Genomic DNA, 112,554 nt, shown 5'->3' with positions numbered 1-112,554 from the left:
AAGTGGACGATGGACAGGCGGTAGCTGTAGACCGGACGGCCAGCCTGCTTGGGGATGAAGTAATACATCATGCCCAGGAAGCCTGCGGTCAGGAAGAAGCCCACGGCGTTATGGCCGTACCACCACTGCACCATCGCGTCCTGCACGCCGGCGTAGGCCGAGTAGCTCTTCATCCAGCCGGCCGGAATGGCTGCGCTGTTGACGATGTGCAGCAGTGCCACGGCGATGATGAAGGCGCCGAAGAACCAGTTGGCCACGTAGATGTGACGGACCTTGCGGATGCCGATGGTTCCGAAGAACACGATGGCATACGAAACCCAGGTCACGGCGATCAGCAGGTCGATCGGCCACTCCAGCTCGGCGTACTCCTTGCCCTGGGTGTAGCCCAGCGGCAGGCTGATGGCGGCGGCGAGAATGACGATCTGCCAGCCCCAGAACGTCAGGCTGGCCAGCTTGGGCATGAACAGCCGCGTCTGGCAGGTGCGCTGCACCACGTAGTAGCTGGTTGCGAACAGCGCCGATCCGCCAAAGGCAAAGATCACGGCGTTCGTGTGCAGCGGACGCAGGCGCCCGTAGCTCAGCCATGGAATGCCGAAGTTGAGTTCCGGCCAGGCCAGCTGCGAGGCGATCAACACCCCGACAGCCATGCCTACCACCCCCCAGACGACGGCCATGATAGAGAACTGCCTTACGACGGAATCGTCGTAATAGACAGCGTTTTTATTTGAACTATCCATCGTGCACCCCTTAGATTGCTATCAAAGTGTTACGTTCTTCGCTCCCGGGCGTATTGACCCACGTCAATCGTCCCGAAGAATGCGCTCACCCTCTTGCTCCACACTCTCGAACTGCCCGCGATATACGGCCCACCACAGGGCCGCAAGGATGGCCAGCACCAGCACCACCGACAGCGGGATCAGCAAATACAAAATATCCATGGTCAGTTCCCCGTGGCGCTGACGCGCCACGCCTTGCCCCCAGAACGGGCGCGATCCAGCTCAGTGACACCGAGCAAGAGCCGCCTCGCGGCGAAGGTGTCGTTCCCCTCCCGCGAAGCGAGAGAGGGGGAAGCGGCGCAGCCGCTCAGGGGGTGTATTTCCATCAGAACCTCCCCACCGTTGCGGTGGAGCCCGTCTTCATCGCGACGGACGCTGCGGGCGCAGCAGGCGTGCCCGTGTGATTCGTTGCAGCCAGTGGCAGGCTGCGCGCAAGGCGCGCGGCATTCATCACCACCAGCAGCGAACTCAGTGCCATTCCCAGGCCGGCCACCCAGGCAGGCATGAAGCCCGCCAGGGCCAGCGGAATCGACACCGCGTTGTAAGCGGCTGCCCAGGCCATGTTCTGGCGCACCACCTGCAGCGTGCGGCGCGACAACAGGCATGCCTGGAGTACCAGTTCCAGGCTGTCACCCAGAACAACGAAATCTGCGCGCGATTGTGCCAGGGGCACTGCTCTACCAAACGCAAAAGAGACATGCGCTCCAGCTAAAACTGGGCCGTCGTTGAGGCCGTCGCCCACCATGGCCACGTGGTGGCCGGCAGCCTGCGCCTGCTGCAGGCGCTCCAGCTTGTCCTGCGGGCTGCAGCCGCCTTCGGCCTGGGTGATGCCCACGCGCGCCGCCATGGCGCGGGCCGCGTCCTCGCGGTCGCCGGACAGCAGCATCACCTGCACGCCATGCCGGTGCAGCGCCTGCACCACGGCGGCGGCCTCGGGCCGCACGTCCTCGCTGAGGACGAAGCGGGCCAGCGTGTGCCAGCCCTGCGATGTCTCCTCGGCCAGCAGCACACCCTGCACGGGCTGCTCCCCGGCCAGGCCTGCGTGCAGGGCCGAGCCCAGCCGCAGATGGCGGCGCGCGCCGGCGCGCTGCACCCAGGCGTCCAGGCCCAGGCCGGCCATTTCCTGCATGGTGTCCAGCTTCCAGTCGGTGGCGGCATCGGCGCCGGCCTGCGCAATGGCGCGCGAGGCCGGGTGGATGGACTGGCGTGCCAGCAGCGCCGCCAGTGCCAGCACTTCGTCGGCGTCTTCGCCCGCAGCAGGCTCGAAGGACGACAGGGCCAGGCCATCGCGCGTGAGCGTGCCGGTCTTGTCGAACACCAGGGTGTCCACGGCGGCCAGCGCCTCCAGGCCCTGCAGGTTGCGCACCAGCACGCCGCTGCGCGCCAGCGTGCCGGCGGCAGTGAGCATGGCCACGGGCGTGGCCAGCGACAGCGCGCAGGGGCAGGTGACGATGAGCACGGCCACCGCCACCATCATGGCCTTGCCGGGATCGGTGGGCCACCACCAGATGGCGGCGCCCAGCGCAGCCAGCAGCACCACGACGAGAAAGGGCCGCGCCACCTTGTCGGCCAGCTGGGCCAGCCGCGGCTTTTGCAGCGAGGCGCTTTCCATCAGGCCCACGATCTGGGCGAAGCGCGTATCGGCGCCCACGCCATCCACACGCACATCGACCACGGCATCCAGGTTGTAGCTGCCGGCCGTGACGGTATCGCCCTCGGCACGCAGCACGGGCGTGGACTCGCCGGTGAGCAGGGCCTCGTCGGCATGGGTGCGGCCGCGCACGATGGTGCCGTCGGCCGGGAAGGCCTCGCCACTGAGCACGCGCACCCGGTCGCCCGCGCGCAGCCGGCGCGTGGCCACGCGCTCGAAATGGCCGGCTGCGTTCTCGCGCAGCACGGCATCGGGCAGGCGGTTCATCACCGCTTCCAGCGCGCCGGCCGTGCGGTCGCGCAGGCGCAGCTCCAGCCAGCGGCCGGACAGCAGGAAGAAGACGAACATGGTCAGCGAGTCGTAGAAGACTTCCTCGCCGAAGGGGCCCGAAGGATCGAAGGTGCCCAGCGAACTGATCACGAAGGTGATCAGCATGCCCAGGGCCACGGGCAGTTCCATGCTCACGCGGCGCTGGCGTATGTCGCGCAGCGCGCTGGAGAAGAAGGGGCCGCAGCAAAACAGCACCACGGGCAGCGAGATGACCCAGGAGGCCCAGCGCAGCAGCGTCTCCATCTCCTGCGACAGGTCGCCGGGGCGGGCCACGTAGGCGGGCCACGCATACATCATCACCTGCATCATGCAAAAGCCGGCCACCAGCCAGCGCCACAGCGCCCGGCGGCTCTCAGCCTGGCGGCGCTCGCGCGCAAAGGCATCGCGTGCGGGAAGCGCCTGGTAGCCGGCGCGCCGCACGGCCTCCATCCACTCGGAGGGAAGCACCTGCGCATGGCGCCAGGTGACACGGGCGCGGCGCGTGGCAGCACTGACTTCGGCCTTCTCCACTCCGGGCACGGCACGCAGCGCATCCTCGATGGTCAGGGCGCATGCGGCACAGTGCATGCCTTCCAGAACGACGTGCGAATCCCAGGCGGGAAAGTCGGTAGGTTCCTTGGAAGGGTCGGCGGGAGTTGGGGGGCCTGCGGGCCGTCCGAACGAACTCCACTCCTGCGGGTCATCCAGCAGCCGGGCGGTGGCCTGCTGCGAGGGCGAGGGGCCTGAATCAAGCGCCGCCACTGCCGCCTCGCTGGATGGGGCTATCGTGGTGTGGGGCATGGTTCTTAGCGTAATCGGGCCGCATGATAAGCGTATTGACATTAATCAACCGTTAACTCATGGTTGGGTCTATGCTGACTTCATCCCATCCATCAGCACACACGAAAGGAGCACGCATGTACAACCGCATCCTGATCGCCACCGACGGTTCCGAGCTTTCCGACAAGGCCGTGGACAGCGGGCTGGGCCTTGCCGCGCTGTGCGGCGCCAGCGTCGTCGTCGTCCAGGTGGTGCAACACTATCCGCGCAGCTACTTCGAGGGCGGCGAGACCGTGGACCTCAAGCAGATCGAGCGCATCGAAGGCCAGTGGACTTCCAACGCGCAGACCGTGCTGGATGCCATCCATGCCAAGGGACAGGCTCTGAAGGTCAACGTGACCACCGAGATCGTCAAGTCCGACCTGGTCGCCGAAAGCGTGATCGACGTGGCCAAGCGCCGCGACTGCGATCTCATCGTCATGGCCTCGCACGGCCGCAAGGGCCTGCAGCGCCTGCTGCTGGGCAGCGAGACGCAGCATGTGCTCACGCACACCCATATCCCCGTGCTCGTCCTGCGTTGAAGGGTAGCGGCAGCCTCGGCGGCCGCCACACAAAAAAAGGCATCGGCGGCGCCGATGCCTTTTGCTTTTTCAATCAGGCCAGGGCGCAATCCGCACCCTGGCGCCAACTCAGGCGAACAGCTGCTTGTGCTCGTCGCGCAGCAGGTTCTTCTGCACCTTGCCCATGGTGTTGCGCGGCAGCTCCTGCACTACGAAGCAGCGCTTGGGAATCTTGAAATTGGCCAGCTGGCCCTTGAGCGCATCGACCACCGCCTGGGGCTCCAGGGCGGCACCGGGGCGCGGCACGACCACGGCCACGCCCACTTCGCCGAAGTCCGGGTGCGGCACGCCGACCAGGGCGCTTTCGGCCACGCCGGGCAGCTCGTTGATGAAGCCTTCGATCTCGGCCGGATAGACGTTGTAGCCGCCCGAGATGATCAGGTCCTTGCTGCGGCCCACGATGCTCACATAGCCCCGCTCGTCGAGCTTGCCCACGTCGCCCGTGCGGAACCAGCCATCGGCCGTGAACTCCTCGGCCGTCTTCTCGGGCATGCGCCAGTAGCCCTTGAACACATTGGGGCCACGCACCTGGATGTTGCCGATCTCGCCCACGGGCACCTGCTGGCCTGCGTCGTCCACGATGCGCACGCCCACGCCGGGCAGCGCAAAGCCCACGGTGCCGGCGCGGCGCTCGGACTGGCCGCCGTTGTGCGCGTCGGCGCGGTAGGGATTGGAGGTCAGCATGATGGTCTCGCTCATGCCGTAGCGCTCCAGGATGACGTGGCCGGTGCGCTCCTGCCAGTCGCGGTGCGTCTCCACCAGCATGGGTGCCGAGCCCGAGATGAACAGCCGCATGTGGGCCGCCGCCTCGCGCGTGAGCCGCGCGTCCGCCAGCATGCGCACGTAGAGCGTGGGCACGCCCATGAAGACGGTGGCGTCGCGCATGCGCGAGATCACCGTGCCGGGCTCGAACTTGGACAGCCAGATCATGGGGCTGCCATTGATCAGCGCGCCGTGGATGGCCACGAACAGGCCGTGCACATGGAAGATCGGCAGCGCGTGAATGAGCACATCCCCCTCCTGCCAGCCCCAGTAGTCCTTGAGCGTCTCGGCGTTGGACAGCATGTTGCCGTGCGTGAGCATCGCCCCCTTGCTGCGGCCCGTGGTGCCGCTGGTGTAGAGGATGGCGGCCAGGTCGTCCTCGCCGCGCTTCACCACCTCATGCTCGTCGCCATGGTGGGCCGCGCGTTCCAGCAGCGTGCCGCTGCGGTCGTCGCCCAGGGTGTAGACATGGGCCACGCCCGAGGTGAAGGCGATCTTGGAGACCCAGCCGAAATTGCCCGGCGCGCAGACCACGACGGCGGGCTCGGCATTGCCCACGAAGTATTCGATCTCGGCGCTCTGGTAGGCCGTGTTCAGCGGCAGGAAGACATGGCCGCTGCGCAGCGTGGCCAGATAGAGCATCAGCGCCTCGACCGACTTTTCCACCTGCACGGCGATGCGGCTGGCGGGCGGCAGTTGCAGCGACTGCAGCAGGTTGGCCATGCGCGCGCTGCCACGGTCCAGGTCGGCCCAGCTGTAGAACAGGCTGGCGCCGTCCGCGCCTATGGCCTCTACGGCCCACTTCTGCAGATCCTGGGGAAAGGCGGCGCGCAAGGCAGCGAACAGATTGCGGTTGGTCATGGCTGTGAAGAAGAAGGAAGAGTCCGCGGGAAGCAGGGAAATCTCAGGCACGTTCATGGTTGGGCGAAGGCTGCGCCACGGACAGCTCGCGCAGGATGCGCTCGCGGTCCGCGTCCAGCGCGGGCGGCTGCCTGCGCACCAGGGGCTGATCGCACGCGGCCAGCAAGGGGTTGCCCGCCACACGCAGCGTCTGGCCACCGGGGGCCTGCACCTGGGCCAGCATGCCGCGCTCGCGCACCTGGGGGTGCTCGACGACATCGGCCACGCTGTTGTACTCCCCCGCCGGGATGCCATTATCAGTGAGCAGGCGCAGCCAATGCGCCCTGGGACTGTCCCGCAGGCGCGCCTCCAGCGCGGCCTTGAGTTCGGCCTGGTGCTCGCAGCGCAGGGCATTGCCGGCAAAGCGCGCGTCCTCGGCCAGTTCGGGCAATTGCAGCAGGCTGCACAGCTTGCGGAACAGCGCATCGCTGCCCACGGCGATGACGAACCAGCCGTCCTGCGCGGCGAACACATCGAAGGGTGCCATGGACGGATGCCGCGTACCCATGGGCCCCGGCACGCTGCCCAGCGCCCCGAGCCGCGCCACGGGGTTCTCCAGCAGGGCCACTTGGCAGTCGAGCATGGAGACATCGACACGTTCGCCCTGCCCCGTGCGGGCGCGGCGCATGAGCGCGGCCTGCGTGCCGATGACGGCATACAGCCCTGCGCCCAGGTCGCCGATGGACACGCCCACGCGGCAGGGCCCGGCGCCCGGGTGGCCGGTCACGCTCATCATTCCGCTCATGGCCTGCACCACCATGTCGTAGGCAGGAAAGCCGCTGTAGGGACCCGTCTGGCCGAAGCCAGAGACCGACGTCATCACCAGCCGGGGATGGCGCGCATGCAGGGTCTCCCAGCCATAGCCGAGCTTGTCCATGGTGCCGGGGCGGAAGTTCTCGACCAGCACATCGGCGCCTTGCAGCAGGCGCTCGAAGACCTCGCGGTCCTGCGGCTGCTTGAGGTCCAGCGCAATGGATTCCTTGTTGCGGTTCACCGACAGGAAATAGGCCGAGCCCCCGTCCACAAACGGCCCGATGCCGCGCGCATCGTCGCCCGTGCCGGGCTGCTCCACCTTGATCACGCGCGCGCCCAGGTCGGCCAGCATCTGCGTGCACATGGGGCCGGCCAGCACGCGCGTGAGGTCGATGACGGTAAGGCCTTCCAGCGGCAGGCCCGTGGCTTGTTCATTCATAGGGATTTCCATATCGTTATCTATTGCTTGATGCGACACCCACAACCTGTGGGACCGGCGGGGCCCAAGACCAGGACACCGAGGAAGGGCCGCTCCCGCACCGAGGGTGTCGTCCCCCCGCGAAGCGAGAGGGGGAAGGCGCGTGGCGCCTCAGGGGGTGTCTCACTGCAGCCCGGCGCCGGAACGCTGGGTCAAGGCCTTGGACTCCTGCCCTTCCTTCAAGGCCCAGGCACGGAATTCCTCAAGGGATGCCGAGGGCGCTGCCAGATTGCCCTGCTTGGCCAGCCTGGCCTTCACATCGGGGTCTTCCAGCGCCTTGGTGCTGGCATCGAACAGCTTCTTCGCCACGTCCTCGGGCAGACCCGCCGGGGCGAACAGGCCGAACCAGAACGTGTAGTCAAAACCCGGCACGCCGGACTCCTTCATGCCCGGCAGCTCGGGGAACAGCGGCGAGCGCTCGGCCGTGCTCACGGCCAGCATGCGCAGCTTGCCGGCCTGGGCCAGCGGCAGCACCGAGGGCGGTGTGCCGAAGGTCAGGTCCACATCGCCGGCGGCCACGGCCTGTATCGATGGCGCACCGCCCTTGAACGGCACATGCAGCATGCGCAGGCCGCCGCTGGCGCCCGCGAACGACAGCGTGGCCAGGTGCGTGATCACGCCTGCGCCCGAGGAGGAATAGCTGAGCTTGTCGGGCTGGCTGCGTGCCAGAGCCACCAGATCGCCCACGCCCTGGCCCGGAAAATCCTTGCGCACGGCCAGCAGCATGGGGGCCGAACTCCAGCGCGTGATGCCCGTGAAGTTGCGCGCGCCGTCATAGCGCGCGCTCTTGTAGAGCAGCTGGTCCGAGCCATAGATATTGGCGCTGCCCAGCAGCAGCGTGTAGCCGTCGGGCGCTGCACGCGCCACATGCTCGGAGGCCAGCGTGGTGCCGGCGCCCGGGCGGTTGTCCACCAGCAGGGGCTGGCCCAGGATCTTGCCGACCTTGTCGGCCACGATGCGCGCCACCGCGTCGGCGCCGCCACCGGGCGGAAATCCCACGACCAGCGTGACGGGCCGGGCGGGGTAGGACTGGGCCATCGCGCCACCGGCCAATCCGGCCAGCAGCAACGACAGTGCAAAACGCTTGAACATGGCTTGTCTCCTGTTTATTGATACCCCCTGAGTCGCTGCGCGCCTTCCCCCAAAGGGGGACGACACCCTCGGTGCGGGAGAGGCCCTTCCTCGGTATCCCCGAGTTGGGCCGCGCCGGTTCCGTGGGCTGTGGGCGGTAGGCAGCACCACGGGCAATCTGCGTGTATGCGGGAGGATGCGGTTCAGCGCCCCTTGAACTCCGGGCTGCGTTTCTCGCGCCAGGCCCGGCCGCCCTCCTGCAGGTCTTCGGAGGCGATGCTGCGCTGCACCTCGCGCGTGATCTCGGCCACGTCATGGCGGCCGCGCGCGATCAGGTTCAGGTGCTTTTTCATGCCGAACAGGGGGATGGGCGCCATGGCGGCCAGCGTGCCGGTGAGCTGCTCCACGGCCGCGGCGAAGGCGGCGGGATCGGCCAGATGGGTGAGGAATCCGCAGGCCTTCATCTCCGGGGCCTGGATGCGCTCGCAGGTCAGAAACAGCCGCTTGGCCGTGTCCAGGCCCAGGCGCGAGACATAGCGCTCCAGCCCGCCCGCGTAGAAATGCAGGCCCAGGCGCGCGGCCGGCATGAACATCTCGGCCGCCGTGCTGCCCACGCGAAAGTCGCAGGCCAGGGCCATGTCGGTGGCGCCGCCGTAGACGCCGCCGTGGATGGCGGCCACGGTCACGGCGCGGCATTGTTCGATGGCGTCCACCATCTCGCCGAAGCTGCTGCCCTCGGTCTGGCTGCCCTGGATCTCTGATATATCATAACCACTGCAAAAGTACTTGCCTTCGCTGCGCAGCACCACCACGCGCACATCGTCGCGGTGGTTGATATGCTCCATGTGCGCGACCAGCGCGCCCAGGTCTTCCGGGGCCAGCTTGTTGGCCGCTTCGGGACGCTGCAGCGTGATGGTGGCCAGGTGATCCTGGATGTCGAGTCTGGGTGTCATATGTATCAGTCAGTCAATCAGATATATTTGAATTAGAAAATGCTTCCAGCCAAGCAGCCATTGGAGAAAACCCCGGCCACGTCCAGCCTGCAGGAGCGTATACGGCAATCGCTGGAAGACGAGCTGCGCTCGGGCGCCATGCGGCCCGGCGACGCCATCGACGAGCCGGCCCTGTGCGAACGCTTCGGCGCCTCGCGCACCCCCGTGCGCGAGGCGCTGCTGCTGCTGGTGGCCAAGGGGCTGGTGGAGATCGTTCCGCGCTCGGGCATCTATGTGCGGCGGCTGGATGCGCGCGAGCTGGTGGCCATGATGGAAGGCCTGGCCGAGCTGGAAGGGGTGCTGGCCCGGCTGGCTGCCACGCGCATCCATGCGCAGCTGCGCGAGCGGCTGCAGGCGGCGCTGGCGCACACCGCCGCCTGCGCCCAGGCGCAGGATGCCGAAGGCTATGTGCAGGCCAACATGCAGCTGCACGAACTGATATACGAGGCCAGCGGCAATGACTTCATCGTGGAGCAGACGCGGCTGCTGCGGCTGCGCATCACGCCCTACCGGGGCCGCATGTTCGAGAAGCCCGGCCGGCTTGCGCGCTCGCAGCAGGAGCACGCCACCGTGGTGGCCGCCATCTGCGCAGGCCAGGCGGAGGTGGCCGCCGAGGCCATGCGCCAGCACATCTGCGCAGGCGGCAGCGCCTTCACCGACATGGTGCTGGGCGCGCCCGCGCAGGCGGGCTACGAGCGCCCGCGCAAGTCAAGGTAGCCCGAAGAGGGCTCAGGGCCGCACTTCGAAGGCCAGGAACTGCGTGACCTGGTTGTCCGCGAAGTTGTTGTCGGCCACCAGCACCAGCGTGCGGTTGCCGTTGGCCAGGCGCGGGCCCCAGGAGATGCCTTCGATGTTGTCCAGCTTGATGCCCTGGTAGGTCACGGGCATTTCCAGCAGCAGCTCGCGCTTCATGGGCTTGTAGCTGGCGCCCACCAGGCTCTTGAAGCTGCGCACGTCGGTGGTGTCGGGCTCGATGGTGGCGCGCGTCAGGCGGATGGTGTTGCCCACGCCATCGGCAAAGGCGCGCTCGATGGCGATGAACTCGTTGTTGGAGACCGCCAGCAGCTCGGGCAGGCCGTTGTCCGGCGGAAAGCTGCCGCTGGCGGCCTTGTCCAGGGGAATCTTCGGCAATGCGTAGGCATACTGCGCGCCCGACTTGCCCGTGGCCGGATCGAGCTTGAGGACGCGGATGACGCTGCCCGCCGCCAGCGTGGTGAGGGGGCCGTCTTCCACCAGCGCATCCTCGTTGGCCGTGAACACGCTGCCGTCGGGCGTGACGGCCAGGGCCTCGAACAGCTTGTTGTTGCGCCCTCCGCTGGTGGTGTTGTCCACATAGTTGAAGGCTGCAGGCGTCTCGAAGTCGCGCACGAAGCTGCCGTCGACCTTGATCTCGCGCACAAAGGGCTGGAACAGGCTGGCGGGGTCGGTGCTGAAGTTGCCCTCGCTGGACACGTAGAGGTTGCCGTTGGGCGCCACGCGGATGCCTTCGGGGTCCACGGTGCGGCGTGTGCTGGGCAGCGGCTGGCCGTCGCGGCCCTTGAGCGTGACCATCTTGCGGATGGTCACGGCCTGGATGGCCTTGTCATCGAACTGAATGCCCAGGTTGTAGAAGCGCGGCGTGCCACGCTCGCCGCCGCGCTCATCGGAGATGGCCCAGTAGCTGCCATCGGGCGCGCGGTCAAGGCCGGAGATGCCGCCGAACTCCACGCCGTCGAACAGTGTCTTGGTCCTGATGCTGTAGTCGCCGATCAGCCGCAGCGAGCCGATGGTCTCGGGGCCGTCGTCGCTGCCGCCGCAGCCTGCCAGGCCCGTGGCCGTGCCGAAAGCCAGGACCAGCGCGAGCAGCACGGATGCGGGCGAGCGGACCTTGTCTGCCTTGTTCATATTCCCTCCCAGGATGGATCTCAGAAGGGATGGACCGTAGCGAAGGCCCGTGACAGGGTGGTGACATGCACGCGCATGCCGCCGCCCTGCCCCTGCCCTGACCAGCCCCTCGTCCGCTACTCCAGCTTGGCGCCCGAGGCCTTGACCACCTGCGCCCAGCGCGCGATCTCGCCATGCACCATGGCCGCGAACTGCTGCTGGTTCATGCCGCCGTAGTCGGCGCCGTTGCGCGCCCAGATGGACTTGATCTCTTCGGCCGAGCCTATGCGCTGCACCTGGTCGATGACCTGGGCCTGCACGGCCTGCGGCGTGCCCTTGGGCGCCCACAGGCCGTACCAGGTCGTGACCGTGTAGTCGGGCAGGCCGGACTCGGCCGCGCAGGGCACGTCCGGGAAGGCGGGGTTGCGCTTGTCGCCAGAGACCATCAGCGCGCGGATGCGTCCGCTCTTGATGTGCTGGGCCGACGAGCCCAGGCCGTCGAACATCATGTCCACATTGCCGGCGATCAGGTCCTGCAGCGCCGGGCCCGCGCCCCGATAGGGAATGTGGGTGATGAAGGTATTGGTCTGCAGCTTGAACAGCTCGCCGGCCAGGTGGTGCGAGGTGCCCGCGCCCGCCGAAGCGTAGTTGAGCTTGCCCGGCCGCTTGCGCAGGTCGGACAGCAGCTCCTGCACGGTCTTGTGCGGCACGTTGCGCGGGTTGACCACCAGCACCTGGGGCACGCTGGCCAGCAGGGCCAGCGCGATGAAGTCGCGCTCCAGGTCATAGTCCAGGCGCGGGTACATGGACGGCGCAATCACATGGTGGGTGCCGCCCATGAAGAAGTTGTAGCCGTCCGGCGCCAGCTTGGCCGCGTAGCTGGCGCCCAGGGTGCCGCCTGCGCCGCCGCGGTTGTCGATCACCAGGGTCTTGCCCGCGCTCTTGGCGAACTGGGCCGAGAACGGCCGGGCAAAGGCATCGGTGCCCCCGCCGGCCGGAAACGGCACGACCAGGTTCACGGGTTTGGACGGCCAGTCCGCCGCCGCGCGGGCTGCCATGGGCAGGGCCAGCGCGGCCATCGAGGCCCCGGCTGCGCGCAACACCGCGCGCCGCCCCGTGGGGTGGGAAGCTTGCATGACTTGTCTCCTTGTCGCCTCTTTGAGGCTGTCTTCGTTGTCAGGCGCAGCAGTCCCTGTGCAAGAAAAGGGGCACGGCCTGCGCCGCGCCCCTTTTCATTTGCACAGGGCTTCGATGTCCGAGGACACCGGTATGCGGCCCTGCGCCAGCAGGCCGCGATGCTTGTCCAGGCGCTTGAGGTCGTAGAGGTAGTTGACCATCAGCCCCAGCGACTGCTTGAGTCCCTTGGCCGACAGGTCGGCCGCCCAGTTGAGCCGCTCCACGCGCGCGCCGTTGCCCAAGTGAAAACGCGCTACCGGGTCCAGCGGCCGGCCCTTGGCCGTCTCGCGCCCCAGATAGTGGGCAGCGCAGAACAGCAGTGCGCGGCGCACGGGTGCGTCGGGCTTGAGATCCTGCGGCGCGTCCAGCGCCGCCAGCAGGTGCTCGGCGCCCATGCCGCCGGCCTTGAGCTCGAAGGCCTTGCGCTGGCGCTCGTCCATCTTCTCCAGGATGGCATCGCCGTGCTTGGCGATCCAGGCACGCAGGCCCGGAATGGGAGACAGCGTAGCGAAATGGCGCAGCCGGGGGAACTCGCCCGTCAGCGTCTCCACCACATGCTTGATCAGCGAGTCGCCAAAGCTCACGCCGCGCAGGCCGGTCTGGGTGTTGCTGATGGAGTAGAAGATGGCCGTGGTGGCACGGCCCAGGTCGGCGGCCGCCGCCGTCTCGTCCAGCAGCGGGGCGATGCTGTCGGACATCCGGTCCACCAGCGCCACCTCCACGAAGATCAGCGGCACGGTGGGCATGCGCGGGTGGAAGAACCCGTAGCAGCGCCGGTCGCTGTCCAGGCGGTTCTTGAGGTCGGCCCAGCTGCGGATGTCGTGCACGGCCTCGTACTGGATGAGCTTTTCGATCAGCGAGGCCGGCGAGTCCCAGCTCAGGCGGCGCAGCTCCAGCAGGGCCACGTCGAACCAGTTGGCAAACAGATGCTCCAGCTCGGCGTCCAGCGCGGAAAAGCGCTGCTGCTCCGCCTTGGGCAGGGCCAGCAGTTCGGCGCGCAGGTCCACCAGAAAGCCCATGCCGCCCTGGGGCTGGGCAAAGCGCTGCAGCAGCCGCGTGCGCGGCGACATCAGCGCGCGGCGCAGGTCCATCTCGGCCTGGCCGCGCTCGGCATCGCTGGCCGCCGTGTCATAGCGCTTGCGCGCGGCCATCAGGGCTTCGGTATCGGGGCCGAACTGCTCGACGATCAGCGCCCAGAAATCCTTGTGCGCAGGCAGTTCGGCCTGGGCGTACCAGTCCATGAGCAGTTGCGCATGGCGGCCGCCCTCGACATCGCTCAGGCCGGCGTCGGCGGCAGCCTGCAGGTCTTCCATGAGCTTGCGCAGCTCGCGCGGGGACAGCACTTCCTGGCCGCGCCGCAGGGTGGCCTGCAGGCGCTGGGCCGTGCCGCGCGGCGCGGGCCCCTTGGCTGCCTCGCCCTCGGACTTTGTTGCAGGCGCAGCCGCATCGGTGCTGCGAAAGCGGGACACATTGCGGGCAATCCAGTCAGTAGCCAGACCCATTCAGAAGTTCCTCCATGTCAAGCGGTCACGGGACTGTCATGCCGCCAATCGGCCAATGACAATCTTTTGCTGCTCACATTATGAGAGTCTGCACGGCAGACCGTGTACGCCGATGTCGCGTTCTTGTCTTCGGGCTATCCCCATGCATGCCCCTGTCCCCTCTCCCGTCAACCTTGCACAAAAAAAAGCGGGCACCAGGCCCGCTTCGTATCCGTGCGTACCGCCGGCCTCAGGCCGGCTTGCCCGCCTGGGCAGGATAGGCCGGGCGCCCCGCAGCCCAGAACCACATGGCGATGCCGCCGATCACCATGGGCACGCACAGCCACTGGCCCATGCTCATGCCCAGCGACAGCAGGCCCAGGAAGTCATCGGGCTCGCGGAAGTACTCGGCAATGAAGCGGAAGGCGCCGTAGCCGACGAGGAAGACCGCCGCCACCTGGCCCGGCTTGTGCTCCTTGCGCGCATACAGCCACAGCAGCACGAACAGCAGCAGGCCTTCCAGCAGGAACTGGTAGACCTGCGAGGGGTGGCGCGGCAGCATGGAGCCGCTTTGCGGGAAGACCATGGCCCAGGGCAGCTCGGGGCTGGCGAAGCGGCCCCACAGTTCCCCGTTGATGAAGTTGCCGACGCGGCCGGCCGCCAGGCCCGTGGGCACGCAGGGCGCGACGAAGTCGGCCACCTCCAGCCAGGAGCGTGCACGCGAGCGCGCGAACCAGACCATGGAGGCGATCACGCCGACCAGGCCGCCATGAAAGCTCATGCCGCCCTGCCAGACATAGAAGATCTCCAGCGGGTGGCTCAGGTAGTAGCCCGGCTTGTAGAACAGGCAGTAGCCCAGCCGGCCGCCGACGACCACGCCGAGCACGCCCAGGAAAAGAATGTCTTCCACGTCCTTGCGCGTCCAGGCGCGGTCGCCCTGCATGCGCACGAAGGGCGGGTGGCGCAGCCTGCGCGTTCCCAGCCAGAGGAAGAGGCCGAAAGCGGCCAGATAGGTCAGGCCGTACCAGTGCACGGCGAGGGGCCCGATCTGCAGGGCCACGGGATCGATCTGCGGGTACATCAGCATGGTCGGCATTGTGCCGCAGCGCCGCATGGCCGGCGCCGGCCAGGGGTTGGAAAGCTGGCGGCGCGGCGGTTCAGCCCGGCTGGCTTTCCTGGATGGCCATGAGCTTGTCCAGGGCCGCGAACAGATGGCGCTGCTCGGTGGAGGTCAGCAGCTGCTCCAGCTCGTCTTCCAGTTGTACCACCACGCCCTCGGCCCGCGCCTGCAGCGCGCTGCCTTCGGCCGTCATGTGCAGCTGCTGCAGCCGGCGGTCGCGCGGATCGGGCTGGCGCCCGATGAGCCCGCGCTGCACCAGGCGCTCGACCACCGGCACCAGGTTGGAGGGCGAGATGTCCAGCGCCTCGCCCAGCTGGCGCAGGTAGATGCCGGGATTGGAGTGGATCAGCACCAGGATGGAGAACTCGCTGGGCTTGAGGTCCAGTTCGGCCACGCGCCGCGCGAACAGCTTGTGGATGTGGATTTCCGCGCGCGTGAGGCGGTAGCCCAGGAAACGCTGCAGGCGCGACTGATCGACGGCGGGTTCGGAGGAGCTGTCCATGGACACGGATCTGGAAGAGGAAGAAGGCACACCGAGGCAAAGCCGCCCCGGTGCCTGCGGATCTTCAGGACCGGTGCGGCGTTCCATCATAAAAGCCCCGGCTGCCCGCTCAGGCCACGGCAGCCGGCAGCGGCGTGCGGGCGGCGGACTCGGTGCGGCGCAGCCAGTGCTCCGCATCCAGCAGCCCATGGGCGAAGAACCAGGCCGCGCTGTCCGCCTTGGAGCGGCGCAGCGCCGGATCGGCCAGCGGCTGGCTGACACGCGCCGCGCGCGCCCAGGCAAAGGCCATGCACAGCGTGCCGACCAGGCGCAGATAGTCCTCGGCGCAGCGCGCCAGCAACGGCGCGTCGCCTGCGGCGCGGGCGCACAGCGCGCCCGTCAGCGCTTCGGTGCGATCGCTCCAGCTGCGCAGCGCGCCGGCCAGGCCGGGCTCCATGCCCGCCGCCTCGCAGGCAGCGGCCTCCTGGCGCAGTGTCGCCAGCAGCGGTGCCAGCGCGGCCCCGCCGCTGGCGGCCACCTTGCGCTGCAACAGGTCCAGCGCCTGGATCTGGTTCGTGCCCTCGTAGATCATGGCGATGCGGGCATCACGCAGCGTCTGCTCTATGCGGTACTCGTGCACATAGCCGTAGCCGCCGAAGACCTGCAGCGCCTCGCTGGCCAGCGCAAAGCCCCGCTCGGTGAAGAAGGACTTGACCACGGGCGTGAGCAGCGAGGCCAGCGCATGGGCCTGGGCGCGCTCCTCGGCATCCGGCGCCTGTTCGGCCAGGTCCAGCTGGTGCGCCACCCAGCCTGCAATGGCGCGCATGCCTTCGGTCCACACACGCAGGTCGGCCAGCATGCGCTGCACGGCCGGCTGCAGGGCGATGGGGTCGGCGGGGCCCTGCGCATCGGCGGGCCGGGGCTGGGCGCGCATCTGGCGGCGCTCGGCCGCATAGGCGCGCGCCAGTTGCCAGGCCATCTCGGCATGGCCCAGGCCCTGCAGGCCCACGTGCAGGCGGGCGGAATTCATCATCACGAACATGGCGGCCAGGCCCTGGTGGGGCTGGCCGACCAGCCAGGCCTGCGCACCCTCGAAGCGCATGGCGCAGGTGGCGCTGCCCTTGATGCCCATCTTCTTTTCGATGCCGTCGCAGTGAATGGCATTGGGCAGGAACCCGCCGCCGTCCTGCGGAATGCCGCGCGGCGCCAGGAACAGCGACAGCCCGCGCGTGCCCGCGGGCGCATCGGGCAGGCGCGCCAGCACCAGGTGCACGATGTTCTCGCTCATGTCCTGGTCGCCGCCCGAGATGAAGATCTTGCTGCCGTCCAGGCTGTAGCTGCCATCGCCCCGGGGCCGGGCCTGGGTGCGCAGCAGGCCCAGGTCGGAGCCGGCCTGGGGCTCGGTCAGGCACATGGTGGCCAGCCAGCGCCCGCTGACGATGTGCGGCAGATAGGTGGCGCGCAGGTGCGCGTCGCCATGCGCGTGCAGGCAGGCATAGGCGCCGTGCAGGATGCCCGGGTACATGGTCCAGCCATGGTTGGCCGAGGCCAGCATTTCGTGCAGCGCGGCATCCAGCAGCTGGGGCAGGCCCTGGCCGCCGGCCTCGGGCGCGCAGGCCAGGGCCGGCCAGCCGGCTTCCACGAAAGCCGCATAGGCCTCGGGAAAGCCGTCGGGCGTGCGCACCCTGCCCTCTTCCAGTCGGCAGCCCTGCAGGTCGGCCGGGCCGTTGAGCGGCGCCAGCACGTCGGCGCAAAAGCGCCCGGCCGCCTCGACCACCATGTCGGCCGTCTCCTGGTCCAGGGCTTCATGGGCCGGCATGCGGCGCCAGTCGGCCTCTGCGCCCAGCCAGTGCTGCTGGACGAAGCGGATGTCCTGCAGCGGCGGCTGGTAATGCGAGCAATGCGATGCCTGCGCGCTCATGCCCGGCCCTCCATGGCCGCGACCAGGCGGCGGTAGGGACCGATGGCGCTGGCCAGGCACAGCACGGACAGCAGCGCGGCCAGGGCGGACACCAGGCCCAGCGACAGGCCCACGAGCTTTTCGTCATGGAAGACGAAGTCGGTGAAAAAGGCCACGAGGAAGGGGCCGAGCCCCAGGCCGATCAGGTTGATCAGCAGCAGGTAGATGGAAGTCACCTGGCCGCGCAGCTGGTTGGGCGTGACCGCCTGCAGGATGGGCGGCGCCAGCGCCACCGGCATGCCCAGGAAGAAGGTGGTGACCGCCACGGCCACCAGGGCCACGGTGGGCGAAGGCGCAAAGGCCAGCACCAGGCCGCTGGCGATGAGCACGCCGGTGGCCACCAGCGAGATGACGATCGAGCCCACCTGCTTGCCGCGCGCCGTGAGGTAGTCGGCCAGGAAGCCGCTGAGCAGCATGCCGCCAATGCCGAAGGTCAGGATGATGACGCCGTAGGCGGGACCGATCTCGCCGGGCGTCCAGCCCCACTGGCGGATGAAGGTGGCCGGCAGCCAGGCCGTGACGCCGAAGGTGATCATGGCCGTGATGCCCGGCGCCAGCAGCAGCGGCAGGAAGGCGCGCTTGTTGTGGAACACATGGGACAGATCGGGCGCGGGGCCTGCTGCAGCGGCGGCCCTGGCGGAGGCGCCTGCCGCCTGCAGGCCGCGGCGCACCGGCTCGCGCACGGTGTACATCAGCGCCACCAGCGGAATGCCGGGCAGGGCCACGAAGATGAAGGCCGCCTGCCAGGGCTTGAAGCTGCCCAGCAGCGGGAACACCACCTCGCCGGCCTGGCTGGTGGCCTGGATGACCAGGCCGCCCACGATGAAGGCCGTGGCCGAGCCGATGTACACGCCCGAGGTGTAGATGCTCATGGCGCGCGCGCGGCGCTCGGGAGGGAAATAGTCGGCCAGCATGGAATAGGCCGCCGGCGACAGCGCCGCCTCGCCCACGCCCACGAACATGCGCGCCACGAACAGCGAGACAAAGCCCGTGACATAGCCACCGGCCGCCGTGGCCACCACCCAGATCGCCATGCCGATGACGATGAGGTTGCGGCGGTTCCAGCGGTCGGCCAGGCGCCCCAGGAAGATGCCGACGAAGGTGTAGAAGATGGCGAAGGCAAAGCCGTGGACGATGCTGAACACCCAGTCCGACAGCTGCAGATCCTTCTTGATGGGCTGCACCAGCAGGCCCAGGATCTGCCGGTCCACGAAGGACAGGGTGTAGGCCAGCAGCAGGATGATGGTGACGTAGTAGGCATAGCCGAGTCCGTTCGACTCGGCCGGCGCGGGCGTGGACACGCGGCCCGGCGGGTAAGGCAGGCTCATGGAGACCTCCTGTGGAGGAAGGGAAAGCGGAAAAAAGAAAGCGGGAAAGCGAGACAGGGCTGCGCATGGAAAGGGCCGGCGCACCGCGCCAGCCCTTGCGCGGGCATCAGCTGGCGCTGTGCTCGACCAGCATCAGCGCATCGAGCGCCACCACGCCCTGCCCTTCGGGCAGCACGATGACCGGGTTCAGGTCGATCTCGCGGATGGCCGGCGTGCCGCGCAGCACCTGGCCCAGGCGCACGATGAGTTCGGCCAGCGCCTGGCGGTCCAGCGCCGGGGCGCCACGGTAGCCGTGCAGCAGCGGCGCGCCCTGCAGGCGGTCCAGTTCGCGCAGCACCTCGCCGGTGGACAGGTCGGCGTCCAGCAGGCGCGCATCGCGCATGATCTCGGCCGTCACGCCGCCCAGGCCGGCCAGGATCACCGGGCCCCACTGCGGATCGTTGCGCGCGCCGATGATCATCTCCAGGCCGCGTTGGCCCATGGCCTCGATCAGCACGCCGTCCAGCGCAATGGCGCTGTCATAGGCCGCCACGTTGGCATGCAGCCGCCCCCAGGCCTCGCCCATGGCCTGCGCGTCGGCAATGTTCAGGATCACGCCGCCCGCATCGCTCTTGTGGCTGAGGTCGGCGGACTGCGCCTTGAGCGCCACGGGCCAGCCGATCTCCGACGCTATCGCCACGGCCTGCTCGACCGAGGTGGCCAGCCGGCCGCGCGCAAAGGGTATGCCGGCCTGTGCCAGCACGGCCTTGGATTCGTACTCGGGCACCACCGTGCGGCCTGCGGGCAGGGTCAGGGCGACGGGCTGGGCATCGGTGCGCTCGAAACTGCGCTGGCTGAAGGCGGTCAGGCGCTGCACGGCGCGCAGGGCACGCTCGGTGCTGGGAAAGTACGGCACGCCCAGCGCACGCATCTCGGCGATGAACTCGGCAGGCACGGCCGCGCCCTCGTCCAGGCCCGCGACGATGACGGGCTTGGCCGGCCGCAGCTCGCGCACGGCGCGCAGCACGGGCGGCATCTTGATGCCGCAGGTCACCGGATCGCCCTGGATCAGGCCGACCAGGACGGTGGAAAAGCGCGCATCGCCAAACAGCGCATCCAGCGTGCGGAAATACAGGTCCGGCTCCACCAGGCCCTGGGCCGTGAGGTCCAGCGGGTTGCTCACGCCCACGAACTCGGGCAGCGCAGCCCGCAGCGCGGGTGAGTCGTCGTCGCCGATGGCGGGCAGGGCCAGGCCCAGCTCCTCGGCCCAGTCCAGCGTCAGCGCCTTGAAGGCGCCGGACTCGCCCAGCACGGCAACTCCCGCTGCAGCGGCTGCACCGGCCCCACCAGCCGATGGCAGCACGGGGCAGCGGATGGCGATCTCGGCGATGTCGCCCAGCTCCTCCAGCGTCTCGGCAAACACGGCGCCTGCGCGCTCCAGCTTGGTGCGCATCAGCGCATAGTCGCCGGCCATGGCACCGGTGTGCGTGGCGGCCGAGGCGCGCGCCGCACTGCTCTTGCCCGGATGCAGCAGCACCACGGACTTGCCCAGGCTGCGCGCACGGGCCACGGCGGCCAGGATGCGCGCGGGCTGGCGGAACTGCTCGACGATCATGGCGACCACGCGGGTGGAGGGCTGCTCCAGCAGGAAGTCCACATAGTCCTCGGCATGGCTGGCGGCCTCGTTGCCCGTGGAGATGGCGTGCGACAGCGGCAGCGCGCGGCTGGCCAGCGTGGTGCACAGCACGGTCATCATGGCGCCGCTTTGCGAGACCACGCCGATCGCGGGCCGCGCGGCATCGACCTGCTGAGCGTCGATATTCACCTCGACAAAGGTCAGCGGCACGCGCTGCAGGTAGTTGATGCAGCCCAGGCAGTTGGGGCCTTCCACCACCATGCCCGCCTCGGCGGCAATGCGTGCGATCTCTCGCTGCTCGGCCATGCCGCGCTCGCCCGCCTCGGCAAAGCCTGCCGAGAAGATCACCGCCGCGCCCACGCGGCGCGCCGCCAGTGCGCGCACCGTGTCCAGCACAAAGGGCTGAGGGATGGCCAGCACGGCCACATCCACGCCTTCGGGCAGCTGATCGACCGAGGCCAGGCAGGCCCGCCCGGCGATCTCGCTGCGCTTGGGATTGATCAGGTGGATGTCGCCGGCAAAGCCGTTGCGCTCCAGATTGCCCAGCACCGATGCGCCCAGCGCACCCGGCGTGGCCGAGGCGCCGACGATGGCGATGGAACGCGGCCTCAGCAGCCTGCCGATGTCGGGCCGCAGGGCGGCCGCCATCTCTGTCGTTGTCATTCTTGTCTCCAATGGGTTGGCGGCAGGCGCCCTAGCAGCGAGGGCGCGGCCACTCAGGATGTGCGGGGCTTCAGGACTTTTGCTTCGAGAGGTCGTAGGTTCCGAGACCTGGCTTGTAGGTCTTGTCGTCGAGGAACTGGCGCATGCCTTCCTTGCGGCCTTCGTTGTCGTAGCTGTTGGCGGCTTCCTGGGCGCGCACCAGGTAGTCCTCGGCGTTGTCGTAGCTCATGTCGCGCACGCGGCGGATGGCGTCCTTGGTGGCCTTCAGGGCGCTGGGGTTCTTCTGCAGCAGGGCCTCGGCCACTTCGGTGACGCGGGCCTGCAGGCGATCGGCCGGCAGCGACTCGTTGACCAGGCCCCACTCGGCGGCCGTACGGCCGTCGATGTTTTCGCCCAGCATGGCGTGGTACATGGCACGGCGGAAGGACAGCAGCTCCACCGCCACCTTGGAGGCGCCGCCACCGGGCAGGATGCCCCAGTTGATTTCGGACAGGCCGAACTTGGCGTCATCCGAGGCAAAGGCCAGGTCGCAGGCGAACAGGGGGCCGTAGCCGCCGCCGAAGCACCAGCCGTTGACCATGGCAATGGTCGGCTTCTGGAACCAGCGCAGGCGGCGCCACCAGCCATAGCTCTCGCGCTGGGCCTTGCGGGTGCCGGCCAGGCCGGTGGCCTCGGTCTCGCGGAAGTATTCCTTCAGGTCCATGCCGGCCGTCCAGGCCGTGCCTTCGCCTGCAAGCACGACCACGCCCACGTCGTCACGGAACTCCAGGTCGTCGAGCACACGCATCATCTGGCGGTTGAGCTGGGGGCTCATGGCGTTGCGCTTTTCGGGGCGGTTGAATTTCACCCAGGCCACGCGGCCTGTGACGGTGCAGGACACGGTCTGTTCTTCGGTACGTTCGGTGCTCATTGCGCTTCCTTGTGCAAAGGGGAAATGGGGTTTTGGACACCGATGCTTCGGCTCCATAATCGTTATGATAAATAACTATTATTGAAGCCCGCAATACAGCGTTTACCCTAGCTCCATCCCCCCGCCAGCCTGCCGCGATGCGAATGCTTCTGCGTCGCGCATGCATGCAATGCGCCGTCCACGGGGAATTGCAGCGCGCGCTTTGGCCCAAGGGCCGGTTCACGCGATACTTGCGGCGTTCACACAGTCAGGAGAAGAAGAACATGCAAGGCCAACCAGAAGTCATCGAATGCCTCATAGAGTTGCTGCGCGGCGAGCTTGCCGCGCGCGACCAGTACTTCATCCACTCGCGCCAGTACGAAGACCAGGGCCTGCTGCGCCTGTTCGAGCGCATCGGCCATGAGATGGAAGAGGAAACCCAGCACGCCGACGCCATCCTGCGCCGCATCCTGTTCCTGGGCGGCCGCCCCGACATGCGCCCACACGAGTTCACGCCCGGCGAGACCGTCGAAGAGATGCTGCGCAAGGACCTGGCCACCGAATACCGCGTGCGTGACAGCCTGCGCTCGGCCATGGCCCTGTGCGAGCGCCACAGCGACTTCAACAGCCGCGACCTGCTGCTGGCCCAGCTGCGCGATACCGAGGAAGACCACGCCTACTGGCTGGAGAAGCAACTGGGCCTGATTGAAAAAATAGGCCTGCCCAACTACCTGCAAAGCAAGATGGGCGAGCCCGCCTGAAGACAAGCCGCCCCACGGTGAAAAGCAAACCGGCAGCCACGATGAAACGGCAAGCCGGTCGCCCCACGATGAAACAAGAGCCCTCAAGGGCCTGAGAGAAGAGAAAAGAAAAAGGGATGGAAAGCCGCAAGGCCTTCCATCCCTTTTCATTTTCATCGGGTGCGCACCGCCGGGCGGCGGTGCAGCGCGGTGTCAGTCGTCCAGCAGGGACAGGTCGCGCACGGCGCCCTTGTCGGCCGACATCACCAGCTTGGCATAGGCCTTGAGCGCGGCCGAGACCTTGCGCGGGCGCGGCTCGGCGGGCTTCCAGCCCTTGGCATCCTGCTCGGCACGGCGGCGGGCCAGCTCCTCGTCGGAGACCAGCACGTTGATGCTGCGGTTGGGAATGTCGATGCGGATGCGGTCGCCGTTGCGCACCAGGCCGATGGCGCCGCCAGCGGCAGCTTCCGGCGAGCAGTGGCCAATGGACAGGCCCGAGGTGCCGCCCGAGAAGCGTCCGTCGGTCAGCAGTGCGCACTCCTTGCCCAGGCCCTTGGACTTGATGTAGCTGGTCGGGTAGAGCATTTCCTGCATGCCGGGGCCGCCCTTGGGACCTTCATAGCGCACGACGACGATGTCGCCGGCCTTGACCTTGTCGTCCAGGATGTTCTGCACGGCCTCGTCCTGCGACTCGGTCACGTGGGCCGTGCCTTCGAACACGTGAATGCTTTCGTCCACGCCGGCCGACTTGACCACGCAGCCGTCCAGGGCGATGTTGCCCGTCAGCACGGCCAGGCCGCCTTCCTTGGAGAAGGCGTGCTCGTAGGAGCGGATGCAGCCTTCTGCACGGTCCAGGTCCAGGCTGGGCCAGCGCGTGTTCTGGCTGAAGGCCACCTGGGTGGGGATGCCGGCCGGGCCTGCCAGGTAGAAGTGCCTGACGGCCTCGTCCTGGGTGGTGGTGATGTCCCACTGCGCCAGGCCTTCGCCTAGGGTCTTGGCGTGCACGGTGGGCACGTCGGTGTGCAGCTTGCCCGCGCGGGCCAGCTCGCCGAGGATGGCGAAGATGCCGCCGGCGCGGTGCACATCCTCGATGTGGTATTTCTGCGTGTTGGGCGCCACCTTGCACAGCTGGGGCACGGAGCGCGAGAGGCGGTCGATGTCGGCCATGGTGAAGTCGATCTCGGCCTCACGGGCAATGGCCAGCAGGTGCAGGATGGTGTTGGTGGAGCCGCCCATGGCGATGTCCAGCGTCATCGCGTTCTCGAAGGCCTTGAAGCCCACGGAGCGCGGCAGCACGGAGGCGTCTTCCTGCTCGTAGTACTCACGGGCCAGCTCGACGATGCGGCGGCCGGCACGCTTGAACAGTTCCTCGCGGTCGGCATGCGTGGCCAGCACCGTGCCGTTGCCGGGCAGGGACAGGCCCAGCGCCTCGGTCAGGCAGTTCATGGAGTTGGCGGTGAACATGCCCGAGCAGGAACCGCAGGTCGGGCAGGCCGAGCGCTCGACCTGGGCGACCTGCTCGTCGGTGTAGTTGGAGTCGGCCGCGATCACCATGGCATCGACCAGGTCCAGCTTCTTGAACTCCAGCTTGTGCGTGTTGGGATTGGCCAGCTTGGTCTTGCCCGCCTCCATGGGGCCGCCGGAGACGAAGATCACCGGAATGTTCAGCCGCATGGCGGCCATCAGCATGCCGGGGGTGATCTTGTCGCAGTTGGAGATGCACACCAGCGCGTCGGCGCAGTGGGCGTTGACCATGTACTCCACCGAGTCCGCGATGATGTCGCGGCTGGGCAGCGAATACAGCATGCCGTCGTGGCCCATGGCGATGCCGTCGTCCACGGCGATGGTGTTGAATTCCTTGGCCACGCCGCCTGCGGCCTCGATCTCGCGCGCCACCAGCTGGCCCAGGTCCTTGAGGTGGACGTGGCCCGGAACGAACTGCGTGAAGGAGTTGGCGATGGCGATGATGGGCTTGTCGAAGTCGCCATCCTTCATGCCGGTGGCACGCCACAGGGCGCGCGCACCGGCCATGTTGCGGCCGCCGGTGGAAGTCTTGGAACGGTATGCGGGCATGGGGAATCCAGTTGTCTGTCGTCTCGGTCCATCCCTGGTCCTGTGGGGAAGGCCAGGGTCTGGGCGAAGATTATGGCGCAGCGCCCGCCGCACCGCTGGGCCACAGGAATGCCCCGGCCGGCATGGGCTGCCCCTTTGCAGACCCCAGGCATCGCCTGCGGCGAAGCCTGCGCCGCCGTTCAAGGCCCCTCAGCGGCGCGAACGCGAGCGCGTGCCCGTGCCCATGGCTTCCTTGTTCTTTTCGATGCGCTTCAAGCGCCGCTGCTCGATCTTGTCGGCCGCGCGCCGCTTGGTGTAGCCAGAGGTGTCGGCCCAGGCCCACCAGGCTGCCGTCACGCCATAGGCGCCCAGGATGACGTACCAGGACCAGGAGGCCACAGGCTCGATATCGGCCAACTTCAGCAGGGTGAGCAAGACCGCGATTCCCAACAGATACATAACTTCTCCTTCACCAGACGGTGCTTCACACGAGGTAACGCATCAGGCATGCGCGCCCACTACAATGTTTCGCATAATTATTCCCGACAACCCCCAGGAACTCATGATGAAGCAGACATTGATCGCATTGGCCTTGACCGTCGTCACCGTGGCTCCCGCCATGGCCGACCAGGCTCTTGCCGCCTCCAAGAACTGCATGGCCTGCCACGCCGTGGACAAGAAGCTGGTGGGCCCGTCCTATAAGGATGTGGCCTCCAAGTACGCAGGCCAGAAGGACGCGGTGGACAAGCTGGCTGCCAAGATCATGAAGGGCGGCAGCGGCGTCTGGGGCCCGGTTCCCATGCCCGCCAACCCCCAGGTCAACGATGCCGACGCCAAGAAGCTGGCCGCCTGGGTGCTGTCGCTGAAGTAAGTTCCGCCGGCCTCCCGCCTCGGGGCCCGCAACGAAAAAAACCGCGCAACGCAAGTCGCGCGGTTTTTTTCATGGTCCTCCCGTGAATCCGGGCGCGGGCCGCCTACCTGTAGTCCGGTGCGCCTGCGCCGGGCTGCTGGTACAGGCGAACCTGCTGCTCCAGCTGCCCCACATAGGCGGCCGTGCTGTTGTCCGACTCCTGGGCACGCTGCACCAGGTGCGCCTCCAGCCCGTCCAGCCGTGCCATCAGCACTTCCTTGTCACGCGCATGCAGGTCCTCCAGCACGGTGCGCAGCTCGGTGAAACGCGAGGCCTCGGCCTTGTCGGCCAGGTCCCGCTGGGCCTGCATTTCCTTGGCGTGGCGGCGCGCCTCCATCAGTACCGAGCCCTGCAGCCACAGCACATAGGCGACGAAGAACACGCCCAGCAGGCAGGTCAGCGCCAGCATCAGCACGCCCAGCGGCGCCTGGACTTCGGTCACGCCCAGCGACACGACGGAAGGCGCGGCCAGCGTGTTCCAGTTGAATGCCGCCAGCAGCGCAATCAGGGCCACGGTGATCAGCAGCGACAGGGTTCTCAGATTCATGGTGCAACGCCTCCCTCGGCAGTGGTGAAAACAACAGCTTCGGTTGTACTGCAACCATCATGCCTGAGCTGTCGGCCCACACAAAATAGGACTGCAAGACAGCGCGCCGCCCGCAGTCCAGCCAAGAAAAAACCGGAGCCTGTGCTCCGGTTCTTCATGGCGGGCGTGTCCGCCCTCAGTTCGTCTCGGCCAACTGGTCGAGGATGGCCGGGTTCTCCAGCGTGCTCGTGTCCTGGGTGATGGCCTCGCCCTTGGCAATCGAGCGCAGCAGGCGGCGCATGATCTTGCCGCTGCGCGTCTTGGGCAGGTTGTCGCCAAAGCGGATGTCCTTGGGCTTGGCGATGGGGCCGATTTCCTTGGCCACCCAGTCGCGCAGCTCCTTGGCGATCTGCTTGGCCTCCTCGCCCGTGGGACGCGAGCGCTTGAGCACCACGAAGGCGCAGATGGCCTCGCCCGTCAGGTCATCGGGGCGGCCCACCACGGCGGCTTCGGCCACCAGGTCGGTCTTGGACACCAGGGCCGACTCGATCTCCATCGTGCCCATGCGGTGGCCCGAGACATTGAGCACATCGTCGATGCGGCCCGTGATGCGGAAGTAGCCACGGTCCTCGCTGCGCACGGCGCCGTCGCCGGCCAGGTAGGTCTGCCCGCCCAGCTCGGCCGGGAAGTAGCTCTTCTTGAAGCGTTCGGGGTCACCCCAGATGGTGCGGATCATGCTGGGCCAGGGCTTGGTGACCACCAGCAGGCCGCCTGCGCCATTGGGCAGTTCATGGCCGGTCTCGTCGACGATGGCGGCCATGATGCCCGGCAGCGGCAGCGTGCACGAACCCGGCACCAGCGGCGTGGCGCCAGGCATGGGGGCGATCACGTGGCCGCCGTTCTCGGTCTGCCAGAAAGTGTCCACGATGGGGCAGCGCTCGCCGCCCACATTGCGGTGGTACCACATCCAGGCCTCGGGATTGATGGGCTCGCCCACGCTGCCCAGCAGGCGCAGGCTGGACAGGTCCGAGTTCTTCGGATGCACGGCGGCATCGCCGTCGGCGGCCTTGATCAGCGAGCGGATGGCCGTGGGCGCCGTGTAGAAGATGGTGCAGCCGTGGCGCTCGATCATCTGCCAGAAGCGGCCCGCGTTGGGGAAGGTGGGCACGCCCTCGAACACGATCTGCGTGGCGCCAGCGGCCAGCGGCCCATAGGCCACGTAGGTGTGGCCGGTGATCCAGCCGATGTCGGCCGTGCACCAGAACACGTCGCTGGGCTTGAGGTCGAAGGTCCACTCCATGGTCTGCTTGGCCCACAGCACATAGCCGCCCGTACAGTGCTGCACGCCCTTGGGCTTGCCCGTGGAGCCGCTGGTGTAGAGGATGAACAGCGGGTGCTCGGAATCCACGGCCACGGGAGCGCACTCTGTGCTCTGGCCGGCCAGGATCTCGCCGAAGGTCTTGTCGCGGCCTGCCGTCATGGCACAGGCCGTGGCCGTGCGCTCGTAGACGAAGACATGGCGCACGGCCTCGCAGCCGCCCAGCGCCAGCGCATCGTCCACGATGGCCTTGAGCGGCAGCTCCTTGCCGCCGCGCATCTGGTAGTTGGCGGTGATCACGGCCACGGCGCCCACGTCCACGATGCGCTCCTGCACCGCCTTGGCCGAGAAGCCGCCGAACACCACGCTGTGCGTGGCGCCGATGCGCGCGCAGGCCTGCATGGCGATGACGCCCTCGATGGTCATGGGCATGTAGATCAGGACACGGTCGCCCTTTTGCACACCCTGCGCCTTGAGCGCGTTGGCGAACTGCGAGACGCGCTCCAGCAGTTCGCGGTAGCTGACCTTGGTGACCTCGCCGCCATCGGCCTCGAAGATGATGGCCGTCTTGTGCTCGACGTCCGTGCCCATGTGCTTGTCCAGGCAGTTGGCGCTGGCGTTGAGTTCACCGTCGGCGAACCAGCGGAAGAACGGGGGATTGCTGTCATCCAGCACCTGGGTGAAGGGCTTGGACCAGACCACGTTCTCGCGCGCCAGGCGGGCCCAGAAGCCCTGGTAGTCGTTCTCTGCCTCGGCGCACAGCGCCTTGTACTGCTCCATTCCGGAGATGCGGGCCTTGGCGGCGAAGTCTGCCGGCGGCGGGAAGACCCGGTTCTCCACCAGGACCGATTCAATGGGGGATGCTGTTGCGGTGCTCATGCTTGCTTGTCTCCTGGGCTGGCCAAATAAAAATTGTGGTGTGACTGTCGGGGGCCGGTCTTACATGCCACTGACTGAAACCCCCTTGGGCGCGTCTACCTGGGGATTCCCCGCAGTTCCCGGCGGTCACTGGCAATGGCCTGTTTCGCCGCTAAAATCGCGCGCCCGTTTTCCACGGCCATTGTCCCCTCCCATCCACGCTCCCACACCAGACAAGCGCGACCGACCACCATGGCCCGCCAGCAAAACTCCAATCGAGCCCCCGGCTCCCCCCTGCGTCCCCTGCCCTCCCTGATCTTCGCCAGCCGCTGGCTGCAGCTGCCGCTGTACCTGGGCCTGATTGCTGCCCAGGGCGTCTACGTCTGGCACTTCCTGCTCGAGTTGTGGCACCTGATCGAGGCCGCCTTCGGCAACCAGGAAGCGCTGCAGGCGCTGATCACCAGCATCGGCTACAAGCACGATGCGCCCATCGGCGCGCTCAACGAAACCATCATCATGCTGGTGGTCCTGGCGCTGATCGACGTGGTGATGATCTCCAACCTGCTGATCATGGTCATCGTGGGTGGCTACGAGACCTTCGTCAGCCGCCTGGGCCTGGACAGCCACCCCGACCAGCCCGAGTGGCTGGGCCACGTGAACGCCTCCATCCTCAAGGTCAAGCTGGCCCTGTCCATCATCGGCATCAGCTCCATCCACCTGCTCAAGACCTTCATCAACGCGGGCAGCTACGACGTCAAGGTGCTGATGTGGCAGACCATCATCCACGTCACCTTCCTGGCCAGCGCCCTGGCCATCGCCTACACCGACAAGCTGATCAACAGCACGGCCAGCAACCACTGAGCCGGCGGCATCCCGCACCAAAGCCCCGCAGCGCCAGCCGCCGCGGGGCTTTTTTCATGGGCGGGCGCAGGCAAAGGGTCGGACACCTGCTGGCGCCCGGCCGGCCAGCGCGCCGGGCACGCTTTTTGCCGCAGATCGGGCCTGAAGCTTTCCTCAAGCTGACGCTTGACCGATTTTATTCATCGATGACAGCATATGCCCTGTGAATAATGGACTCTATGCTCTCATTAAGTGAGCAAATACTGGCCGGATTGCAGCCCCCAAGGGCTTGAAACAGCCCAAAACAGGCCTCCTTCGGCTCATGCGTTTTGACGCAGTAAAACCTGTTTTATATAATTTCGGCTTCTTTACAACCTGCCAAGCAGGTCATCGGCACCGTCTTCACGGCCTGCCGATACACCCCGGCGGATCGTTGTGCTCCCGGCACAGCCCCGTCAACCGGGCCGAAACTCGGTCCTGATGTTGTGGGGCATCGCGCTGGCTGATCTTCAGCCACGATGCCCGACTGAGACACCGCGCGCCTCGCCGCCGGCTGCTCTCGACTTCTGGCTCTTGCGCACCGCTTTGCGTGCCATCCGAGCCGCCTCGGGTGCTTTCGCACCTGTTTGAATCCCAGCAACGGGGGACGGCAGTCCCCTGCAGCGAACGGCATCAGGGCTTCATTTTTGGCTTGCGCGCCAGCGTCTTCGCCCGTCGAGGACGCTGGACTGTGTTCCATCTCACCCAAAAGGAGAACGCCACAGTGGCCAAGCAGATCATCATCGATCATGTGTTCAAGGTGTTCGGGGACGACCCCAAGACCGCACTCGACCTCGTCCAACAGGGCCTGAGCAAACAGGAGATCCTGGAGCGCACGGGCCAGTCCATCGGCGTGTTCGACGCCAATTTCACCATCGAGGCCGGCGAGATCTTCGTCGTCATGGGCCTGTCGGGCTCGGGCAAGTCCACCCTGGTGCGCATGCTCAACCGCCTCATCGAGCCCACGGCCGGGCGCATCGTGGTCGATGGCCAGGACATCAATGCCCTGAGCGAGCGCGATCTGCGCGCGCTGCGCCGCAAGGACATCTCCATGGTGTTCCAGTCCTTTGCGCTGATGCCGCACATGACGGTGCTGGACAACACGGCCTTCGGCCTGGAGCTGGCCGGCGCCGACAAGGCCGAGCGCCAGACACAGGCCCAGGCCGCGCTGGAGCAGGTGGGCCTGGGCGCCTGGGGCGCCAGCTACCCCGACGAGCTGTCGGGCGGCATGCAGCAGCGCGTGGGCCTGGCCCGAGCGCTGGCGTCCGATCCGTCCATCCTGCTGATGGACGAGGCCTTCTCGGCCCTGGACCCCATCATCCGCACGGAGATGCAGTCCGAGCTGCTGCGCCTGCAGCAGATCCAGCGTCGCACCATCGTCTTCATCTCGCATGACCTGGACGAGGCCATGCGCATCGGCGACCGCATCGCCATCATGAAGGACGGCCAGGTGATCCAGGTCGGCACGCCCGACGAGATCCTGCGCAGCCCCGCCGACGACTATGTGCGCAGCTTCGTACGCGGCGTGGACGCGGCCTCGGTCTTCAAGGCCGGCGACATCGCGCGCCAGGCGCTGACCGTGGTGTCCGAGCACAGCGACCGCGGCTGCCGCGCGGCCCAGCGCCTGCTGGAAGACTCCGACCGCGACTACGCCTATGTGGTCAACGCGCGCCGGCGCTTCCTGGGCGTGGTTTCCTCGCAATCGCTGCGCGACGCACTGCATGGCCGCCCGGGCATGCTGGGCCTGAGCCACGCCTTCCTGCCCAACGTCGAGCCGCTGTCCGCAGGCACGCCGGTGGCCGAGCTGTTCGGCCCCGTGGCCGCCGCGCCCTGCGCGCTGCCGGTGACCAGCGACGACGGCCAGTTCATGGGCGTGGTCAGCCGCACCACCATGCTGCGCTTCCTGGACCGCGACACGCCGCCTGTGCCGCCGCCGCAGGAGATCGTGCCGCCGGTCACGCTCAACCCGCATTTCCCGGCCTCCAACGCTCCCACCGTCGCCCCCACCGTCGCGCCGACAGTGGAGCCGATTGAACAACGACAAGGAGATGCCGCATGAGCGATGCAACCACCAGCCTGAACCCGAACACCACCGCTGCCGCCACCGATCCCTGGGCCGATGCGAGCGCAGCCCCTGCTTCCACCGATTCCGCAGCGTCTGCAGCCTCTGCAAGCGCCGATCCCTGGGCCACCGCCGCCACGCCGGCGCCCGATGCCTCGGCCGATCCCTGGGGCGCCGCCAGCGGCGGTGATGCCGCAGGCGGTGACTGGCTGGGCGCCTCGGCCGGCTCGGGCGTTCCCGACGACGCCCATGCCAGCCTCTGGCACCAATTGACCACCGACGGCCTGCCCGTGCAGGGCTGGATCAACGGCGGCCTGGAATGGGTGGTCCACCATTTCCGCCCCTTCTTCCAGGCCGTGCGCACGCCCATCGACGGCACGCTGTCGGGCATCACCGATGCCATGCTGGCCCTGCCCTGGCCGCTGCTGATCCTGATCCTGACCCTGGTGGCCTGGCAGTTCGCGGGCCGCGCCATGGCCATTGGCGCCGCCGTCTCGCTGGTGGTGGTCGCCATGCTGGGCATCTGGCCCGAGGCCATGGTGACGCTGTCCCTGGTGCTGACCTCGCTGGTGTTCTGCATGGTCATCGGCCTGCCCGCGGGGATTTTGCTGGCCTCCAGCGACCGTGCGCAGCGCTGGACACGCCCGCTGCTCGACGCCATGCAGACCACGCCGGCCTTCGTCTACCTGGTGCCCGTGGTGATGCTGTTCGGCATCGGCAACGTGCCCGGCGTGATCGTGACCATCATCTTCGCGCTGCCGCCGCTGATCCGCCTGACCAACCTGGGCATACGCCAGGTGCGCCCCGACCTGATCGAAGCCAGCCGCGCCTATGGCGCATCGCCCTGGCAGTTGCTGTGGAAGGTGCAGCTGCCGCTGGCCATGCCCTCCATCATGGCGGGCGTTAACCAGGCGCTGATGCTGTCGCTGTCCATGGTGGTGATCGCCTCCATGATCGCCGTGGGCGGCCTGGGCCAGATGGTGCTGCGCGGCATCGGCCGCCTGGACATGGGCCTGGCCACCGTGGGCGGACTGGGCATCGTGCTGCTGGCCATCGTGCTGGACCGCATCACCCAGGCCATGGGGCAGACGACCCGTGGCGGTGCGCGCTGGTGGCACAGCGGCCCCGCCGGCTGCATTGCCCGCCTGCTGGGCGCCGGCAACAAGCCGGTCCATCGCGGCAGCACCAGCTGAATGCCTTCACTGCGGCGCGGATGGGCCCACTGCCGCGCCGCCTTCCCGAAAAGCGGCCAGCCACGCTGGCCGCCCACTCCCCTTTCATCACACAACGGAGGAACCCGAGGATGAACCAAGCCCTGAACCACAATCGACTGCCAACTGCCGCTGCCAGCCACTGGCTGCGCACCGCCACGATGGCTGCCGGCATCGCACTGGCCTGCGCAGGCGCATCGGCCGCCAGCGACCAGCCCGGCAAGGGCGTGAAGGTGTCGCCGCTCAAGAGCTCCATCGCCGAAGAAAGCTTCCAGACCCTGATCGTCATGAAAGCCCTGGAGAAGCTGGGCTACGACGTGCAGCCCTTCCAGGAAGTCGAGTACCCCACGGCCCACGTGGCAATTGCCAATGGCGACGCCACTTTCCTGGCCACGCACTGGAACCCGCTGCACGCCGACTACTACAAGAACGCGGGCGGCGACGCCAAGCTGTTCCGCAAGGGCGTTTACTCGGACAACGCGGCCCAGGGCTACCTGATCGACAAGAAGACGGCCGACGAATACAAGATCACCAATATCGGCCAGTTGAAGGACCCCAAGATCGCCAAGCTGTTCGACTCGGACGGCGACGGCAAGGCCGACCTCACCGGCTGCACGCCGGGCTGGGGCTGCGAGGCCGTGATCGAGCACCACCTGACGGCCTACAAGCTGCGCGACACCGTGACCCACAAGCAGGGCACGTACTCGGCGCTGATCGCCGACACCATCTCGCGCTACAAGGCCGGCAAGCCCATCCTCTACTACACCTGGACGCCCTACTGGGTGAGCAACGTGCTCAAGCCCGGCAAGGACGTGGTGTGGCTGGAGGTGCCCTTCTCCTCGCTGCCCGGCGAGCAGGCCAAGTTCGATACCAAGCTGCCCAACGGCAAGAACTACGGCTTCGTGGTGAACAAGCAGCAGATCGTGGCCAACAAGGCCTTCACCGACAAGCATCCCGACGCCGGCAAGCTGTTCGAGCTGATGCAGCTGCCCGTGGGCGACATCAGCGCGCAGAACCACATGATGAGCCAGGGCCAGAACAAGCCCTCGGACATCAACCGCCATGTGGACGGCTGGATCAAGGCCCACCAGAAGACCTTCGACGGCTGGCTGGAACAGGCCCGCGCCGCAGCCCGCTGAACGCTGCGGGGGGAGCCGCGCCAGGCGCTCCCCCGGCTTCCTGCTTCAAAGGCCCTCTTCAAAGGCTCGCTTCGGCGGGCCTTTTGAACATGCGCAGGGCGATGGCCGTGACCACCACGCCCGCCACCAGCGCCACCGCATACATGGCCACGTGGGTCACGGCGTTGGGAATGGGCGCGACGAAGATGCCGCCATGCGGCACCTTCAGCTCCACACCCGCCAGCATGGACACGGCGCCGGCCACGGCCGAGCCCAGCACCAGGGCCGGAATCGTGCGCAGCGGATCGCGCGCCGCGTAGGGAATGGCCCCCTCGGTGACAAAGGCCAGGCCCAGCACGCCGGCCGAGGCGGCGCTGCCGCGCTCCTCGCGCGTGAAGCGGTCGGCGAACAGGCGCGTGGCCAGGGCCAGCCCCAGCGGCGGCGTCATGCCGGCGATCATGGCTGCAGCCATGGGCGTGTAGACCTGGCTCGCGATCATTCCCGTGGAAAACGCATAGGCGGCCTTGTTCACCGGCCCGCCCATGTCAAAGGCCATCATCGCGCCCAGCAACAGGCCCAGCAGCAAGGCGCTGGCACCCTGCATGCCGCGCAGCCAGGCGCTCAGCCACTGCAGCAGCTCGGCCACGGGCGCACCGACCAGATAGAACATCAGCAGCCCCGTGAACAGGCTGCCCAGCACAGGCAGGATCAGCATGGGCAGCAGGCCCTTGAGCGCCTGCGGCAGCCGGATGTGCGCCGCCATGAAGGCCACGCCGTAGCCTGCGATGAAGCCGGCCGCGATGCCGCCGATGAAGCCCGCCCCCATGCTGGACGCGATCATGCCGCCGATCATGCCCGGCGCAATGCCGGGCCGGTCGGCAATGGAATAGGCGATATAGCCGGCCAGCGCCGGCACCATCAGCGCAAAGCCGCCCTTGGCGCCGATCTGGAACAGCGTCCAGCCCAGCGTGCCCTGGTGGGCATCGTCATGGACATAGATGCCGCCCAGCGCAAAGGCCATGGCGATCAGAATGCCGCCCGCCGTGACGAAGGGCAGCATGAAGGACACGCCGGTCATCAGGTGGCGATAGGCACCGCCCTGGGTCCGGGCCGGCGTGGGCGCGGCGCCGCCTGCAGCAGCGCCTACGGCGGCACCATGCACGGTGGCTTCGGCCAGCGCCTTGGTGATCAGCCCCGAGCCGTCGCGTATGGCCGGCTTGGTGCCGCTGCGCAGCAGCGGCTTGCCCGCGAAGCGCGAAAGATCGACCTCGCGGTCGGCGGCGATGATGACCAGGTCGGCCTCGGCAATCTCCTGCGGCGTCAGCGCATCGAGCGCGCCCACCGAGCCTTGCGTCTCCACGCGCATGGCGTGGCCCAGCGCCGCCGCGCCGCGCTGCAGTCCCTCGGCCGCCATGAAGGTATGGGCGATGCCCGTGGGGCAGGAGGTGACGGCCACGATCCGCTTGCCCGCGCGCTTGCCCAGACTCTCGCCCATGCGCTGAGCTGCGGGACTGGCGGCAGCGCAGCGTGCAAGCACGCCGGCCGGATCATCAAGCGCCTCGCGCAGGCTGCAGCGCTCGACGGCGGCCTGCACGAAGCGGGAGGCATCGGCGGCGGTGTCAGCATCGTCATCGGTGCCGGCATCCCCCACGATCAGCAATTGCCCGGCCTGCGCGGCGGCATCGGCCGCATGCAGCCCGATCACACCGCCGCTGGCGCGCACCTCCACGGCCAAGGGCCGCTGTCCGGCCGCATGGCGCAGGGCTTCGGCGGCCAGCAGCGCTTCGGCGTCGTGCCCGGCGGCTGCGATCACCACAAAAAGAGGGTTCATGAAAGCTCCTGAAGAATGGGGGATCACGGCCACTGGCATGGCTCCAGCAGCACGCTGGCGGCCAGGGCCTGGACGCGGTTGGCATCGACTTCGCGCGCGGGTGCGGCCTGCAGCCAGGCCAGCGCGCTGGCCGTGGACAGGCGTGCGGTGTCCGCCAGATCCAGTCCGCGCAGCCGCGCGGCCACCATGCCCGCGACCATGGCATCGCCCGCGCCCACGGAGCTGCCGCGCGCGCGCTGAGGCGGCCGCGCAATCACCGCGCCTTGCGCGCTGGCGAACAGCGCGCCCTCCTCGCCCATGGACACCACGGCCAGCCCCAGCCCCCTGTCCAGCAGACTGCGCGCGGCGGCCAGCAGCGTGTCGCGGCCGTCCAGGCGCTGGCCTGTGGCGGCCTGCAACTCCTCCCGGTTGGGCTTGATGGCCCAGGGCATGGCCGCATGGGGGGCCGTCGCCAGGGCGGCGGCCAGGGGGGCCTCGCTGGTGTCCAGCAGCACGTCGGCACCGGCGGCCACGGCCTGGGCCTGGAGCCGGGCCCAGCTGTCCGCAGGCAGGCCGGCCGGCAGGCTGCCCGACAGCACCACGGCCAGGCCGGGCCGCAGATACCGGGCCAGCGTGGACATGACGGCGTCCAGATGCGCTTCGGCCAAGGCCAGGCCCGGCAGGTTGATGTCCGTGGTCTGGCGTCCGCCATCGGCCACCAGCTTGATGTTGGTGCGCGTCTGGCCCGGCACGCGCAGGCAGGCGTCGGCAATGCCGCGCTGGGCGAACAAGGCCTCGAACATGCCGGCGTTGTCACTGCCCAGCACGCCCAGCGCGGCCGTGGAAACGCCCAGGCCCGCCAAGGCGGCGGCAACATTGATGCCCTTGCCGCCCGGCGCCTGCACGCTGCCCAGCGCGCGCTGCACCTGGCCGGGCAGCAGCGCATCCAGGGTCACAAGCTGGTCTATGGCCGGGTTCAGGGTCACGGTAATGGCTTGCGGGGCGTTCATGCCGTCACCTCCTTGGCCAGGTCCCGCACCTGCGCGGCATCCTCGCAGCCGAGCGCCCTGTCTGCGAGCGCCTTCAACTGCCGCAGGCTGGCCGCGCGCAGGCCGGCCTTGACACCGGCGATGTCGCCGGGGGTCATGGACAGCTCGCCCACCCCCAGCCCGGCCAGCAGCAGCGCACCGAACGGGTCGCCGGCCAATCCGCCGCAGACGCCCACGGGGCGCGCGCGGGTGGCAGCGCCCTGCACGGTGGCGCGCACCATCCGCAGTACGGCCGGATGCAGGCTGTCGGCCTCGGCCGCCAGCTGCGGGTTCTGGCGGTCCATGGCCAGCACGTACTGGGTCAGGTCGTTCGTGCCTATGGAGAAGAAATCGGCATGGCGGGCCAGTGCGTCGGCCTGCACGGCGGCGGCGGGCACCTCGATCATGATGCCCAGCGGCAGGACCGGGCCGTCCAGTTCGGCACGCAGCCGTTCGCAGGCCGCGCGCAGCGCCAGCAGCTCCTGCACGCTGGTGACCATGGGAAACATTACCGACAGCCTTGCGCCATCGCGGGCCGCCCGGTACAGGGCGCGCATCTGGGGCTCCAACAGGTCGGGGCGGCGCAGCAGCAACCGCGCACCGCGCACGCCCAGGAAGGGGTTGTCCTCGCGCGGCAGCTCCAGGTGGGCGACCTGCTTGTCGCCGCCGATGTCCAGCGCGCGAACGATCAGCGGCCGCCCCTCCAGCGCCTGCGCCATGGCGCGGTAGGTTTCGTACTGCTCGTCCTCGCCGGGCGTGCTGCCGCGCTCCAGGAACAGGAATTCCGTGCGCATCAGGCCCACGCCCTCGGCGCCCTGGGACAGGGCCAGCGGCACCTGCTCGGGCAGGTTGACGTTGGCGCAGACTTCGATGCGCACGCCATCGGTGGTGATGGCAGGCAGGCTGCGCTGCGCGGACACGCGTTCCTGCAGCGCCCGCTGCTCGGCCATGTGGGCATGCGCCGAAGCCAGGTCCTGCTCCGAGGGATCAAGGTAGATGCGGCCATTGGCGCCATCGACGATGGCCAGGGCCCCATCGGCCATGCCCAGCACGCCGCCGCCTGCCGCCACGGCGGCCGGCAGCCCCAGCGTGCGCGCGAGTATGGCCGTGTGCGAGGTGGGACTGCCCTGCGCCGTGACCAGCGCGGCCACGCGCGCCGTGTCCAGCCGGGCGGTTTCCGAGGGCGAAAGATCGGCCGCGACCAGGATGCAGCCGCCTTCCGGCAGGCCCTCCGGTCCCGCCGCTGCCAGCGAGGGCTGCAGTTGCACCAGCACGCGCCGGCCCACGTCGCGCAGATCTGCGGCACGCGCGGCCAGAGCGGGGTTGTCCAGCGCCTGGAGACAGGCCGCGCCCTCCTCCACGGCCTGGTCCCAGGCCCAGGCCACGCCGTGGCCCTGGACCATGAACTGGCAGGCGCGCGTGATGAGTCCGGTGTCGCCCAGCCACTGGGCCTGCGCGCTGAAGATGGCCGCATCGCCTTCGCCCAGGCGACGGCGGGTGTCGTCATGCAGGGCGCGCAGTTGGCCCTGTGTCTCGGCCAGCGCCGCATGCAGCCGCGCGCCGCCCACGCTGAGCGGCTCGGGCAGGTCGGGAATCTCGGCGGCCTCCACACACCACTGGTGGATGCGCGCCACGGCCAGCCCCGGGCTGGCGCCCAGGCCCACAAAGGCAGGCCGCGCCAGCGGCGGCAGCCAGCCCGTGGCGGGCGATTCGGCCGCCTTGCGCGCAGCGGCGTCGGCATCGGCACGTTCCTGGGCCACCAGGGCCTGGGCCACGGCACACAGGCGCTGGACCGCGGCACTGGCGTCGGGGCCCTCTGCCGAGACGGTGACCTTGTCGCCTTCGCGCAGTCCCAGCTGCAGCAGGCTGGCCATCTGCCGCGCATCGGCCACCTCGTCGCCATGGCGCACCTGGATGCGCGAGGCAAAGCCGCGCGCCGCCTCCGCCCAGCGCGTGGCGGGCCGCGCATGCAGGCCGTTGGGATAGGCAATGGTCCATTCGCGCGCCTCGGCCAGATCCACTGCCGCCGGGCGGGCGGCAGGCGGCGCCGGGTCCGCTTGCCCCTGGAGCACATCGATGACCTGCTGCGCATCGCCGGTGGTGAACAGCGCCTGCAGCCGGGGTGTCTGCAGCAGGCCGGCCAGGCGGCGCAGCAAGGTGATATGGGCATCGGAGCGTGCCGCCACCGCCACGACCAGATGCACGTTCTGGCCGGCATTCCAATCCAGGCCCTCGCGCACCTGGAGCACGGCCACCGCGTCGCGCAGCACCAGGGCCCGGTCTTCGGCGCGGCCGTGGGGAATGGCCACGCCGTGGCCCAGAAAGGTTTCGGCCTGGGCCTCGCGCGCCTGCATGCCGGTGGCATAGCCAGGGGCCACGCAGCCGCTGTCCTGGAGCAGCCGGGCCGCCTGGGCGATGGCGTCGGCCTTGTCGCGCACCCGGGCGTCCAGGCGCACGGCGATCTGCAGGCCCGCAGGAGCGGTGGGTGCAACCGCCGGGAGGGATGAATGGGCATTGATCATGGCGCGGATTGTGGGAACGTTCCCAACCATCAGTCAATCTGCACTGCAACATAACCCGGCCATAATCCGGCCATAACTCGGCATTTCTTTGGAGTTATCCTCTGCGGCACACCACAACCAACGGGAACGATTGCATTGAGCATCAGCATCAACGATGTGGCCCGTGCGGCCGGAGTTTCCAAATCGACGGTATCGCGCGCGCTGGCGGGCGGCTCGGTCAGCGAGGAGGTCCGGGCGCGGGTCGCGGCCGCCGTGCAGGCCACGGGCTACCGGCCCAATCTGATGGCGCGCCGGCTGCGCGCGCGCGACGCTGGCCCCATGGGCGTGCTGGTGGCCGACATACGCAACCCGTTTTTCACGGCCCTGATCCGCGCGGTCGAGGCCGAGGCCTATCGCCAGGGCCGGCGCGTGCTGTTGTGCAATACCGACGAAGACCCGCAGCGCGAAGCCATGTACCTGCAGCTCATGCAGGAAGAGCGCATCGCGGGACTGATCTTTGCGCCCACCCAGGCCAGCCTGCACAAGTTGGAGCGCATGCAGCTGGAGTTCCCCGTCGTCCTGGTGGACCGGGCGGGCGCCCCGGCCTTCCATGACAGCGTGGTGCTGGACAACGCCCAGGCCTGCGCCACCCTGGTCAGGCATCTGGTGGACCAGGGCCGCCGCCGCATTGCAGGCGTCTTCGGCAGCACCAGCAGCACGGCGCGCGAGCGCTGCGACGGCTATCTGGCCGCCATGCGCGATGCGGGCCTGGCGCCCGACTTGCGCCAGTTGCCTCCGACCAGCGATGCCGCCGAGGCCGAGGTCGCGCAATGGCTGCGCCAGCCGCAGCGGCCCGATGCCTTCGTGGCCAGCAACAGCCTGCTGCTGGAAGGCTGCCTGCGCGCGATACGCGCCGCAGGCCTGCGCATCCCCGGCGATGTGGCGCTTGCCGGTTTCGACAACGAGCGCTGGACAGAACTGGTGGCCCCCGCCATCACCGTGATCGAGCAGCCGGTGGAGGCCATGGGCCGCGCCGCATTCGGCCTGCTCATGGAGCGGCTGCACACGCCCGACCTGCCGCTGCGCAAGGTGATCATGCAGGGACGCTGCATCGTGCGCGAGTCCACCCAGGCGGCGGGCTGAGGTGCTGCGCCGGGGCGGGGATCACGCAGGGATCTGCAACTGGCGCACGGCGTCGTCCACGCTCCAGCCCGCATAGCTGGCGTGCGGCAAGGCCGGATTGCCCACGCGCGCCAGCAGGTCGCGCACGGGGTCCTTGACGCGGGCCAGGGCCAGCGGCACGCCCAGTTGCCGCAACTGGGCCGCGAAGTCGCACAGCGCCTCGACACTGGTGGCATCGAGATCGGCCGAATCTTCCAGGCTCAGCACCACGCCGCGGGGCGAAGGCAGGGATTGCAGCCGCTCCCGGATGGCCGCAAACACCGGGTCGGCATTGCCGAAGAACAGCGGCGCCTCGGGCCGCGCGATCAGCAGGCCGGCCGGCACCACCGCGTCGGGGTGGCGTGCGGCATCGACAAAGTCATGCGTGTCCCCCAGCCTGCCCAGCCAGCTCACATGCGAGCGCGACAGCGTTTGCAGCAGCATGAGCAGGCTGGCCGCAATGGCCAGCAGCAGCCCGTCGAGCACGCCCAGCGCCAGCACGGCAAAGAAGGCCAACACCACGATCAAGCGATCCCGCCGCCAGGCGAAGTAAGGGCGCAGCGCGGCAGGGTTCAGCGTGTGGCCCACGGCGTGGATGACGATGGCGGCCAGCAGCGGCTGCGGCGTGCGCTCTATCCAGGGCAGCAGCAGCCAGACGGCCAGGCCCACCACGGCGCAGGCCACCAGGCCCGCAGCGCGGCTTTGCGCGCCCGCCACCTCGTTGGCCGAGGTGGCCGAGTAGCCCGCGCCCACGGGCATGCCATGGAACACGCCCGACAGCAGGTTGGCCGCGCCCAGCGCCATCAGGTCGCGGTTGGCATCGACGCGGTCGCCATGGCGCAGCGCAAAGCTGCGGATGGAGCCGTAGGACTCGGCATAGAGGATGAGCGCCATCGCAAAGGCCAGCTCGCCCAGGCGCAGCCATTCGGCGCGCGACAGCGAGGGAATGCCGGGGTTGGAGAAATCCAGCCGTATCGGCCCCACGGCCGCAATGCCCCAGCGCGCGCACCAGCCGCCCGCATCCAGCGCAATGCCGGCCGCAATCACCAGCAAGGCCGCGGGCAGGGCACGCCAGCGGGCCAGCGCACGCATCAGCAGCAACGCCGCAACGGCCATGGCCAGACCCGCTCCATTCCAGTGCCGCCAGCCGGCCAGCAGCTCCCAGACAAAGCGCGGCAGATCGCCATGCACGGGCTGGAAGGCGACGGCATGCGGGATCTGCTTGACCACGATGGTCAGCGCCAGCCCCAGCGCAAAACCGCGCAGCACGGGCTTGGCAATGAAATTGGAGACCGCGCCCAGCCCCGCCACCACGAAGAACAGGCCCGTCAGCAGCACGATGCCCACGCCCAGCAGCATGCGCTGCTGCGGCGAGGTGCCGGCCATGGACGCCGTGGCCGCCAGCAGCACGGCGGCAGAGGAGGATGTGGCCGAGACGATGGCGAAGCGGCTGGTCCCCAGCAGGCCATAGGCCAGCAGCCCGGCGAACAGCGCAATCACCCCGGCCTGCGGCGGCAGGCCGGCGATGCCGGAATAGGCCACGGCCTCGGGCAGCAGCAGGCCGGCGATGGACAGGCCGGCTCCCCAATCGGCCAAGGCAGGCAGGCCAGGGGCACGCATCAGGATTGCGGGGCAACGACGCCGGACCAGCCCGGCAGGTAGCGCGCCTCGGCGCCGTGCGCCAGGCCCAAGGCCTCATGCAGGGCCTGATCGGGCAAGGCGACATCGCTCTTGCCGCTGCGCAGGTCCTTGGGTGCAAAGCGCGTGCGGAAAAAATCGGCCCAGAGGAATTCGACGAAAGGCGCCGTGTCCTTGGCATAGCCACCGGCCTTGCGCACTGCGCCCGCCAGGCTGCGGTAGGGGTCGTCGCGCAGGCGGTCCAGCTGCTCGGGCATCTTGGCCCAGTCGCAGCGGCGGCCGCGCTCGTCATACGGATGGGCCCATTGGTGGAACTCCATCAGGCGCCAGAACATCAGCGGATCGGCCTCGCTGAAATCGGCCAGCTGCATGACCCAGACCTGCTCCACGGACTCCTGCGTCAGCGCCAGCCCCAGGTGGTGGTGGTCAACGATGTAGTGCAGGCCACGCGGCCCCAGCACGGCCGGAAACCAGTGCGAGGCCAGAAGGCCTTCGCGCTCCTTGCGCCTGAGGCGACTCCACTGGTCGCGCTTGGTCTGCACTTCGGCGGCGCCTATGGTCATCTGCGTGGGACGCAGTGCGTCCAGCGGAACCCGGGTCAGATGCTGCTGCGCTCTCATCGTCCAACCTCCGTTGCATCAAAGGTGCGGACCCGGCGGGCTGCCCGGTCCGGCATCCAGAATACGCCTTCGGAGTTACAAATGGTCGCAACAACGGACTTGCACCCATAATCGCTCACAATTTTGTCCCGTTGACCTCATGAACCAGCCCCAACATCCCATCGTCCATGGCACGGAAGACGTGCTGATCAGCCTCTGCAACTCCGTCTCGCGCGTGCTCCAGGTGGCCACGCAGTGCCAGATCCAGTATTCGGGCATGGTGCAACGCATCACCAAGACCAGCCTCAAGCCCGACATCGGCTGCTTTGTCCTGGTGGACGGCGGCTTCTCGGGCCTGGTGATCATCAATTTCTCGGCCGCCGCCGCCATGGAGCTGTACCGCAGCTACATGCTGAGCATGGGCATGGGCGAGGACGACCTGGCCACCTCCTATACCTCGGACGATGTCAGCAACGTCATGGGCGAGCTGATGAACCAGGTGGTGGGCGACTTCACCAGCAAGGTCCAGCGCGAGCTTCAGACCTACATCACCCAGAGCCAGCCCAAGATGATCCGCCTGAACAAGCAGGTCAACCTCAGCGTGGACGCCAACCTCGACTCCCCCGAGGCGCGCCGCGTGACCTTCTACACGGGCAACAACAACATCTTCTATCTCGAACTGGCCATGGACCGCACCGAGTTCATCAAGGTCGTGGACTTCGAGCCCCAGGAGCGCCCCGATCCCGATGCGCTCATGGCCCAGACCGCCGCCAGCGCCCCGGCCGCAGCGCCCGCGCCGGCCGCCAGCACCGACACCGACGAACTGCTCAAGTCGCTGGGCATGTAACTGCCGGCACACGCCCCGGCTTACAACCCAGGCACACAGCCCCGGCACTGCGGGCAAGACCCTGATGCATGCGGATGTATCAGGGCGGCCCCGCAAACGACATCGTTGATATACAGATAATTGGGATGCCAACTATTTGAATATCACCCGATGTCGTCCCCTTTCGCCCCCTTCCCGCCCACGCAGGCCGACCCCGCCGCCGTGCAAAGGCATTTCATGTTCACGCTGGGGCAGGTGAACAAGCAGTGGCGCCGCACGCTGGACCGGCTGCTGGCACCCATGGGATTGACCCAGGCACTGTGGATGCCGCTGATGCACCTGGCGCGCTCGCCCGAGGCCATGCGCCAGAAGGATCTGGCCCACTCCCTGGCGCTGGACAGCTCCTCAGTCGTGCGGCTGGTGGACGGCCTGGCCGCCCAGGGCTGGATAGAGCGCGTGGACGACAGCGACCGCCGCGTCAGGAAAATCCAGCTCACGCCAGCCGGCCATGCCCAGGTAGAAGCCGTGCAGGGCCTGCTGCAGCAGGCGCGTGCCCAGGTGCTGGGCGCCGTGCCGCCCGAGGAACTGGATGCGGCCTATGCCACGCTGCAGCGCCTGCTGGAGGCCATGGCCTCCGAGCCCACCTCCGACACGGACCTGCCCGACGAGCAGGCTGCCTGAGATGACGGCCGAGCACTCTTCGCTATCACCCGCCCAGGACCATGCAGCGGCCAGCCGCAAGGCACCGCTGTGGCTGCTGGTGATCGTGACCATCGTCGGCACGCTGGCCATGCACATGTTCCTGCCCGCCCTGCCCGATGCGGCACGCCAGCTCCAGGCCGGTGCCAGCCAGATGCAGCTGACCATCACGGTCTACATCCTGGGCCTAGGCGTGGGCCAGCTGATCTATGGCCCGCTGTCCGACAGCCTGGGTCGCCGCCCCATGCTGCTGGCCGGGCTCATCCTCTATGCGCTGGCCAGCCTGGCGGCCTTTCTCGCCCCATCCGCCCCCTGGCTGATCGGCGCGCGGCTGCTCCAGGCGCTGGGCGGCTGCGCGGGCCTGGCCCTGGGCCGCGCCATTGCGCGCGATTCAAGCACGCCCGAGAACGCCGTGGGCAGCCTGGCGCTGCTCAACCTGATGATGATGATCGGTCCCGGCATCGCGCCGGCCATCGGCTCGGCCATCGACGACGCCCTGGGCTGGCGCGCCATCTTCGGCACGCTGGCCGTGGTCGGCGGCGTGACGGCCTTCGCCATCTGGAAACTGCTGCCCGAAACCGGCCAGCCCACGGGCCGCCTGCACCTGGGCACCATCCGCGACGACTACCGCAGCCTGCTGCGCTCGCCGGCCTTCGTGGGCTTTGCCGTGGGCGGCGGCTGCGCCACCACGTCCATCTATGCCTTCCTGGCAGCGGCGCCCTTCGTCTTCATCGAGCAGCTGCATTCCACCAAGCATGAGGTGGCCATCTACCTGGGCCTGCTCATGGGCGGCATGGCCGTGGGCAATGGGCTGGCCCGCCAGCTGATACGCCACTGGCCCCTGGAGCGGCTGATGCTCAACGGCAATCTGCTGAGCCTGGCCAGCGCGGCCATGCTGCTGTTGCTGGCCCTGCTCAACCAGCTCACGCCTGCCATCGTGGTGGGGCTGATGGTGCTGTTCGCGCTGGGCTCGGGCCTGACCAGCCCTGCGGCGCTGGCCAGCGCGCTGAGCGTGCATCCGCGCCTCACGGGCTCGGCCGCCGGGGTCTACGGCAGCACCCAGATGGCCGTGGGCGGCCTGTGCACGCTGGGCGCCAGCCTGGGCAGCAACCCGGCGCTGTCGGCGGCGCTGGCCCTGGTGGTGGCCTGCGTGCTGGGGCAACTGGGCTTTCGCAGCGCGCTGCGCCACGCGCAGCGGGCGCCCGGCTGAGGGCCGCCCCGGCTGAGGGCCGCCCCGGCGAGGGCCGCCCCGGCTGAGGGCCACAGTCCCCCAGGCGACGCTCCGCCCGCATGCGGGCGCGAGGCGCACAGGCCCTCGATTACATTGGCGCAGCCGTGGCCAGCCGCCACGGCCCACAGGAGACAAAAAACCATGCGCCAACTTTCCTTTTCCATCGTCCTGCGCCAGGCCGCCACCGGCACGCTGGCAGCCGCCGCGCTGCTGGCCGGCACAGCCGCCCAGGCCGGCTCCATCGAGGCCGCCGAGTTCAAGAGCGCCACGCTGCAGCGCAGCTGGACCTACAACGTCTACCTGCCCACGGGCTACGACGCCCAGTCCAGGCTGCGCTATCCCGTCATGTACCTGCTGCACGGCAACGACGGCCAGCGCAACGACTGGCCCGTCAAGGGCAACCTGCTGCGCACGGTGGACCAGCTGATCCAGAACGGGGAGATCCCGCCCGCCATCATCGTCATGCCCGACGCGGGAACGACCTGGTACGTGGACCTCAAGGAGCCCATGGAGACGGCCTTCTTCCAGGACCTTGTCCCCCATGTCGAGAAGAAGTACCGCACCCTCACCAGCCGCGATGGCCGCGTGATCGGCGGCCTGTCCATGGGCGGCTACGGCGCGCTGCGCTACGTGCTCAAGTACCCCGAGAAATTCCAGGCCGCCGCACTGCTGAGCCCCGCCATCTACAACCCCGAGCCGCCCGCCGATTCCTCGGCACGCTCGGTCAAGGTCTTTGCCGAACCCAATACCGGCGGCCAGTACAGCACCACGGTCTGGAAGAGCTACAACTACCCTGTGCTGTGGGACAGCTTTCTCGCCCGCAAGATCAGCGTGCCCATGTACATCAACTCGGGCGACGACGATGAATTCATGATCGAGTCCGACGCCGCCCAGCTTTACGCCCAGCTGCGCAGGAACAAGCAGCCTGCCGAGCTGCGCATCGTCAACGGCAAGCATGAATGGCCGGTCTGGGAAAGCACCATCGGCGACGCGCTCAAGTACGTGTTCCGCACCGTGCGCCGCCCGCAGGCGGACAACTGAGCCAGGCCAGGCGGTGAAGAAAAAAAGGGGAGCCGGCCGGCTCCCCTTTTTGATTGCATCAGCAGGTCTTACAGATTGCCGACCATCTTGGCAGGGATCACCCAGGCGTCGAACTGTTCGCCGGTCAGGTGGCCGGAAGCCACGGCGGCTTCACGCAGGCTGGAGCCTTCCTTGTGCGCCTTCTTGGCGATGTAGGCCGCCTTGTCGTAGCCGATGTGCGGGTTCAGCGCCGTCACCAGCATCAGCGAGCGCTGCACCAGCTCGGTGATGCGCTCGCGGTTGGGCTCGATGCCCACGGCGCAGTGGTCGTTGAAGCTCTTCATGCCATCGGCCAGCAGGCGCACGCTCTGCAGGAAGTTGTGCGAGACCATGGGGCGGAACACGTTCAGCTCGAAGTTGCCCGAGGCGCCGCCGAAATTGATCGCCACGTCGTTGCCGAAGACCTGGGCCGCCAGCATGGTCACGGCTTCGCTCTGCGTGGGGTTGACCTTGCCGGGCATGATGGACGAGCCAGGCTCGTTCTCGGGGATGGAGATCTCGCCCAGGCCGCTGCGCGGGCCGGAGGCCAGCCAGCGCACGTCGTTGGCGATCTTCATCATGCTGGCGGCCAGCGTCTTGAGCGCGCCGTGGGCGTGGACCAGGCCATCGCACGAGGCCAGGGCCTCGAACTTGCTGGGCGCCGTCACGAACGGGTAGCCGGTGAGCCGGGACAGCTCGGCCGCCACGCCCTCGGCATAGCCCTTGGGCGCATTCAGGCCCGTGCCCACGGCCGTGCCGCCCAGCGCCAGCTCGTACAGGTGCGGCAGCGCGGCGCGCACATGCTTTTCGCCATGGGCCAGTTGGGCCACCCAGCCCGAGATTTCCTGGCCCAGCGTCAGCGGCGTGGCGTCCTGCAGATGGGTGCGGCCGATCTTGACGATGTCGGCATAGGCCTCGCTCTTGGCCTGCAGCGTGTTGCGCAGCAGGGCAATGGCGGGCAGCAGCTTTTGCTCGATGGCCGTGACGGCAGCCACGTGCATGGCGGTCGGGAACACGTCGTTGCTCGACTGGCTCTTGTTCACGTCGTCATTGGGGTGGACCAGGCGCGACTCGCCGCGCTCGCCACCGAGGATTTCGCTGGCGCGGTTGGCCAGCACCTCGTTGACGTTCATGTTGGTCTGCGTGCCCGAGCCGGTCTGCCAGACCACCAGCGGGAACTCGTCCGGGTGCTTGCCGGCGATCACCTCGTCGGCGGCGGCCAGGATGGCCTGGGTCTTCTTCACGTCCAGCAGGCCCAGCTTGTGGTTGACGGTGGCCGAGGCCTTCTTGACCTGGGCCAGCGCGTGGATGATCTCGCGCGGCTGCTGCTCTCCGCTGATGTCGAAGTTCTGCAGCGAACGCTGCGTCTGCGCACCCCAGAGCTTGTCTGCGGGGACGGATATGGGTCCGAAAGTGTCTTTTTCCTGGCGGGTCGCGGTCATTGGTATGGACTCCTTGGTGAAAACAACGCGGCGCAGTTGGCTGGAGGCAGGTCGGCGGGCCGCGCAGGACGTGGCTCGGGGATATCTGGCTGGCAGGGCCGCAATGGCAAAAACCCGCTCATGGTAACTCCGTAAATGGGAACCTCTCGCATCCGTCCCCCACTGAGGTGTCGCCGAGGCGGGCTTGTCCAGGCAAACCCCTCGACTCTTGTACAAGACTGCGCCCATTGCGTGCACTTTTCCCCCTGCAGCGCCGATAATCGCCCCCGGGATTCCCCTCCCCTGTTCCCCCGATCAAAAAGACACCCCACCGATGACCACCACGATCCGCCAGCAGGACCTGATCGATTCGATCGCAGGCGCCCTGCAGTACATCAGCTACTACCACCCCGCCGACTACATCGCCCACCTGGCCCGCGCCTACGAACGCGAGCAGAGCCCGGCGGCCAAGGACGCGATGGCCCAGATCCTGACCAACTCCAAGATGTCGGCCACCGGCCACCGCCCGATCTGCCAGGACACCGGCATCGTCAACGTGTTCCTGAAGGTGGGCATGGACGTGCGCTGGGAAGGCTTCACGGGCGGCCTGGAAGACGCCATCAACGAAGGCGTACGCCGCGGCTACAACCACCCCGAGAACACGCTGCGTGCCTCGGTCGTGGCCGATCCGCTGTTCGCCCGCAAGAACACCAAGGACAACACGCCTGCCGTCATCAACGTGCAGATCGTGCCCGGCGACAAGCTGGACGTGACCGTGGCCGCCAAGGGCGGCGGCTCGGAGAACAAGTCCAAGATGATCATGATGAACCCCAGCGACAACCTGGTGGACTGGGTTCTCAAGACCGTTCCGACCATGGGCGCGGGCTGGTGCCCGCCGGGCATGCTGGGCATCGGCATCGGCGGCACCGCCGAGAAGGCCGTGCTGCTGGCCAAGGAAAGCCTGATGGAAGACCTGGACATGTACGAGCTGCAGGCCAAGGCTGCGCGCGGCGAGAAGCTCGACCAGGTCGAGGAACTGCGCCTGGAGCTGTACGAGAAGGTCAACGCCCTGGGCATCGGCGCGCAAGGCCTGGGCGGCCTGGCCACCGTGCTGGACATCAAGATCAAGATGTACCCCACGCACGCGGCCTCCAAGCCCGTGGCCATGATCCCCAATTGCGCGGCCACGCGCCACGCGCACTTCGTGATGGACGGCTCCGGTGCGGTCTACATGGACGCCCCCTCGCTGGACCTGTGGCCCAAGATCGACTGGGAGCCCGACTACAACAAGTCGCGCCGCGTGGACCTCAACGCACTGACCAAGGAAGAAGTGGCCAGCTGGAAGCCCGGCGACACCCTGCTGCTCAACGGCAAGATGCTCACGGGCCGCGATGCCGCCCACAAGCGCATCCAGGACATGCTGGCCAAGGGCGAGAAGCTGCCCGTGGACTTCACCAACCGCGTGATCTACTACGTCGGCCCCGTGGACCCGGTCAAGGACGAAGCCGTGGGCCCCGCAGGCCCCACGACAGCCACCCGCATGGACAAGTTCACCGACATGATGCTGGAGCAGACCGGCCTGATCGCCATGATCGGCAAGGCCGAGCGCGGCCCGGTGGCCATCGAGTCCATCAAGAACCACAAGTCGGCCTACCTGATGGCCGTGGGCGGCGCCGCCTACCTGGTGTCCAAGGCCATCAAGAACGCCAAGGTCGTGGGCTTCGAGGACCTGGGCATGGAAGCCATCTACGAATTCGACGTGGTGGACATGCCCGTGACCGTGGCCGTGGATGCCGGCGGCACCAGCGCCCACATCACGGGCCCTGCCGAATGGCAAAAGCGCATCGCCTCCGGCGAATTCAAGACCATTGAGATCGCTTCGGCCTGAAGCCGGCGCCAAGCGCAAAGGGACCGCCTTCGGGCGGTCTTTTCATTGGTGCGGGCATTTGTGACAGACTGCCCGCTGCCTGCAACACAGCCCATTCAACATGACCATCGCGCTCGTCCTCATCGCCCTGCTGGCCGTGACCAGCCTGGCCTGGCGTCTGTCCTCCCGCCGCCATGTCCTGCCCTGCCCGTCCTGGCTGCGCTGGATGGTCGAGCTTGACAACCCCTTCGCGGCCAGCAACAAGGCCGCCTTCATCGTCGGGCAACTGCAGATCCAGCCGGGCATGAAGGTGCTGGACGCGGGCTGCGGCCCGGGCCGCGTCACCCTGCCATTGGCGCGTGCCGTTGGCGCGCAGGGACAGGTGCTGGCCGTGGACCTGCAGCCGGCCATGCTTGAACAGGTGGCTGCCAAGGCGCGCGCCCAGGGGCTGGAGAATGTGCGCACCCAGGCGGCTGCGCTGGGCCAGGGGCAGCTTGAAGCGCAGCAGCACGACCGCGCCGTGATGGCCGCCGTGCTGGGAGAGATTCCGGACCGCCAGGCCGCGCTGGCCGATATCTTCCAGAGCCTGCGCCCCGGCGGCCTGCTGGCCGTGGCCGAGCTGGTCTTCGACCCGCATTTCCAGCGCCGCACCAGCGTGGAAAAGCTGGCAGGTGAGGCAGGCTTCATCCCCCACTCCTTCCACGGCCATGCAGCCGCGTATCTGCTGGTACTGCAGCGCCCTCTCCAACCATGACCACCACACATTCCCCTGTAGCGACCCTGCGGACACCGCGCCTGGTACTGCGCCAGTGGCAGACCGGCGACCGACAGCCCTTTGCCGCGCTGAATGCCGACCCACAGGTCATGGAGCACTTTCCGGCACTGCTCAGCCGTGAACAAAGCGATGCCATGGCAGACAGGATCCAGGCACTGATCGAGGAACGCGGCTGGGGCTTCTGGGCGGCAGAGCACCTTGCCAGCGGCGAGTTCATGGGCTTCATCGGGCTGCATACTCCCGCCGCGTCTTTGCCGTTCTCGCCCTGCGTGGAAATCGGCTGGCGGCTCGCCCGGCCTTTCTGGGGCCAAGGCCTGGCCAGCGAAGGTGCACGGGCGGCGCTGGAGCACGGCTTCGGCGCGTTGCATCTGGAGTCCATCGTCTCGTTCACCGCGCTGTCCAACCTGCGTTCGCAGGCCGTGATGCAGCGCCTGGGCATGGAGCGCGACGCCCATGACTTCGACCATCCGCAGGTGCCGGCAGGCCATGCGCTGCGCAGGCATTGCCTGTATCGCTTGACACATGCCCAATGGCTGCAGCAGCAAGCCATGGCCGCAGCATGAACGCGCCCGAGCGGGCATACTGGGCGCCGCCTCCAAAAGCCTTTATCCGCATCTCCACATGACCTCCCCGGCCTCTCCCATCGGCGTCTTCGACAGCGGCATCGGCGGCCTCAGCGTGCTGCAGGCGCTGCGCCATGAACTGCCGCATGAGCGCTTCGTCTACCTGGCCGACAGCGGCAATGCACCCTATGGCGACGCACGCGGCGATGCCTTCGTTCAGCAGCGCACGCGCACCATTGCGCGCCACCTGCGCGAGCAGCACCAGATCAAGGTGCTGGTGATCGCCTGCAACACGGCCACGGCAGCGGCCGTGGACATGCTGCGCGCCGAAATGCCCGAATTGCCCCTGATCGGCGTGGAGCCCGCCATCAAGCCCGCTTCGCTCTCGAGCCAGACCGGCCACGTGGGCGTGATGGCCACACGCGGCACGGTGAGCAGTGCGCGCTTTGCCCGGTTGGTGGCCGACCATGGCCAGCGCGTGCAATTCCATGTCCAGCCCTGCGACGGACTGGCCAAGGCCATCGAGGAAAGCACGGAGCAACCCGTTCCCGCCGACCCCATGGCCACCGAGGTGGCGCAACTGTGCGCCAAGTATGTGAATGCCCTGGGCAGCTTCGGACAGAAGACGGGTGAGATGGATTCCCTGGTGCTGGGCTGCACCCACTACATATTCGCCCGCGAGCAGTTGCGCACGCTGCTGGGGCCGGACATCCAGTTCATCGACACAGGTGCCCCGGTAGCCCGCCAGACGCGGCGCGTGCTGGACCGCCTGGGCACCCTGGCCAGCGAATCAGGCCCCTTGCCCGCAGCAGAGGGCCAGGTCCAGCTGATGACCACGGGATCGCTGCAGGCCCTGCAGTCCGCCGCATCGCGCTGGCTGGAGCTGCCTGCGCAATGCTGCTCGTCCGTTCAGGTCGGCGAATCCAGCGCCATTCCCACGGCCGCTTGAATCACGGCTGCGCCTGCCACAGGCGCCGGCCCGAGTGGTCCATCCAGCTCAGGTACAGCCGCAACTCGAACTCCAGCTGGTGGTAGTCGGGCTCCATGTGGGTACACAGCTGGTAGAAGGCCTTGTCGTGGTCGGGCTCGCGCAGATGGGCCAGCTCGTGGACGACGATCATGCGCAGGAAAGCCTCGGGCGCCTGCTTGAACAGTGCGCCGATGCGGATCTCATGCCGTGCATTGAGGCGGCTTCCCTGCACCACGGTGCGGCGCGTGTGCAGGCCCAGGGCGTTGTGGACCACATGGATGCGGCCGTCGTAGGCCACCTTGTTCAGCGTGCCGGCATTGCGCATGTGCCGGCCCTTGAGGGCATCCACGTAGTCATAGAGGCTCTTGTCCGTGCGCACGGCATGGGCCTCGGGATGCTTGCGCAGCAGCCAGGCCTCGGCCTTGTCATCGGCCAGCCAGCCACGCACCTGTGACTGCAGCGCGGCCGGGTAGGCGGACAGGTAGGGAAGCGGCAGCGCGCCACCGGCCACCTCGCGCCGCTGCTCGCGCTGGCGGCGCACGGTCTCGGTGACTGCTCCGGAATACTTGGGCGTGCTGGCCTGTGCCGCCATGGCTGTACGCTGCGCGGGGCAGCGCCTTGCGCTCAATGCAGGTGGCGAGGGCGGCGGTTGCCGCCGTGGCCCGAACCCGATCCACCCATGCCACGCGGCGGCTTGCCGATCTCCAGCGAACTGACCAGGGCGTCGAAGCGCTGGGAGAACAGCTTGTCGATCTCCTGCACCACGCCACCCAGCTCGGAGCCGTCGAAATGGCGCTCCATCAGGTTGACCACGTCCTGCACCAGCAGGTCGCGCTGCACCTGCATGATGGCCGCGGGCGTCGGGCCAACGAAGAGCATGACGAAGTCGTCGCGCGACTCGGCCTCTTCGGACTCCTCTTCCTCGTCGAACTCGGTGTCGTAGAAGGTCACCTCGATGGCCGCGCCCTGCTCGGCCAGCTCATTGATGCCCATGCACATGTCGTCCAGCGACTGGCGGAAATCCTCGTCACCACGCACGGTCCAGCACACCTGGAGCAGGCGCTCCTTGGTATCGAACTGGATGCCTGGCTCTTCCTCATAGACGCTGCCAGCGCCATCGGCCAGGGAACGGGCCCCCGCATACTTCCACAGCGGACCCAGCGCTTCCTGCAACTGCTCGTAGGTCGTGTCGGGGCGCAGCAGCACTTGGCCGTGCACGTGGATTTCAAATGGAGCGTTGTAATTCGACATGTTCTCGTCTGGGATGAGTTTGGCCACACCTGTCACGCCGCACCATGTGCCACGATCAACGTCAACGGAACGCATGCAGGCATCGCCATCACTGTCTGCCCGAGCCGCGCCATCCAGGCAAGCAGCCCGGGGCCTGATGAATGGATTCTCGCACGTTATGCCAACGGGCAAGGACTTGGCAACGCATGGACACCGTGCAGCGCAGCAAGTGGGCAGGACCGTCGATGCACGTTGCGGCCCGACGCCTGAATTTGCGGAACAGCAGGCGCCTTGGCTGCTTCAATCCGCTACCGTATAGATAGCAACAATGCCTAGTACGTATTGGGTTGTGGTGCCCCGAGCCGGGATCGAACCGGCACGCCCCTGTTCGGAAGCGGCGGATTTTAAGTCCGCAGTGTCTACCAATTTCACCATCGGGGCCCTGCACCGCAGCGTCACAGGTCAGCGCGAACTGCTCACACCTGCAACTGCAGCACCAACGAAAAAGGGAAGCGTTACCGCTTCCCTTTTTTCTGAATTGGAGCGGGAAAACGGGTTCGAACCGTCGACCTCAACCTTGGCAAGGTTGCGCTCTACCAACTGAGCTATTCCCGCGTATCTGTAAAGCTGTGCGCTTCACAGAGCAGACTTGAATTCTAGCGCAGATTTTTGGTGCTTCGGAAGAAGCCCGCAAAAAATCTGCACCAAGGCAGATCGCAGCCCGCCTTGCACTTTGCTGCGGCAGGCTGCTTCACCGTCGACGCCTACTTGCCGTCGATGCGATCCTGCATGCGCTTGGCCCGCTGTTCGGACGGCGGATGGGAGCTCAGGATGGAGCTGCCGCCGCTGCCAGCGCTGAGCTTGGCCAGCTTCTGGAACGATGTGACCAGCCCCTGGCGGCTCATCTTCTTTTCCGTGAGCAGATCGAAGGAGTAGTCATCAGCCGCCGACTCCTGCGACTGCGAGAACTGGGCATTGATGAACTTCTCACCCAGATCACCCGCCTGCGAACGCGACAGCGAGGCCAGCGCCGAATTGCCGCTATTGGCTGCAATAGAACGTGCGGCCGACGCCGCATAGGCCGTCTGCATGCGCTTCTTGCTGTGACCCAGTGCCACGTGCCCGATCTCATGGCCAATCACGCCACGCAGCTCGTCATCGTTCATCAGATCCATCAGGCCGCTGTAGACACGGATGCAGCCATTGGCCATGGCCCAGGCATTCACGTCCTGCGTCATATAGACCTTGTAGACAGCCTTCTTCCCATTGACAGCCTGCGGCATGCCGGCAATCACCTTGTTCAGCCGCAGCGTGTACTTGCTCTTTGCATCTGCCACCTTGTTCTGGGCATCCATGGCTGCGCAGGAATCATTGGACAGCGTGACCACGTCGTCATCCGTGAGCGTCATGGCTTTCATGGCCGTGGAGCCCGAATCCAGCAACCCGCCCACATCGGCAGACTCCATGGTTTTACAGCCCGCCAGCACCACGCCGCTGGCAACAATCGCCGTCAATAACTTGATCTTCATAATCCCTCCCAATAAATGAAGCGCGCATCATATCCACGACCCGCCAATTCAATCTACCGGCAATGACAACCCATTTGCAATTTCTTGCAATTTCTCAATGGACAAGCAATGCAAAATTTCAATGACGACTGCTCATTACAACAAATGGAAACAATTAAATTCACCAAATCAGCGATGAATGACCAAAACAGGCATGCAGCCATGCTCTCGATGCACAGAGCGTGAAGCACTGCCACGGCACTGAATCGGAAGAGAAGAAGATGCGCCAGCCAAGTCGAGGCCGCTGCGGAGACATGGCACCAAGGACCAACAACGATCCGTGATGCAGAAAAAGAAAAAGGCCCCGAGGGGCCTTTTGAACACTGTGTCTGCAATGAATTTTTGGAGGCGCGAACCAGAGTCGAACTGGTCTAACCGGATTTGCAATCCATAACAAGCTTTTAAATTCAATGACTTACAACGGAACCAACCAAAAAACACAAAATCCGCTCGCAGCCCGTAAGATGTACTACGCAATGAAGTCATGTCGCATTTTCAGCTTGAAATAGGACAACTAGGGCAATCCTCCTGTACCGCAGCATCCGTACACTCCCGCGTATCACCTCAGAATTCCAGCTAGTGACTAGCTCCGCTCGGTCTCTTGACAAGCGCTACGGAATTGACTCCAAGACGGTGGCCAAGTGGCGTGCACGTACCTCTGTATTAAGAGTCGCTAACACCACTTCGACGCAGCCCCCCGCAGAGCGGTTATGCTCGCTGCCCTTATGGCACGACGACCCGTAAGCAAAGAACTGTGGCGACAGCTACAACCCCTGGTACCAGCCTTCGTGCCTTCTGCCAAAGGCGGTGCGCGCAAGCTCACAGTCAGCGATGAGGCCGCCCTCAACGGCATCTTGTTCGTGCTGCAAACAGGCATACCATGGGAAGACCTTCCCCAATCTCTTGGGTACTGCAGCGGCATGACTTGCTGGAGGCGCCTGCGCGACTGGAATACTGCTGGCGTCTGGGAGCAGTTGCACCAGGCCATGCTGACTCGCTTGCGTGAACACGACCAAATCGATTGGAGCCGGGCCAGCATTGATGGCGCCTCGGCACCAAGCCCCCAGGAGACCAAGAAACGGGCCCTAACCCCCCGGACAGAGGCAAGCTCGGCTCCAAGCGACACATAGTTGTAGATGCCAGGGGCATTCCTCTGGTGATCTTGTTCAGCGGTGCGAACAGGCATGACTCCAAGATGTTCGAGAAGTGCGTTGACGCGATTCCTGCGATTGCAGGCTTGCCAGGGCGTCCCCGTAAAAAACCAGCCAAGCTGCACACCGACAAAGGCTACGACTTCAAGCAATGCCGAGCCCACCTGAGGCCGCGGGGCAGCATTGGCCGGATTGCCAGACGAGGCATTGAGAGCAGCGAGCGGTTGGGAAAGCACCGGTGGGTGGTGGAGAGGACGCACAGCTGGTTTGCAGGCTTTGGCAAGCTGCGAATCCGCTTTGAACGACGACTGGATATCCACGAAGCGCTGCTGAAATTGGCGGCCGCGATCATCTGCGCGCGCTTCGTGGATCGGTGATGTTAGCCAGTCTTAGACCAAAAATTTATAATCCGTTACCAGATTTAAGCAAAACGTCTACCCCCGATTGAAACAATTTCAAGATGGAAGGTTTATCCTCAGAGTTAACTGAATAAAGCTCAACAACCCTCATTTTTTTTATATCATGTATGTTCCTAATTGTGAATCTACTAAATTTATTAACTTTAAACTCAATCAGAGATTCAGGCAATACAATAGTTAAATTTTTATCCGAATCACCTTTTAAGTCTAAAGCAAGGTATTCAAGACTCTGAAGACCATCATACCTCAAATCTTCATCATATGTAAAATTACTCAAAACAGATAATTTAGAAAGCAAGGGAAATCTATCCCCGAAATTCAATGGGAAATTTAATAAATTCAACTCTTCAATATAAATAATTGAACGACTAAAATTTATGCTAGAAGATTTTTTCCCAACACCCTCAATTGTCAATCTTTTAATACCGGGACATTTATTTAAAAATACCAAATCAGAATCGAACATTAAATCTTCATAGAAGCCTGTCATCACGTTAATTTTCAAATCGGTAAGATTCTTCATTTCAACAATGTGACTGAGATTCATGGAGTTATTGACAGTAATATCTTTCAAATTTGGCAAACCTGCCAACACAGACAACACCTCCGGCTCAGCAAAACTATCAATCACCAATCTCTTAATAGATTTCAAAGCAGCAATTCGTTCTGCATCAGCCATCGTAAATTTCTTATAAATTCTTAGTCTATTTTTCCCGTCAGCGATCATGACAATCATGTCTTCAGCAACTCTTGTTAGCCCTCCCCCTTCATACCGTCCTTGGCCGCCGACCAACAAAATTCCCTCACGAAAGAATAGCTCTAATTTTTCTGAAATCTGTAAAATATTTATTCGACCACTGTCACGAATAATCAAAAACTGCAAGCAATAAAAGATCTCAAGATCATTCTCATCCAGATCGAACCCTAGCCTGATAAAAAATGGCATCTTTTTTATGACGCACTCAACATAAGTGTTGAACTCGAACATTGGCCACGCTTGAAGCAGCTCTTCTGCAACAGCAGATGAATTAATGTGAGCATAACTGCCAATCACTGAAAGCATTTCATTTCCAGCGACCATACCAGCACACCGAATGCATGAAGCTATAGCCTGCTCCCCTTTTTCGTTATGCCCCATTAATAGAGTAGGCTCAAGCGCCGCAGCAGGCCCGAGTAATCGAGCACTTGCAAAATCTTTAGGAGGAAAGAGGGCCTTGCTTTTCTCTTTAAGGCGCCCGAGAAGTTCAGGATCCAAACTAGCCGATGCTGTTTCAAGGCAACAGACAGTTGTAACATCAGCCTCCCGTACTTTCTTATTAAATCTTAATAATGGCTTCTTTAATAATTCACCAATAAGCTTGTCTCTTACCACCCCCTCCGCATGCCCAGCAGCAAATACGATTGTCTCACGCCAGCTTTCCTCTTGCGCACGCTCGACTAATACCCCAATATCACCTTGCTTCACAGCTGCGCTTGCCGCCATGTATTCCAAAAACGTCCGGTGGATGAAATCTATAACACCGTGTTGCGGCTGTCTTAGAACCCCACTTCTTTCAAGCAACTCCTGTAGTATCTCAGAAGGATTCTCATCAACAGCCGGCAATCTTTTTATTAAAATCTCAATCTGAATTACAACCTCATTTTGAGCAGCTTCACTATAACCGTTTCGAAGCATCCAGTAGGCAAGCCCCTCGAGCAACTCTTCTTTCGCCTTAGGCCCAATCTTAGCGAGATTCACCGCAGATATCTTCCGCTCAGCTTCTCGAGTGTGCAATAGCATTTCCAATGCTAACTTATAAAGCTCCATTCGCTTACTTGGTAATTCTTGCTGCCTATCCCAATTAAGAGCACAGATCATCGCGCACATTAGGGGGTTAGAAGCCAAGCTCGCAATAGCAGGTCGCTCCCTTATACTTTTTCTTAAAGAGAGATCGTATTGCTCTAATTTTTTCTGAACCTCTTCTCCTTGCAGGTCGCGCCCTACTGCGGTATGCCAATGAGAAATCAAGTTCTCACTATCATGTAGACTCATGGGCTCCAGCGTAAGAGACTCAAATTTCAATCTCCCTAATCTTTTAGCCAAAGTACTACTATTTTTCTCAGCATCCAATGCTGCCGGTCGAGAGCTTACTACGATCACGGCATCTTCAAATGAATGCGACAATTCATTAATCCAATCAAAAAAATCTTCCCGCTTGGCTGCTGGAATTTCATCAACTCCATCAATAATCAAAAGTGCTGATTTTCTCAGTATATGATGAACCCATCCAGCCGGCATTAAACCATGTGAACTAGGAGCAATCGATTCAATAAATTTTTCCGGATTAGGAAATACTCCGTCCGCATAATCTCTTAACTTTAGATAAATTGGCATATATTCATTCCAATGCTCTAAAGCCCCAACAAAATCCCTTTTCGCAGCCCGCACTGCCAACCATTGCATTAAAGTCGTCTTTCCTGATCCGGCTTCACCACGAATCAGTACACGCCTCATATTTGGCAGGTATTCGTCAATATTGCCACTACGTAGACCATCACCGGTACTCGATGTCAATGTTACATAGGCAATTGAAAGCTCATAATCTCGAGCCCCCGCACCAATCAAACGAAGCCCAAACAAATGTAGACGATCCAATTTGAAAACAACGGTCCGACGATAGCTAGTCTCAAAGCTGGCTTGCACTTTCGATACGTCGTTTTTTTGGCCGTCTCGCATCTTCATGACGCCATCAAGCACAGCACTAAGCTCAGCCTGCAAAACACTAGTGCGCTTTAATAATTCACGAGTGGCAGCGATCTGGAAATCTGGTAATTTTCCGGCAAGCGATACTATATATGCGCAAGACTCATCCAATACAAGGTCGGCAATACCTTTACCCTTTTCCCCCAAAAGATTAAAATAATTATCCGACTTCAATCTTGCGGATTGCTGCAATCGACTAGCATCAAGATCAGTCCTAGCCATTTCCTCGCTCAGGTCAAGCGAATCAAAAATCTCCTTAACACTTAATATTGCTGCTATTTTGTCGCCTTCCGGGATATCTCCAAACTCAACAGCAATAGTATCGCTCAATCTCTTTGCAATCTCGTCTTGTAAATTATCAAACAATTGTTCAGTTGATCTACGAGTTGCGAATTTTTCAATCTTCCCCTTCAACACATCATTCACACAGTCAGTAGCCTCTTCAATAAAAGGCACGTCCTTTAGCCATAACTTCGAAACCACCTTCATCAGAGATGGTCCAAAATTAATTGTCAAAACTTCTAGCATTCCCATAACTATTCCATTTCCAATTCTTCTAGGAGATAAATTTAAACAAACCGATACAAATAGAAACCATTCTATACCACAATCAAACATTCAACAAACACATCTAATCACTCAACTCATCATTGAGAAAACAGACTTCTATCCGTATCTACTTGCCTTCTCAGAAGTACAACTTCTTCATCTCGTCTTGCAAGATCCGCTCGGAGTCCCGCAACCACTGCTGCCCCGCTTGCAACGTGCTGCGCGAGGGCGCTGTATCGATCTGCAAGATCGCGGCCGGCAGCGGCGTTGGCCTGGGCTTGCGCGCGGGCTGTAGCTGCGCTGCGTTCGGCTGCGAGGCGCAGCCGCTCAACACGGTCGAGATCAGCGCGCACAACAGCGTCGCGCGCAGGGCGGGCCTGGGTGAATGCATCGGATGCCTCCTGGGTTTGTGTTGCGTGGATGGATTCGGCGGTAGCGAGCTTTCGCTCCAGGGTCAGGCCCGCGACGGCCTGGCCGGCCACTTGCTGGGCCTGGGCCGTGATCAGGCGCTGGTGAGCGAGCTGCTCGGCATGCAGGCGCCAAGTCTGCAGGGCCAGCAGCACGGCCAGCACCAGGGCGCCCGCCTGCCAGGCCTTGGACTTGATGGCTTCGAGCATGGCTACACCCCCAGCCACGGCAAGTACTTCATGCGCCGGGAATGCAACGGCACGGTGTTTCGCACATGCTCGCGGTTGATGTCGTAGGCGCTTTGACCGTAGCCCTGCCACTTCTCGCGGCTCTTGACGCTGTGCAGCTCGACGTGGCCGAACCACTGGTCGGCGTCGCAACCCCGCTGCAGCGTGCACAGTTGCCGGTCCTGCTGTAGGTGGCTCCAGCCGCCGTTGTAGGCCGCGTCGCAGAAGGCCACGCGCACCAGCGCATCGAGGTCCGGCGACAGCGCCTGCAGGCGAGCATCGCAGCCGCGCAGCTTGATGATGGCCGCGCGCACGCTCAGCTCGGGCCGCTCGTAGACCGACTGCCAATCCAGATCCTCGAGGGCAGAAGGGGCCATGCGCCGCACTTCGTCGAGCGAGTCGAAGCGCAGCGCGCCGGTCTTGGTCCAGGCCCGCGTGAGCTGGGCCAGGCCACCGCCCTCTTCCCGCGAGGTCTTGAGACGTGCGGTCGAGGACCAGCACATGGAGTGCGTGAGCGATCGGCAGGACTCCTGCTCGAACAGCGCACCCAGGTAGCTGCGGCGGGGGATCTTGGGCCAATGGGCGTTGATCTCATCGACGATCATCGGCGCCATGCCCTCGGCCCGGGCCAGGCCAGCGGGCTGGCGCGCCGGCACCTCCCCCGCCTGGGCAAACTGAGTCATCGATGCCCAGACGATGGCCACGACCATGGCGCCACGCAGTACGCACAGCGCAAGGAAGGCCAGGCCGGCACCGATGGGATGCTCGAGGGCCTTGATCCAAGCATCGCGGCCGTGGGCATAGTCGGCCATGGCCTTGGAAGCACTGAGCGCCACGGCCACCGCCACGGCGGTCCACGACAGCCACAGCAGACGCACCACGGGCTCGCGCCAGCCGTTGGGGCCGAGGGAGTTGATGACGATCACAGCCAGGGGCAGGGCCAGCACGGCCCACCACCGCCAACGCTTGAGGGGATTCACAGGGGACTCCATTTCTTCGAGACACAAAAAAGCCCGCCGGTGTTGCCACGCGGCGGGCGCTGAAAAGTGGCGCGGATCTAGACGTCGATCCGGGTGTAGACGAGGTCCGGGGCTGGCCCGGTAACTGCGCCATCGCGCACGAATACGGGCGTGCCAGCCTCGATCGCCAGAGGGTTGTTGACGATGGATGTGCCACCACCGGGAAACTCCACGCGGGCCGTGGCACCGATGCGTGCCACCAGGGTGGCATAGAGGGCTGGTGGCTCGGTTTGCAGCCGCTGCAGGCGGCGGAAGAGATTGATGATCATGCGATGGACCTTTCGACGTCGAGGGCCTGACGGATGGACGGCGCATCGACCGAGAGCGTGATGCCGCGCACCAGGCCCCGCCAGGTCTCATCAGGCTCCTGCACTTCGATCAGGTAGCCGGGCAGGATCAGCCCAGGCCGGGTGCCGCCTGTGAGCAGAGGCACCGTGATGGGCTGCTGGTGCGTGATCGCCGACACGGCAAGCACGGATTGCCCGCGCATCCGGGCCGCAACGACTTCGGTGATCAGCGAATCTGTGATCTGCGGGGCGAGTCGGTCGCCTGCAGAGCCTGCACGCGTGACATGGCCCAACGGGCGACCCGGCGCCGTGCCAGCGATGTAGACGGCATTGAAGTGGGCCGCCTGGGCCGGCTGCAGGCTGTCGGCGGTGATGATCTGCCCAGGCATGACAACGTCTGCAGGCGCGCCGGCCCAGGCCCATGGAAGATGGGGGAAACGGGGTGCGATCTGCAGCCGGGGCTCCGACCTGTGGCTGCGCACCACGGCGCCGGCAGCCTCTGCGATCCGCTGAGCCACCGACAACGGCGTACCGCTGTGGCTCCACACATTCTCGGGCACCAGCCAGTCGTCGATCTGCCAGTCCAGGCCGATGCCCGTGAGGTCGAGCGCATCGAGCACCAGCTGCTGCGCGGTTCGCGGCACGGCGCTGGTCCAGTCCGTATCCGCAAACGCAGGCGCGGAAAGCACCGAGGTGATGCTGCGGCCGGTGAGCTGCACAGCGTGCTCGCCAAACTTGCGCGTGCGCGATGGCGGGTCGATCAGAAACACCCACTGGATGCCATCGATGGTGACGCGGATCTGCTGCGGAACGCCCTGCCGGGGCGCCAGTTGGTCCAGCAGCGAAAGCTTGCCCGAGGCCGTCATCGTCCAGCCGTACTCGTCGTCGTTGGTGGTGATGCTGATGGTTTGCAGCGGCACGCGCTCCAAGCTGGGCAGCAGCACCGCATCAATGGTGTGGACAGTCATGTAGACCCTCAATAGCGGAATGACATAGCGCGGCGGCTCGGGGTTGACGCCGCCCTTGCAGCAGAAAAAGACCAGCTCGGTGCTGCCCGTCCAGGCCTGCGAAAAAACCAGCTCGACCGCGCCCCCAGGCGGCGGCACATAGCACGGCGATGGCTTGGGCGGATCGACCGGCCGCCCAGGCGTGATGCCCGGCGGCGGCACCATGGCGTCCTGATACCGCGCGCCACCCATGACCACGGCCAGCTGCAGGGCGTCGCCCATGCTGCTGGTGTGCCAAGCGCCACGCTGCAGGCAATCGCCGAAGGCCTGCACGGTGGCGCGGCGCACGCGGATGGCTTCCTGGAATCGCTGCAGCACAGTGGCCTGGGCGGCCAGGGCGTTGTCCATGCCCTGGCGCGTGGTCAGGTGCACGCGGATGGCTTCCTGCCAGGCCTGGGCGGTGATGCCGGCCACGGCCAGGGCGTTGCCCATGCCCTGGCGCGCGTCCAGGCGCAGGCGCAGCGAGTCCTGCCAGCGGTGTACCGTGGCCGTGCCGGCAGCCATGGCCTGCCCGCCACCAATGCGCGTGGTGCTGCTGGCCACGGCCGACTGCTGGAAGACAGACACCAGGGCGCCGCGCGCAGCTGCGGCCTCTTGGAAGTCCGACAGTGAGCCGCCCACGGCCGGCCGGTCGGTGCGCGTCTGGTAGACCGCGCCGAGCGCGACCTGCGCGCCCGGCAACCGTATGGCTGTGGCAGCTGTCTTGCGCCGCAGGGCACTGATGCCCACGCGGGAGCCTGGCAGGCGGATGGCCGCCCGCGCGACCGCGTCCTGCCCCGAGCCCGAATCGTCCTCATTGCCGAACACCAGCTCGTTGGGCGAACCACCGGCTGGCGGGCGGCGGAAGATCAGCTCGATGATCGCCATGGGCTACTCGATGTAGCTGGTCGGGGCCAGCGTGAGATAGCCGCCGGCATACAGCTGCGTGCTGTCGGGGATCTGGATCTGACCGTCGCCGCCCTCGGCTGACACATCCACATCCATGACCAGCGCGCCCGCCGCCGACACGATGCGGCCCCAGGTCGCAATGCCGGACTCGAGGATCATGGCGCCTGCTGCATCGCGGGCCAGCAGCCGCAGCCGGCCGGCCACGATCTCTCCGCAGGGCCTGGCCAGCGGCAGCTCTACCAGCATGGGCAGGCCCGAGGCCTCGCCGAAGGCCGGCCGCTCGGCATCCGCGAAGAACCGCACGCAGGCCGTGCCCGAGCCCACGTCCAGCAGCAGGTCGCGCAGGCCCCGCAGGCGGGCCTCGTTCGCGGCCATGGTGATTTCAACGCCGCGCAGTGTCATGGCATGGCCTCCGGCGTGACGCGGTCGGCCACCACGGCGCGGAAGTCACCCTCATGGTCGTAGCTCAGGACCGTGTATGCGGTGGTGCTGTCGATGCGCTGGAAGTCGTACTCTCCCTGGGCGTTGCTCCACGCCTCGCGGATCAGCAGGCCGTCGCGGTCGCGGTACAGCCGCACACGGCGCGAGACGGGCACCTTGGGACTGTTCTTGTCTTCCTGCTCGACGGTGCGGCCACGCACGCGCCCCAGGCCGTTGCCGCCCAGCACGTAGTCCAGTTGACTCGCCCCGGGCCGCTGGACCATATAAGCGCCCCGATAGATTTCTCGCCCGCCCACGCCCACGACTGCCGTGGGCTGGAGCAAGCTGGTTGGATATGACAGCTCAGCCATAGCCCTTAGCGCCAAGGCCCCGTGATGTCGATGAAGCCGTAGCCGGTTGGAGCACCAGTAGAGCCAGAATACGGAAGTGCCAGCAGGCGGCGGGCGCTTGCCGCCTCGATCAGGGTCGAGTCACGCTCGAAATACTGGGCGACCTGCGACTGCGGCACATAGCGGTATCCGGGGACAACCGCTCGCGGGGTGTTATTGGTGCTGGGGGCATTGTTCAAGTACAGCTGCGTAAGCTTCAGCTCACCGTCCACTTCGCTCGGAAAAACCCCCAGCCCGGAGTCGGCCCCAGAACCTGCGCTCGCGGCTCCCGCGTAGCTCCTGAGATCGGGGGCCACGCTGCCGCCCAAACCTGTCACAGCCCTTGGCAAAAAATACCAACCGCCGGAAGCAATATCGATACTGCCGTTGTAGGGCGCCCCGGTCACATTTGATTGGGACGTGCCGCCACTGAGAAGACAGGCGTATGCATCCCCCGTCCGGCGCAGCGCCAACAGATCGCCAAAGGCTCTCGTCCCGCCTGCCGTGCTGGTCGCAGTGGATGATGAAGCCGGCGCCGTGTTATCAACAAAGAACCGGCTGTCTCCCGCAATCAGCCAGCGCGCAGGGTTGGCATTGGCCGAGGCACTCTTGGCCCACCAGCAGCCATCGGCACGCTGAGCGAGGCTGGGAAAAGGGCCGGTCCCGGTATCGATGGCCGACATGCTTTCATAGCCGCGCAACAGTGCTGCGGTCGTGGTGCGGTCATCGACATAGAGGTACATGCCCAAGCTCTGCGGATCGGTGGAGCGATACACGGCCTGGTTGGTCCCAGAAAACGGTTTGGCCCAGCCCAGCGCCGCGAACTTGAAGGTGATGCCCGTGCCGTTGTCCACGCTGTCGGGCGCGGCCGTGCGGAACTTGAACACGCCGCTGGCCGACTCGGTCACGCGCTGCTCTCCGTTGAGCAGGGCCTGCGCGGCGCCGGCGATCAGCAGCACGCTGTCGGGCGTGGGCGGCTGCGATGCGCCCACGGAAAACTCCACCGTGGCCACGCCAGCCGCCACCGTGATGCGCGTGGCCGCGCGCAGACCGAAGCCAGTGACCAGGCAGGCATCAAGCACGGCGATCTTGCTGCCGACCTGGCCGTTTTGCACGGGCGCGCCGTACATGGTTGAGAGAAAGTGCTTGACGCTGGTATCAACGAGGGATGCCATGGGTGATCTCCAAAAAATCAGGGACGGTCGACGCTGCCGCGCACCAGGTGCTCGAACTGGTAGTCGTCGGCCACAGCCTCGCTGGGCTGCACGGTGCGGATGAGGGCATGCGGGGCAATACCGCCCTCGGTGTTGATGCGCAGCACGTTGCCCGCGCTCCAGCCCTGGCCCCAGCCGAGGGCGCGGATGGTGATGTAGGGCACGCCGCTGATCGGGTTAATGGGCGCGAAATCCACGTTGGTGGAGCCCGTGCCCAGGTTGCCAACGTGCTCGCCGATGAACTCGAAGGTCGTTGCGCTCAAGAAGCGGCACATCCAGCGCTCGGGCAGCGCGCCGGCATTGGTGACGACCAGGGGTGCGATGGTGTCGTTGTAGCTGGCCAGGGCCTCGGGACCATCGACCGTGTCCTGCCATTTGTTGGTCCAGGTGGTCTGGTCAAACATCAGGCTGACACGGGCGCGCAGCGTGCCGGCCATCAGCGCGCTGGAAACCACGCTGCCCACGGGAAACTCATGGCTCAGTTGCTTGGTGATGGCCAACATGCCGTTGATCTGCACATCGCTGACGCGGGCCATCTCTTCGATACGGTGCTGGAAGGTCACGGGCTGGGACCAGCCCGTGATGTCGCTGACGGTGATCTTGCCGGCCTCCAGATCCACGCTCCAGCCCTGCTGGATGCGCTGGCCATCGGCGCCGAGGACATAGGCACGGGAGAGCCGCACGCGGCCGCAGTTGATGACCTGGCCGTTGGTCACGGTGACCGGGCCGACCGTCCCGGTGTGGCCGATCACGATGTAGCTGCCCACGCGGAAGATAGGCACGCGGCCATCGGGGGGCAGCCGCACGGGGTCCAGGCCGATAACGTCCGCGTCCAGCGGCAGGTAGAAATAGCTGACGCTGTTGTAGCGCAGCGTGGTCGGGTCCACCGGCCAGGGGCGCCAGATGCGGTTCGGCTGCACGGCGCCGATGTCATCGGCCGAATACCACCATTCGGCCTTCTGGGCAGCGGTCAGCGAGGTGTCCAGCACATAGTCACCGAACTGCAGCTCGACCACACCGCTCTGGTAGTCGATCTTGCCGCGCAGGTGCGTTCCCGAGATCACGCCGTCGATGCCGGCCGAGGCCGTGATCTGCTCGCCCGTGGCATCGGACAGGTTCATGACAAAGCCGCTGGGCTTGATGGGCGCGGCGGCCGTGCGCATGAAGATGCTGGCCGTGGTCCAGTTCTGGCGCACGGTCCACAGGCTCTCGACCACCAGGTCCGTGGCCGGGCCGTCGACGAGATAGTCGAAGATGCGGGCCACGCCGCTGGAGTAGTCCAGCGCGCCGGCCACGATGCCCAGCGCCGTGGGCGTGCGGTCGCGCACCAGCACGCCGTCGTAATCCTCGTAGACATGGCCCATCCACCGAAACCGCACGCTGCCCGGCACGATGTAGTCGGTGGTGTAGGGGCACAGGTCCAGCACCACGGGCTCGGGCGTGAAATTCATGACATGGTGCTGGGCACTGGCGAAGTCCTCGGCGTAGGTCACGGTCACCGTGCTGCCGGCCAGCAGCTCTTCGCTGACGGAGGTGTCGCTGCGGTCACCCCCTTTGGCCGTGTTGGAAAACGAGCCCGGATCGCTGCCGGCGCCGCTCATGGACGTGGTCTCGAAGCTCTTGGCGTTCTCGTAGTCGCTGTTGTAGCCCTCGGTCTTGCTGTTGAGCTGCAGGAAGCGGATGTTCAGGAATTTGCCGGGATAGTTGATAGTTCCGTCCGGGCCGAACGAGCCCTGGCCGTCATCTGTCAGCAGGTGGCGCACGGTGTCCTGGGTCTTGCTGGTCTGGTAGCTGGTGCGGCTGTGGCTCGATGAGGTGGTGGCCGTTGTCTGGGTGGTCTGTGTGACGATGCCTGCGGATACGCCTGCCATGGTTGTGCTCTCCCTTGTTGATGTCAGGCGCCCCAGCGCCGGTATTCGACGCCGCCGATGGACTTGACGCCCGCCGCGTACTCGGCATCCGTCCAGACCACGCCCGCTGCATCGGGTGGCACGTAGTGATTGCCGGTGGGCGAGCTGGTGGCGCCGACCTCGATGTAGACGGTCCCGCCGCTGGCGCGCGTGCCGCCCTGGGCCATGTACTTGCCCGTGGTCGAGCCATCGGACAGCGGCACGCGCGAGGTGACGACGGGGGCAGGCGCCGGCGGCACCTGGGGCAGGTAACTGAATTTGCCGTTGCCGCCGTCCTTGGCAGCCGAGGTGCCGCTCGAGCTGGCCCCGGAGCTGGCCGAGACATTGCGCACGCTGACCCAGGCGACCGCCACGGTGCCGGGCGCCGGCACCGTGTCCAGGCTGATGGCCCCAAAGCCGCCCGCATCAGGAGTGACCACCACGTTCTTGCTGACGATGACCGCGTAGTCGTACTCGATGGCGAACTGCCCGCCCGCGTCGATCATGAATTGCGGGCGCAGCAGCAGCGCGGCCGAGGCGTAGTTGATCTCGCCCGTGGCCGCGCCCTGCAGCGCGCCATGGCCGTTGTCCGTGGCCGTGCGCAGCACGCCGCCCGAAGTCCATTTGATGACCAGCGTGCCGGGTTTGATGCCCTGGTGAGGCAGGCGCATGGCGTGCTCGGGCAGCCGCCAGCCCGTGGCGCTGGAACGGTTGACGAAGGCCGAGGCCTCGCCCCATTGGAAGATGATGGAGCTGCTCACGTCGGGCAGCGCAGGCAGCGTCACGGACACCGAGCCGTTCGCGTAGTTGACCGTGCCCACGGCCGAGCCCGTCAGCTCGCCCTGGCCGTTGTCAGATGCGGTGTACCAGACGCCCATGACCTGGAAGGAGATGACCAGGGTGTTTGGCGCCGGGAACGGCTTGAGGATGGCCACCCAGCTGAAACTGCGGTTTTCCTGGCCCACCTTGATGCGCCGCGTGTGCGGCGCGTTGGGCACGCGGATCTCGCGCGGCGAGGTAGCGAGCACCAGCTGCCGCACGCCAGCCGGGCGCTGGTCCAGGGCCGCAGTCTCGGTGCGGGAGTTGGGCACGAGTTGGGTGTAGATGCTGGCAACACGCAGCATGCTCTCACCCAGCTGCACAGCTGCCGTCAGGGGCTGGGCGCCATAAAAGCTGGCCGCGTCCGCGACGGTGGTGTCCCGGATGCGGGTCTTGCTGGGGTCCATCGACCAGCCACGGTTGGGAGGCGAGCCGGGGAAGGCGCTGCGCAGCCGGGGGGTGATCTCGCACGTGGTGACGCTGGCCGTGTAGTCCGTGTAGCCGCCGCTGCTGGAATACGAAAACTGCAGGGTCTCGGTCTCGGCGCGCAGCACGCGCACGTACTGCAGCAACTGGCTGGCCAGGCCCTCGTTGTAGACGAGGATCAGCGTGCGGCCGATGGTCGGCGCTGGCGTGCCCGGCCGATGAAAAATCTTGATGGAGGCCTGTCCCTGGACGTGGTTCTCCAGCAGGTAGCCACCCCACTCCGTGCCCGGGATGAGGTAGGCCGCGATGGCTGCGGCGATTTCCGAACGGCGTGCGAAGACGCCGCAGGGCGCGATGGTGATGGACACATTGGGGTCGTTGGGCACGGCCGAGACGATGATGTTGGTGTCCATCAGCGGCTCGGTGGTGGGCGTTTGCACGGCCGCGTGCACCTGGCGGATGGACACGTCGCCGCCAGCACGGTCGACCTCGGTGATGTCCTCGAAGACGCCATTGCTCTTGCCCCAGGGGATGACATTGCCAGTGGGGCCGCCGCCACCGTTGGCGTCATCGGTCATCACTTTGGATTCGAGCAGGCGGATGTCGCCGTCTTTGATGGTCATAGGGTTTCGCTCGCTTCGATAAAGCGCAGCACAAGGCTGCAGTAGTAGTCTTCGTCTTCGGGATCGCTGTATTCGATGACCGACTGCATCGCCATGGCGCGGGTCTGCTCGGCATCACCGTGGTCGAAGACGACCTCGAATTCATCGGCCAGGATGCGCAGCCTCATGCGCAGCCCGGGAATGGCGGACCAGGCCTTGAGCGTGCGCAGCGTGGCGCGCGAGATCCAGGCGCTGTTGCCATCGCCCTGCAGCGTGATCGGCTGCCCCCCGTTGCGGGCCATGGCATCGATGATCAGCGTGCCGAAGATGCCGCGCTCGGTCTTCTGGGCGACCTTCGACCAGGTCAGCTCATCCACCCAGATCAGGTCACGCGGCAGCTCCAGCACCTGGGCGCCGTTGGACAAATAAATGCTCATGAGGTCAGGCTCCCAACTGGATCTTTTGCTGCTCGATCACGCGCAGCACCTCGCGGGCCAGCGCCTCGATGGACTGTTGGCCAGTCAGGTTTGTGGGAACGGGGTAGGCCATGCTGTTGCCGATGTAGATGTTCACGATGCGGTCGATGCGCCCACCACCACCTTCGCCACCTTCGCCACCACCGCCGCCTCCTTGCCCACCGCCGCCAGTACCGCCGCCACCAACCTCGCCTTCGGCCTTCTTCTTGGCGGTCTCCATGGCTTCGCGGATCTTCAGCGCGTCAAGTTCCCGGTCGAACTCGAACATGGTGAGATCGCGCATGTAGTTGCCCAACTGCCCGGCCGTTGTACGGAACGGGTTGTCACGCTCGTACTGCTCCAGCCATGCCTGTTTCCAGGCCTCGGCCTCCTCCCGGCTGTTGAACGTGGGCACAAGATCCTGGGCAGCGGTCGTGCCCCTGTTCATGTACTTGGAGTCGTCGACCTCGCGGTTGCGGTTGTCCTGACGCTGCTGGAAGGCTGCGCTCAGCATCTGCCCCTGCTTGACCAGTTGCTGGACCTTGTCGGAGACCTTGTCTGCCTCGATGCCCATGCTGCGCAGCACCTCGGCCGCCGTGCGGCCCAGCTTCTTGAAGGAGTCGCCCGCGTCATCCGTGGAGCGGCGCAAGTCCCCCATGGCCTTGAGCGTGGCCCGTCCTGTCTCGTCCACCTCGATCTTGAAGCCGCGCACCGCAGCCATGGACTTGACCCATTCGGGCGCAATGCCCTTGTTGGCGGCGATCGCGTCTTCGGCCGCCTTCTTGAAGCCTTCGCTCAATTCCCGGGCACTGGCCTTGCCGGAGGCCACCATGAATTCATAGGCAGATCGCGAGCTGCTCGCCACTTGCTTGAGCGCCTCATCTGAGGTGATGCCCAGCGCCTTCATGGCCTCGCGCAGGCTGTTGATGCCTGGCTTGGCCTTGTCCAGGGCATCGGACAATTCCAGCGCCTTGGTCTTCGCCTGGTCGAGGAGTCCGTCCGCCACCTTGTCGCCCAAGACCTTGCGCAGCTGCTCGACGCGCACGCGCACCTCGTCGAGGGCCTTCTGGCTGTCGGCGGTGTTGATAGCCTTGACCAGGCTGGCCTCGAGCACGCGGCCGGTGTCAATGCCCTGCTGCTTGAGACGATCGAGGCCCCGAATCACGACATCAAGATCATTCAGCGCGCTGCGCGACGCCTTGCCAATGCCGCCCTCCAGGGCGGTGAACTCCAGCCCCGTGCGCTGCACGGCGGCGCGCAGGACGTTGTCCATCATCTCGGCCACGCGCTCACCCTCGCGCGTGGCCGCCGCCAGGGCGCCCTGCAGGCGTTGGCGCAGGGCATTGACCACTTCCTCGGAGGCACCGGCCTGAATGGCCTCCTCGATCTGCTTGCCCAGCTTCCTGGCATCGCTCCCCGCACTGGCGAAGGCCTGGCGCGCCAGGATCTCGAACTTCATGAGATCCTGGCCCTCGAGTGCCTTGGCCCAGGCGCCCTGGAACTCGCTCGCACTGAGCTTGCCGTCCGCGACCAGCTTGTCGAGCACGGCCGAGGCATTGCGGATGCCCGGAGCCGACCCCAGATCGAAATCCTTGCCGATCTTGGAGATGGCCTCGGCCGCCGTATCGCCCTCCTTGCGCAGCTTGTCGAACTGGCCAATCAGGCCCGTCGACTCCTTGTTCAGATCGAAGCTGCGGTTGCGCACCTCCTCCAGGGCCACGGCTTGGCGGCGCAGGGCCTCGGCATGCTGCCTGGCAGCCTCCTCGGCCAGGCGGGTCTGCGCTTCGTTTTCCTTGAGCGCATCGCTGTGCCCCATGACCTTGGCAGCCGTTTCGCCCATCCACGTGCCGAGCTTCTTCAGCTCAGGCAAGAAAGCGACGACGGAAACAGCCAATCCCACAGGGCCGCCCAGAAACCCCGTGACAGCCCCTATGCCCCGTCCAAGCAGCCCGACCTTGCCAGTGGCGGCCGTTGCGGCGGCCCCCAGGGCGCCCTTCGCGGCCGCCGCCGTGGTCAATGCGGCAGTGCTGCGGGCGGCCTGGCGCTGCAGCTCGGCCTGCGACACGCTGACACCCTTGAGGGCATCGCCGAACCCTGCCCAGGACTTGGCATTCGCAGCCTGTGCCGCCGTACTGGCAGCCGAGGCCGTGGCGTTTGCCGCCTGGGCCGCCGCACTGGCGTTCACCGCAATGGCATTGGCGCGGTGCGCAGCCGTGTTCGCGGTTGTAGCCACGCTGTTGGCCTCGACCGCCTGCGTGGCCGCCAGCGTCTTGGCCGCCCAGCCCGCGAACCATTCGGAGATCTTGGCAATCTGCATGGCGCCCCAGACCTTGCCGGCCGCCGTCAGCGTGTTGACCAGGATGTCAAGATTGCCGGCCAGGGCGTCGATGACCTTGGCCGCGTTCGCGCTGCTGATCAGGCCCTTGTCGGCCGCGCCCACGTACAGTGTCCACTGCGTGGAGAGGTTCTGCAAAGCACGTCCCACGGTGGGAGGCAGCTTGCCATACTCGCGCGCCACTACATCTGCCTGGCCTTCCAAGGCCTTCATCACAGTTTCCGCCGTCAGGGCGCCCTGCCCTGCCATCTCCCGCAGCTCGGCCGTGGTGACGCCCAGCCCCTTGGACAATGCTTCGGCCAGGCGGGGAGCCTGCTCCATGACCGAGTTGAATTCTTCGCCCCGCAGCACACCTGACTGCAAGCCTTGAATCAGCTGTGTGAGTGCCGCCTTGGCGGACTCAGCGGCGCCGCCCGACAGCTGTGTGGTCTGGTTGATGGTGGTAGTCAAGCGCAGCGCGCGCTCTTGCGCCGCAGCTGCGGCCATGCCGCCTTCCTGTGACGCCTTGGTCAGACGCGCGAACAGGTTGCCGGTTTCTTCCAGCGAGCTATTGGTCGCAAGGGCCACGCGCTGCACGCCCCCGAAGGACTTCTCGAACAAGGGGCCTTCGCCGGTGGCGAGCTTTACACGGGCCTCGAGGTTCTTGAATTCGTCGGCCGTCGCAGCAACGTCTTTTATCAGCCCCCCGAAGTAGCCGCCCCCGATAGCAACCGTGGCGATCTGCTGGATGCGCTGCAGCTGCGTGCTGATCGAGGACATTCCCTCGCGCAGCGTGCGCTGGTTCGCGGCCTGCACCTGGGTAGACTGGGAGGATGCCGCGGCGGCCTGCTGGTAGGCTGGCGCCATGGCCGTGACCGCTTCGCGGACCTGTTGCACGGCGCCCTGCAGATTACGCTCCTGCGCTGCCAGGTTCGTGGTGCTCAGGCCCACGGCCTGCATCTGGTCCCGCACCGATGCCAAGGCGCCGTTCTTGACGCGCAGTTCGCTCGACAACCTCGCAGCGCTGCCAATGGCCAGGTCGTATTCCTTGCGCAGGGCAGCTTCTGCGTTCTGCGCTGCTGTGGCGGCCTGGGCTGCCTCACGCTGGCCGGTCTGCTGGGCCTTCAGCTCGTTCGTCGCAGCCTTGATGCCCTCTTTCAGTCCGTTGACGGTAGCACGGTAATCGTCGGTGCGCCGGGCCGTACTGGTGGTTTCGTCACGCACAGCCTTCAGCGCATCGCGCTTGCGCTGCAGATCTGCCTGGGCCTGCTGGGTTGCCGCTGCCGCAGTCTTTTCGGCTGCAGCCAGAGTCTGGGCCTTGCCTGCGGCATCCTGCACTTCGTTGCCCAGGCGGTCCACCGTGGTCACAGTCTTCTCGAAGGCCAGCGACAGGGCCTGCGTTTCGGTGCGCAGCCGGCCAAATTCGCTTAGCGCCCGTTGCTTGGCTCCCAACGCCTCCAGGGCCTGGGCCGCGTCCTGCGCGCTTTTTTGCAGGTCGCCCTCGAGCACATCCCCGACATCTCGCAGCGTCTTCGCCAGTTGCTCGGCATCGGCCTCTCCCTTGACGGCGGCTTCGATGTCATATTTGATCTTTGGGTCTGCCATGTTGGCGCTCAGAGGTCAGGTGATGAGAGGATTGATCTGGTGCATCGCACTGGTGTGCGCGGGATTGCCGCTAGCCCTGCTGGGCCTGTGGCTGGATTCCGAGCGCCTGATGGCGATCGGCGCCGGGGCCATCGCCACCGTGGTGGTGGGATGGCCGGTGCTGCTGCTGATGGGCGCGGTACAGACGTCTGCACCGCGCCGCTGATCAGTCGCCTGCGGTCGGGAGACGGACCTCGTAGCCCTCGGTCTTTCCGGGCGGCGTGACGATCTTCCCGGTCAGCGTGATGGCTGAGTAGTCCGAGCCCAGGAAGTCGAAACCGCTGTTGGCGCCCAGCACGCATTCGTGGACGTCCGCTTCGACAGGCGACCCGTCGACCATGTTCTTTCCATCGAAGCGCGCCTGGCAACGCACCTGGGTGACACGCCCGCCCAGGATCTTCTTGCCGTCGACAGCCTGGTACGTCGCGGTCAGCTTCACCACATCGTTCTTGCCCGGCGCGCCGTCGACCGCAAGAACACGGATCTCCCCGCGCAGCCAATTGACCTCGTAGTGGGTGCCAAGGACAAATGGATCGCCTGCGCCATCGGGGGCGAGAGAGAACCCCTGCTCCACCAGGTTGCGCTTGCCCACCGACAACCAGACGCCCACGGCGCTGATCGTCATTTCTTGAGCGGTGATCGTGCCGGCGCCCTGGGTGAGCTTCGCGACCAGGCCCTGGAACTGCATCGCCATTGCGGTCGTGCTGGCGGCCGACAGCTCGATAGTGATCTCGGTGGGCTTGGGCAACACCACCGAGGCCCGGGCCTGGCCATAGTCGAGGTGCGACCGGGATTCAGAGACCTTCTCCTCGAAATTGGGCTTGATCTCGAACTTGTCGGCATCCAGCGACGGCCCGAACCCGTCATAGGCCAAAGTGGCCGTGTTCCACGGGTTCAGCGAGACAAGGCCGCCAGCCAGGATGGCGCGTGCTGTAGTAGACATGGTGATTTCCTTCCAAAAAAACAAAACCCGCGCGAGGCGGGCAATCTGCTGAGTCGATCCGGCGCCTATGTCGGATCGCGGTAGGCGAGCGTGAACAGGCCCAGCACCAGGGCGCCGCCCACGTCGATGTTTTCGAGCTGGTAGCGCACCTCGCCCTCGGCCATGCCGCCGCCCTCGATCTCGATGCCCATCCGCGTGAGCAGCGGCATGCACTCGAGCACGGCCCGCTTGGCGACGCGGTAGTCGCCATGGGCCTGCTCGCGTGCGGCTTCCACCCGGCTGATGACACCGAGGGAGAATCCGTAGGAGCGTCGGGAACGCTGGCCGGGCTGGTCGCCCCTGGGCTTGTCCGCCTGGTCCTCCACGAACAGCACCCGCCCGCCCGCCTTCAGGTCGGCAGCGGCCAAGGGGTTGTCGCGCAGCACAGCACCCTGCAGACCTGGTGCGGCCTGCAGCGCCTGGTAGACGGTGCGTCCGATCACGAAAGGCGCGCCATAGCGCAGCACGTCAGGATGGGGCTGGCTCATGGCTGCACGCTGCCCAGCAGCGCCTCCATCTCAGATCCATCGTTGACGCGCTTCGGCTCGGCCAGTACGCGGAAACGGTCACCGATCCGCACGCCGATAGTGGGCTCATCGGCCAGCATGATCAGCACATCGCGCTCATGCAGGCCGTGGATGGAAGGCAGCCGCAGCGTGCGCTCTGCAGCGAAGACCCGGCCATCCAAGGCCTCGTCGTCCATGACGCCGAGAATCCCTGCGGCCGAGCCCACGACTGCACCCTGGCGCTCGATGGAGAACGTCAGGGCGAAGTCGTCGCCGTAGAACACCTCGCGCAGGTCGCGGTCGAGGTCCAGCATGGTCAGGCCTTTCCGCCCTTGGCCTGCTCGGCTGCTGCCTTTTCAGCGGCCAGGCGCTCGGCTTCGGCCTTCTCGGCTGCCGCCTTCTCAGCAGCCAGGCGCTCGGCTTCGGCCCTCTCGGCTGCTGCCTTCTCAGCGGCCAGACGCTCGGCTTCGGCCTGCTCGGCCGCTACCTTCTCGGCAGCCAGGCGCTCGGCTTCGGCCCTCTCGGTTGCCGCCTTCTCAGCGGCCAGACGCTCGGCTTCAGCCTTCTCGGCTGCAGCACGGGCCGCGTCGATCGCCGGGTCTTCCAGCACGCCCAGCGCGACCAGGGCCGCGCCCTCGTCGGCCTTGAGCGTGATGGTGCTGTCCACGTTGTGGCGCTTCCCGTCATGCTTGACGGGTGACAGTACGGTGTATTTCGGCATGGCCGTTACGCTGCTGCCGCGCCCTGGAACAGGAAACCCGCCGTGGCGCCGACCAGCTCGGGGCTGTAGGCGTCGCAGACAGGGTAGTACCAGGTCTGCTCGTTCTTGCCGAAGTACGGCTCTTCGACCTGGGGGCGGTCCTTGAGCTGGTAGGTGTAGCCGTAGTTGGGAGATCCGCGCTGTTGCATGGAGGCCGGCGTGGTGTAAGCCAGGATGGCGTCCAGGCCCCACATGTCCTTGAAGCCACCGTCCTCGTAGTAGGTGGCTTCGCCTTCGACGATGCGATCGATCTCCAGCAGGCGCTGCAGCTGCTCGATGGTCGCCGGCACACGGTCCACCGTCACGCTGATGCGGTCCAGGATCTTGGGGTGGTTGCGCAGCGCCGACAACACCCGGGGGCCGAGGGTCATGACATTGGGCTTCTTGCCGATCTTCTTGCGGATCACTTCTTTGGCCTCGTTGAGATCCTCGGCCGGGTTGCTGTTGGGGTCGGTCCACTTGCTGGAGCCGGACAAGGCCGTCTTGTTCTCCGTGGGGTAGTTGGCAGGGTTGCGCGCCAGATCGGCTGCGAGCTTCTCGCGCTCATTCGCCATCACGTCCTGCACCGTGTTGACCGCCATGGCGCCCATGTCGATGCCGGGCACGGCCTGGGCTTCCTCTTCATTCTCGATGGGCACCTGGCCTTCCAGGCGGTGGTCCACCAGCGAGTACTTGCCCTTGGCATAGCCCAGCTGGATGCGCTTGGTGTTCGCACCAGGCGCACGTGCCGTGTTCACCAGGCGAAAGCTTTCAGGGCCGAAAACCAGGATGGTGCCGGCTCGCTGGCCGACCTGCACGACGGGAAACAGGATGCTGGCGATCTTGGCATTCGGCGAGCCGTAGCCCCGCGCCACCTCGGTGAGGATGGGATCGACGACGCGGAGATCGGAAAGGTTGGGTTGCGGCATGAGTTTCTCCAGAGAATGATTCAGGGATGGGATGGATCAGGCGGCAGCGCTGACCAGGCCGGCGGACGGAACCAGCAGCACCTCGATGCGCTCGCCTGCTGCGGCAGCTACGCCGAGCGCCCGGGCCACGGGGCTCTTGCTGCCCACGGTCAAGGGCACGACACGGCCCTGCGCGTCGACCATGAGGGCTGCGTCCAGAGAGATGGCAGCGCCCGCCTCGACGATGGAGGTGCCCTGCACATCGACGGGCAGCAGATCGCCCGCCTGGGCTGCGCTGGTGCGCGTAACGCCGAAGGCAACGCCGCCGGCGACGGGATAGCCGCCGGACTGCGTGACGAAGCGTTCGGCCGAGACGGCGGCGCTCGCCACCACGGTGAGGGTGAGAGTGGAAATGTTCCCGGAGGGCATGTTGTGCTCCTGGTGAGGGGGTTGACGATTCGGGCGCTCAGCTGGCGTAGCCCAGTTCCTTGAGCGCGGCGACGAAGCTGATGCCCTTCTCCTTCGCCAGGGTCTTGGCCTCTTCGATCTGCTGCACCCTGGTCTTTTCGCCCTTGTCGGCCGGGGCGGCGCTACCCTTGGCGGCCGGCGGCGCATCCTGCTTGTGAGCCTCAATGGCAGCAGCACGCAGCGCCTTCTCTGCACCCAGCACCGCCAGGCTGGCGTCGGCGGCCGAGGTCTTGCCATCGAAGGCCAGGCCCTGCAGCAGCTCCTCGTGGCCGGGCAGGCCCTCGCCCACGGCGAGGACCGCCTTGATGCGGTCGCGCTCCTGGGTGGCGCCCAGAACGATGAACTCGGCCTTGATGGCCGCGAAAATGGGGGCGTGGTCCTGCTCGAAAGACGCACGCGTGATGGGATCGGACATTGATGTTTCCTTTGGATCACGGGTTGAGGTTTTGTCTTTGGGCGCAGCACCGGCGCTTGCTGACGGGGCCACCGGCTTCTTGATCACGGCCTTGCGGCGCGACGCGAACTCAGTGGGATCTGCGGCCATGCGGTCCAGCAATGCGTCGAGGGTGGAGACACCGTCCACCAACCCCGCATCGATGGCCTGCTGGCCACGGAACACGCGGCCATCGGCCATGTGCTCCAGAACTTGCTCGGCGCTGACGCCCCGGTAACGCGCAACGTCGTCCACGAAAAGCGTGTAGACGTAGTCCACGTCCGCCTGGACAACGGCCCGAGCCTCATCGGACAGGGGCTCGTTCGGCTTGGACAAGCGCTTGTATTTGCCCGCCGTGATGCTTTCCTGCTGCACGCGAGACGAGGGATCGAACTCGCGGTCCACCACCACGCCGATGCTGCCCACGCTGACGACAGAGCCGCTGACAAAGATGGCGTTGGCGCCGCTGCCGGCCCACATGCCCGCGCTCAGCAGCATCTCGCTGGCGTGCACGACCAGCGGCTTGATGGCACCGGCATCGTGTATGGCCTGGGCGAACTCCGGCACGCCGATCACGTTGCCGCCAGGCGTGTCCATCGCCACGACGATGCTGCGCACCCGCGCGTCTGCCAGGGCGCTTTCAATCTGCAGCGTGGCCTGCCGGGTGCTGATGCCGCCCGACACCCGCATGAACAGGTTGGCCTTGGGGGCCATCACGCCGGACAGCTTCAACAGCGCCACGCCGCCGGGCAAGACCTCGTACTCCTGCTGTTCGTGCGCCAGCGGCCGGCCCAGCCGGGCCTCGATGGCGTCAAGGTCCAGCTTCTCGCCGCGCAGGTGCATGGCGTAGATACCCTGGATCTCCCGCAGCATGCCCGGCTCGATGGCCCAGGCGCCAAGAATCATGTCGTGCAGCGTCATGGTGTCAGCCTCCCCTGCTCGGCCCGCTGCTCAGGTAGCGGTTCACATCGTTCATGGACTTCTGCAGATCCTTGACGTCGCGCCGGATGTCCGTCAGCGTTTCTTTCATGCGCGAGTCCTGCTCGCGCATGCGCTCGATGGCGACGGTGGCCTGGATCTCGGTGACGCTGACGCGCTTGTCCAGCGTGCTGTACGCGGAAAAGCCGGCCACCAGAAAGCCGACGAAGGTCAGCATGTGACCGAGGTTGATCGTCGGGTCGAACACCATGCGGCGGCGGTGGTGGGTCTCGGTCAAGGGGGCGAGATCAGTGCTCATTCCTGCTCCTGGGGGGCTTGTTTCGGAGGGGTTGCTTTGGGTTGCTGGGGCGCCGCTGCGCCAGCCTTGGGGGTGGGCAGCATTCCGTCCTTGACCAGGCGCTCGTACTCGGCCAGCTTCTGGTCGTAGGTCTCGTCCCAGCCGCTGCCGAACAGCTCCCACTCCGCGCGCTCGCGCGTCATCAGCCGCGCGTCGATGGCCTCGACATAGGCCTCGACCTCGGCCTTGGGATCGATGCTGCCCATGCTGTCGCCCGGCCAGGCGGCACGCGTGTAGGCCCAGCGCAGCAGCGGGTCGGCAAAGAAACCCGGCGCGGGCACGCGGCCGCGCGCCACCGCCTCGGTCAGCCAGGTCTCGAACACCGGCTGGCAAAAGCTCAGCGACAGCCAGTAGCGCACGCTGCGGAAATACACCCAGGCATCCAGCAGCGCGGCCTTGCTGGCGGAATAGCTGGAGTTGAACTGCTTGACCAGCAGCTCGAAGGGGATGCCCAGGGCGACGCCCATCTGCTTGATGACCGCCTGGATGAAGGGCTCGAAATTCGGGTTGGGCCGCACCGGGTTGACGAAGCTGGCTTTTTCACCCGGCGCCAGGCCCACCACGGCGCCCATGCCCAGGGCGATATCCGCGGGCGCCTCGCTCTGAGTCGCGCTGGAGCCATCGAACACCGGCGCAACGCTGCCACCAGGCGCCTCGATGAACACGGTGAGGTAGGCCGTCAGCACTGCGGCCATGATCTCGGCCTCGGTGTAGCGCGAGATCTGCTTGATGCAGTCGATGATCGGCGCCAGGTAAGGCACGCCCCGGGGCATTCCCGGGCGAAGGCAGCGGAAGTGGTGCAGCATGCGGCGGCGACCGCTGCGGCCCAGGCGTTCGATCCATTCGCCCTTGTATGCACCACCCGCTGTTGGCAAGCCGCTGCCCGGGTGCTTGTCGTACAGGTGGTAGGCCTCTGGTGCACCGTGAGCGTTCAGGCGCACGCCGCCGGACTCGGTGTCACTGTCGGCCTTGCCGCCGGGGTTGCCGACGCGGTCGGCTTCCAGCACCTGGATGCGCAGCTCGTAGGGCTGGGTGGCCGTGCGTTCGCCATCAGGCAGAAGGGAGAAGCAATCGCCGCTTTCCAACGCCGACCGCAGGACCAGCGCCTGCAGCTGGTAGAAATTCTGCTTGCCCTCGATATCGCACTCGGTGCTGTCGGCCCACAGGCTGAATTCCTGCTGCACCTTGGCTTTCCACGCCAGAGCGCGGTCGCGCGACCAGCCCAACACCGCCAGATTCGGCTGCGCGCTGAGCGCCAGGCCCGTGCCCACGACCCGGTCGATGTTGGTGTTGATGGCACCCACCGCGATGGGGCTGGTGCGCGCAAGCTCGCGCGACGCGCCACGCTGGAAAGGCAGTTGGCGCATCGTGTCCGACCGGGCATCCCGGGGACGCGGATTCCAGAAGCGGCGCGGAGAGGCAGAGCCGGCGGATGGCATCTCGCCGCCCATGGCCTGCATTGCTCCCAGCGTCTGGACCTTGGCGCGGGACAGCGCCCTATCAGCCGCCCAGCCGGGAGCCACCGCTGCAATCGCGCGGTCAAGCAGATTGAGTTCCATGGCGGTTTACCGGGGGGACAGGTAAACGACGCGGCGCACGCGGCCGGCCAGGCCCTGCAGGCGCTCGATGTTGGCGCGGCACTGCTGGATGCCCGCGCGGACCTGCTCGAGATCAGCGCGGCGATTGCGCCTGGCGGTCTGTCCGTTGCCGATCATGTACTCCTGCGAATTCAGGATGCGTTGCTCGGCGTCGAGATAGGACTGCAGGCGCTCCCGCTCCTGCTGCAGTTCGGTGGCGGCATCAGTCATTACCAAGATCCTTTGGATTGCAGGCCAGCAATCGCGCGCTCGAACTCGGGACGGAAACGCTCCAGCGCCACGCGCTGAACGGTGCCGCTGAAGTCGAGCCGGACCGAATAGTCCGGCGCATTGCTGGTGAAGACGAACAGGGCGCGCAGGCGCTTGCCCTCGCGCCGCCAGATGCCGTCAGGCCGACCACCGCCCTGCGGCTGGCCCACGAACATGTCATTGGCCAGGCGCCGGCCCTTGCGCAGCTTGGCACCCGTGGCACGGTCGCGCGTGGAGCTGGCGGCACGGATGCCCTTGAGGGCGTTGAGGATGGTGCGAACCTGGGCGCCGCTGACGTTGCCGTAGGCATCCAGCTTGGCCGCTGCGCCAGGCATGGCGTACTGCGTGGGCGACAGCACGCCCTGGTAGCGCAGGGCCATCTCCAGGCCCTTGTGCTTGCGCACGCCGCCCTCGACTTCGGGGAACAGGAAGTTTTCCGGGGCCACGCCCGGGGCATGGGCGCCCGTCTTGACCATCACGCGTGCCACCAGGTTGTCCTTGGTGGCGGGCTCGATGCGCAGCGCGTTGAGCGTGTAGGGCACCGGGTTGGAGAACACCTTGCGCATCTCGGCCGGCAGATCCTCGGTCTGCGCCTGTTTGGCGCAGCGGGTCAGCGCCGTGGCCGCAGCATAGGGAATCATGCGCGACGGCACGCCGCGCACGGACGCGATCACGTCGGCGATCGAGGCGCCCGTGCGGTGGATGGAAAGCATGGATGGAAGCTCCAAAACAAAGCCCCCGACTCCTTTCGGAGACCGGGGGCTGATACCGACTTTCGCTGCTGCGGTGGGGTGTCGGGAGGGTGTTTCTGCGTCAGGCGGATTTTTTAGACCTACCTGAATTACTGCGAATTTTGGGGTGTTTTGTCACCTGCCGTCCACGGAAAAAGTGTCACCTCTGGAGGTGACAAAACAGGCTTTGACACTTCGGTCGACTGCAGCTAAAGGAACGAGGAATTGCAGGCGCTCACTGCGGCGACTGAATGGACGTGACCACGCCGTTCTCGAGATAGACATACTGGGATATACCGCCGCCACGGCGATAGACCCACTGCTCATTCACACCGTTGCTGCCGATGGTCTTGTTGATCTTGGTCGGACTGCCCCAAGAATTCTTGACTTGCGATTCAGACATGCCGCGCATGACCTTGCCGGAGATCATTGCGTCGAACTTCTCGTTGTCGTCCCGCATCTTTCCCAGGCGCGCTTGCGCACTGGCCTGATCAGCCCCCGTGTCCATTGCGGGGGCTGCATTGATCACCTCCGCTGACTTGGAGTCATTGGTGCAGGCGTGCTCCTGGTAGGTGACCTTGCCATTGGCATCCTTGCACTTGTTGATGGCCAAAGCTTGACCGCCAATGGCCAAAAGACAAGCCGCCAACACAGTGGCGCGACGAGTACTGCGCATTACCTCTCTCCTGAATAGATTTCTATGGCCCCATTCGTTCCGCAAGAATGGACTGCGATGCGGAATATAGGCGCTTTCTGAAGTCACCCAACACAGAATAGAAATGTTTGCGACTGATTCGCAGTGCCGAGGCCGCCACCTTCACGGGCGCAACCCGGTGCACGTAGTACAGATCGAAGACCTGCTTGTCGAGTGCGTCCGGCTGGCAGGTGTAGGCCAGGTGAAAGGCCGCCAGCTCGGCGCTGCAGGCCGCGTTGGGTCCATCGGTGCGCAGTGGCCTGGTGCGCGTGCCGCTGAGCTGGCCCAATATCGAGCCCATGCTGGGCGATGGTCCGTAGAAGCGCCGCGTGGCCTTCCACGCAACCCAGCGCTCGCACAGCTGGTCCAGATCACGCTGCTCGTCGCTGGCTTCCGGGTCGACGTCATCGTCCGGGGCCGGTGCAGTGGCGGCCAGGCGCAGGGCCTCGGGGTCGTACAGGTCGGAGCGGATCATCGGATTCCCTTTGAATAGATGCGGCGGCCGGCCGGCGCAGAGGGCGCAATTGGCGGCAGTGGGATGGACGGTGTGGCCGCAGCGGCCGGTGGCGGCGCCAGCGGCTGGGCTGCGGGTGCGGCGATTGCCCTCTCGGCAGGTACAGACGTCTGTACGGGCAGATCGGCTGGTGCAGCGGGCGGCTGGGTTGCGGTATCCGTGGCAGGCACAGGCGCGAACAGATCGCCGATGGGCGGAATCAGCTTGTCGCGCAGCCGCTGCCAGTCCAACGGGGTCCATTTGTGCAGGCCCAGCTGGTGGGCGATGGCCAGGTTGTAGACGCTGACGTCCCAGGCTTCGTTGCGCTTGCCGTTGGGCTTGATCCATTCGCGGATGGCACGGCCCTTGTGCCAGCGCACCCGGGGCTGCTCGACCACCATCTGGTCAAACCACTCGATCGGCAGCGTCTGGTTGAAGTGCATGGCCCCTGCGCCTTCGGCGAGATGCATGCGGTTGGACAGCCAATCCTTGGCAACGTCGGTACCCACGGTCCACAACTCCACGCCGCCCGGCGTCTTGCTGCCGCCCCAATCGATGTCCACACGGCTGGGGGAGCTGCCCATGATCGGCTTGTTGGGCCGCGACGAGCCGTGCAACACGGTGCAGTTCAAGGGCCTGCGGGCAGAGCCGTAGTTGTAGACGTCCTGCGTGTTGGCGCCACCGGCGTCGATGCCGTAGGCGCTGATCATGATGGGCCGGCCCGAGGCGTGCAGCAGCGGCGTGCGCCGGATCTCGTCCAGCCGCTGCCAGACACTGCCCGGCGCCTCGGGGGGCTCCGAGGGTGAGCCTTGCAGCACGATGTAGTCGATCACCCAATGCTCCAGGCCCGGACCCCAGGCCTCGATCTGCACTTCCAGACGGTCGGGCTGGGTGTCGGCCGTCATGGTCGCAACCAGCGCCGGATCGGGCAGCACGCGCAGCGGGTACTTCTCGGCGCGGTCGCGCAGCTGCGTGGCCGTGGTGATGGTCTCGGCGTTCTTGTATGACAGGCCCAGCCGCGTGTTGTAGAACACCTGCATGGCGTTGTGATCGCCCCGCTGCAGCTGCGCCTTGGCGTGCGAGTAGTCCCGCGCCAGCGTCAGCCAGGTGATGGCGCCGACCGGCATGTAGAACGCCGACAGCGTGAAGCTCACGGTCTCGCCATCGCCCTTGGATGTGGCGACCCAGCGCGCCTGCCCGCCGGCGGCCACGTCGCGCAGCATGGCGGTCTTGTGGCGCTCATCGATCTCGCAGCCGCAGGCTGGGCACACGAACCAGGCGCGGTCCATGAAGCCGGTCTGCTCATCGCGGGCGAACCGGAAGTTCTCCAGCGCCAGCACATGCAGGTGCTCGCAGTGCGGGCAAGGCACGTGGTAGTACTCCTGCGTGCCCCGGGCAAACAGCTCGTCGATCTTCGAGAAGCCCTCGATGGCCGGGCTGGATGTGTAGAAGAACTTGCAGTCGTTCTCGTACTGCGAGGCCCGTGCCTCGGCCAGGCGCACCGGATCGCCCTCGCCATCGATATTCAGCAGCAGCCGGTCTATCTCGTCGACATAGATGTAGGGCGCCGAGACTTCGGCCAGGTTGGCGGCAGAGCCGGCCGTGTTCATGAACAGCGTGGCATCGCCCAGGAAATCCTTGGCCTGCACCGTATTGCGGGAATCGCGGCTCTTCGAGGCGGCCACGCGCTCGGCCAGCACCGGCACGTTGCGGATCATCGTCGTGACGCGCGCCGAGAAGCGCTTGACCAGGGTATCCGTGGGCTGCAGGGCCAGGATGTTGCGCGGGCGGCAGTGGATCAGCGAGGCGATCCAGTTGAGCGCTGTCTGCGTCTTGAACATCTGGGACGCCACCTTCGCCACCACGCGCTTGCAGGGGTGGCCGGGCGAAAGCACCTGGTGCACACGCCGGGCCGGATAGCTGCGGTCGAACCGGAAGGGGCCGGGCTTGGGGCCGCTCTGCGGCAGCTGCATGAACTTCTCTGCCCAGACATCGCACTGCAGTTCGGGATCAGGGCGCATGCCCTCGATCGCTGCGGCCACCATAAGGCCGTATCCATCCGCCAGGTTCATGATGCCGCTCCCTCGGGCAAGGCACGCTGCAGGCGCTGCTCTGCAATGGCGAAGGCCTTGCGCAGTTCCTCGTTGATCAAGCGCTCGATCTCGCGCGAATCGGCCAGGCCCACCAGCAGGGGCGCCGCCCGCTGGCCCACGCCCATGGCTTCATCACGCAGCGCGCGGAAGGCATCGAACACGCCGCGCCAGGCGGCCTCGCGCTCCACCAGGCGGCCAGCCTCGCGGGCGTTCTCGCGCTCCTCACGCTCCACGGACGCGCGCTCCCGGCGCACGCGCAGGGCCTGGTAGTCGTCGCCGGCCGCAGGCTGGGCCGAATCCGGGGCCTGTGGCGCGTTTCTCGCATCGCCCTCGCCTGCCCCTTGCTCGATGGGCAGCAACGCGCCAGCGCGCCCGCTGTCGGCCCTGGCGCGCGTGTTCTGTGCCCACTGCAGGTCCGCCAGCGCAGCATGGATCTTTCCATCGATCAGCGCGATCCGGCCTTCCTTCACGGCCTTGGCCACGGCCGACTTCGCCACGCCCCGGCGCCGCGCGTACTCGGCCTGCGTGATCAGGTCCATGCGCCCGTTCACTTCGACCCCCGGCGTTCACCGCTTTGTTCACTTTTCCCAAACCCAGCCACTGGCGCCTGCGCGGGGGCCGAATTACCCCCGTGATTCCATGCGCCGGGAGTACCTATGCCGGGGGTGGTGGTGCCGCCGGCCGTCAACAGATCCAGCCCTTCCATTTCTTCCTTCCTCTCTCTATACAAACAAAGAAGTGATTACGTAGTTACGAGCGCGCGTAACAGCGAAACCCGCGCCAGGCTTGGCGCGTTACACGATTACGCCGTTACACGCCTCACGCATGTGCATGCACGCGCCCACACACACCCGCCCACCCGCCTGCATGCACACACACATACGCGAGGCTGCTGTAACGCTGTAATCGTGTAACGACCCGCGCCAGTGCTGGATTCCAGCGTTACGCGTCGGTGTAATGGCGTAACGGCGCTGCACTACTGACCTCCCTGTGGTTCTTGCTCGTTGGGGGCCGGGGCACCGCTGCCATAGCCCGAGTACTTGCGCAGCGCATCCGCGAAGTCGCGCACGGCCGAGGTGGCCCAATCGCCCTCGGTCATGCGCTGCGCGCCCTCGCCCAGGATCGGCTCGGTCACCAGGAACATGCGCTCGGTCTTCTTGGCCTGCCCGGGCCGGGTCACGTTCATGGGCTTGGTGCGCACCGGGCAGCCCTGCCCCTCGGCAAAGCGCACCACCGTGGGCGTGAAGCGCGTCTGGGGGAAGGGGTAGCGGTCGCCCGTGCGCTGACACCATTTCAGGTATGCGGCATAGGCCTGGGTGATGGCGCAGGAGTGGTAGGGCAGATCCAGCTCGCCCGCCTGCCACTCGGACCAGAACAGCTCGGGGCTCTTGCGGTTGATCGCAATCAGTGCCGACTTGGCTTCCGTCATCGGGGCCGGGGCAAAGGGGTGGAAATCGCCGAGCGGGTAGTTGAGCAGGTAGTGGTAGAACGCCTCCACCCCGCCACTGTCGCGCCAGTCGCCCAGCGCCTTGTAGTACTCGAAGCCCTTGGCCCGGGGCGTGTAGACCACCAGGTAGCGCCGGTCGGAGTTGTCCAGCGCCAGCGGCTGCAGCTCGTTGGAGAGGAACACGATGTTCATGTGGTTCTTCTCCTCGCGCCGCGTCAGGTGCTTGGGGTTGATCTGCACAGTGGGCGAGGTGATCAGCGCCTTCAGCCGGTTCTTGTTGTGGACCAGCTCGGCCCGGCTGGACACTTCGTCGCCCACCACGAACAGCTTGCAGCTGCGCCAATCGTTGTGCTTGTCCTCCAGCTCGTCCTGCCCCACCAGGGCGCCGTACTTGCCGTAGATGGCAACCATGATGTCGAACAGGAAGTTCTTGCCCGCGCCCTCATCGCCATGCATCACCACCGCCGTGCGCAGCTTGGTGCCGGGATGCTGCAGTGGGTAGGCCAGCCAGCACAGCAGCCAATGCATGATGTCGCCGGTATCGCCCTCATCGGGCGTGGCCCGGCTGGTCAAGAAGGAAACGAGTTCCAGCATGGGCTGCACGTCGCCCTCTTTCGGCACCATGGCCATGCCGTCGAACAGGTTCACGGTGGAAGCCGGGTCGGCCTGCAGGGTGGGGTCGAACACCACGTCTTCCAGCCGCACCGTGCGCCGCTTCTCGCTGGCCTTCCACATCCGCACCATGTCGGCGCCATGGGCGTGGCCCATGTTGGCGATCTTCATGATCAGCCGCTCCGATCCGTCCCACACCGTGTCCGTGCCGTAGATCAGCGCGAAGTTCTCGATCAGGTGGTTGAACCGGCCCCAATCGATGGTCTTCTCCTTCTTTCGCCCCTGCACAGGCTGGTCGGCGGCAGGGCTCTTGCCACCCCCATCCCCAGAGTCGCGCGCAGCTGCGCCTTTTTTGGGGGACGGGGGGCGCTGGGCGAGATCCGGCGCCGGCCGCGCCTCGCCCGCGATGCGCACACCCGACTGAAAGTCGACGTGCACAACAGCCCCATCCAGCGGCGCTGGCGCGCCGTGAGTGGACGAAGCATGCGACTCTCCGGTCGCATGCGGTGGCGCCGTTGACGGCAATGGCGCCGCGCTGGGGTTGAGGTTGTCGGTGTTCTCAGCCATACCGCCTCGCCATCGCATCGACCACCGCCACCAGCTGCCGGCGGACCACGTCCAGGCCCTCAAGGACGTGCAAATCGTTGAAGTCCGTATCCTTCGGCCCCCGTGTCGAGGCCTTGAAGATGGGCCAGACCAGATCGCAGCCGTCCGTGGCCTTGGCGGCCCGGCTGGCGGCCGTGCGGCCCGGGTTGAGCAGCGCGCCCGTGCGCTTGTCCCGGGTCATGTAGTCGTCGTCGGCCAGGATCAGAATGCGCGTAGCCGGGTACAGCGCCCGCAGCACTCGCACCACCTCGGCCAGGTTGCCGGCGTCCAGGGCCACGAACACCGGGTGCTGGTGGTCGACCGCCATGCGGGCTGTCAGGCCCGTGGCATAGCCCTCGACCACCATCAGCAGCGCGGTGCTGGCAGCGTCGATCTCGCCCAGGCGGATGCAGCAGCCCGGCTTGTCGAAGGCCCGCAGGTAGATCTTCATGCCGTCCGGCTTGATGAACTGCAGCCCGCGCAGTGCCTGGTCGCGGGGCAGATCGGGGCGCACCAGGGGCAGCAGCGTGGTGCCGGCCGGCAGGCGCACCACCACGTCTTCATCACCACGCTTACGGGCAGGCCAGCGCAGCGACAGCTGGCGGTCCAGCGCGCGGAAGGCCTCGCCCTGCACCTGCTTGCGGTCCAGATAGGGCGTAGTGGCCACGCGCACACCCTTGCGCCAGATGTCGATGGCTTCAGCCATCGCATTGGCGATCTCGGCAGCACGCTCGATCGCCACAGCCTCCGCCAGCGCCTTGCGGTGGGCCGCCTGGCGGGCGCGCTCGGCCTCGGACAGGGGCGCCAGGTCAATCTCCACCTTCTGCCAATCGCCGCCATGCCGATAGGTGCCGAACGAGCCGACCACATACGTGCCGCCGGCATCTGGCTGCCACAGGTGCAGCTTGTACCAATCCTTGCCGCCGGCGCCGCAGGTGGTCTTGCGCCCTGCCCTGATCCTGTCAGGCAGATCACGCCGATCCCGGTCGCGCAGCGCGATGCCGAAATGCTCCATCTGGTGCAGCACGCTCTGGTAGTTGTCCATCACGCCCTGCCCTCTTTCAGCCGCTCCAGCCGCGCCACCAGCAGCGATGCGTGGCCCACCGTGCGCTCCAGCTCGCGCGTCAGCTTCGTGGCCTCGGTCACAGGGTCCAGCGGCATGGGCGGCGCGTAGCCTGCCTCATGCAGCAGATAGGCGGTCAGGCCGTGAAAGCCGATCTCGCAGCACTTGCGCATCAGCAGCAGCAACTGGCCCGGGCTCAGCCGCTCGGCCCGGGCCGGGTTCAGCGCATCCAGCAGATAGCGCGCCGCCGCATCGGGCTGCTTTTCGGGGAACAGCAGTTCGCCCACCTTCTTCGGGCCACCGAGGTACTTCACAGCATCCTTGGCAGCCTCCAGCTCATCGTCGTAATTGAGTGCTGGGTCCATGTTTCAGACCTCCAAAATCAGGGAAAACCCTTTCCGACGCGTTCCGAATTTGTCGGAACGCGTCGGAATGCCTGTATGGACAGGCTCTACAGAGGAGAAAGTGGCTTGCGTCGGCCCAACGCCACGCAGCGGCCTGACGGACATCAAGGCCCTGTCCCCTCTTCTCCATAGGCAAACCGTTCCGACGCGTTCCGAAAAATTCGGAACGCGTCGGAATGACTCAGCCAAGCAATACAGGGAGACTTCGATGCATGAACCAACGCACCGAACCCTCGCAAGAAAAAGCCGCCACGGCCCATGCCGGGCACGCGGCGGAAAATGCGCCAGGGGCAGCCCATAACCCAAGCACCCAGCCAATCGGAGATACCAATGAGCGAACAGAACAGCATCCCGTTGAATGCAGATTCCCTGAATGCCATCGTCAATGCACTGGGCGCGCTGGTCTTCGCCACCGTGCGGCAACTGCCTGCGGACAGGCAAGAGGCCTTTGCCATCGACCTGGCACGCTTGGCACGCAACGAAGAAAGGCAGGGCAATCTCATGACGGAGACGCTGCTGCTCGACATGCACCGCGCCGCCCGGGCTGCGGCGAACTGAGCGCAGGCAACGTCAAGCGAAGGCACAAGCCTGTCGGTGAGCGCAGCCACCTACTCGCCCTCGGGCAGCGCCGCGCTGGCCCGCTGGCAGCCCGCAGAGGCACTGATGTAATCGTCCAGGCTGTCGCGCAGAAACTGCGCGTGCTCCAGCGTGATCGCCACGCGCACCGTCGGCTGGCCCGGAATATCCAGTCCCAGGCCCAGGCGCTTGCGGCCTGGACAGACGGGGGTAACGTTGCGCACGTCCGCGTCAAGGTAGATGGCGGGCAGCAGGTTTATGGGCGAAGTCATCGCTTTGCACCTCCTGCAGGGTGGAACTGCCGCGTAGCGCACCACTCACGCCAGCGCTGCTCCAGTCCATCAGCCGGAACCGTGTGTACCTCGCGGATGGATACCGCGTCGAACGCTGCGGCCACCTCTCTGATGTCTGGAAAAGGGCATTCTTTGCTGAGCGCCTTCGGCGCGGCCCTGCTGACCCCAAACCATGGCAGGGCCAACGCGCCAAGCAGCAGGCGGCGGCGGGTGACGCTGTTACGCATGTGCAGCCCCAATCTCGGCGGTTCTGGGATTCACCAGCTCGCGCAAGCCCACCTCGCCCTGCGTCAGCACCTCTATCTGCAGCGCCTCTTCCAGGCTCACACGCCGCGTGCCACGCAGCCAGTGATTGACCTTTCCGGCGCTGACGGGGGGGTCCAGGCGCTGCCCGAAGGAAGCCATGGTGATGCCATGCACTTGAAGGTAAGTCTTGAGCTTCATAGATCCATTATGGATCAATCCACAATGGATCACAACGAAATGGACTCCGTTTTGTGCATTCCCTCCCCGGAGACTGATTGGGACACTATCCCCATGGAAACATGGACAGACAGGGCCAAGGCCCGCATGCGCGAACTTGGCGTGTCTCAGGAGCGCCTTGCAGAGCAGTTCGGCATGACCCCGGCAGGCATGCAGAAGTGGCTGGCAGGGACTCGGCAGCCCGCGTTTGAAGAAATCAACCAGATTGCGGATCGCCTAGGTGTGCCGCGCACTTGGCTGACTTATGGCACAGACCCAAACGACTCAACAGATGGGCTCACAGATCCCGCTAAAACGGTTCTGCGCAAGCTGATCTCAATGGAAAGGGCCGGCCGGATGCCAGAAACCCTCTGGGATGCGATCGGCTTACTGGCGACCGCAGTGGCTCCGCTGCCTGACGAAACCGCCCAGGTCAAAAGTCCTGCCGAAACGAAGAACGGCACAACAAACTAGAGCGCCGCCTGGCCAAGGCAGCGCCAAGATCTATCAGTTCTCAAGACAGCCATCAGGAGGGAGTTCCGATGACACAAAGTAAGCACTGCCTCAAATGCGGGGCGTCCACAGCATTCAGTGACGAGCCACCGCTTGCCTGCCCCACTTGCGGCGCGGTCTACAGCAAGGTCGAGCAGGCATGGCGAGAAGGACAACCCACCCGCCCTCAGCCGACGTCACGCTCCACCTCGACAACACGGCAACATCGGGACGCAGATCACCACGCCTTTGCAGCCAGGCTTAGAGAAGAAAGCATCTACCCAACATTTCGTGCTGTTGTGAAGATCGCCTACTGGCTGGGAGTGGCACTGGCCGTCCTCATCGTGGTGGGCGGGATCTTCACATCGTTCAGTACAGGAGCTGGTGCTTTTATTGGAGGCATCGTTGTTGGCGCACTCGTGTTCGTCCTCGCCAAGGTAGCCAAGGAGATGAGCCTGATGCTGGCCGATCTGAGCGATGCCACCGTCAGATCCGCAGCTCAGGCAGAGGCATCACGTCAGTCAAGCTGAGCTGACGCGCGGAATAAAATCCAAAATGGATTGACACAAATAATCCAATTTGGATAATCACCTCCAACACCCATCCCGGGTGCTGGAGGTTCCATGTCCCTTGCCCCTCTTCTGGCGCTCCATGAAGCGCTGCAGGAAGCCGAGCAGTTCATCGCCGGCTTCGAAAACGATCCCCATCAAGAAACCGACATCGGCCGCCTGCTGAAGAAGCTGCGCGGCCAGCTCGACGTCACCCGCCTGGTCGTCGACGTCACGCGCGCCCAGGCTGCAGCCGATGCTGCCGGTGCCGTGCTGACGGGCGCTGAAATGCGGGGTGCGGCATGAGCGTGCAGCCCATCCTCGATCTGGTGGCCCACCTCACGGGCGGCGCTCGCAGCCCCGACCACGACCTGCTGCTGTCATGGCTGGCCTACCCGCTGCAGCATCCCACTGGCAGATTGACCAAGGCTCTGGTGCTGCATGGGCCGCAAGGCAACGGCCAAGGCACCCTGCTGGAAACCATGGCCCGCATCCATGGCAGCGCCTACCTCTCGCTGGGCAGTGCGCAAAGGCTGCTGGACAGCGGCAACGCAGTGCTGGCCGGCAAGCGCCTGGTGGTGTTCGACAAGGCTCCGCAGGGTGAGGCCACCCATGACGCCCTGGCGCAGCTGCTTGATTCACTCACCCTGCATATCACACGCAAGGGCCACGCCCCTCGCACCGAGCCCAATCGCCTGAACCTGCTGTTCGCGTGCCGCGACAAGTCCACTCAGGGCTGGTCACCGGCCCGATTTCTCACCATAGAAACCGCGCCGCCGCGCGAGCCTGAGTTCTACCGCGCCCTGATCAACTGGCGGGCGACGGAGGGCCATGTGGAGTTCGCTCAGTACTTGCTCCAGTACCCCATCAGTGCCGCCTTCCTGGCCAGCTGTACGCTGGCAGAAGGCGCCGCCGCAGCGATGCCCGAGGCAGCACCCATCCGCACAGCCACGCTGGCCGAAGTGCTGGACCGCGCCAGCGCCACGATCTGGGACGCCGAGCGCACTCTGGACAGGCTCTCCGAAGGTTCTCCGCTGTGGAACCACTGGTATGGCCGCATGTGCGGTCTGTACACGCTGCTGCAGTGCTGTGGCGCCCTGCCCGTCGGGCCGTTCGGCCGCTCAGCCCATGAGCTGCAGGGCCTGCTCAAGGCTGCCCGCCCCCAGCTTCCCGGTGGCTTTGAAACCTACCCGGTCTTTGAGGCGCACCAGTGGCTCATGGAGCATGGAATTCAGGCGTCCGCTGATGAAGTCCCCCACCTGCAGCGCCACCTGGTCGCAGGGCTGATCAAGCAGAAACAGGTTGTAGAACCCGCCACTGGTGGCGTGCACCACGAACTGCTCGCCGTCAACGCTGATTTGCAAAATTCGGCCAATCCACATTCGACCAGTGTAGGGCGTTCACCGCAGGGGGAAACCACAGCCCATGGAGACCAGCCATGGAACTGAAAACCTTCCGCGTGCGCGTGGCCGGCCGCAGCTTCACCGGCGCCTACCTGAGCGGCGCCCTGGCCGTGGCCCTGGCGCAGTGCTTCTACCGCGTGCACAACGCATCGGCCATCAGGGTGCAGCCATGAACACGCGCCGCATTGAACTGGACGGCCCGCACCGCAGCCGCCTGCACCAGCGCCGCGTGCGCCGGCAACTGTGGGCCCTGGGCATCCTGGCCGCAGCGCTGATCTGCAGCCCCTGCATCGCCCTGCTGATCCACAGCTTGGCCGGAGGCACGCCATGACCATGGAGCTGCGCATCCACGGCCAGGTCACCGCCTGCATCTGCCGCACCACGACCGATGGCCGGCCGCTACTGGAGGTGGAGTTGAAGACGCCAGACGGCCAAGCCGTGCATGCGCGGCACATCTACCCCGACGACACCGCCGCCAGCAGCCACGCGGCCATGACGCTGGCGCGCCAGCTCAAGGGCCAGCAAGCCGAGCTGTACACCACCAATCCACGATTCACCTGGCAGCGCATGGACTGCCTGGCGCAGCACATCCGCGCCACGTCCACGCCCTGCCCTCGCAAGGATCTCGCATGAAACCCGCCCTGACCTCCATCGCTCACGGCAACGGCTTCGGCACACGCAGCAGCCGTGGCTCGGACCTGCAGCAGCCCACCCCCACGCCCAAGGCGCTGCGCCAACGCAGCATGCGCGAGCGCGTGGCCACGCCCGCCAACGACCTGCCCATCCGCAACAGCACCGTCACCACTGCGGCCTACAAATTCCCCGAGCTGAATGCATCGGTCCGCCCCGGCGCCATGGACGCCTTCGCCCTGCCCAGCGTTGTCATGGGCGAGCGCATCTACCGCAAGGCACGGCCATGACCAGCACCGCCGCATGCAAGGCCTGCACGCACTGGCTGCCTGACACCAGCGATCCGCGCATGGTGCGCCTGGGCTTCGCCCAATGCGCCAGACACCTGATGCCGGGCCGCACCTTCAACGCCGATTCGCGCTGCGACCAGTTCAGCGCCATGCCCGCCGACCAGCTCGCCGCGCGCCGTGAGGTCGCCGTGCAGCGCGTTCGCCAGCTCAAGCACAAGGAGGTGCGCTGATGGCACCCAAGACCAAAGACCCACTGATCCAGCGCGAAGTGGTGATCAGCGCCGAGGCCACAGGCAAGGGTGGCAAGCCGCATCCCCAGGCCGGCCAGCGCGGCAAGGTGATCGGCAAGACGCCCGGCGGGCGGCAGTACCAGATCGCCGTGGGCGACAGCTTGGTCAACCTGCCCATGGATGCCTTCGAGGTCGTGCAGGCCGAGCGCGAGGACAGCGCTGACGCCGGAGCGATCGTGCACCCCACGCTGCCCCTCGCCCAAATCGCGCCCAGCCGCACGAATCGCAGGGTGATCGAGGACGACGCACTCCACGACATGGCCGCCACCATGAAGCTGTACGGCGTGCTGCAGCCCCTGCTGCTGCGCCGCCTGCCGGCCGAGCGCCTGCAGGACACCTTCGAGGACGAAGCCACGCGCCGCGCCACGCACGAAATCATTGCGGGTGAGCGCCGGTACCGCGCCGCCCAGATCGCGGGCCTGCGCGTGGTGCCGTACATCGAGCGCGACGCGGATAACATGCACGCGCTGCTGATGCAGCTGATCGAGAACCTGCACCGCAGCGACCTCACGCCCCTGCAGGAGGCCCTGGGCGTACAGCGCCTGACCCTGGACCACGGCCTCTCGATCGACGGCGCCGCCGAGGCCCTGCACAAGAGCCGCACCCACGTCTTTGAATCGCTTCGCCTGCTCACGCTGTGCCCCGAGGCTACAGCCGCCCTGGCCGCGCGCACACTGACGCGCAGCGTGGCCCTGCTGGTAGCCCAGCGCCCTACCGAGGCCATCCAGACCGAATACACCAAGCGCGTGCTCACGGGCGGCCCTGATGGTGGCCCCATGAGCTATCGCAACGCCCTGGACCTGGCGCGACGCAGCTACATGCTCAAGCTGGACCAAGCCCCCTTTGCACTGGACGATGCCACGCTGTGCCCGAACGCCGGCGCCTGCGCGGTCTGCCCCAAGCACACCGGCGCGTCGCCCGAACTGTGGGACAAGAACGATGCAGACGTCTGTACCGACACCGCCTGCTTCGCAGAAAAGAAGGACGCCCACTTCGACCGCATGAAGGCCCAGGCCCAGCAGCGCGGCCAGCAGATCATCACCGGCCGCCAGGCGCGCGACATCATGCCCAGCGAGAACGGCGCACCACGCGGCTACCTGCTGCTGGACAAGCCCAGCCAGGGCAGCAGCGCGCCCGTGCGCCAGGTGCTGGGCCAGGACGTGCCGGCGGCCAGCGTCGTGCTGATCGAGGCGCCCAGCGGCAACCTGGTGGAAGCCGTGCCCACGCACACCGCCAGCGCGGCGGTGAAGGTCAAGGGCGAGCGCCAGGCGGCTGCCAAGGCCCAGGCCGAGCCCACGCGGGAAGCGCTGCAGCGCGAGTACGAAATGCGCTGGCGCGAGCGCGCGGCCGAGGCAACGATCGACGGGCTCCTGCGACTTCCCCCTGCGGATCTGGACCACATGCCCAGCCGCGCGGCCCTGCTGATCCTCAAGCTGCTGGCCGAAGGCGTGCCCACCCAGCACCTCCACCGCATGTTCCAGATCGACGGCAACGACAGCCGCGCAGACCTGGACCTACAGAGCGCACTGGAGGATCTGGCCGAGCAGGATCTGCAAGCGCAAATCCAGTACATGCTGATGATGGCCTGCACGCACGACCTACACACGGCCACTCCTATCTTCGACGAGATGGTGGACCTATCCGGCGTGGATCTCGACTCGATCCAGGGCGAGGTGCAAGACGCGATGAAAGCCGAGGCCGCAGCGCGCGCCGGCAAGGCAGCACCCTCAGACAAGGCCACGCCCAAGCTCAAGAAGGGCAAGGCCACGGCCGCAGAGGCCAGCCGCGCAATCGCCGACGCAATGGCCGCCGCAGAGGTATCCATCCCCAACGCCATCGGGCCGCTGCAGCAGGTAAGCACCCGCGCGGAAATCTAAAAAAGTCTGCCCTTCAATAAAAATTCTATCGCCAAATTCAATTTAACAAAACTACAGCAGCCTCCATAACTTTCTTACCACATAAACAATTTCTTCAAAAATCCTCTTTTAAACACCAGAAAAACAAATAGGACCTAAAGATCCATATATTTGGAGAACACTATGAATAAAGCGCAAACAGAAATATTAACCGTCTCCGATCTGGCAGAAATATTAAACTGCGACGCAGAAACTGTTGCAACACGTCTTATTAGCGGTGATCTACCAGGTACAAAGATTGGCCGCGGCTGGATAATACCCACTCAAGCACTTCTCGAACGTTTGAATGAAAAGGCACTTGATGAATCGGCCGAACGTCGGCAAGAAAGAGATATAACCCAATATACGTTGAGCACCGAAATAATAAAAAAACCCAAAAATAGATACTCGAAAAATCCAGGGATAACAAAAAACAGTTCAATACTAACAAGTAATGAGACCAACCGAGGGAAAAAACGTCGCGAACCACCGCCTCTCCCAAGGTTGGAATCAATAGTAATTACCAATTAAAAAATGCAAGAGGAAATTTCCCGATCTGTGGCTGCTTATCAAGATTACAGAATCCACAAATAATGCAGCAATTCCACCTTAAAATATTCCCCAAAATATCAGAAATTAATGCAATTGCAATTTACTTGAAATTCACATTTCAAGCACATCAAGCGACCTATTTTCTGGGGTGAAATAACGCCCAACGACCAAATCAGTGGCCTCAAGATCGGAATTTATCTCCGAAGTGGCAAATATCAGCTGATAGTCAACCTGATATGTTGAACATTCGTCCACAATGATTTTTTGCAACCGATGACTTCTCTCCACCTCCATGCCACCATCATCAATACCGTCTAACATCATAAATCGTGGAAGGCGCATAAATTCTTTTTCAGTACTCACTGTGAGGAATGCCAAGTGGAATATATGACGAAGTACCACGGCGGAGCTTTCCGAAAAATTCCTTACTCCGTTCACGTAAACTGAATTCTCTACAAAATCAAAGGTGGCGAATTCAGCATTAATAAATTCAGGAGTCAATGGCAAATCCATGCCTAACAATCTGACCATCACCTTGCTAACAGCTTCAGCCACCTCCTTCTTCCGGGATTCTTGCTGCCTCTCAAGAAGAAGAATTGAATCTTCTAGCTTACTCTCTTCATTTCTAAATTCATCTCTTTGTTTTTGCAGATCGGTTATTACTGCAGCCAGCTTTTGCTGCTCATAAGCCTGAATTATCTCCCGATCTAATGAACCAAGCTCTCTCGAGGATGCCTCTATAGCCGTCTCCACATCAGTGGACCAGACATTTGCCACACTACTGTAATCCTGTTCCAAAGATCTTATTCGTTGCGACAAATGCGGAAGATCAGTACGCAATTTACTTATCTCCTCCTCTCTAATATTTTTCAGAATACGAGATTCATTAAGCTGAACCGCAATCTCATTCTTCATTCTTAGCAGTTGATTTTTCTCTGCTTCATCTCCAATATCACCGGTGCACAGATGACAAATATTATTATTTTCTTCCGGGCTTGGAAGCTTATTCAAACAACATGGGCAAAAAACAAAGCTCAACTTTCCAAAATAGTTGCGCGTCTCCTTAGACTCATCAAGACTCTGCAACCTAGACTCCAGCTCTTTGATGAATTGGTTCGAATCTTTTAATTCAAGCTCAAGAGCAGAAATCTGATCCTTTGTTTTTGACTCTTCATGTTTGGCATCATTGAGCTGGCTCCTCAAATTATTGATATTCGCCACACTACTCAGATCTGTAGGGACGGATCGCTCCAGCTTTATTTTTGCTATTTTATCGATAAGAGCGTTTCTAGCCGACTCCAATTCGACAGTCCTTTCATTAAGGAACTCTAAATCTGGAGTTTGGCCAGACCGCCCCAGTACTCCAAAAATACTTTTCAACTCACTCTCTCGTTTTGAAATATGAGCCTGAACTTCTCTCAAACGAATCTGAGCATCATGCAAAGTGTCATCATATACCCCAGACAAATAACCACCAATCATCTCCCTATTTAAGGGACTGTCAAAGCTATCAAGCCTAAATATAGGACTATGAACACTCGGCTGATCAGCATAAAGCACCCGTAAAATCTGGTGCATTGTCAGATTTGAAGATCCCGCACCTTGCGCCTGCGGCAAATCAAGAGCCGCAAACAATGCTTGTGAAAAACTGATGCAATTAGCACTTCGCTTAAATGGATAATGCTCCCATTTCAAAAAGCCCGCCTTCAGAGACTCCTCATAGCTCCCCCAAAATATAGCCATCGGCCTTTGGGTTGTCACACCTATATCACGCTTTAAGCACGCAGTCTTGCCGTTCAAAAGAACTTCCACGCAAGTGCTTGTGCATTGAAGCGCTCCCTTCTTCCAACGAATATTTTCAGCACCCAACCCAAAGGCGAGCATATCCATTATTGTTGTTTTCCCCGAACTATTCCTACCTCTTATAATATTTACGCCAGATTTAAACTTGCAGTCAAATGCCACATGAGCGCCCTGAAATACAACCAACCTACTAACCATTAGGGTGGGTTCAAGCAGGGTCATAACGATACTCCATAAGGTGCGTCCTATCCTTTAATCCATTCTTACCTAGCAAAGGCACTTGCGACAAACCAATGATCGCGCTCAAACCAACTGATCCGGTTGACTCCAGAATATTTTCAATTCTCTGCTCAATACCAACCGGCAATGGCTTTAATGAACGAGATACATATCCCTTTGAATAGCTATCAAGATCAAAAAAACCAGATGCGACTACTGATCGCAGCGCTGCATCTTGAATCCCCTTCATTTCATGAAAGGTAGCTACCTCACTTAAAGGGTCCCTATAAATATTTGCAAGCTTCTTTGATTCTCTTCTCAAGCCAATTAACTCCGAAGGAAGTTTTATATTGGCCACGGATCCGGGAAAAACCAGATAGAAATCCAACAATCTAATTTTATCCGTCTCCACTTTATTTATATGCTCTGATATCAACAACAACCGAAATATGCAATGATAAGCATCATACGCAGGATGGTATATCAGCATTTATCCCACCTAATATGGCAGTTTCCACCCAAAAAATACAACATCCCTATCAAATCCATTGAATCGAATTCAAGTATATTCTCACCTAATATTGAACCAGTGGATTGGACAACAACATTAATACTCCCGTCTACCGCTACTCTACCCCCATCCTCCTGAATAACGGGAGTCACGATAAGAGTAAATTTTGCATGCAAATCAGTCAATACGATTGTAAATATTCTTTGGGCAGTCTTTGAGGTTTGAAATCTCAGAATTTTCTTAAAAATCTTCTCTTTAGATTTCATTGCCTCCAATAGCAAATCTTTTCGACCGCTATCAGTAAGTTTAGCCTCAAGCCCTCTAACATCACCATCTACAACCGCACCCATATAATGCAGTAGCTTTTCCGAAAACTCACCCCCGGATGAATCTCCCTGACCATCCACCCTGAGCTTGTCGTAAAGAAAATTCAGCTCTGTATTTACTGAGCCAATTGATGAGAAATTAACAACAGTCGACCTACTATTGTCATACTTATCCCCACCAACTATATCACCCTCTGCCCGGTTATGGCTTTGACTGGTAAACAAGAAAATCACCTACGATTATTTTTATTCATATCACCAGCAGCCATATCGCCGCCTACTATGTTATTTTTCTGAGAAACGATCCGTGTATTTTTATTTCGAGAAGATCGGTAAGAAAACATTATTTTAAGCGTCCAACCCGAACCAAGACCTACCAAAAATGAAATCAAGTGAGTTACCCATTCCATACCTTCTCCTTACGTAGTTGCTAGCCAATGTATCAGAGTGTACAAAAAAGGTCCAGTAGTGGACTGCTGCACTTGCGAACCTATGGTCCACTTCCTCTGTCAAAGTAAATTGGCAGACAATTCCGTCTTATGAATACCACATCCGATCCGCCAAATCCTCAACGCGGAAGCTAGCATATCTCATCGCCATTCCACTCCCCGAGGCCCAGCCCATGATGCGGTGAATCTCGACGTCACGGAACATCCAACCTCCGCTCTTTGTTCGCATCTCGAACCACTGGCAAGTCGCCTCATGCCGAAGGTCATGCTCGGTCAATCCTGGACATTGAGCGTAGCTAAATAAGTTTGCAAATCTGTTCGATAGACGAGAAGACGTTCTCGTTAACTCTCTCTGACCTCCTTCCCCTGTCCACCAAGGAAAAATTGGCTGATCCTCTACGTGCCCGGGAAACATCTCCAAGTAGTGCTTGAGAATAGCGAATAGTTCTGGCCGAATCGGTACGTCACGATACTTCAGTCTGCCATGCCATTGTTTACTAACCTTAGCGCGTATAGTTCGAGTCGCCAAGTTCACTTGGCCAAAGGTCAGCGTGTATGCCTCACGTAAACGCAAACCGGTATAGAGGATCAACAGGAACAAGGTACGCAATGCCGGGGCATCTTCCTGCTTGATGCTGCGCTCCCGATCCGGACGGCGCTCTCCAGCCAGAACCCGCTCGATTCGTTCCAGCTCGCCAGGCAGCAGGCGCCGCTCACGCTGGACGTCTTCCTTGGCCACCTTTGGCTTGGACTGGTCGCCGGCCGCAGCGTTGAGTGCCTCAATGTCCGCGCGATCTTTCTGGGTGTAGGTGGCAGCCCCTTTGGGCAACAGCCGCAGCGGGTTGCCCACCATCGCATCGGGATGTTGTCGAAGCCACCAGTCCAAGCAGCGGGACAGTGAGCCTATGCGTTTGCGGATAGTGCCGGGGGCGAAATTGCGCTCCAGCTTGAGGCTGCGCACCCAGGCCTCGGCCCATTTGTAGGTGAGGTCGGCAATCAGAACCTTACCCAGCTCGGCTACCAGCAGATCAAGAACGGGGATATCGGTGGCAGCTGGCTGGCCGGTATTGATCCAGGCGATCAGCACGAAACGCAGCCGCTCCCTGGGCTTTGGCGCGGAGACGTTCTGCTGCACCAAGCCTGCAGGCACCACGCCAGCAGCGAGCAGCTGGTCGACCTGGTGGCCATACTGCTGGGCCTCGGCCTCGTCGTCGAAAGTCATGTAGACAGGCTTGGGCAGCAGCTTACTGCGGATGGTCAGCTCATAGCGCCCACGGGGCGTCTTGCGCACACTCGACACACTCACCTCCCATTGATGCTCGGGCGGAGTGTACTCACCTCATCGACAAACTCAGAAGATTAGGTGTGGTTCGACCGCAGTTTCGGCGCGGTTTGAGGTCGATTGAGCCCATATTGAGGTGGGCCGGAAATGAAAAAAGGCCCCGAGGGGCCTTATAAGTATTTGATTTTCTTTAAATTTTTTGGAGGCGCGAACCAGAGTCGAACTGGTCTAACCGGATTTGCAATCCGGGGCATAACCGCTTTGCTATCGCGCCAAGATCACTATCAAAACATGCAGCATTGCTGCAGTTTCTAAAACTGGAGCGGGAAAACGGGTTCGAACCGTCGACCTCAACCTTGGCAAGGTTGCGCTCTACCAACTGAGCTATTCCCGCAAAAAATTCAAGCAACCAACCGTCACCTGAATCGGCTGTGCACTAGGCACATCCAAAACTGGAGCGGGAAAACGGGTTCGAACCGTCGACCTCAACCTTGGCAAGGTTGCGCTCTACCAACTGAGCTATTCCCGCTTGAATCATCCATTCTGGCAGCCAACCGCCACCAGAACCGAACAAACCCGAAAGCATGTTCAAAATCTGGAGCGGGAAAACGGGTTCGAACCGTCGACCTCAACCTTGGCAAGGTTGCGCTCTACCAACTGAGCTATTCCCGCATTTCTACCGAAGCCTGACATTCTACAACGTCGTTTGCTGCGATGGGATGAATTGTAGCGTAGTTCTTGGAGGGTTCAGGAAAAACGCTACATTTTTTCATCTTCAGTGCTTGACGGCTGGCTCCACAGGCTTGGATTCCGCTGGCGGCGGCGCTGCGGCCTCCTCCTCGGACAAGGGCTCGGGCACACGCTCCAGCGCCACCTTGAGGACCTGGTCGATCCACTTGACGGGGATGATTTCCAGGCCGCTCTTGACGTTGTCGGGGATCTCCTGGAGGTCCTTGACGTTCTCTTCGGGGATCAGCACCGTCTTGATGCCGCCCCGCAGGGCCGCCAGCAGCTTTTCCTTGAGGCCGCCGATGGCGGTGACCTCACCGCGCAGCGTGATCTCGCCAGTCATGGCGACATCGGCACGCACCGGGATACCGGTCAGCGCAGAGACGAAGGCCGTCGTCATGGCCGCACCCGCGCTGGGGCCGTCCTTGGGCGTGGCGCCATCGGGCACGTGCACGTGGATGTCCTTCTTCTCGAAGGCCTCGTCCTTGATGCCGAGCATGCGCGAGCGGCTGCGCACCACGGTGCGGGCGGCTTCCACGGATTCCTTCATCACGTCGCCCAGCGAGCCGGTGCGCGAGATCACGCCCTTGCCGGGCATGATGGCGGCCTCGATGGTCAGCAGGTCGCCGCCGACCTCGGTCCATGCCAGGCCCACGACCTGGCCGACCTGGTTGTTGTGCTCGGCACGGCCGTAGCTGTACTTGCGCACACCCAGGTAGTCGGTGAGGTTGTCGGCATTGACGACGACAGTGGGCTCCAGTTTCTTGAGCTGCAGTCCCTTGACCACCTTGCGGCAGATCTTGGAGAGCTCGCGTTCCAGCGAGCGCACGCCGGCTTCACGCGTGTAGTAGCGCACGATATCGCGGATGGCGGACTGGTCGACCTGCATTTCGCCGTCCTTCACACCGTTGTTGGTGAGTTGCTTGGGCAGCAGATAGCGGATGGCGATGTTGACCTTTTCGTCCTCGGTGTAACCCGACAGGCGGATCACTTCCATGCGGTCCAGCAGCGCGGGCGGGATGTTCATGGAGTTGGAGGTCGCCACGAACATCACGTCGCTGAGGTCGAAGTCCACCTCGACGTAGTGATCGCCGAAGGTGTGGTTCTGCTCGGGGTCCAGCACTTCCAGCAGGGCGCTCGACGGGTCGCCACGGAAGTCCATTCCGAGCTTGTCGATTTCGTCCAGCAGGAACAGCGGGTTGCGCGTGCCGACCTTGTCCAGGCTTTGCAGCACCTTGCCCGGCATGGCGCCGATGTAGGTGCGACGGTGGCCGCGGATTTCCGCCTCGTCACGCATGCCGCCCAGCGCCATGCGCACGTACTTGCGGCCCGTGGCCTTGGCGATGGACTGGCCCAGCGAGGTCTTGCCCACGCCCGGAGGTCCGACCAGGCACAGGATGGGCGCCTTGACCTTGTCCACGCGCTGCTGCACAGCAAGATATTCAAGGATGCGGTCCTTGACCTTTTCGAGGCCGAAGTGGTCGGCATTGAGCACGTCCTCGGCATTGGCCAGGTCGTGCTTGATCTTGGTTTTCTTGCTCCAGGGCAGGCCCGTGAGCACGTCGATGTAGTTGCGCACCACGGTGGCTTCGGCCGACATGGGCGACATGAGCTTGAGCTTCTTGAGCTCGGCCTCCGCCTTCTTGCGCGCCTCGGCGGGCATGCGGGCCAGCTTGATCTTCTTTTCGATCTCTTCGATGTCGGCGCCGTCTTCGCCCTCGCCCAGTTCCTTCTGGATGGCCTTGACCTGCTCGTTCAGGTAGAAGTCGCGCTGGTTCTTCTCCATCTGGCGCTTGACGCGGCCGCGGATGCGCTTGTCGACGTTGAGGATGTCGACTTCGCGGTCCAGTTGCTCGAAGAGGTTTTCCAGGCGCTCCTTGATGTCCACCAGGTCGAGCACGGCCTGCTTGTTCTCAAGCTTGAGCGGCAGGTGCGCGGCAATGGTGTCGGCCAGGCGGCCGGCATCGTCGATGCTGGCGATGGAGGTGAGGATCTCGGGCGGGATCTTCTTGTTGAGCTTGACGTACTGGTCGAACTGCTGCGTCACGGCGCGGCGCAGGGCCTCGATCTCGCTGGGCTTGTGTGTTTCAGCCTCGGGCGCCACGGGCACGACGGAGCCCACGAAGTGGGTCTCTTCGTCCATGACCTGCTTGACCAGCGCGCGCTGCTGGCCTTCGACCAGCACCTTGACCGTGCCGTCGGGCAACTTGAGCATCTGCAGGATGGTGGACACGCAGCCGACATCGAACATGTCAGCGGCCGTGGGCTCGTCCTTGGAGGCGGTCTTCTGGGCCACCAGCATGATGCGGCGGTCGCCCTCCATGGCCAGCTCCAGCGCCTTGATGCTCTTGGCGCGCCCCACGAACAGCGGGATCACCATGTGGGGGAACACGACCACGTCACGCAGCGGCAGCAGCGCCAGGTCTAGGGGGGTGGAAGGCAAAGGGGTATGTCCTGACATGGGAATCCTCGGTTTGTCAGCGGAAGATGGTCCGCACACCGGTGTATTTCAACCCTGCGGCCCGAAAGGATTTCGGGCCGCAGGGACTTGCGCTGCCGGACCTTTGCAGGCGGCGGCGCATCAGGCCTTCTTGGCCGCTTCGCGGTAAACCAGCAGCGGCGCCTTTCCGTCTTCGATGGTGGACTCGTCCACCACTACCTTTTCGACATTGTCGGCATTGGGCAGCTCGTACATGGTGCCGATCAGCGATTGCTCCAGGATGGAGCGCAGGCCACGGGCACCCGTCTTGCGCGCCAGCGCCTTGCGGGCGATGGCCTTGAGCGCGGCAGGCCGGATCTCCAGCTCCACGCCTTCCATGGCCAGCAGCTTGCTGTACTGCTTGACCAGGGCGTTCTTGGGCTCGGTCAGGATCTGCACCAGGGCGTCTTCGCCCAGTTCGGCCAGGGCCGTGACCACGGGCATGCGGCCGACCAGCTCGGGGATGATGCCGAACTTGATCAGGTCTTCAGGCTCGATCTCCTGGAACACTTCCGAGATGGAGCGCTGCTTCTTGCTCTTGACCGTGGCGCCAAAGCCGATGCCGGACGCCTCGGTGCGGTTCTCGATGACCTTCTCCAGGCCCGCGAACGCGCCGCCGCAGATGAACAGGATGTTGGTCGTGTCGATCTGCAGAAAGTCCTGGTTCGGATGCTTGCGGCCGCCTTGCGGGGGAACGCTGGCCATGGTGCCTTCGATGAGCTTGAGCAGGGCCTGCTGCACGCCCTCGCCAGACACGTCGCGCGTGATGCTGGGGTTGTCGGACTTGCGCGAGATCTTGTCGATCTCGTCGATGTAGACGATGCCGCGCTGTGCACGCTCGACGTCGTACTCGCAGCTTTGCAGCAGCTTCTGGATGATGTTCTCGACGTCCTCGCCCACGTAGCCGGCCTCGGTCAGCGTGGTGGCATCAGCCATGACGAAGGGAACGTTGAGCATGCGCGCCAGCGTCTGCGCCAGCAGCGTCTTGCCGGAGCCCGTGGGACCGATGAGCAGGATGTTGCTCTTGGCCAGCTCAATCTCGTCCTTGCCGGCCTTGTCCTTGTGACGCAGGCGCTTGTAGTGGTTGTAGACGGCAACGGCCAGCGTGCGCTTGGGCAGGTCCTGGCCAATCACGTAGTTGTCGAGGTTGGCCTTGATTTCGGCGGGCGTGGGCAGGTCGCCTCGGCCGTCCTTGGCCTCGGTGCTGGGCTGCTCGTCGCGGATGATCTCGTTGCAGAGATCGATGCACTCGTCGCAGATAAAGACTGACGGACCCGCGATCAGCTTCTTGACCTCATGCTGGCTCTTGCCGCAGAAGGTGCAATAAAGGTTTTTTTCGCTGGAGGAGCCTTTTTTCTCGGCCATGGGGTCGGTGCCTTGTTACAGAAATATGGAAAAGGATGATAACCAAATGGAAAGCGGCGTTTTCCGTAGGGGGAAAACGCCGCCCATTCTCATGCAGCCTCCGGACTTCAGGAGCGCTTGTTGATCACCTGATCGACCAGGCCGTAGTCCTTGGCTTCCTCGGCGGACAGGAAGTAGTCGCGTTCGGTGTCGTGCTGGATCTTTTCCAGCGGCCGGCCCGTACGCTCGGCCAGGATCTTGTTCAGGCGCTCGCGGGTCTTGAGGATTTCGCGTGCGTGGATTTCGATCTCGGTGGCCTGGCCCTGCATGCCGCCCAGCGGCTGGTGGATCATGACCTGGGAGTTGGGCAGCGCAAAGCGCTTGCCCTTGGTGCCAGCGGCCAGCAGGAAGGCGCCCATGCTGGCAGCGATGCCGGTGCACAGCGTGGACACATCGGGCTTGATGAAGTTCATCGTGTCGAAGATGGCCAGGCCGGCGCTCACGGAGCCGCCGGGGCTGTTGATGTAGAACGAAATGTCCTTGTCGGGGTTTTCGCTTTCAAGGAACAGCAGCTGGGCCACGACGAGGTTGGCCGTCTGGTCATTGACAGGGCCCACCAGGAAGATCACCCGGTCCTTGAGCAGGCGCGAGTAGATGTCGTACGACCGCTCTCCGCGGCCGGACTGTTCGATGACCATTGGGATCATGCCCAAACCCTGAGTTTCCAATGCGCTCATGTTTTCTCCAGTACTAGGGGGCTACTTTAGCCGTATCCGGAAAGAAAATGGGGCTTGTGCGCCAAAGCACAAGCCCCGCAGATGCCAACCCGCCCGCCGATCTCACGAAGCGGCAGGCAGGCGGTGCTCAAACCCTCAGGCCTGGCCCATCAGTTCGTCGAAGGACACGGCCTTGTCGGAGACCTTGGCCTTGCCCAGCACGAACTCGGTCACGTTGTTTTCGATGACAACGGCTTCGACTTCAGCCAGGCGTTGGCGGTCGCCGAAGTACCAGCGTGCCACGTCTTCGGGCTTTTCGTAGCTGGCGGCCAGCTCTTCCACGTGGGCCTTGATCTGGTCGGGCGTGGCGTGCAGCTCGTTGGCGCGCACCAGCTCGGCCACCACCAGGCCCAGGCGCACGCGGCGCTCGGCTTGGGGCAGGAACACGTCTTCAGGGATCTCGGCCTTCTCGGCGTCCTTGATGCCGCGCTGCTGCAGCTCGGCGCGGGCGCCTTCCAGCAGACGTGCGACTTCAGCCTGCACCGAAGCCTTGGGCAGTTCCAGCTCGGCCTTGGACACCAGGGCGTCCATCACGGCCTGCTTGTTGCGGCCTTGGACACGGAACTTGACTTCACGCTCCAGGTTCTTCTTGATGTCGGCGCGCAGGCCTTCGACCGTGCCTTCAGCCACGCCCAGTGCCTTGGCAAAGGCCTCGTCCACTTCGGGCAGATTGGCGGCTTCGATCTTCTTGACCGTCACCAGGAAGTCAGCGGTCTTGCCGGCCACGTCCTTGCCGTGGTAATCGGCGGGGAATGCCAGCGGGAAGGTCTTGGACTCGCCAGCCTTCATGCCGCGCACTGCGTCTTCGAATTCCTTGAGCATCTGGCCTTCGCCAACCAGGAACTGGAAGTCTTCAGCCTTGCCGCCGGAGAAGGTCTCGCCGTCGATCTTGCCTTCGAAGTCCACGGTCACGCGGTCGCCGTCCACGGCCACATCGGCCTGGGCGCGCTGTGCGAAGGTGCGGCGCTGCTTGCGCAGGATGTCCACGGTCTTGTCGATGGCGGCGTCGTCCACTTCGGCGGTCAGCTTCTCGACTTCGGCCGAGGTCAGGTCACCGATCTTGACTTCAGGCATCACTTCGAAGATGGCTTCGAACTGGGCCTCGCCCTCGGGAGCGCCTTCCTTTTCGGAGATGCGGGGCTGGCCAGCCACGCGCAGCTTGGCTTCGTTGACGGCCTGTGCAAAAGCCTCGCCAACCTTGTCGTTGAGCACTTCGTACTGCACCGAGTAGCCATAACGCTGGGCCACCACGCTCATCGGCACCTTGCCGGGACGGAAGCCGTCCATCTTCACGGTGCGCGCCACCTGCTTCAGGCGGTTCTCGACTTCGCTCTGGATGGAGTTCAGGGGCAGGCTCAGCGTGATCTTGCGCTCGAGCTTTTCAAGGGTTTCAACAGTAACGGCCATGTTTGTTCCTATGAGGGATTGGACCGTGCCGGCTGCTGTACAGCCCGCACCGTATTGCGCAAAAGTCACGGTGCGACGCGAGCCAAGCCAGTCGGCCGCGCGGCACCTCAGATTTCAAGGGCTTACATCACATGCACCTGGCCGCTGGGGACCGCACATGGTTCGCTCAACCCGTGATGTAAGCGAAGCCGGACATTATAAACGAGGCGGTTTTGCCTTCCAGACGCGCGCTCTTGCAGGGGAATCCCGCAATCCGCCTGGCCAATGCGCCTCCTCTACAGGAAGCGGGCTTGAGCAGTGTTCGCCGCAGTTGAGCGGCGTTGGTGCGTGGTGCGCGGGGGGCGGGTCGTCAACCATTCAAAAACAATCACTTGCCTTCACTGCGCGGGATCCGTGCGGGCCAGCAAAAGGCTTTCGAGGCCGCCCGGCACACGCCAACCCAACATGCGCGCAGCCCGACCAAAGGCCCTGCCAGTCATCGCCAATCAGCATATGAAAAAGGGTCACATCAAATTGAAACATCTGGTCATTCGACCTATACTGTATGTGCATACAGTAGAAAGAAGACGCGATGCAGCACCAGATTGAGACGGTCAGGGACGATGTGGAAAGCGCCAGCGAGCAAGTGGCCGCCATCTGCGAGCTGCTGGCTGCAGCCCGGGGCACGGTCGTGCACGCCTCGGCCATTACCGCATTGCTGCTGCCCGTGTCACGCAAGCTCAGCGCGGCGGCGGGTGACCTGTCCGACCATCTGCATCGCAGCCAGGTAGTTGGCAGCAAGCGCTGCTAGACCCTCTCACCCCCACCATGACAAGACCCCGCCCTGCGGGGTCTTGTCATTTCTGCATTCGGCATGGCCGCTGGCGTGCCCGCAGCGCGCACAGGCTGCAGCGATTGCCGGGCCTGCTCCCGTCGGCAAACATGGCATTCATACCCGGCCCGCGCGCCGGACCCGGCATACCGCCTGCCCGGTGCCACCGCGATCCGGTGGCCTGAGGCGTTCCCGGCATCCGCAGCCACACGCATGGCGGGTGCACCAGGAACAGGTCCGCGCGGGCCGGCCCACGAGGAGCTTCAGTGAGTCTTGCCATTCCCTTTCCCGCGCCGGATCAGGCGATACCACCACCGGCCCGTGCCGCCGCGCCCGCCAACCCTGCACACAGGGAGCGCGCCTGATGCTGGCCATTGCCCGTGAATACGAAACGCTGGACGAGCTGTGCATGCGCCAGCTGGGCGCCACGCGCGGCGTGGTGGAAGCCACGCTGGAGCGCAACCCGGGCCTGCCGGCCCACGGTCCCCATCTGCCCGCCGGCCTGGCCGTCGAGCTGACCGAACCCGCCCAGGCGCCCAGCCTGCCCCTGATCAGTTTCTGGGATTGACATGGACCGAGAAACCATCGTCAAGACCGCCGCCCTGGAAGGCGCCAAGGCCGCGCCTCCCGTCACCGTCGTGGCCGCGAACGTGGCCAATGGCTGGACCATGACCCATACCGCCACCGCGCTGACCATCGTCTACGTGCTGCTGCAGGCCGTGTATCTGCTGTGGCGCTGGCGCAATGAACGCGAGGACCGGCGCGCGCGCCAGGCCGAGGACGCCGCGCGCAGGAAGGCGTCTTCGACCTCCACAGACACCGGAGCGGCCCCATGAGCACAGCGCGCATGCCAGCGGCAGGACTGGGCATTGGCGCGGCCATCGTTGCTGCCTGGATTGCCGCAGAAGGCTTCAGCGCGGCGCCCATCATTCCCGTGCAGGGCGATGTGCCCACCATCGGCCACGGCGCCACGCGCTACGAGGACGGCACACGCGTGACCCTGGCCGACCCGCCCATCACCCGCGAACGGGCGCGCGAACTGGCCATCAACCTGCTGGAGCAGCAGTACGGCGCCTGCGTGCGCGATTCGCTGGGTGACACGCGAGTGCATCCGGCCGAGTTCGCCCAGGCGGTGGACTTCGCAGGCCAGTACGGCTGCGGGGCCTGGCGCGGCTCCTCGATGCTGTCCAGGACACGGGCTGGCGACTACGCCGGCGCCTGCCAGTCCTACCTGTCCTGGCGATTCATGACCAGCACTCAGCCTTTGCAGGGCTTCAGCGCCTATCGATGGGATGGCGCAGGCCAGCCCACGCGCTGGCGCTTTGACTGCTCGGCTCCCGGCAACAAGGTGTGCCGCGGCGTGTGGACACGCCAGCAGGCGCGCCACGCAGCCTGCATGGAGGCCCAGCCTTGATGGACCGCCTGCAAACCCATGCCTGGCAGCTGCTGGCCCTGCTGCTGGCGGCACTGCTGGTCTGGCAGTCGCTGGCGCGGCTGGGTGCCGAGCGCGATGCGGCGCAGGCGCGCACGGATCTGGCGACCGACCGCCAGGCCGCTGCCACCGCCGCCCTGCACGCATCCGAACGCTATCGACAACGGGAAAGAGCCTACCGTGAACGCCTCGACTTTCTTGCACGCGACACGGACCTGGCCCTGGCGCGCGCTGCGGCGGATGCCGATGCTGCCCGCGCTGCTGCTGGCCGGCTGCGCGGCGACCTCGCCGACTACATCACCGCCCACCGTGTCGCCGCCCAGGCTCGCGCCGCTGCCGGACAGTGCGCGCCAGACACCGGCGCCCTCGATCTGCTCGCCGAGCTGCAGCGCCGCGCTGACGAGCGAGCGGGAGCGCTGGCGCGCATTGCTGACGACGCCCGCCACCGAGGCAGCGCCTGCGAGCGCGCCTACGACGCCGGGCTCGCGCTGACGAGTGAAGCGCGCATTCCCCATGTTCCCCGGAATCCATCGGGCCCTGCAGGCGACAGGCATTTGCCGGGCCTTTCAACCAAACCATCTACCCCCTGAAGGAAAACTCTCATGACCATCGAAACCCGAATCGTTGCACTTGCGCAAGCCATCGGCGCCGACGTAAAGGCTTTGCGCTGCGCGCAGGGCAATCTGTGCCTGCTGCCCACAGCGGCAAAGAACAATCTTGTAGCAGCCATTGCCGAACTGCATGGCATGGTTACAACGGGCGGCGTTGTCATTGACGACAGCGTCGGTAACGGCGACACCACAGTCACCTGGTCTGCAGACAAGATCTTCGACAGCATCGAGACAGCCATGCAGGCCTTGAAGAGCGAACTGGTCGATGGTGCCGGAGCCGCCTTGACCACCCTCAAGGAGCTATCCGATGCACTGGGCACCGACCCCAATCTGGCTGCGACGCTGCTGGCCAGCCTTGCGAATCGCGTGCGTTTCGACGAAGCACAGGCGCTGACCAATGCGCAAAAGCTGACCGCCCGGAACAACATCGGTGCGGCAGCCGCAACCGATCTGGTCGCGCTGGCCGCAGCAATGGGCAATACGGACCACAACTACGCTGCCGCATACGGCGCGGCCAAATGCGGATGCCAATGTGGCAGCAACGGCAACGGCAACGGCAACGGCAACGGCAACGGCACGACGCTGCCACGCCAAAACCTGCTCTACAACGCAAGCTTCCAACTGAATCAGCGTGTCGCGGCAGCTGGCAGCTTCGCAGCTGGCGCATACACACTGGATCGCTGGAAGGCCGGTGCCAGCGGCTGCACACTGGCTTTCGCCTCGGACGCAGCACCCAAATCCGTGGAGATCACCGCAGGCAGCCTGCTGCAGATTCTCCCGACAGAGGACCTGGTATCCGGCAAGGTCTATACGCTGTCCTGGACAGGCTCGGCACAAGCGCGTATCGGCGAGGGGCTCTACAGCGCTTCGCCCATCACCTTCACCCATGTCGGCGACAACCTGCAGCTTGAATTCACGGGCGGAGTGGTGGCCGAGCCCATGCTCAACCAAGGCTCGCTGGCAGGCCTGTACGAGCCAGAACCGCTGCCCCTGAATTTGCACCGCTGCGCACGCTTCTTCTTCGTCTACAGCGGATCGCGCGGCATCAACCCGTGGGCCGGACTGTTCTTCCTGCGAGCCAACAGCGCCACGGCAGCGTCCTGGCTTGCACCAGCGCCAACGCTCATGCGGGCCAATCCGACCGTGACCGCCACGGGCTCTCTCGCGTTCTCGTTCTCCGGGGTTGCGACGCTGTTCACGCCGGCAAACATCACCTTTACGGCATACAGCCGTGGGCCCAGCTATATCGAGGGTGATGTGTCCGGCTCAGGATTTCCCGCCAACACCATGGGCTTCATGCGCGGCAACGGCAACGTCAACACTGCCACGCCACGCATCCTTTTCGCGGCCGAGCTGTGAGCCTCTATCAACTGCTACCCAATGGGGCATATCGGCGGATATCAGACCAGGCCGCCATTCCTTTGGATCCGGCAAACCGGGACTACCAGGAAGTGCAGGCCTGGCTTGCAGCAGGCGGCCTTCCACTACCGCTGGAAAAGCCTACAGCCCAGGCCATGGCTGCTGCTTTGCGACAAGCCCTGGCCACCGAGTACGCACAGCGCGTGCAGCTCATCGCTGCACCGTACGACGCGTTTGAGCGTGAGAGCTGGTATGTGCAGATCCTGGAGGCCATGGAGCTCCAGGCAACGCCAGATGCTTCCGCGCCCTGGATCACTGCTGCAGCCGCCGCACGCGGAGTGGAACGCCTGGAACTGGCACAACGCATTCGCGCCAAGGACCAGGCCTACCGCCAGGCACACGGCCTGCTGACAGGGAACCGCCAACGCATCGAAACCGCCATCGATACGGCGGGGACGGATCTGACCAGGCTATCCGGGATCGATGTGACCGCGGGCTGGCCAGCCGCTTCAGGCCCCGCCCCCCACTGACGGTACCAGCCACGGCGGCAAAGCGAATGGCCTCCCCGGCCAGCAGCCGCGCCGCCGTGGTCGAGCGCCCGGCTCGCCCACGGGCATCGCGACAAAACGCTCCGATGCCGCCTACCCCAACCTTGATGGAGAGCTCTTGCCATGCTCAAGCCCGCTAGCCTGCGCGACGCGCTCGTCGCTGCCCTGCCCCAGCTGCAACAGTCGCCAGGGAACATCCGTTTCACCATCCAGAGGGGCCGCGTGATCAACACGGGCACGCCGTCCCTTTCCTGGGAATACCGCTACACGCTGAACCTGGTGATTGCGGACTTCACCGGCAGCATCGATGCCGTGACCGTGCCGCTGCTGGTCTGGGCGCGGCGCCACCAGCCCGACCTGTTCGACCATGCCGAAAGGCGCGAGCAGGCGATCCGCTTCGACATTGCGCCTCCTTCCACGGACCCTGCAGCCGCCTCGCAGCCGCAGCAGCTCGCGATCGAGATCGACCTGGTGGAGGCCGTGCTGGCGCGCCCGCGCGAGGGCAGCCCCGGCGCCTTCGACCTGATCTACAAGCCCGAGCCGCCGGGCCAGCTCGACATTGCACAGCGCCAGTTGTGGGAGCTGTTCCTGTTCGACG

108 protein-coding genes and 6 tRNA genes (2 of these 114 cut by a window edge) are annotated in these 112,554 nt (G+C 64.8%); 39 read left to right on the top strand and 75 right to left on the bottom strand.

Going from position 1 to position 112,554, the window contains the following annotated elements; genetic code table 11:
* From ccoN to BO996_RS12930, 3 genes are all read right to left on the bottom strand, one after another.
* On the bottom strand, positions 1-737 hold the 5' portion of the coding sequence (gene ccoN / locus BO996_RS12940; RefSeq protein WP_063326627.1) for a cytochrome-c oxidase, cbb3-type subunit I. 700 nt of this gene lie to the left of the window's left edge; 737 of the gene's 1,437 nt are visible here — the first part of the coding sequence; it begins with the start codon at positions 735-737; its stop codon lies off the left edge, out of view.
* A gap of 63 nt (positions 738-800) precedes the next feature.
* Positions 801-938: a cbb3-type cytochrome oxidase assembly protein CcoS gene (gene ccoS, locus BO996_RS12935; protein ID WP_013803228.1), complete on the bottom strand. Its 138-nt coding sequence runs from the start codon at positions 936-938 to the stop codon at positions 801-803.
* A gap of 163 nt (positions 939-1,101) precedes the next feature.
* Complete coding sequence (locus tag BO996_RS12930; RefSeq protein WP_071954952.1) at positions 1,102-3,537, bottom strand: heavy metal translocating P-type ATPase; 2,436 nt, start codon at positions 3,535-3,537, stop codon at positions 1,102-1,104.
* 116 nt (positions 3,538-3,653) lie between these two features.
* On the opposite strand from BO996_RS12930, the gene BO996_RS12925 reads away from it, so the two are divergent.
* Positions 3,654-4,097 carry a universal stress protein gene (locus BO996_RS12925; protein WP_012204620.1) on the top strand — a complete coding sequence of 148 codons (444 nt, stop codon included), beginning with the start codon at positions 3,654-3,656 and terminating at the stop codon, positions 4,095-4,097.
* 108 nt (positions 4,098-4,205) lie between these two features.
* On the opposite strand, the gene BO996_RS12920 is transcribed toward BO996_RS12925, so the two are convergent.
* The 4 genes from BO996_RS12920 to BO996_RS12905 all read right to left on the bottom strand — a co-directional run bounded on the left by BO996_RS12920 (position 4,206) and on the right by BO996_RS12905 (position 9,053).
* Positions 4,206-5,759: a malonate--CoA ligase gene (locus BO996_RS12920; protein WP_071957091.1), complete on the bottom strand. Its 1,554-nt coding sequence runs from the start codon at positions 5,757-5,759 to the stop codon at positions 4,206-4,208.
* 43 nt (positions 5,760-5,802) lie between these two features.
* Entirely contained in the window at positions 5,803-6,990 is a 1,188-nt protein-coding gene (locus tag BO996_RS12915) for a CaiB/BaiF CoA transferase family protein (protein ID WP_043781451.1), read from the bottom strand.
* Positions 6,991-7,152: 162 nt separating this feature from the next.
* On the bottom strand, positions 7,153-8,121 hold the full coding sequence (locus BO996_RS12910; protein WP_047217627.1) for a Bug family tripartite tricarboxylate transporter substrate binding protein: 969 nt from the start codon (positions 8,119-8,121) through the stop codon (positions 7,153-7,155).
* Positions 8,122-8,303: 182 nt separating this feature from the next.
* The gene (locus BO996_RS12905) at positions 8,304-9,053 is read right to left on the bottom strand and encodes an enoyl-CoA hydratase/isomerase family protein (protein WP_012204616.1); all 750 of its coding nucleotides are present in this window, start codon (positions 9,051-9,053) and stop codon (positions 8,304-8,306) included.
* Positions 9,054-9,092: 39 nt separating this feature from the next.
* On the opposite strand from BO996_RS12905, the gene BO996_RS12900 reads away from it, so the two are divergent.
* Positions 9,093-9,809, top strand: a complete 717-nt coding sequence (locus BO996_RS12900; RefSeq protein WP_013803234.1) for a GntR family transcriptional regulator — start codon at positions 9,093-9,095, stop codon at positions 9,807-9,809.
* Positions 9,810-9,821: 12 nt separating this feature from the next.
* On the opposite strand, the gene BO996_RS12895 is transcribed toward BO996_RS12900, so the two are convergent.
* From BO996_RS12895 to BO996_RS12855, 9 genes are all read right to left on the bottom strand, one after another.
* On the bottom strand, positions 9,822-10,976 hold the full coding sequence (locus tag BO996_RS12895; RefSeq protein WP_071954951.1) for an esterase-like activity of phytase family protein: 1,155 nt from the start codon (positions 10,974-10,976) through the stop codon (positions 9,822-9,824).
* Between the two features lie 116 nt (positions 10,977-11,092).
* Positions 11,093-12,091 (bottom strand): Bug family tripartite tricarboxylate transporter substrate binding protein, encoded by a 999-nt coding sequence (locus BO996_RS12890; RefSeq protein ID WP_012204613.1) that lies wholly within the window; start codon positions 12,089-12,091, stop codon positions 11,093-11,095.
* A gap of 96 nt (positions 12,092-12,187) precedes the next feature.
* Complete coding sequence (locus BO996_RS12885) at positions 12,188-13,633, bottom strand: malonyl-CoA decarboxylase (RefSeq protein WP_065347340.1); 1,446 nt, start codon at positions 13,631-13,633, stop codon at positions 12,188-12,190.
* Between the two features lie 229 nt (positions 13,634-13,862).
* The gene (lgt, locus tag BO996_RS12880) at positions 13,863-14,708 is read right to left on the bottom strand and encodes a prolipoprotein diacylglyceryl transferase (protein ID WP_225614206.1); all 846 of its coding nucleotides are present in this window, start codon (positions 14,706-14,708) and stop codon (positions 13,863-13,865) included.
* 61 nt (positions 14,709-14,769) lie between these two features.
* Positions 14,770-15,234 carry a MarR family winged helix-turn-helix transcriptional regulator gene (locus BO996_RS12875; RefSeq protein ID WP_034391791.1) on the bottom strand — a complete coding sequence of 155 codons (465 nt, stop codon included), beginning with the start codon at positions 15,232-15,234 and terminating at the stop codon, positions 14,770-14,772.
* A 109-nt stretch (positions 15,235-15,343) separates the two neighbouring features.
* A complete protein-coding gene (locus tag BO996_RS12870; RefSeq protein ID WP_071954950.1) occupies positions 15,344-17,134 on the bottom strand; it encodes an acyl-CoA dehydrogenase in 1,791 nt (596 codons plus the stop codon).
* A complete protein-coding gene (locus BO996_RS12865) occupies positions 17,131-18,501 on the bottom strand; it encodes an MFS transporter (RefSeq protein WP_071954949.1) in 1,371 nt (456 codons plus the stop codon). Before BO996_RS12865 ends, BO996_RS12870 begins: the two co-directional genes overlap by 4 nt.
* 106 nt (positions 18,502-18,607) lie before the next feature.
* The gene (locus BO996_RS12860) at positions 18,608-20,779 is read right to left on the bottom strand and encodes an acetate--CoA ligase family protein (RefSeq protein WP_071954948.1); all 2,172 of its coding nucleotides are present in this window, start codon (positions 20,777-20,779) and stop codon (positions 18,608-18,610) included.
* Positions 20,780-20,849: 70 nt separating this feature from the next.
* Complete coding sequence (locus tag BO996_RS12855; RefSeq protein ID WP_063326635.1) at positions 20,850-21,689, bottom strand: p-hydroxycinnamoyl CoA hydratase/lyase; 840 nt, start codon at positions 21,687-21,689, stop codon at positions 20,850-20,852.
* Positions 21,690-21,952: 263 nt separating this feature from the next.
* Between BO996_RS12855 and bfr the strand changes: the two genes are divergently transcribed.
* A complete protein-coding gene (bfr, locus tag BO996_RS12850; protein ID WP_013803242.1) occupies positions 21,953-22,429 on the top strand; it encodes a bacterioferritin in 477 nt (158 codons plus the stop codon).
* A 192-nt stretch (positions 22,430-22,621) separates the two neighbouring features.
* On the opposite strand, the gene ilvD is transcribed toward bfr, so the two are convergent.
* Both ilvD and BO996_RS12840 read right to left on the bottom strand, forming a co-directional pair.
* Positions 22,622-24,481: a dihydroxy-acid dehydratase gene (gene ilvD / locus BO996_RS12845; protein WP_013803243.1), complete on the bottom strand. Its 1,860-nt coding sequence runs from the start codon at positions 24,479-24,481 to the stop codon at positions 22,622-22,624.
* Between the two features lie 189 nt (positions 24,482-24,670).
* Entirely contained in the window at positions 24,671-24,919 is a 249-nt protein-coding gene (locus tag BO996_RS12840) for a TIGR04438 family Trp-rich protein (RefSeq protein ID WP_013803244.1), read from the bottom strand.
* Between the two features lie 106 nt (positions 24,920-25,025).
* Between BO996_RS12840 and BO996_RS12835 the strand changes: the two genes are divergently transcribed.
* A complete protein-coding gene (locus BO996_RS12835) occupies positions 25,026-25,331 on the top strand; it encodes a c-type cytochrome (protein ID WP_034398318.1) in 306 nt (101 codons plus the stop codon).
* A gap of 103 nt (positions 25,332-25,434) precedes the next feature.
* On the opposite strand, the gene BO996_RS12830 is transcribed toward BO996_RS12835, so the two are convergent.
* Together BO996_RS12830 and acs are read right to left on the bottom strand one after the other, a co-directional pair.
* Positions 25,435-25,917 carry a hypothetical protein gene (locus tag BO996_RS12830; RefSeq protein ID WP_013803246.1) on the bottom strand — a complete coding sequence of 161 codons (483 nt, stop codon included), beginning with the start codon at positions 25,915-25,917 and terminating at the stop codon, positions 25,435-25,437.
* A 175-nt stretch (positions 25,918-26,092) separates the two neighbouring features.
* Positions 26,093-28,093 (bottom strand): acetate--CoA ligase, encoded by a 2,001-nt coding sequence (acs, locus tag BO996_RS12825; protein WP_013803247.1) that lies wholly within the window; start codon positions 28,091-28,093, stop codon positions 26,093-26,095.
* Between the two features lie 231 nt (positions 28,094-28,324).
* Between acs and BO996_RS12820 the strand changes: the two genes are divergently transcribed.
* The 4 genes from BO996_RS12820 (at position 28,325) to proX (ending at position 33,363) form a co-directional block, all read left to right on the top strand.
* Positions 28,325-28,933 carry a TIGR00645 family protein gene (locus BO996_RS12820; protein ID WP_012204594.1) on the top strand — a complete coding sequence of 203 codons (609 nt, stop codon included), beginning with the start codon at positions 28,325-28,327 and terminating at the stop codon, positions 28,931-28,933.
* 742 nt (positions 28,934-29,675) lie between these two features.
* Positions 29,676-31,010: a glycine betaine/L-proline ABC transporter ATP-binding protein ProV gene (proV, locus tag BO996_RS12815; protein ID WP_139093481.1), complete on the top strand. Its 1,335-nt coding sequence runs from the start codon at positions 29,676-29,678 to the stop codon at positions 31,008-31,010.
* Positions 31,007-32,206 carry a glycine betaine/L-proline ABC transporter permease ProW gene (proW, locus tag BO996_RS12810; RefSeq protein ID WP_071954947.1) on the top strand — a complete coding sequence of 400 codons (1,200 nt, stop codon included), beginning with the start codon at positions 31,007-31,009 and terminating at the stop codon, positions 32,204-32,206. The genes proV and proW overlap by 4 nt, the downstream gene beginning before the upstream one ends.
* Before the next feature lie 110 nt (positions 32,207-32,316).
* Positions 32,317-33,363: a glycine betaine/L-proline ABC transporter substrate-binding protein ProX gene (proX, locus tag BO996_RS12805; protein WP_012204550.1), complete on the top strand. Its 1,047-nt coding sequence runs from the start codon at positions 32,317-32,319 to the stop codon at positions 33,361-33,363.
* Between the two features lie 58 nt (positions 33,364-33,421).
* On the opposite strand, the gene BO996_RS12800 is transcribed toward proX, so the two are convergent.
* The 3 genes from BO996_RS12800 to ptsP are packed head-to-tail and all read right to left on the bottom strand — an operon-like array spanning position 33,422 to position 38,702.
* Complete coding sequence (locus tag BO996_RS12800) at positions 33,422-35,173, bottom strand: PTS fructose transporter subunit IIC (protein WP_071954946.1); 1,752 nt, start codon at positions 35,171-35,173, stop codon at positions 33,422-33,424.
* A gap of 23 nt (positions 35,174-35,196) precedes the next feature.
* Positions 35,197-36,162 (bottom strand): 1-phosphofructokinase family hexose kinase, encoded by a 966-nt coding sequence (locus BO996_RS12795; protein WP_071954945.1) that lies wholly within the window; start codon positions 36,160-36,162, stop codon positions 35,197-35,199.
* Positions 36,159-38,702 (bottom strand): phosphoenolpyruvate--protein phosphotransferase, encoded by a 2,544-nt coding sequence (gene ptsP, locus BO996_RS12790; RefSeq protein ID WP_071954944.1) that lies wholly within the window; start codon positions 38,700-38,702, stop codon positions 36,159-36,161. Before ptsP ends, BO996_RS12795 begins: the two co-directional genes overlap by 4 nt.
* Before the next feature lie 135 nt (positions 38,703-38,837).
* On the opposite strand from ptsP, the gene BO996_RS12785 reads away from it, so the two are divergent.
* Positions 38,838-39,824 (top strand): LacI family DNA-binding transcriptional regulator, encoded by a 987-nt coding sequence (locus BO996_RS12785; protein WP_071954943.1) that lies wholly within the window; start codon positions 38,838-38,840, stop codon positions 39,822-39,824.
* A gap of 21 nt (positions 39,825-39,845) precedes the next feature.
* On the opposite strand, the gene BO996_RS12780 is transcribed toward BO996_RS12785, so the two are convergent.
* Together BO996_RS12780 and BO996_RS12775 are read right to left on the bottom strand one after the other, a co-directional pair.
* Positions 39,846-41,462 carry a SulP family inorganic anion transporter gene (locus BO996_RS12780; protein ID WP_071954942.1) on the bottom strand — a complete coding sequence of 539 codons (1,617 nt, stop codon included), beginning with the start codon at positions 41,460-41,462 and terminating at the stop codon, positions 39,846-39,848.
* Entirely contained in the window at positions 41,462-42,100 is a 639-nt protein-coding gene (locus tag BO996_RS12775; protein ID WP_071954941.1) for a ParB-like protein, read from the bottom strand. Before BO996_RS12775 ends, BO996_RS12780 begins: the two co-directional genes overlap by 1 nt.
* Positions 42,101-42,239: 139 nt before the next feature.
* Here BO996_RS12775 and BO996_RS12770 point away from each other — a divergent pair, with 139 nt between their 5' ends.
* The 4 genes from BO996_RS12770 to BO996_RS12755 all read left to right on the top strand — a co-directional run bounded on the left by BO996_RS12770 (position 42,240) and on the right by BO996_RS12755 (position 45,876).
* Positions 42,240-42,926, top strand: coding sequence for a DUF3334 family protein (locus tag BO996_RS12770; RefSeq protein ID WP_012204543.1), 687 nt, complete (start codon positions 42,240-42,242; stop codon positions 42,924-42,926).
* Positions 42,927-43,076: 150 nt separating this feature from the next.
* The gene (locus BO996_RS12765; RefSeq protein WP_071954940.1) at positions 43,077-43,586 is read left to right on the top strand and encodes a MarR family winged helix-turn-helix transcriptional regulator; all 510 of its coding nucleotides are present in this window, start codon (positions 43,077-43,079) and stop codon (positions 43,584-43,586) included.
* Position 43,587: 1 nt separating this feature from the next.
* On the top strand, positions 43,588-44,814 hold the full coding sequence (locus BO996_RS12760) for a multidrug effflux MFS transporter (protein ID WP_071954939.1): 1,227 nt from the start codon (positions 43,588-43,590) through the stop codon (positions 44,812-44,814).
* Between the two features lie 162 nt (positions 44,815-44,976).
* Positions 44,977-45,876: an alpha/beta hydrolase gene (locus tag BO996_RS12755; RefSeq protein ID WP_012204540.1), complete on the top strand. Its 900-nt coding sequence runs from the start codon at positions 44,977-44,979 to the stop codon at positions 45,874-45,876.
* Positions 45,877-45,944: 68 nt separating this feature from the next.
* Here the strand turns inward: BO996_RS12755 and fumC are convergent, their stop codons facing one another.
* Positions 45,945-47,336 carry a class II fumarate hydratase gene (gene fumC, locus BO996_RS12750; protein WP_071954938.1) on the bottom strand — a complete coding sequence of 464 codons (1,392 nt, stop codon included), beginning with the start codon at positions 47,334-47,336 and terminating at the stop codon, positions 45,945-45,947.
* Positions 47,337-47,649: 313 nt separating this feature from the next.
* Between fumC and BO996_RS12745 the strand changes: the two genes are divergently transcribed.
* From BO996_RS12745 to murI, 4 genes are all read left to right on the top strand, one after another.
* Positions 47,650-49,203, top strand: a complete 1,554-nt coding sequence (locus BO996_RS12745; RefSeq protein WP_034391754.1) for a fumarate hydratase — start codon at positions 47,650-47,652, stop codon at positions 49,201-49,203.
* A 100-nt stretch (positions 49,204-49,303) separates the two neighbouring features.
* Positions 49,304-49,936: a class I SAM-dependent methyltransferase gene (locus BO996_RS12740; RefSeq protein WP_071954937.1), complete on the top strand. Its 633-nt coding sequence runs from the start codon at positions 49,304-49,306 to the stop codon at positions 49,934-49,936.
* Positions 49,933-50,520 (top strand): GNAT family N-acetyltransferase, encoded by a 588-nt coding sequence (locus BO996_RS12735; RefSeq protein WP_071954936.1) that lies wholly within the window; start codon positions 49,933-49,935, stop codon positions 50,518-50,520. Before BO996_RS12740 ends, BO996_RS12735 begins: the two co-directional genes overlap by 4 nt.
* A gap of 58 nt (positions 50,521-50,578) precedes the next feature.
* The gene (gene murI, locus BO996_RS12730; RefSeq protein WP_071957090.1) at positions 50,579-51,469 is read left to right on the top strand and encodes a glutamate racemase; all 891 of its coding nucleotides are present in this window, start codon (positions 50,579-50,581) and stop codon (positions 51,467-51,469) included.
* Position 51,470: 1 nt separating this feature from the next.
* On the opposite strand, the gene BO996_RS12725 is transcribed toward murI, so the two are convergent.
* The 5 genes from BO996_RS12725 to BO996_RS12705 all read right to left on the bottom strand — a co-directional run bounded on the left by BO996_RS12725 (position 51,471) and on the right by BO996_RS12705 (position 54,249).
* A complete protein-coding gene (locus BO996_RS12725; protein ID WP_012204534.1) occupies positions 51,471-52,082 on the bottom strand; it encodes a M48 metallopeptidase family protein in 612 nt (203 codons plus the stop codon).
* Between the two features lie 32 nt (positions 52,083-52,114).
* On the bottom strand, positions 52,115-52,741 hold the full coding sequence (locus BO996_RS12720) for a DUF6806 family protein (protein ID WP_013803265.1): 627 nt from the start codon (positions 52,739-52,741) through the stop codon (positions 52,115-52,117).
* Positions 52,742-53,070: 329 nt separating this feature from the next.
* A tRNA-Leu gene (locus BO996_RS12715) sits at positions 53,071-53,161 on the bottom strand.
* A 98-nt stretch (positions 53,162-53,259) separates the two neighbouring features.
* Positions 53,260-53,335 (bottom strand) — tRNA-Gly (locus BO996_RS12710).
* A gap of 149 nt (positions 53,336-53,484) precedes the next feature.
* Positions 53,485-54,249, bottom strand: a complete 765-nt coding sequence (locus BO996_RS12705; RefSeq protein ID WP_043824220.1) for a M48 family metalloprotease — start codon at positions 54,247-54,249, stop codon at positions 53,485-53,487.
* 764 nt (positions 54,250-55,013) lie between these two features.
* On the opposite strand from BO996_RS12705, the gene BO996_RS28775 reads away from it, so the two are divergent.
* A protein-coding gene (locus BO996_RS28775) for an IS5 family transposase (RefSeq protein WP_156898017.1) occupies positions 55,014-55,816 on the top strand; the annotation gives its coding sequence in 2 pieces (ribosomal slippage) (positions 55,014-55,341 and positions 55,341-55,816; 804 coding nt in all).
* Positions 55,817-55,841: 25 nt separating this feature from the next.
* Here BO996_RS28775 and BO996_RS28770 read toward each other — a convergent pair.
* The 12 genes from BO996_RS28770 to BO996_RS12635 all read right to left on the bottom strand — a co-directional run bounded on the left by BO996_RS28770 (position 55,842) and on the right by BO996_RS12635 (position 73,119).
* Complete coding sequence (locus BO996_RS28770; RefSeq protein ID WP_198041287.1) at positions 55,842-59,135, bottom strand: NACHT domain-containing protein; 3,294 nt, start codon at positions 59,133-59,135, stop codon at positions 55,842-55,844.
* Between the two features lie 113 nt (positions 59,136-59,248).
* Positions 59,249-59,767: a hypothetical protein gene (locus tag BO996_RS12685; RefSeq protein ID WP_071954933.1), complete on the bottom strand. Its 519-nt coding sequence runs from the start codon at positions 59,765-59,767 to the stop codon at positions 59,249-59,251.
* A 2-nt stretch (positions 59,768-59,769) separates the two neighbouring features.
* Positions 59,770-60,765 carry a hypothetical protein gene (locus BO996_RS12680; protein ID WP_071954932.1) on the bottom strand — a complete coding sequence of 332 codons (996 nt, stop codon included), beginning with the start codon at positions 60,763-60,765 and terminating at the stop codon, positions 59,770-59,772.
* A gap of 77 nt (positions 60,766-60,842) precedes the next feature.
* A complete protein-coding gene (locus BO996_RS12675; RefSeq protein WP_071954931.1) occupies positions 60,843-61,073 on the bottom strand; it encodes a hypothetical protein in 231 nt (76 codons plus the stop codon).
* Positions 61,070-62,965 carry a hypothetical protein gene (locus tag BO996_RS12670; protein ID WP_071954930.1) on the bottom strand — a complete coding sequence of 632 codons (1,896 nt, stop codon included), beginning with the start codon at positions 62,963-62,965 and terminating at the stop codon, positions 61,070-61,072. Before BO996_RS12670 ends, BO996_RS12675 begins: the two co-directional genes overlap by 4 nt.
* Before the next feature lie 3 nt (positions 62,966-62,968).
* Positions 62,969-63,388, bottom strand: a complete 420-nt coding sequence (locus BO996_RS12665; RefSeq protein ID WP_071954929.1) for a hypothetical protein — start codon at positions 63,386-63,388, stop codon at positions 62,969-62,971.
* Positions 63,385-63,750 carry a hypothetical protein gene (locus tag BO996_RS12660; protein ID WP_232240527.1) on the bottom strand — a complete coding sequence of 122 codons (366 nt, stop codon included), beginning with the start codon at positions 63,748-63,750 and terminating at the stop codon, positions 63,385-63,387. Before BO996_RS12660 ends, BO996_RS12665 begins: the two co-directional genes overlap by 4 nt.
* A gap of 32 nt (positions 63,751-63,782) precedes the next feature.
* Positions 63,783-64,970 carry a hypothetical protein gene (locus BO996_RS12655; RefSeq protein ID WP_071954927.1) on the bottom strand — a complete coding sequence of 396 codons (1,188 nt, stop codon included), beginning with the start codon at positions 64,968-64,970 and terminating at the stop codon, positions 63,783-63,785.
* A gap of 17 nt (positions 64,971-64,987) precedes the next feature.
* Positions 64,988-66,880 (bottom strand): hypothetical protein, encoded by a 1,893-nt coding sequence (locus BO996_RS12650; protein WP_071954926.1) that lies wholly within the window; start codon positions 66,878-66,880, stop codon positions 64,988-64,990.
* Between the two features lie 23 nt (positions 66,881-66,903).
* Positions 66,904-68,766, bottom strand: a complete 1,863-nt coding sequence (locus BO996_RS12645) for a hypothetical protein (RefSeq protein WP_071954925.1) — start codon at positions 68,764-68,766, stop codon at positions 66,904-66,906.
* On the bottom strand, positions 68,763-69,182 hold the full coding sequence (locus BO996_RS12640) for a hypothetical protein (RefSeq protein ID WP_071954924.1): 420 nt from the start codon (positions 69,180-69,182) through the stop codon (positions 68,763-68,765). The genes BO996_RS12645 and BO996_RS12640 overlap by 4 nt, the downstream gene beginning before the upstream one ends.
* Positions 69,183-69,186: 4 nt before the next feature.
* Positions 69,187-73,119 carry a tape measure protein gene (locus BO996_RS12635; protein ID WP_071954923.1) on the bottom strand — a complete coding sequence of 1,311 codons (3,933 nt, stop codon included), beginning with the start codon at positions 73,117-73,119 and terminating at the stop codon, positions 69,187-69,189.
* A 22-nt stretch (positions 73,120-73,141) separates the two neighbouring features.
* On the opposite strand from BO996_RS12635, the gene BO996_RS29050 reads away from it, so the two are divergent.
* Complete coding sequence (locus BO996_RS29050; RefSeq protein WP_128422740.1) at positions 73,142-73,324, top strand: hypothetical protein; 183 nt, start codon at positions 73,142-73,144, stop codon at positions 73,322-73,324.
* On the opposite strand, the gene BO996_RS12630 is transcribed toward BO996_RS29050, so the two are convergent.
* The 18 genes from BO996_RS12630 to BO996_RS12545 form a co-directional block, all read right to left on the bottom strand.
* Positions 73,325-74,101, bottom strand: coding sequence for a hypothetical protein (locus tag BO996_RS12630; protein ID WP_071954922.1), 777 nt, complete (start codon positions 74,099-74,101; stop codon positions 73,325-73,327).
* 65 nt (positions 74,102-74,166) lie between these two features.
* The gene (locus BO996_RS12625) at positions 74,167-74,628 is read right to left on the bottom strand and encodes a hypothetical protein (RefSeq protein ID WP_071954921.1); all 462 of its coding nucleotides are present in this window, start codon (positions 74,626-74,628) and stop codon (positions 74,167-74,169) included.
* Entirely contained in the window at positions 74,625-74,960 is a 336-nt protein-coding gene (locus tag BO996_RS12620) for a hypothetical protein (protein WP_071954920.1), read from the bottom strand. The genes BO996_RS12625 and BO996_RS12620 overlap by 4 nt, the downstream gene beginning before the upstream one ends.
* A 2-nt stretch (positions 74,961-74,962) precedes the next feature.
* A complete protein-coding gene (locus BO996_RS29440) occupies positions 74,963-75,367 on the bottom strand; it encodes a DUF7210 family protein (protein WP_198041286.1) in 405 nt (134 codons plus the stop codon).
* A gap of 5 nt (positions 75,368-75,372) precedes the next feature.
* On the bottom strand, positions 75,373-76,314 hold the full coding sequence (locus BO996_RS12610) for a major capsid protein (RefSeq protein WP_071954919.1): 942 nt from the start codon (positions 76,312-76,314) through the stop codon (positions 75,373-75,375).
* A 36-nt stretch (positions 76,315-76,350) separates the two neighbouring features.
* Complete coding sequence (locus tag BO996_RS12605; protein ID WP_071954918.1) at positions 76,351-76,722, bottom strand: capsid cement protein; 372 nt, start codon at positions 76,720-76,722, stop codon at positions 76,351-76,353.
* A 37-nt stretch (positions 76,723-76,759) separates the two neighbouring features.
* Positions 76,760-78,115, bottom strand: a complete 1,356-nt coding sequence (locus tag BO996_RS12600) for a S49 family peptidase (protein WP_071954917.1) — start codon at positions 78,113-78,115, stop codon at positions 76,760-76,762.
* A gap of 4 nt (positions 78,116-78,119) precedes the next feature.
* Positions 78,120-78,431, bottom strand: coding sequence for a hypothetical protein (locus BO996_RS12595; protein ID WP_156897951.1), 312 nt, complete (start codon positions 78,429-78,431; stop codon positions 78,120-78,122).
* Complete coding sequence (locus tag BO996_RS12590; protein WP_071954915.1) at positions 78,428-80,029, bottom strand: phage portal protein; 1,602 nt, start codon at positions 80,027-80,029, stop codon at positions 78,428-78,430. Before BO996_RS12590 ends, BO996_RS12595 begins: the two co-directional genes overlap by 4 nt.
* A 6-nt stretch (positions 80,030-80,035) precedes the next feature.
* Positions 80,036-80,278 carry a hypothetical protein gene (locus BO996_RS12585; protein ID WP_071954914.1) on the bottom strand — a complete coding sequence of 81 codons (243 nt, stop codon included), beginning with the start codon at positions 80,276-80,278 and terminating at the stop codon, positions 80,036-80,038.
* Positions 80,278-81,030, bottom strand: a complete 753-nt coding sequence (locus tag BO996_RS12580) for a hypothetical protein (RefSeq protein ID WP_071954913.1) — start codon at positions 81,028-81,030, stop codon at positions 80,278-80,280. The genes BO996_RS12585 and BO996_RS12580 overlap by 1 nt, the downstream gene beginning before the upstream one ends.
* Before the next feature lie 253 nt (positions 81,031-81,283).
* Positions 81,284-81,724: a DUF4124 domain-containing protein gene (locus BO996_RS12575; protein WP_083571149.1), complete on the bottom strand. Its 441-nt coding sequence runs from the start codon at positions 81,722-81,724 to the stop codon at positions 81,284-81,286.
* Between the two features lie 22 nt (positions 81,725-81,746).
* A complete protein-coding gene (locus tag BO996_RS12570; RefSeq protein WP_071954911.1) occupies positions 81,747-82,217 on the bottom strand; it encodes a hypothetical protein in 471 nt (156 codons plus the stop codon).
* Positions 82,214-84,307: a phage terminase large subunit family protein gene (locus BO996_RS12565; RefSeq protein WP_083571148.1), complete on the bottom strand. Its 2,094-nt coding sequence runs from the start codon at positions 84,305-84,307 to the stop codon at positions 82,214-82,216. The genes BO996_RS12570 and BO996_RS12565 overlap by 4 nt, the downstream gene beginning before the upstream one ends.
* Complete coding sequence (locus tag BO996_RS12560; protein ID WP_071954909.1) at positions 84,304-84,867, bottom strand: hypothetical protein; 564 nt, start codon at positions 84,865-84,867, stop codon at positions 84,304-84,306. Before BO996_RS12560 ends, BO996_RS12565 begins: the two co-directional genes overlap by 4 nt.
* A 437-nt stretch (positions 84,868-85,304) precedes the next feature.
* A complete protein-coding gene (locus BO996_RS12555; protein ID WP_071954908.1) occupies positions 85,305-86,954 on the bottom strand; it encodes a primase-helicase family protein in 1,650 nt (549 codons plus the stop codon).
* Positions 86,947-88,017 carry a toprim domain-containing protein gene (locus BO996_RS12550; protein ID WP_071954907.1) on the bottom strand — a complete coding sequence of 357 codons (1,071 nt, stop codon included), beginning with the start codon at positions 88,015-88,017 and terminating at the stop codon, positions 86,947-86,949. The genes BO996_RS12555 and BO996_RS12550 overlap by 8 nt, the downstream gene beginning before the upstream one ends.
* A complete protein-coding gene (locus tag BO996_RS12545; RefSeq protein WP_071954906.1) occupies positions 88,017-88,400 on the bottom strand; it encodes a hypothetical protein in 384 nt (127 codons plus the stop codon). Before BO996_RS12545 ends, BO996_RS12550 begins: the two co-directional genes overlap by 1 nt.
* A 369-nt stretch (positions 88,401-88,769) precedes the next feature.
* On the opposite strand from BO996_RS12545, the gene BO996_RS29435 reads away from it, so the two are divergent.
* A complete protein-coding gene (locus BO996_RS29435) occupies positions 88,770-88,997 on the top strand; it encodes a hypothetical protein (protein ID WP_071954905.1) in 228 nt (75 codons plus the stop codon).
* 50 nt (positions 88,998-89,047) lie between these two features.
* Here the strand turns inward: BO996_RS29435 and BO996_RS29430 are convergent, their stop codons facing one another.
* Positions 89,048-89,287: a hypothetical protein gene (locus BO996_RS29430; RefSeq protein ID WP_071954904.1), complete on the bottom strand. Its 240-nt coding sequence runs from the start codon at positions 89,285-89,287 to the stop codon at positions 89,048-89,050.
* A gap of 240 nt (positions 89,288-89,527) precedes the next feature.
* On the bottom strand, positions 89,528-89,752 hold the full coding sequence (locus BO996_RS29425; RefSeq protein ID WP_198041285.1) for a hypothetical protein: 225 nt from the start codon (positions 89,750-89,752) through the stop codon (positions 89,528-89,530).
* A gap of 24 nt (positions 89,753-89,776) precedes the next feature.
* Here BO996_RS29425 and BO996_RS29420 point away from each other — a divergent pair, with 24 nt between their 5' ends.
* The 11 genes from BO996_RS29420 (at position 89,777) to BO996_RS12485 (ending at position 95,849) form a co-directional block, all read left to right on the top strand.
* Positions 89,777-90,244 (top strand): helix-turn-helix domain-containing protein, encoded by a 468-nt coding sequence (locus BO996_RS29420; protein ID WP_198041284.1) that lies wholly within the window; start codon positions 89,777-89,779, stop codon positions 90,242-90,244.
* A gap of 68 nt (positions 90,245-90,312) precedes the next feature.
* Positions 90,313-90,792, top strand: a complete 480-nt coding sequence (locus tag BO996_RS29045) for a DUF4282 domain-containing protein (RefSeq protein ID WP_156897950.1) — start codon at positions 90,313-90,315, stop codon at positions 90,790-90,792.
* A 93-nt stretch (positions 90,793-90,885) separates the two neighbouring features.
* Positions 90,886-91,116 (top strand): hypothetical protein, encoded by a 231-nt coding sequence (locus BO996_RS12515; protein ID WP_071954900.1) that lies wholly within the window; start codon positions 90,886-90,888, stop codon positions 91,114-91,116.
* On the top strand, positions 91,113-92,258 hold the full coding sequence (locus tag BO996_RS12510; protein ID WP_071954899.1) for a primase-helicase family protein: 1,146 nt from the start codon (positions 91,113-91,115) through the stop codon (positions 92,256-92,258). The genes BO996_RS12515 and BO996_RS12510 overlap by 4 nt, the downstream gene beginning before the upstream one ends.
* Entirely contained in the window at positions 92,249-92,386 is a 138-nt protein-coding gene (locus BO996_RS29040) for a hypothetical protein (RefSeq protein ID WP_156897949.1), read from the top strand. The genes BO996_RS12510 and BO996_RS29040 overlap by 10 nt, the downstream gene beginning before the upstream one ends.
* The gene (locus BO996_RS29035) at positions 92,383-92,544 is read left to right on the top strand and encodes a hypothetical protein (RefSeq protein ID WP_156897948.1); all 162 of its coding nucleotides are present in this window, start codon (positions 92,383-92,385) and stop codon (positions 92,542-92,544) included. Before BO996_RS29040 ends, BO996_RS29035 begins: the two co-directional genes overlap by 4 nt.
* Positions 92,541-92,846 carry a hypothetical protein gene (locus BO996_RS12505; RefSeq protein ID WP_156897947.1) on the top strand — a complete coding sequence of 102 codons (306 nt, stop codon included), beginning with the start codon at positions 92,541-92,543 and terminating at the stop codon, positions 92,844-92,846. The genes BO996_RS29035 and BO996_RS12505 overlap by 4 nt, the downstream gene beginning before the upstream one ends.
* Positions 92,843-93,133, top strand: coding sequence for a hypothetical protein (locus BO996_RS12500; RefSeq protein WP_071954897.1), 291 nt, complete (start codon positions 92,843-92,845; stop codon positions 93,131-93,133). Before BO996_RS12505 ends, BO996_RS12500 begins: the two co-directional genes overlap by 4 nt.
* Positions 93,130-93,363: a hypothetical protein gene (locus BO996_RS12495; RefSeq protein ID WP_071954896.1), complete on the top strand. Its 234-nt coding sequence runs from the start codon at positions 93,130-93,132 to the stop codon at positions 93,361-93,363. The genes BO996_RS12500 and BO996_RS12495 overlap by 4 nt, the downstream gene beginning before the upstream one ends.
* A complete protein-coding gene (locus BO996_RS12490) occupies positions 93,363-95,300 on the top strand; it encodes a ParB/RepB/Spo0J family partition protein (protein WP_071954895.1) in 1,938 nt (645 codons plus the stop codon). Before BO996_RS12495 ends, BO996_RS12490 begins: the two co-directional genes overlap by 1 nt.
* A 162-nt stretch (positions 95,301-95,462) precedes the next feature.
* On the top strand, positions 95,463-95,849 hold the full coding sequence (locus BO996_RS12485) for a helix-turn-helix domain-containing protein (RefSeq protein WP_071954894.1): 387 nt from the start codon (positions 95,463-95,465) through the stop codon (positions 95,847-95,849).
* 132 nt (positions 95,850-95,981) lie between these two features.
* Here BO996_RS12485 and BO996_RS12480 read toward each other — a convergent pair whose 3' ends face one another.
* The 12 genes from BO996_RS12480 to tig form a co-directional block, all read right to left on the bottom strand.
* Positions 95,982-97,895, bottom strand: a complete 1,914-nt coding sequence (locus BO996_RS12480) for an ATP-binding protein (protein ID WP_071954893.1) — start codon at positions 97,893-97,895, stop codon at positions 95,982-95,984.
* Positions 97,882-98,382: an ABC-three component system middle component 5 gene (locus BO996_RS12475; RefSeq protein ID WP_071954892.1), complete on the bottom strand. Its 501-nt coding sequence runs from the start codon at positions 98,380-98,382 to the stop codon at positions 97,882-97,884. The genes BO996_RS12480 and BO996_RS12475 overlap by 14 nt, the downstream gene beginning before the upstream one ends.
* Positions 98,376-98,963 (bottom strand): ABC-three component system protein, encoded by a 588-nt coding sequence (locus BO996_RS12470; RefSeq protein ID WP_232240526.1) that lies wholly within the window; start codon positions 98,961-98,963, stop codon positions 98,376-98,378. The genes BO996_RS12475 and BO996_RS12470 overlap by 7 nt, the downstream gene beginning before the upstream one ends.
* A 303-nt stretch (positions 98,964-99,266) precedes the next feature.
* Positions 99,267-100,400: a site-specific integrase gene (locus BO996_RS12460; RefSeq protein WP_156897946.1), complete on the bottom strand. Its 1,134-nt coding sequence runs from the start codon at positions 100,398-100,400 to the stop codon at positions 99,267-99,269.
* Between the two features lie 260 nt (positions 100,401-100,660).
* Positions 100,661-100,734 (bottom strand) — tRNA-Cys (locus tag BO996_RS12455).
* Between the two features lie 44 nt (positions 100,735-100,778).
* Positions 100,779-100,854 (bottom strand) — tRNA-Gly (locus BO996_RS12450).
* Between the two features lie 59 nt (positions 100,855-100,913).
* Positions 100,914-100,989 (bottom strand) — tRNA-Gly (locus BO996_RS12445).
* A gap of 67 nt (positions 100,990-101,056) precedes the next feature.
* Positions 101,057-101,132: transfer RNA gene (locus BO996_RS12440), tRNA-Gly, on the bottom strand.
* Positions 101,133-101,235: 103 nt separating this feature from the next.
* Positions 101,236-103,650, bottom strand: coding sequence for an endopeptidase La (gene lon / locus BO996_RS12435; RefSeq protein WP_071954889.1), 2,415 nt, complete (start codon positions 103,648-103,650; stop codon positions 101,236-101,238).
* A 120-nt stretch (positions 103,651-103,770) separates the two neighbouring features.
* Complete coding sequence (clpX, locus tag BO996_RS12430) at positions 103,771-105,033, bottom strand: ATP-dependent Clp protease ATP-binding subunit ClpX (RefSeq protein ID WP_012204530.1); 1,263 nt, start codon at positions 105,031-105,033, stop codon at positions 103,771-103,773.
* 107 nt (positions 105,034-105,140) lie between these two features.
* Positions 105,141-105,749 (bottom strand): ATP-dependent Clp endopeptidase proteolytic subunit ClpP, encoded by a 609-nt coding sequence (gene clpP, locus BO996_RS12425; RefSeq protein WP_071954888.1) that lies wholly within the window; start codon positions 105,747-105,749, stop codon positions 105,141-105,143.
* Between the two features lie 135 nt (positions 105,750-105,884).
* On the bottom strand, positions 105,885-107,195 hold the full coding sequence (gene tig / locus BO996_RS12420) for a trigger factor (protein ID WP_012204528.1): 1,311 nt from the start codon (positions 107,193-107,195) through the stop codon (positions 105,885-105,887).
* 571 nt (positions 107,196-107,766) lie between these two features.
* On the opposite strand from tig, the gene BO996_RS12415 reads away from it, so the two are divergent.
* From BO996_RS12415 to BO996_RS12380, 8 genes are all read left to right on the top strand, one after another.
* On the top strand, positions 107,767-107,985 hold the full coding sequence (locus BO996_RS12415) for a hypothetical protein (protein ID WP_071954887.1): 219 nt from the start codon (positions 107,767-107,769) through the stop codon (positions 107,983-107,985).
* A 385-nt stretch (positions 107,986-108,370) separates the two neighbouring features.
* The gene (locus tag BO996_RS12410; protein WP_012204525.1) at positions 108,371-108,574 is read left to right on the top strand and encodes a tail protein X; all 204 of its coding nucleotides are present in this window, start codon (positions 108,371-108,373) and stop codon (positions 108,572-108,574) included.
* Between the two features lies 1 nt (position 108,575).
* On the top strand, positions 108,576-108,842 hold the full coding sequence (locus tag BO996_RS12405; protein ID WP_043824234.1) for a hypothetical protein: 267 nt from the start codon (positions 108,576-108,578) through the stop codon (positions 108,840-108,842).
* Positions 108,839-109,420 carry a glycoside hydrolase family protein gene (locus BO996_RS12400; RefSeq protein WP_071954886.1) on the top strand — a complete coding sequence of 194 codons (582 nt, stop codon included), beginning with the start codon at positions 108,839-108,841 and terminating at the stop codon, positions 109,418-109,420. The genes BO996_RS12405 and BO996_RS12400 overlap by 4 nt, the downstream gene beginning before the upstream one ends.
* Complete coding sequence (locus BO996_RS12395) at positions 109,420-110,028, top strand: DUF2514 family protein (protein WP_232240525.1); 609 nt, start codon at positions 109,420-109,422, stop codon at positions 110,026-110,028. The genes BO996_RS12400 and BO996_RS12395 overlap by 1 nt, the downstream gene beginning before the upstream one ends.
* 12 nt (positions 110,029-110,040) lie before the next feature.
* Positions 110,041-111,408, top strand: a complete 1,368-nt coding sequence (locus BO996_RS29415) for a hypothetical protein (protein ID WP_071954885.1) — start codon at positions 110,041-110,043, stop codon at positions 111,406-111,408.
* On the top strand, positions 111,405-111,938 hold the full coding sequence (locus BO996_RS29680) for a hypothetical protein (RefSeq protein ID WP_071954884.1): 534 nt from the start codon (positions 111,405-111,407) through the stop codon (positions 111,936-111,938). The genes BO996_RS29415 and BO996_RS29680 overlap by 4 nt, the downstream gene beginning before the upstream one ends.
* A 141-nt stretch (positions 111,939-112,079) precedes the next feature.
* On the top strand, positions 112,080-112,554 hold the 5' portion of the coding sequence (locus BO996_RS12380; protein ID WP_071954883.1) for a phage tail protein. 35 nt of this gene lie beyond the right edge of the window; only the first 475 of its 510 coding nucleotides appear in the window; the start codon lies at positions 112,080-112,082; its stop codon lies beyond the right edge, outside the window.

Source organism: Delftia sp. HK171 (assembly GCF_001886655.1).
Taxonomy (GTDB): Bacteria; Pseudomonadota; Gammaproteobacteria; order Burkholderiales; family Burkholderiaceae_C; genus Comamonas; species Comamonas acidovorans.
This window is presented reverse-complemented; position numbering and strand designations above follow the sequence as displayed.

Bases quoted from the DNA above. Each gene is read 5' to 3' on its own strand.
- ccoS (WP_013803228.1), bottom strand. From the start codon at position 938: ATGGATATTTTGTATTTGCTGATCCCGCTGTCGGTGGTGCTGGTGCTG.
- BO996_RS12930 (WP_071954952.1), bottom strand. From the start codon at position 3,537: ATGCCCCACACCACGATAGCCCCATCCAGCGAGGCGGCAGTGGCGGCG.
- BO996_RS12925 (WP_012204620.1), top strand. From the start codon at position 3,654: ATGTACAACCGCATCCTGATCGCCACCGACGGTTCCGAGCTTTCCGAC.
- BO996_RS12920 (WP_071957091.1), bottom strand. From the start codon at position 5,759: ATGACCAACCGCAATCTGTTCGCTGCCTTGCGCGCCGCCTTTCCCCAG.
- BO996_RS12915 (WP_043781451.1), bottom strand. From the start codon at position 6,990: ATGAATGAACAAGCCACGGGCCTGCCGCTGGAAGGCCTTACCGTCATC.
- BO996_RS12910 (WP_047217627.1), bottom strand. From the start codon at position 8,121: ATGTTCAAGCGTTTTGCACTGTCGTTGCTGCTGGCCGGATTGGCCGGT.
- BO996_RS12905 (WP_012204616.1), bottom strand. From the start codon at position 9,053: ATGACACCCAGACTCGACATCCAGGATCACCTGGCCACCATCACGCTG.
- BO996_RS12900 (WP_013803234.1), top strand. From the start codon at position 9,093: ATGCTTCCAGCCAAGCAGCCATTGGAGAAAACCCCGGCCACGTCCAGC.
- BO996_RS12895 (WP_071954951.1), bottom strand. From the start codon at position 10,976: ATGAACAAGGCAGACAAGGTCCGCTCGCCCGCATCCGTGCTGCTCGCG.
- BO996_RS12890 (WP_012204613.1), bottom strand. From the start codon at position 12,091: ATGCAAGCTTCCCACCCCACGGGGCGGCGCGCGGTGTTGCGCGCAGCC.
- BO996_RS12885 (WP_065347340.1), bottom strand. From the start codon at position 13,633: ATGGGTCTGGCTACTGACTGGATTGCCCGCAATGTGTCCCGCTTTCGC.
- lgt (WP_225614206.1), bottom strand. From the start codon at position 14,708: ATGCCGACCATGCTGATGTACCCGCAGATCGATCCCGTGGCCCTGCAG.
- BO996_RS12875 (WP_034391791.1), bottom strand. From the start codon at position 15,234: ATGGACAGCTCCTCCGAACCCGCCGTCGATCAGTCGCGCCTGCAGCGT.
- BO996_RS12870 (WP_071954950.1), bottom strand. From the start codon at position 17,134: ATGAGCGCGCAGGCATCGCATTGCTCGCATTACCAGCCGCCGCTGCAG.
- BO996_RS12865 (WP_071954949.1), bottom strand. From the start codon at position 18,501: ATGAGCCTGCCTTACCCGCCGGGCCGCGTGTCCACGCCCGCGCCGGCC.
- BO996_RS12860 (WP_071954948.1), bottom strand. From the start codon at position 20,779: ATGACAACGACAGAGATGGCGGCCGCCCTGCGGCCCGACATCGGCAGG.
- BO996_RS12855 (WP_063326635.1), bottom strand. From the start codon at position 21,689: ATGAGCACCGAACGTACCGAAGAACAGACCGTGTCCTGCACCGTCACA.
- bfr (WP_013803242.1), top strand. From the start codon at position 21,953: ATGCAAGGCCAACCAGAAGTCATCGAATGCCTCATAGAGTTGCTGCGC.
- ilvD (WP_013803243.1), bottom strand. From the start codon at position 24,481: ATGCCCGCATACCGTTCCAAGACTTCCACCGGCGGCCGCAACATGGCC.
- BO996_RS12840 (WP_013803244.1), bottom strand. From the start codon at position 24,919: ATGTATCTGTTGGGAATCGCGGTCTTGCTCACCCTGCTGAAGTTGGCC.
- BO996_RS12835 (WP_034398318.1), top strand. From the start codon at position 25,026: ATGAAGCAGACATTGATCGCATTGGCCTTGACCGTCGTCACCGTGGCT.
- BO996_RS12830 (WP_013803246.1), bottom strand. From the start codon at position 25,917: ATGAATCTGAGAACCCTGTCGCTGCTGATCACCGTGGCCCTGATTGCG.
- acs (WP_013803247.1), bottom strand. From the start codon at position 28,093: ATGAGCACCGCAACAGCATCCCCCATTGAATCGGTCCTGGTGGAGAAC.
- BO996_RS12820 (WP_012204594.1), top strand. From the start codon at position 28,325: ATGGCCCGCCAGCAAAACTCCAATCGAGCCCCCGGCTCCCCCCTGCGT.
- proW (WP_071954947.1), top strand. From the start codon at position 31,007: ATGAGCGATGCAACCACCAGCCTGAACCCGAACACCACCGCTGCCGCC.
- proX (WP_012204550.1), top strand. From the start codon at position 32,317: ATGAACCAAGCCCTGAACCACAATCGACTGCCAACTGCCGCTGCCAGC.
- BO996_RS12800 (WP_071954946.1), bottom strand. From the start codon at position 35,173: ATGAACCCTCTTTTTGTGGTGATCGCAGCCGCCGGGCACGACGCCGAA.
- BO996_RS12795 (WP_071954945.1), bottom strand. From the start codon at position 36,162: ATGAACGCCCCGCAAGCCATTACCGTGACCCTGAACCCGGCCATAGAC.
- ptsP (WP_071954944.1), bottom strand. From the start codon at position 38,702: ATGATCAATGCCCATTCATCCCTCCCGGCGGTTGCACCCACCGCTCCT.
- BO996_RS12780 (WP_071954942.1), bottom strand. From the start codon at position 41,462: ATGCGTGCCCCTGGCCTGCCTGCCTTGGCCGATTGGGGAGCCGGCCTG.
- BO996_RS12775 (WP_071954941.1), bottom strand. From the start codon at position 42,100: ATGAGAGCGCAGCAGCATCTGACCCGGGTTCCGCTGGACGCACTGCGT.
- BO996_RS12770 (WP_012204543.1), top strand. From the start codon at position 42,240: ATGAACCAGCCCCAACATCCCATCGTCCATGGCACGGAAGACGTGCTG.
- BO996_RS12765 (WP_071954940.1), top strand. From the start codon at position 43,077: ATGTCGTCCCCTTTCGCCCCCTTCCCGCCCACGCAGGCCGACCCCGCC.
- BO996_RS12760 (WP_071954939.1), top strand. From the start codon at position 43,588: ATGACGGCCGAGCACTCTTCGCTATCACCCGCCCAGGACCATGCAGCG.
- BO996_RS12755 (WP_012204540.1), top strand. From the start codon at position 44,977: ATGCGCCAACTTTCCTTTTCCATCGTCCTGCGCCAGGCCGCCACCGGC.
- fumC (WP_071954938.1), bottom strand. From the start codon at position 47,336: ATGACCGCGACCCGCCAGGAAAAAGACACTTTCGGACCCATATCCGTC.
- BO996_RS12745 (WP_034391754.1), top strand. From the start codon at position 47,650: ATGACCACCACGATCCGCCAGCAGGACCTGATCGATTCGATCGCAGGC.
- BO996_RS12740 (WP_071954937.1), top strand. From the start codon at position 49,304: ATGACCATCGCGCTCGTCCTCATCGCCCTGCTGGCCGTGACCAGCCTG.
- BO996_RS12735 (WP_071954936.1), top strand. From the start codon at position 49,933: ATGACCACCACACATTCCCCTGTAGCGACCCTGCGGACACCGCGCCTG.
- murI (WP_071957090.1), top strand. From the start codon at position 50,579: ATGACCTCCCCGGCCTCTCCCATCGGCGTCTTCGACAGCGGCATCGGC.
- BO996_RS12725 (WP_012204534.1), bottom strand. From the start codon at position 52,082: ATGGCGGCACAGGCCAGCACGCCCAAGTATTCCGGAGCAGTCACCGAG.
- BO996_RS12720 (WP_013803265.1), bottom strand. From the start codon at position 52,741: ATGTCGAATTACAACGCTCCATTTGAAATCCACGTGCACGGCCAAGTG.
- BO996_RS12705 (WP_043824220.1), bottom strand. From the start codon at position 54,249: ATGAAGATCAAGTTATTGACGGCGATTGTTGCCAGCGGCGTGGTGCTG.
- BO996_RS28770 (WP_198041287.1), bottom strand. From the start codon at position 59,135: ATGGGAATGCTAGAAGTTTTGACAATTAATTTTGGACCATCTCTGATG.
- BO996_RS12685 (WP_071954933.1), bottom strand. From the start codon at position 59,767: ATGCTCGAAGCCATCAAGTCCAAGGCCTGGCAGGCGGGCGCCCTGGTG.
- BO996_RS12675 (WP_071954931.1), bottom strand. From the start codon at position 61,073: ATGATCATCAATCTCTTCCGCCGCCTGCAGCGGCTGCAAACCGAGCCA.
- BO996_RS12670 (WP_071954930.1), bottom strand. From the start codon at position 62,965: ATGGCGATCATCGAGCTGATCTTCCGCCGCCCGCCAGCCGGTGGTTCG.
- BO996_RS12665 (WP_071954929.1), bottom strand. From the start codon at position 63,388: ATGACACTGCGCGGCGTTGAAATCACCATGGCCGCGAACGAGGCCCGC.
- BO996_RS12655 (WP_071954927.1), bottom strand. From the start codon at position 64,970: ATGGCATCCCTCGTTGATACCAGCGTCAAGCACTTTCTCTCAACCATG.
- BO996_RS12650 (WP_071954926.1), bottom strand. From the start codon at position 66,880: ATGGCAGGCGTATCCGCAGGCATCGTCACACAGACCACCCAGACAACG.
- BO996_RS12645 (WP_071954925.1), bottom strand. From the start codon at position 68,766: ATGACCATCAAAGACGGCGACATCCGCCTGCTCGAATCCAAAGTGATG.
- BO996_RS12640 (WP_071954924.1), bottom strand. From the start codon at position 69,182: ATGAGCATTTATTTGTCCAACGGCGCCCAGGTGCTGGAGCTGCCGCGT.
- BO996_RS12635 (WP_071954923.1), bottom strand. From the start codon at position 73,119: ATGGCAGACCCAAAGATCAAATATGACATCGAAGCCGCCGTCAAGGGA.
- BO996_RS29050 (WP_128422740.1), top strand. From the start codon at position 73,142: ATGAGAGGATTGATCTGGTGCATCGCACTGGTGTGCGCGGGATTGCCG.
- BO996_RS12630 (WP_071954922.1), bottom strand. From the start codon at position 74,101: ATGTCTACTACAGCACGCGCCATCCTGGCTGGCGGCCTTGTCTCGCTG.
- BO996_RS12625 (WP_071954921.1), bottom strand. From the start codon at position 74,628: ATGAGCCAGCCCCATCCTGACGTGCTGCGCTATGGCGCGCCTTTCGTG.
- BO996_RS12620 (WP_071954920.1), bottom strand. From the start codon at position 74,960: ATGCTGGACCTCGACCGCGACCTGCGCGAGGTGTTCTACGGCGACGAC.
- BO996_RS29440 (WP_198041286.1), bottom strand. From the start codon at position 75,367: ATGCCGAAATACACCGTACTGTCACCCGTCAAGCATGACGGGAAGCGC.
- BO996_RS12610 (WP_071954919.1), bottom strand. From the start codon at position 76,314: ATGCCGCAACCCAACCTTTCCGATCTCCGCGTCGTCGATCCCATCCTC.
- BO996_RS12605 (WP_071954918.1), bottom strand. From the start codon at position 76,722: ATGCCCTCCGGGAACATTTCCACTCTCACCCTCACCGTGGTGGCGAGC.
- BO996_RS12600 (WP_071954917.1), bottom strand. From the start codon at position 78,115: ATGACGCTGCACGACATGATTCTTGGCGCCTGGGCCATCGAGCCGGGC.
- BO996_RS12595 (WP_156897951.1), bottom strand. From the start codon at position 78,431: ATGAGCACTGATCTCGCCCCCTTGACCGAGACCCACCACCGCCGCCGC.
- BO996_RS12590 (WP_071954915.1), bottom strand. From the start codon at position 80,029: ATGGAACTCAATCTGCTTGACCGCGCGATTGCAGCGGTGGCTCCCGGC.
- BO996_RS12585 (WP_071954914.1), bottom strand. From the start codon at position 80,278: ATGACTGATGCCGCCACCGAACTGCAGCAGGAGCGGGAGCGCCTGCAG.
- BO996_RS12580 (WP_071954913.1), bottom strand. From the start codon at position 81,030: ATGCTTTCCATCCACCGCACGGGCGCCTCGATCGCCGACGTGATCGCG.
- BO996_RS12575 (WP_083571149.1), bottom strand. From the start codon at position 81,724: ATGCGCAGTACTCGTCGCGCCACTGTGTTGGCGGCTTGTCTTTTGGCC.
- BO996_RS12570 (WP_071954911.1), bottom strand. From the start codon at position 82,217: ATGATCCGCTCCGACCTGTACGACCCCGAGGCCCTGCGCCTGGCCGCC.
- BO996_RS12565 (WP_083571148.1), bottom strand. From the start codon at position 84,307: ATGAACCTGGCGGATGGATACGGCCTTATGGTGGCCGCAGCGATCGAG.
- BO996_RS12560 (WP_071954909.1), bottom strand. From the start codon at position 84,867: ATGGACCTGATCACGCAGGCCGAGTACGCGCGGCGCCGGGGCGTGGCG.
- BO996_RS12555 (WP_071954908.1), bottom strand. From the start codon at position 86,954: ATGGCTGAGAACACCGACAACCTCAACCCCAGCGCGGCGCCATTGCCG.
- BO996_RS12550 (WP_071954907.1), bottom strand. From the start codon at position 88,017: ATGGACAACTACCAGAGCGTGCTGCACCAGATGGAGCATTTCGGCATC.
- BO996_RS12545 (WP_071954906.1), bottom strand. From the start codon at position 88,400: ATGGACCCAGCACTCAATTACGACGATGAGCTGGAGGCTGCCAAGGAT.
- BO996_RS29435 (WP_071954905.1), top strand. From the start codon at position 88,770: ATGAGCGAACAGAACAGCATCCCGTTGAATGCAGATTCCCTGAATGCC.
- BO996_RS29430 (WP_071954904.1), bottom strand. From the start codon at position 89,287: ATGACTTCGCCCATAAACCTGCTGCCCGCCATCTACCTTGACGCGGAC.
- BO996_RS29425 (WP_198041285.1), bottom strand. From the start codon at position 89,752: ATGAAGCTCAAGACTTACCTTCAAGTGCATGGCATCACCATGGCTTCC.
- BO996_RS29420 (WP_198041284.1), top strand. From the start codon at position 89,777: ATGGATCACAACGAAATGGACTCCGTTTTGTGCATTCCCTCCCCGGAG.
- BO996_RS29045 (WP_156897950.1), top strand. From the start codon at position 90,313: ATGACACAAAGTAAGCACTGCCTCAAATGCGGGGCGTCCACAGCATTC.
- BO996_RS12515 (WP_071954900.1), top strand. From the start codon at position 90,886: ATGTCCCTTGCCCCTCTTCTGGCGCTCCATGAAGCGCTGCAGGAAGCC.
- BO996_RS12510 (WP_071954899.1), top strand. From the start codon at position 91,113: ATGAGCGTGCAGCCCATCCTCGATCTGGTGGCCCACCTCACGGGCGGC.
- BO996_RS29040 (WP_156897949.1), top strand. From the start codon at position 92,249: ATGGAACTGAAAACCTTCCGCGTGCGCGTGGCCGGCCGCAGCTTCACC.
- BO996_RS29035 (WP_156897948.1), top strand. From the start codon at position 92,383: ATGAACACGCGCCGCATTGAACTGGACGGCCCGCACCGCAGCCGCCTG.
- BO996_RS12505 (WP_156897947.1), top strand. From the start codon at position 92,541: ATGACCATGGAGCTGCGCATCCACGGCCAGGTCACCGCCTGCATCTGC.
- BO996_RS12500 (WP_071954897.1), top strand. From the start codon at position 92,843: ATGAAACCCGCCCTGACCTCCATCGCTCACGGCAACGGCTTCGGCACA.
- BO996_RS12495 (WP_071954896.1), top strand. From the start codon at position 93,130: ATGACCAGCACCGCCGCATGCAAGGCCTGCACGCACTGGCTGCCTGAC.
- BO996_RS12490 (WP_071954895.1), top strand. From the start codon at position 93,363: ATGGCACCCAAGACCAAAGACCCACTGATCCAGCGCGAAGTGGTGATC.
- BO996_RS12485 (WP_071954894.1), top strand. From the start codon at position 95,463: ATGAATAAAGCGCAAACAGAAATATTAACCGTCTCCGATCTGGCAGAA.
- BO996_RS12480 (WP_071954893.1), bottom strand. From the start codon at position 97,895: ATGACCCTGCTTGAACCCACCCTAATGGTTAGTAGGTTGGTTGTATTT.
- BO996_RS12475 (WP_071954892.1), bottom strand. From the start codon at position 98,382: ATGCTGATATACCATCCTGCGTATGATGCTTATCATTGCATATTTCGG.
- BO996_RS12460 (WP_156897946.1), bottom strand. From the start codon at position 100,400: ATGACTTTCGACGACGAGGCCGAGGCCCAGCAGTATGGCCACCAGGTC.
- lon (WP_071954889.1), bottom strand. From the start codon at position 103,650: ATGTCAGGACATACCCCTTTGCCTTCCACCCCCCTAGACCTGGCGCTG.
- clpX (WP_012204530.1), bottom strand. From the start codon at position 105,033: ATGGCCGAGAAAAAAGGCTCCTCCAGCGAAAAAAACCTTTATTGCACC.
- clpP (WP_071954888.1), bottom strand. From the start codon at position 105,749: ATGAGCGCATTGGAAACTCAGGGTTTGGGCATGATCCCAATGGTCATC.
- tig (WP_012204528.1), bottom strand. From the start codon at position 107,195: ATGGCCGTTACTGTTGAAACCCTTGAAAAGCTCGAGCGCAAGATCACG.
- BO996_RS12415 (WP_071954887.1), top strand. From the start codon at position 107,767: ATGCAGCACCAGATTGAGACGGTCAGGGACGATGTGGAAAGCGCCAGC.
- BO996_RS12410 (WP_012204525.1), top strand. From the start codon at position 108,371: ATGCTGGCCATTGCCCGTGAATACGAAACGCTGGACGAGCTGTGCATG.
- BO996_RS12405 (WP_043824234.1), top strand. From the start codon at position 108,576: ATGGACCGAGAAACCATCGTCAAGACCGCCGCCCTGGAAGGCGCCAAG.
- BO996_RS12400 (WP_071954886.1), top strand. From the start codon at position 108,839: ATGAGCACAGCGCGCATGCCAGCGGCAGGACTGGGCATTGGCGCGGCC.
- BO996_RS12395 (WP_232240525.1), top strand. From the start codon at position 109,420: ATGGACCGCCTGCAAACCCATGCCTGGCAGCTGCTGGCCCTGCTGCTG.
- BO996_RS29415 (WP_071954885.1), top strand. From the start codon at position 110,041: ATGACCATCGAAACCCGAATCGTTGCACTTGCGCAAGCCATCGGCGCC.